Below are 114,133 nucleotides of genomic sequence, written 5' to 3'. Positions count from 1 at the left end.
GTGGTAGCGATGTCGTGTGTCTGTTCCAGTTTCGTTTCGAGGTCGTCGATACGATTTTGGAGAGTTTCGATAGTCTGGATGAGTGTTTGGAGAACACTCGAAACGAGGGGTGGAATGTTGTCCTGGATCTGCTCAAGGAGAGTCTGGAGATCCTCGGTGGAATGGTCGGTCTGGGGGATGTCCATGTCGAGGTGGGCGGCAACGGCGGCGTCGGTGGTCGTACGGTCGATAGTATCGTCGTAGGAATGGTCTGGAGTCATTGGGACCAAAGGACCCGTGCCCGGAATCGAACCAGGGGAACCGACCACGGCACGGGCTAAGCGAATCGGATGAAACGGTCGCTCAAACTGCAGCGCTGCCGTGATCGACAGCCGCTCTGGATCTAGTTGCAGGACTCAGCAGGAACGAGGCGTCTCGCGAGTGTGCTGGGGAGCGATGCGACTCATCGTGGATGGATTGGCCTGCGATCATAGGTTCTGAGTCCGTGGGGTCAGGCCCAGCGGGGTATTAAAAGAATCTGATACACTGTTGCTACTTAACTATTGTTGACCTGCAACACTTATGCATGGGCGTATTTTTTGGCCCGACAGAGAAAATGTCGGGTAGTGACTGATCGGCCTGGACCAAACCCATCGGTGAGTGACGAGGCACTCATTCGCGCCATCTTAGAAGCCTATCCCCCAGCATTGGGAACCTCAGATGTCGCGTCTAAAGTCGAGCTCAGCAGTGAAGCGACGAGAAGGCATCTGAATCGATTAGAAGAGGCAGGCTATTTATCCACAGATATGCTGGGTTCTGTCCGCGTTTGGTGGGTAACACCTGACGGGCGTGCTTACCTATCTGAAGATTCATCCGACCAGTAAAGCACGACACTGCCACTGATTTGCTCCCGGTTGATCTCTTCCTGCTCGCTGAGTCGGTTGAGGCGTTGTCGAACCCGTTCTCGGCTTAACGATACTTGATCTGTTACAGTAGTTACTGTCGAGAATGGACGCCTTCCGCTTTTGATACAATGGATGAGCGTCTCGTCACTGACTTCTGGTTCTGGCCCTCTTGTTGCCATACTCTCTATTGGATATCTATTGCGGTGTAACAATAGTTTTTTGTTGTTGGGAGCCAACAGTATTAGATAGGAACCCACGCGCTATTGGGCGATTATACCGCTCGAAAGCAAATCGCCCCGGTGGTAGGACACCGAGGCGCGTGGTTCCGCGCAAGAACCAATGGTAACTACGCAATCCTATCCACAAGAGCGTATCGCACGCGAGTTACTCACCCAAAACCGGCCGTTGTTCCTTGGCGTTGACGGCAAGGGTGCGGCCCACTACTGGGACAGCTACGAGTTCACTGTGGCTGTTGTCGCGGTTGATGGACAAGCAGAGACAGTCGAACTGTCGGAGACGCCGTTTGAGACGCTTGCCGAGTGGTGTGAGTACACCCGAGGCGAGCGTGGCTGGGATATCGGCCCCCATGTCGGCGGCTCACTGATTGACGATCTCGTCCAGGCGGTGAACGCATGAGCTGTACCGTGGAGAAACGTGAACGGGTTCGGCGGGCTGCTCGTGAGATTCGTGACTGTGAGCCCACTATCGCCGTCGACGTAGTTGCCCCGAACGCGAGCCAGTACGATGCTTGGACGCTTGATGCCGTGCTTCAGGATACCGGCGGTGTGCCACCAGAGGTACTACGGGAGTTAGCACTAGCTGAGTTGACGCTACGGCCCACACCCTCCCAAGCAGAGTATCAGCACGTGACTGCGACGGTGTAGGTACGCGACGTACTTTTTGTCGATCCGGGGGTACAGCGTGTATTGGAGATCGATAAAAACGGTGAGGTGAAAACCGTCCATTGGCCTCAGCCATCTGTCTGAACCGGGCTTAGTTTCAGTTGGACCCTTAGTCAGTTGAATCTCACACACCACCGTTTCTGGAGAAAACCGCCCTGTGGTTTCAGACGGAACGTCGTGGGGTTGAAGCTCCGAAGGTTTCCCGGTCCGAGTACTGGACCGACGATTACAGACGGTCCTTCGACGGTTTAAGCTGAGTTTGTGTTTACAGAACTAGGCTAGATCACGGTTACAGACAGATACCGAGACACTCTACCGATCGATAACCTCGCCATCCCCGACAGCCAGCTCGGATTCAAGTTCGGCGATCAGTTCCGTCCCCTCGGCATGGAGTTCATTTGCCCGTTCCAGCGAAACGTCACCGTCTTCCAGTTGATCGATGATCTGTTCGAGCGGCTCAATTGAATCCGGCGAATTTCGGCGTTTCAGCGTTCAGTTGCCTGCTCCACGTTGTAAACGCCGGCTATGAGCGTTATCTCCCGGAACTGGCGGAACCAGTCACGCGCTCGGACGGCGGAGCCGTGCGAGCGCTTGATTGAGGAGTTGACGGACTCGGTCTGTGATCGCTGACCATAGAGCTCGTCGTCTATTCGGGCGTTGTGTGCGTGATCGTAAGGAGCGAGGCTCTTACCGAACTGAGTGAAACAGTACCCCGAGAATTACAGCATCCCGCCGTAGGCTAGTTGCTATGTACAATCAAACAGCCTTCGGCGGGATGCTACAGGATATTGTTGAGCTCACGTCAATAGTGTTGCGCCCAGAGCCGCTCGATGAGGAAATCGAGCGGCGCTGTAAGCAGGCATGGGAACAAGCTCCTTGCCCGGAGTGTGGTGAAACCGCCATCCAGTCCGGGGACGGCAGTCCCCGGGTCTGGTGCACCAACTGCCGCTATGTCTTCTCCTACACCCGCAACACGCCCTTCGAAGGCCGCACTCTCTCTCCTGGCGAAATCGTCATTGCGTTCGTCCTCTATGCCGACACACTTCTCAGCATCCACCAAATCACCCAGCTCTTCGAAGCGGTCTACGACACGGTTCATTCCACGATTCGAGAGGTAGAAGCCGCCTTCCAGCGCGGCTTCTACCTCGTCTGGGAGCGCATCCAACACGCTATCGACGGCCCAACTCAGATCGACGAAACCGGCCACAAGTGCTCTGGTTACAAGGGACAGACGCCGCCGCGGGATGGGCTTTCCCGCGGCGGCTCTGGGGAAGGGGGGCGATCACGGTGGGAAGGAGCACCTGGCGATACCATGACGCTGATCGGTGCCTGTCGTGATGTACTTCGTGTAATTCGCGCCGAGCCAGGTGCTCAACCGGAAGAACTCAAACCAGCACTTGATGAGGTAGAGATTCTCTCAGGGAAACTGGATGAGGTCTGGCACGACGGGTGGCGCGGGTACGCGCCACTCGTCTACAAGAACGAGCAGACCGTTGTTCACTCCGAAGAATTTGTCACTGATGACGGCGTCCACATCAACCAAGTCGAATGCCTCTGGTCGCTAGTGAATCCATGGCTACAGAAGTTCCGCGGCCTCTCCAAGCCTGGATTGGAGCAGTCCGTCCGAACCTACGGGTTCGTACGGACGTTAAACCTCGCTGGAGCACCACTACACGGCCTTCTTGACTGCTTCGTCGTCAACGTGTTTCGCTGAGTTATGTAAGAGCCAGGAGCGAAAACACGGTGCTTTATCAGCGGACGAATCCCGGCGTTTCGAAGCTCCTCACGGAAGCTCATGTCATCATAGCCTTTGTCAGCGGCCAAGCTTCGAAGGTCGCCCGCGTTCCGCAGGGCGACCTTCGGGCCGATCTTGGTTTCGTCAGGCCACTTCGTGCTGCAGTGTAAGTCAAGAATTGCTCCCTCAGCTGTATCTACGAGAAACGTCGTCTGGATCGTTTTGACGGAACGATCAATCCGTCGCAAGTAGTGAGACGATGCCTGCTGACGGTCGAAGTAGGTGGCATCAATTGCGGCGTGACCATTCTGGTCCAGCAGCTCCGCCGACCGGCGGAGCAGCTGTCGCCAGACAGTCATCGATGCCCGTTTGAACGCCTTACACAGCGTCGAAGGCGCGGGAAACTCCCCGCGTTGAAGATTCAATACCGCTCGAACACGTTCCATCTCTTCGGCCCAGTCGATGATTTCCTCGTACTCCGCGCTCATGTGTTCGCGCAGATAGAGCAAGACTGCGTGCTTCCAGCCGGCAAACCCGTTGCCGGCTGGATCACTCAGTTCCATCAGCGCAGCGTCAGTAAGCTTTTGAGCGAGCGAAGCCACTTGCTTCACGAAGCGGAAGAGGGTGTTGTGCATAACATTACTCTCCCGCTTCATACCCGTGATTCTAACGACCTATCCCGGCGCCGTCTGTGGATTCAATTGAGCCGTCAATAGCGACACGGTGGGAACTGTGATTGAAGCCTTCATCAGCGCAAAAATACGCCACACGGGATGTCAGCGGTCGCGGGTCGGCGTGCTGGCGTCGAGTATGTCCGACGGCGTCTCGGCGTCGTCTTCATCTGTCTGGGCTCCGGAATTATCATCGTCGTTTGATGACTTCTCGTCACTCCGCTCCGGCTGGGGCGGCATCTCGTAGCGGTACCAGTGGCTTTCCCCGAGGACGAAATACGCGCTCCGGTCCTCGTCTTCGATGACGCGCTCGCCAGTATCGATTGCCACGTCAACCAGACCCGACAGGGATGCCGTGGTTACGATCGGGTGCTCGGACAGTTCCTCTGGCACCCGCCCGGTCGTAATCCACTCGTCGAACTCCGCCCGTGTCTGTCGGTAGTCGTACCAGGTCCGCTCGGTCTCAGTGAGTGGTGGCGCGTTTCGATGGTAGTAGCCGACTGCACTCAGGCCGGCGAGTCCGACCAGGAATAGGAAGGGGCCGCCGGCCAACCGGAGCGGCCCGTACTCTGCCGGGACACTCACCTGATCGGTTCGGCTATCCGACGCGACCACGGTACCGGGGTCGTCGACCCGGTAGACCGACCCCTGACTGTTTAGGGGGAGTTGGTACGTTCGTGTCCGGTCGACTGGCGAGCCGTTCCGGGTACCTGAGACGGTCACCTCGGCGACGAGGAGCGCCTGTTTCACCCCGGGCGTCCCGCCGAACTGCTCGTCGATAGCCGCCAACCGCCGGCCGGCGTCGGTCACGTTCACGCGGAACGGGACACTGACGCGCTCATCAGGCCCGACGCCCGCCTCGGTGTCGGTGGCCAGCCGGTCCTGAGTCTCCCAATAGACCGTGTCGTTCCCTTCCGTATCGGCCTGGACGGACTGCAAACGGAGGGTAATATCCGTCTCGACGGAAAGGTTACCTCCGTCACTGGCGGTGTACTCATAGGCGAAAACGCCGTCGAGCTCCGGAGTCAGTTGCTGGAAGTACACCGACTGGTTGTGTAGCACCGTCCCCTGCGCGTACACCTCAGTGTCGTTCTGGACAGTCGCCCGGTGGAAGAACTCCCCGGTGGATTCCCACGAGGACACCTGCCGCTCTTCGGTGGTCGTCCCGGGGTCGATGTGTGTCGTGTAGGTCACGAACGCACCGATGCCGGCCACCACTAGGAGTGCGAGTATGACCAGTTCGAAATTGTCCGTTAGCAGGATGCGGGCTCTCGTCCGGCGCTCACTCATCTATGCTGTCCCCCCTCTGTCCGACTCCCCACCCGCTCCTCCGAACCTGGCAACTCTGAACTCATAACTATTTGATAGCATCCTAGTCATATTCGTGACAGTATCCGGTCTAACCGTGACGGCCCGTCGCGCGTCCGTCGACGGATGCGTCCATTATCAACCATGACTACCCAGAGCAGGTAGAACGACCCGCTTAGCAGCCCATCGATGACAACGATGGGCAGCCACGGGTGGACCGCATGGAGCGTTTCGATAGTCGACTGCGGGAGAACGAGCAGGTACCGGTGTTCGACCACGTAGTACCGGTAGTACCCTGTCTCAGGCGGGGCGGTCAGCGTCAACGTCCCGTTGACTGACGAGCGAGCGGGCACGACAGCCTCTCGAGGCTCGATCTCGACACCCTCAGTCACGGGCTCGACGTACCGGACTACTGGGACGAACCCGTCGTTGGGCGTGATATACTGGACGGATTCGCTTGTCCCTTGCTCGATGACCCGGGGGCCGGGCGAGTCGCTCTCGGCGCTGACGACGCCGAACTCCTGTGGCCCCGCTGGCCCTACCATTGCGGCCGTCGCCGACAACACTATCGCCCCGGCGAAGACAGCGACGATGAGTCGGACGTTCGTACCAGTCGATCGCTCGGGCTCCCGTTCCCGTTTCCTGTCGTCGCTCAGCAGTATGTCAGCGACGTACGCGACCACCGAAAGGGCCACCACAAAGTAAGCAAGTCCTTGCGTGCCCAGCAGCGAGCGCGCGCCGACCAAGGCGGCGATCTGTCGCTGTATCTCCTGAAGCGTGGACTGGGTTCCCGTGACGACGGCCCCGACGCCAGGTACGGTTACCACGGTCCCGCCGGGTTGCCAAACGATGGCGACTATCTGTGTCTCCTTGACCGGCGGCTCATCGCCGTCCTGGTCGGTGAACGGATTGGCGTCACCCTTTGTTATGTACCCCCGATCGGTCTCTTCAACGATGCGGTGGGTCGTCAGCCCACCGCCCTGTATCTCTTCGGCGCGGAACGTCACCACGTCGCCCTCTTCAACGGGGCCGGCAAGGGCGGCCGGAATCGCGACGAACCCGTCACCGGTCTCTATTGTCGGCGCCATACTGCCGGAGGTGACGAAGCCGAGCAACACTGGCTGTCCAAGCACTTGCCCGAGTATCATCGAGACGAGGAACACTATCAATGCCGCCTCTAGAACCAGCTCTCCACCCCTCCGTAGGCCCATCGTTGAACTATCAACGTCTCATTTGACAAATAAGTACCGAACTGACACTATCCCCCTGAAGCAGTGCCGCTTCCACGACTGTCATGGCGTAGCTTCCGATGAACCCAAGCGCGTGGCCCAGCAGATGAACGAGGGTTCCAATACGTTGCCGCCGTCGATAGGGGCAGCGGGAACTTCGCAGCGGGGAGGCCAGAAACAGCACCGTTGCGGCGACGCTAAGTTCGAAATGGTCCCAACAATTAACTGTACCAGCGATACACCGCGAGGCTACTGGGGAGGGCAATCATGATCGCAGTGATTGTCAGCAGCGCGCCGAGCCCGATACCTCCGAGGTCGGATGGCCCGTCACTGTCGTCTGGCGGTGGTCCGCCACCGCTGTCCGGCGGCGCTCCGCCTCCGGGCTCAACCGTCTCAGTCGGCGCCGGGGTCCTGTCGGCCTCGCCCTGTCCGACGGACGGCGACGCCTCTTCATCAGTCTCGGTCGACGGATCTGGCGTAGGCGTCTCGATTCGGGTGTCGTCCTCGCCATCGCCGGCATCATCAGTGTCACTGTCGGCATCGGCACTGGCATCGTCGTCGTCGTCACCATCGTCATTGTCACCGGCATCATCGGTGTCGTCGTCGTCATCGTCGCCGGTTCCCGATTCCTCGGCGTGGACGGTGAACGTATCTGCGCTTTCGACATCGTGGTCGCCACGCGTGTCCACCAGTAAGCCGACCGCAAGGGACTCACTCGGTTCAAGTGTGACACTATTGTCTTCCCCTTCGAGCGAGTCGTCGGTATCGTCGCCGCGGTAGAACCGCACGTCTTCGCTGTCGTCGGTCAGCCAGACCTCGGCGGCCCCGTCGCCGGTGTAGGTGATCGTGAACACCCTCGATAGCGGCGTAATGGCGTTCGCGTCAAGGCCGTCACCGTCGACCGATGGATTCGCGCCAGTCAGGAGCAGCTCGATTTCCTCGTCCTCGTTCAGGATAGCGTATTCGCCATTGGGCCCCTCGGCGGGCGCCATGACCAGGTCCTCGTTCACCGCGTCGGTTCCGAACGGCACCGCGCCGGTCGGAACGAGCAGCACGGCTGTGACGAGGGCAATCACGACGAGGGGTGCCGTCCTGTTCATCAGTATCGCCGCGGCCAAGCCGCTCGTTACCTTCGGTAGCCGCTGTATAGGTATTGTATTCCGGTGTTTGAACTGTGGTCAAAGAGCGTCTTCACCACCGAAGCAGCGGAACCCGGGAGTGATCACGTTTCTATGTTGGAAATCGTCGATCTATTCATCATGAATTAGTTCTCCCTCGGAACCGAGATTCACCGGCGGAGTCGAAGCGTAAGTATACCGGATGGGTGTGATATTGATGGCGCCCCACCTCTGTCAGACTGAGTTAGCAATAATTGTCAATGTCTCATTCAAACTATCTGGCTCCACTCCGGACGTATCTATTTTGACTCCGAGCCGAATATTGGAACCGACCGCTAACTCTGGAGGATCATCGCTTAAGGGGGTTCTATTCACATCTGACACATCGTATAATTCAATATCTACACTGTTATCCGGATCCTCCTTGGTGTAAATTTTTATTGGATTTGCACTCCGGTTAGTGAGTTGTATAAGTCCATTGACCCCATTTATTCCTTCTTCAGCATCTTTATCAAAGTAATATACTGAGTCTGTACCAAGACCGAGGTCTGGGTCGCCTCCTGTTCTTGAACTGGTTTCACTAAGTGAAGGGAAATAGAGTTCGAGCGTGTTATTATCGATCGTGCTTCTCCCTCCCGAACCCAGTTCATCAATACCAAGATATGCTTCCATATCACCAGCTACGCTGACCGTAACCGAACGACCGGCTGCGGTGCTTGAGAAGGCTCCAGAACCCATTAGAGCTCCACTAGATCCCGTCATCGTACCCAAAACAAGGAGTAATTCTCTTCTTTTCATTATTTGAAATTAAGTGTGGAGCCGGGGATCCGTTTAGCTCTGGAGATCCTGCGCGAATTCTTTCGAGTATCCGTTTAGCACAATCTCGCCACCGACATCAGTAATCTCACTTGGATCTGGTGCCTGAGGATTTCCGTCAGCACTGGCTTTCGTGTTGATTTGGAAGTTAATACTCAGATTATCACCGGATTCAAGAACTGCTGGATGCTTTCCTGCTCGATTAAAAATGCCCTGTGGACCAGCCGAAACGTTTGTGGGTGCAAGAACTCCGTTATCATCAAGCCCATATTCGAACTCATTACCTAAGTCATCACTTCCATTGGGATCGTATGCTGCGGGTTGATCCTCACGAGCGAATGACCAGAAGAACCGCCAGTCTTGATTCAGCTTCGTACCGCTGAGTTGCTGTATGAAGTCAGCATCATATCCGTTGTTCACATCGGGGGCATTCTTAGCACCATCGTCTAGCCACAATGCGATTTTGTTTCCGCTGTTATTTTGAATTTCGAATAAATCATTAAACTTAATGAATGCGTTCGTATTCAGACCTTCGCCAGAAACTTCGCTACCATCGAAGTCCAACACCAGTTCCCCTCCCTCAGTGTACGCGTGAGGACTGTCGCCAGGAACTATACTTAAGTAAGCATTCTGATCTCCTGCCACAGAAACGGAAACCGATCGTCCTGCAGCAGTTGAGCTAAACGCACCAGTACCCATTGCAGCGGCCGAGCCGGCCGCGAGCGATCCTGCGCCGATGAGGAACTTTCGTCGGTTCATAGTTGTCTCAACGCACGCCTTCCCACCCCCCATTGCACCGCAGGTGGGTCGAACGTGCTACTTGAGTCCATCACCCCTAGGGGCATTGTAGTAATCTCTTTGACACCCCCGAATAGGCCCTTTGAAGCCCAGTATACACTGTTTAACCGATCAGTCGCCGCGAACCAGTAGCGCCTTGAAACTTCAAACAGTCGCCGTAGCACTGCTCACTGGCGTATCGCACTGTTTGATTACTTGAAATATACCCGGGAAAAGCGTAGAGCACGGACTTGACCATCTTCCTTGCCACCGTTGTGGAGCGTAATTTTCGAACCTGAGAGTCTGAGTGCGTCGGGCTACAGAGTGGTTTTCGGTATTAGGAGGCTTTTGAATCAGATATTACACTGATTGATACAGATTCAATCAGCTATTGCATCTCTTCAACAACCAGGATACGAAGTGGAGACAACTCTGATACTACTTCTATATCCGATGCAAGAGCCACCACACATCGACGACTCTTCGCCAACTGCGGTGGAGACACTGCTGCAAACGGCGCTTGAAGCCACTGATGACGACCAGGCGAAATACCATCTCCGTGAAGCGTACCAGAAGTGTATCGTGGGCGAAGACGAGCCATCAGAACCGCGGTAACGGGTCAGCTAATATCGGGCCAGAGCCAAGAATCGGAGTTCTCTCGAAACATAGGCTGTTCTATTCTTATTACAGACTTACCAACTTTTACATGCAAAACGCTTATCACATTATAACCTGATTGTTCATGTTACGAACCGATCACTGACTATTGCTGCTGCGGTCGCCAGGGGGTGGACATCATGAGTAAGGCAGAAGCCGGGGCGGCAGAATCCCCACAGATCGACGAACAGACGCTCCAAGACGACGAGCCACAGACGCTCTCGCGGGACGAGATGTTCGAGATGTTGAGCAACCGACGCCGGCGCTACATTCTCCACTATCTCCACGACACCGAGGGGCCGGCGACGCTCTCCGACCTCGCCGAACAGATCGCCGCTTGGGAGAACGACACGCGGATTCAAAACATCTCGGCGAGCGAGCGCAAGACCGTCTACACGTCGCTACAGCAGTTCCACCTGCCGAAGATGGACAAGACAGGTGCCGTCGAGTTCGACCAGCGGGCCGGTGAGGTGACCATCACCGATGCCGCCCAAGAGCTCGACGTGTATCTGGAGGTCGTCGACCGCTACGACATCCCGTGGAGTTTCTACTACATCGGCTTCAGCGCTATCGGGACGATTCTGGTGACGCTGTCCTGGCTCGGCGTGGCGCCGTTTGCCGTGATTCCGGACATGGGCTGGACGGTGTTCCTCCTCGCGGCGTTGCTGGTCTCGTCGGCATCACACTATCTCCTCACGCGCCGCATGCGTGTGGGCGCAGGCGAGGCACCACCGGAGGTGGAGAATGCGTAAAGTGTTCGTAGCCCTGTGCGTACTGGTGGCCAGCGCTGGCCTGGGGATGGGCAGTGGGGGATTCAGTTCGGTGGATGCGGACAGAGCCGTGACCGTCGATGTGGTCGGCGACGAGAGCGCGTACATGTCGCTGGATTATTCCAATGAAACGGTCGATCCCACTGACGGGACAAAGGAAGTCGAGTTCGTCACCGTCGCCAATCATTTTGCTGAAGTCGTGGATTTCAGAATATATTTCACTGTCACTGGTGGGCTGACGGCAGATTCCAGTAGCAATCCAATCATAGAAAAAAACGTAGGTGTAGGTGAAAATATTGACGGGACGGTCACGCTGGAGTGTGACTCCTCCGATAGTACGTATTCGACTGCGATCATCGACTTCAACGTGGTAGCAGACGGCGACGGCGTCTGGGCAGAGACGACGGCGAAGCGGACAGTAGAGTACGAGGCTGATTGTGAGTAAGCGGCTGAGGATGGCACGAATCAAGCAACGGACGACGAGGACTGAGATGCTGTCCACGAATGAGACGATTGCGTTTCGCTATGAAAGCTTTACTCGCCTCCGAAACGTCGCGGGGTATGACCGTCTACACCACCCAGACCTGCGACGCGCTGGACGACTACCTTGCTATGAGCCACCGCGCCCTCGTTATGCTCCGGACCGTTAGCCGTACTATTGAAGCCCGGGGCGACGAGAATCAAATCGAGTTTGACAGTAAGTGGTTGTACGCCGCTATCGACACCAAATTAAAGCCGCTGCTCGAAGCTGACGTGTTCAACCCCGTGGGACTGACCCTGCGGCGTTAGCAAGAGAACGCGGAGGAATCCCACCACGGGGTATCACACCAGCAACTCTGGTTGGCGCAGGCGGGACCACTTGGACCAGTCCAAGAGGGGAGATGGATACAGAAGCAGCGATAAGATTCGATTTTTGAAATAAATGTGTTATGTATTCTAAGATATTGATGAAAATACGTCGTCCACGAAAATAGCAGTGATACTTATTCATACTGAACACATCATGATAGTTAATGTCACCCGAGGATCAGTACCAGGGTGGGCTTTACCGACCGAACAGGCGAGACTTGTTGCACGTGCTCGGCGTCGGCGGGGCCACAGCACTCGCGGGGTGTGATGGGTTTCTCGGCGGGAACGCGGAACAGACTGACCGTGACGACGACAGTGACAGCGGCGGCACAGCCGCGGCGGACGCAACGGAGACTGCGCGCTCGCGGACCGTCTCGGGTGAGTATACGTCGGTCGCCGGGTCGGACGCGAACTCGCTGAACTGGCTGTACACCAACGACACGACCTCCGGAGCGTACGTCGACCTCACGCTGGACAGCGCCTGGGCAATCGACAACGACCAGAACGTCTTCCCGCTGTGGGCAGAACCGTCGACGGAGGACGGACAGACCTACCGGATCACGCTCAGGGACAACCTCCAGTGGGGCGGTGGCTACGGGCAGATGACCGCCGAGGACTGGGTGTACATGATCACGAACGTCTTTCAGGGCGAAGACAACTGGGCGGGGTACACGAACGCCGGAGACTGGTTTCGGCAGGGCGAGCCGATCCCAGTCGAGCAGGTGGATACCCGCACCTTTGAGATCAGGCTCCCGGAGGTCGACCCGACGTTTCCGCTCAAACCGATCATGTGGGGGCAGTCGTGTCTCCCGAAGGGCATTCTGGAACAGTACGTCCCGGACAGGGACGCGGAGGGACTCCGGCAGGACGAGGAGATCAACACGCTCCAGTACACCGGCAATCTGGGCCCGTACACGTACGAGGAGTGGGAACGCGAGTCCCAGTACGTCACCGTGCGAAACGACGACTACTATCTCCGCGAGGTTGAGGACCTGGGCGAGGAGTGGGACGACGTCCCGTATTTCGAATCGTACACGGTCCAGGTAATTCCCGAAGAGTCCTCGCGGCTCAACGCCCTCAGGAACGGGGAGGTGACGATTGCCGGCATCCCGCCGCGAAACGCACAGGAGTTCCAAGACAACGGAGACATCGACGTCTACGTGCAGCCACAGCCGTTCGTCCAGGCGCTAAAATACAATATGCGTGCGAACGGATGGGAACTGTTCCGGGAGATTCCGGTGCGGCAGGCGTTCGTCTGTGCTGTCGACAAGACGACGCTCGCGGAGAACCTCTATCGGGGCTTCGCGGAACCGGCGTACACGATGCAACCGCGGTTCTCCAAGTGGTACGTCGAGGAGGGAATTCAGGAGTACACGTTCGGGACCGGTGACCTCCAGGGCTCGGGACCGGCCAGAACGCGGATGGAGCGAGGCATCGAGGGGACACAGTACGAGTACGACGGGGAGACGCTACTCAATCCAGACGGCGACCCCGTGACGCTCTCGCTGTATGCCAGTTCGGCCAGCAACACGAACCAGACCCTGGCGGAACTGGTCGGCCAGCAGATCGAGTCCAATCTGGGGATCAGTATCCAGATCGAGACGATCCCCGGAAACACGTTTCAGCAACAGTACGCGTCGAACTCGCCGCCGGAAGGCGAAGACGTCCCCTGGAGCTCCGGCACGTTCAACGGCGGGCCGCGAGACGTCTCCGTCAGTCAGGAGCCGTGGGACATGTCGGTCGTGCTGGGGTTCAATACGTACCCGAGAACGCCGAGTTCGAGCGCGACGTTCTTCCGGGAGCGAGGGAACGCCAACTACGCGGGCTACGTCCCGGAATCGAACATTCCGGAACTGTACGCGGAGGCGTCCCGAACCGTCGACGAGGCCGAGCGTCAGGAGCTGTTCGCGCAGGTGTTCCAGCAGATCGCCCGGGAGCAGCCGTTCGGATTCCTGCTGATGGAGTCCGACATCACCGGCGCACAGGACCACCTCGTCGGGCCGAGCGATACCTTCGCCAGTGGATGGGACTACCAGCGGTACTACTTCGATAGATGAGGTGGTACGTCGTCCGCCGGTTGCTCTGGGCCGTCGTCGCGACGTTCATCATCCTCTCGATCACCTGGGCGCTGTTGCTCCTAACCCAGGAACAGGCGCTCGCTTCGATTCAGTTCCAGGCGGCCGTCTCCGGCGGTGACGCGGAAGCCGCACGGGAAGCATACGAACAGCGGCGGGGGCTGGACCGGCCGCTGTGGCGACAGTACGTCGACTACATGACGAACATGGCGACGTTCAACTGGGGGTACAGCACCTCTCGCGGCCAGCCGGTGACCGCGGCCATCATGGACGCACTGCCGTACACGGTCATGTACTCGGTGCCCTGGACGGTGCTGACCGTCGTGTTCGGACTGTCAGTCGGACTGTATTCGGCGACCCACCAGTACTCGAAGTTCGACTACGCGGCGACGTTCGTCGCGTTTTTCGGCTACGCCATCCCGAACTTCTGGTTCGGAATCATCCTGCTCGTCATCTTCGGCGTCCACCTCGACCTCGTCCCCATCGTGTTCGACCCCGACGTCCCCGTGTTCAGCCTGGCCAACGTCAAACAGCTCATCCTGCCGGTGTTCGTCCTGACCACTGGCTCGATTGCCAGTCTCGCGCGCTACTCCCGGGCGGAGGCGCTGGAGTACGTCCAGGCGACGTTCACGAAGACGGCGAAGGCCAAAGGAGCCTCGGAGCGACGGATACTGCTCAGACACGTGCTCCGGCCGGCCGCTGTCCCGCTGTCGACGATTCTCGTCGCCGACCTGCTCGGCCTGTTCATCGCCAGTTCGTATCTCGTCGAGGTGGTGTTTGGCATCCCCGGCTTGGGTCAGTTGAGCTTCCGTGCGATCCAGAACCAGGACACGCCGCTCGTGCTCGCAACGACGCTGATCGGCGTGTTCATCGCTATCATCGGGAATCTCCTCCAGGACATCGCGTACACCGTCCTCGACCCCCGAATCGACTACGGTGATCGCTAATGAGTTCGGATACGCCCCGCCGTCAGTTCGAGGACATCGACTGGGACGCCGACCGGGGCGTCGGGCTCACCCGGCAGACGACCGGCTTCCTCGCGTCGCTCCTCGTGCTCGCGACCCTGTTCGTCTACGACTATCTCCGTCAGTCACCCCTCTTCGAACCGAACCCCGTGCTGCGCGACGGCTGGGACATCACGCAGCTTGACTGGCTGTTCACGCTGTCGCTGTTGCTGTTTTGCTTCTACGTCATCGCCCCGCTGTGGACCAATCGGCGGATGGCTGCCCATTACTGGTGCGAGTTCCGGAAGAACCGCGCCGCCGTCGTCAGCCTCGGCTATCTGGTGATCCTCTTTACCCTCGGACTGTTCGGACCGCTGCTCGTCGGGAAACCGTCGGTCGAACTGATACAGGGCTATCAGCCACCGGTCGGCGTGGCCGTCGACAACTCGGTTCCGTTACAGTGCGCCGGTCGGGTGGCGAACAGGCAGTGCTACGGGAGCTGGGCGTTCCCTCTCGGGACGACCGGTGAGGGCAAGGACATCCTCGCACTGGTCGTTCTGGGGATGCGGGTCTCCATCCGAATCGGCCTGATCACGTCGTTTCTCATCATCAGCATCGGCGCGACCGTCGGGACCGTGGCCGCCTATCTCGGCGGTCTGGCTGACGAGGTGCTGATGCGGTACGTCGACATTCAGCAAGTGTTCCCCTCGTTCCTGCTGTACATACTTCTCATCTATCTCTTCGGCGGGAGCCTGCTCATGTTCATTCTCGTGTTCGGGCTGCTCAGCTGGGGCGGCACCGCCCGATTGGTCCGGAGCGCAGCGCTCCAGCGGTCCGAAGACGAGTACGTCGCGGTCGCTCGCTGTGCCGGCGCGGACGCGACACACGTCATCCGACGCCACATCCTCCCGAACGTCTCGGGAACGGTCATCACCAACCTGACGCTGCTGATTCCGGGACTCATCCTGTTCGAGGCCGGCCTGGCGTTTCTCTCGCTCGGCGACCCGACGATTCCGTCCTGGGGGCAGACCATCGCAGCCGGGCGGTCCGACCTCGGATCGGCGTGGTGGGTTTCGACGGTCCCCGGCGTCTTCCTCTTTTTTACCATTCTAGCGTTCAATTTCGTGGGCGATGCGCTGCGGGACGCCCTCGACCCGCGCTCGGAGGGTAACACATGAGCGACCAGCGCCAGGTTGCGACGAGAACCTCAGGTAGTGCCCCGCTCCTGTCCGTCCGGGACCTCACCGTCGAGTTCGAGACCGACACCGGGCGGCTCCGGGCCGTCGACGGCGTCTCCTTCGACGTTGACCGGGGCGAGACGGTGTGTATCGTCGGCGAGAGCGGGAGCGGCAAGACGGTGACGGCAGAAACGCTAACCCGACTGATTCCGATGCCGCCCGGCCGAATCGTCGACGGGTCGGTCACGTTCGATGGGCGCGACCTGGTGTCGCTCTCGAAGCGGCAGTTGCGGGCGGTCCGGGGGAACCGCATCGCACACGTGTTCCAGAACCCACAGGACGCCCTCAACCACTGTTACACGGTCGGGTGGCAGGTGCGCGAAGCGATCCAGCTACACGAGGATATCGGGAAAGCCGAGGCCAAAGAGCGCGCGGTGACGCTGCTCGACCAGGTCGACATTCCCGACGCGTCGAGCCATTACGACGCCTACCCACACGAACTGTCCGGCGGGATGAAACAGCGGGTCGCCGTCGCGATGGCGCTCGCGGCGAATCCCGACCTCCTGATCGCCGACGAACCGACGACGGCGCTGGACGTGACCATCCAGGCTCAGCTGCTGGACCTCCTCCAGCGGCTCCAGTCGGAGTTCGGGATGTCGATTCTGCTCATCACACACGACCTGGGGGTCGTCGCCGAGGTGGCCGACCGGGTCGTCGTGCTGTACGCAGGGGCTGTAATGGAACGCGGGAGCGTCTACGACGTGTTCGAGTCACCGGCCCACCCGTACACGCGAGCCCTCTTCGACTGTCTCCCCGGGCGAGGCACGGATATAGACACGATTCCCGGGAGGCTCCCCGACCTCCACGACGTGTCGGCGGGCTGTCGGTTCGCCGACCGCTGTGCGTACGCCCGGGACGCCTGTTTCACCGGTGACCAGCCGCCCCTGCACGACCTCGGCGTCGGACAGGCGGCGTCCTGTATCCACTACGGCCCGAACGGCGATCCGGACGTGTTACAGAACGGGCACGCGGGTGAGCGCACCGATGAATGAGCCCCCGCTGCTGGAAGTCGAGGGCCTTTGCAAACACTTCCCGATTACAGAGGGTATTCTCGACAGAGAGGTCGGCCGGGTCAAAGCCGTCGACGGCATCGACCTGACGGTCGAGCGCGGGGAGACAGTCGGTATCGTCGGCGAATCCGGCTGTGGGAAATCGACCGCCGCCAGGGCGCTGTTGCGGTTAGTCGAACCGACCGCCGGATCGATTCGGTTCGACGGGCAGGAGGTAACGGCGTTCGACGATAATGAACTCAAGGCCTTCCGGCGGAACGCACAGATGATCTTTCAGGACCCGAGCGCCAGTTTCGATCCGCGGATGTCCATCGGGGATTCGGTCGCTGAACCGCTCGTCATCCACGGCGTGACGGACCGAGAGCGACGCCGCGAAGTGGTGTCGGACCTGCTGGAACGGGTGGGCCTCTCCGCGGATGATATCGACAGATACCCCCACGAGTTCTCCGGGGGGCAGAAACAGCGAATCGCCCTGGCCAGGGCGCTCGTGTTGAACCCGGACCTGCTGATCGCCGACGAACCGACGAGTGCACTTGATGTCTCGGTCCAGTCTGACATCCTCTCGCTGCTCCGGGACCTGCAGTCGGCGTTCGACCTCAGCGTCATCGTCATCAGCCACGACATGAGCGTGATCCGGGAAATCTGTGACCGGATCGCGGTGATGTACCTCGGCGAGATCGTCGAGAGTGCGCCGACCGAGCGGTTGTTCGACGCACCGTCACACCCCTACACGGAAGTGCTCGTCTCGTCGATACCGACACTCGACCCACGAGCGCGGGGCGACCGGATTACGCTCTCCGGTGACGTGCCGTCGGCGGCGGACCCACCGAGTGGCTGTCGGTTCCACACGCGGTGTCCGAAGGTCATCCCGCCCGATACATACGATTTCGAGCAGTCCATCTGGCGGGCAGTACTCGATTTCAGACAGCGACTTGACGAAGAGGGAATCGACCACGAGCCAGTCCGGGAGTTCGTCGCTGCCGAGACCGGCATCGCAGTTGAGGAGGTCACAGACCGCCAGACTCGACAGGCGATCCGCGATGAATTCGACATGCCAGAGACGCTTGGCGATAGCCGGGCTGACAGGGTTGTGAAAGAGGCACTCGACCTCGTTCTCGACGGCGAGGTCGACCGCGCACACGAACGACTCGTCGAAACGTTCCCGACAGTGTGTGCTCGCGAAAAACCGCGAACAGTAGCTATCGCGGACGGTCACCGCGCTGCCTGTCATCTAGCCGACACCGATGGCCAGTGCCAGTCTAGGGAGGATTCGGCCACACCGGAGGACTGACCTGTCCGGACTAGAACGCTGTCATCCGTCGCACGATACCCCCGTTAGAACGCCCGATGCTGGCGGAGGGGCTACCGTACCGCTTCGACCGTGGGTCGCCTATTCAGCAGTCGTGACGGAGAGTCGAAACGAGCGGGCAAGGTGCTAGTACGTATCCACCACTGCGAGTTAGCCGACTCGGCAACCCCGTCCGATTTCCGCGACGCAGTCGCGGCGGCGGTCGACCCGGACAAGACTGAATACACTTCCTACGAAACTGTCGCCGAGAGCGGTGACTGACCTGAGAGTCCCTCAGGGCCGGACCGAACGCCGTCTCATTCGAGTACGCCGATCCGATCCGCGGTGAAGCCGAACACGTCCTCGTAGCCGTAGGCTGAGAGCAAGACCGGGTGGAAGGGTTCCTCCGCGACGACGGTTTCGTCGTCGGCCGCTGCCACAGGGTCGCCCTCGGGGACCGGCTCGAAGTTCTGGACGAACACTTCGTACTGGTCGGCTGCTGCCTTCGGAATCGGCTCACCGAGCTGGAACACTGGCAGTGCCGTCTCCCGTTGTGGCGGTGACGCAGCGGTAACACCGGTTGCGGCGAGGAACTCCCGGATGACCTGCGCTGCGTTCTCGGCGGCTTCCGCGGAGCCCTGATAACCGCACTCGACTTCGAGCACGGAGTCCACTGTCGCGATCATTCGTCCCTTGTTTGCGCCTTTCGTCTGTACGACGGCGTCCACGGAAAGCAAACTGCAGAGGGTTTCCATCTCCGGCGTGAGCTCGTCGACGAGGGCGAACATCCCGTCGTAGGACTGCGTCGAGTGTAGCGAAAGCACGGTACAGTCACGGAGTTCAGACGTAATCGCCGCAGCTAACCGTGTCTCGCGGGACTCACTGTTAGCGTCACCGGGAAACGAGCGGTTGAGGTCCGTATCGAGATACCGCTTGTCCGCTTCGAGAGCGGCCTCGTTCGCGATGATGAACTTGACCGGTCGCTCGACCTCCGGCGGGTCGGCAAGGACGGCTTCGATGCCGTCCCGGCCGCACGGTTCGTCGCCGTGGATGCTCCCCACGACGGCCACCTCTGGAACCCCGTCTCCCAGTTGCTCGATTCGCATCTACCCGTGATAACGCGTCCAGCCTTTAGAATTGTCCGGATTCAGTCAGTGTTCGAGCGACTCCGCGAATTCGATGTCTTCTGGTCGGCACGTCGGGTACTCGCCGTCGAGACGGATCTGCCAGCCGTGCAGCGCCGACGGGTCCGACAGTGCGTTCGTTACTGTCGTCCGCACATCTAGCAGGTCGACGCCGTAGTAGTCGTTGGGGACGCCACGGAAATACTGCAGTGACGTGCGAAACAGCGACCGCATCCCGTCGTCGTCCTCGAAGTCGAAGTGCTTGTACGCGCCGGCGGCGACTTGCACCATCCCGTGGAGGAACTTGCTCTCCGTGTTCCCACGGCCGTAATTGTACCATTCGTCCTCGAAACAGTCGTGTGATTCGTGGAATTCGCCGGAGTTGTACAGGCGGACGCCGTGGACCACGGCCCGTCTGAGCGTCTCGTGTTCCCACTGGCCGTCGGTTCGCCACCCCGATGGGTTCCCGTCAGGGGCCTCGACGGTCGGGTCGCGCGTGTGGTCGTCCATGCCTACGCTACTGGTTCACGGTGGGTCAAACCACCGGTTCTGTCAGCTATGATCGCCACTGAAACCCAGACACCATCTGAGCGCACGACAGCAGTCCGATCTGGTGTCGTTTGTTCAGTTGCTGTGAGCCCGGCTGGCCCTGAGTCGCTTCCGTACGACATTTATACCGCACTACCATGTATCTGAATGCACTACGCGTGCGAGGGTAGCCAAGCCAGGAAACGGCGGCGGACTCAAGATCCGCTCCCGTAGGGGTCCAAGGGTTCAAATCCCTTCCCTCGCATCGTATAGGGGCCGCACACCGCGGCGCCGAAAGATGCACGCGGAAGAGGCGAACGATGCACGGCGGTTCCCCGTCGTCGCACAGTTCGCTCCCTTCCATCGCACTGTTGGACCGACGCGGTCCCTCGCACACGGCGAGCGGCCATCGTCTATTGCCGGCGAATGGCCGGCCGGTGCCGGAAGACTCGCACGGAGCGGTCTTCCCTCGCAATTCTCACATGCAACGTATGAGAGAGAAGCCAGTCCGTCGTCTATGGCGCATCCCCCCTCGTGTCTCACATACGAACAACCAGCAGGGGCGATGCGAGTATGCGAGGGCAATGTTTCGATTGACAGGAACGTGACTGTCTTTGGTATCAAACAGGCTAACATGCAGGACAACACCCCGACCGGGAACTCATTCAATCCCGGTGACAATGCCACTCTGAACGTCAACATGGAAATCGAGGACGAGAACGCCATGCACGCGGTGGTTTCGGTGCGACAGGGCGAACTCCAGCGCCAGTTGAGTACGGTGACGGTGTCCGGCGAACTGAACGAGAGCTTCAGCCAGGACCAGGTTTCCGTCGAGAACTCTTTCGACAACGTCAGCGGCGTCGCAACGGTCAGCGACAGCAGAATCGCAGGCATCGACCTCTCTACGGACCAGTCGATACCCGCAATTGGACTACAGGGGCTGTTCGGCGTGGTCGCCTCCCAGGCCGAGTCGGACGTTGGTGGTGATGTCGTCCACGCCTCCGCAACGGTCGTCAGTGACAGTGCAGACGCCAACGTGACGGTCCAGACGCTTGACTCCTGGCCGAATGACGAGTATCAGTACGTCCACGTCGCAGTCGGTAACGAGTCCGACGGAATCGTCTCCAGTGCCGGCACGGTCACGCTGTCACGGTCGGACGAAACCGACTCCAGCGATGACGGGACTGACAGCGGCGACGGTGGCGAAGACGACGGGGCGACGATAGCAACAGTAGTGACGCGGCCGAAACCGACGACGGTGACCAGACCAAAGTAGGCACGACTGCCGGTAGTGGTGCCCAGCAACCCGACGACGTGGGGCGACCGACACGCCGGACTCGGTCGAAACCACGAGTTCGAGCGGCCCCGGGTTCACCGTGCTCGTCGCGGTGCCAGCACTGCTAGGTGCCGGACTCCTGGCGCGGCGGGACTGAGTCATGGGCCGGCGGGTCCGACACGGCTTCGCCGCGAGTTCCGTCCCGCATCGCTATCCGGCCGCCCGATGCTGTCGGACGGAACCGGCCGCGGTCGAAATGTTGCTGAGACGCATAATTTTATTATATGTTACAAGTGAATATATGCGTAAGGTACATAATGGGGGACTACGCAAAACGATCACGCGCGTCGAAGCTCAAGTGCATCACGTGCAACTCACCTGTTGTGGTCACAGTTGACGAGGAGTACGTCTGTGTCGAGTGCGGCGAAACGCCGATTGAATCCGCGACCCAGGCATGAGGCCGTCGGGAGCCCCGGTCCGTGGCTCCCGAGTGTTCCAGGGCACGGTATCGCCGGCCGGTAGACGCGGCGGGACTCTCGTTGGCCCGTCGTCGTTTTTCGAGCAGCGAGCCTCCGCCGATGGGTTGCTGCTATCGTATTTCAGCCGCCATCGGTTCGCGACGCCGGTACATCGTTACGGCGCCGTAACTGACGGCCAGTCCGAAGACGACGAGCGGGATGGCGAGCGAGAGCAGGCTGTCGGGAGCGTGGGCCGCGAACGACGGCGACCTGTCGGGGTTCGCCGCCAGCAGCGGCCAGAACAGGTTCGGGAAGAAGTAGTAGTCCGTCCCGAGGCGCAGCATCGGGTAAAAATCGCCGGCGATGTGCGAGAGGTAGCCAGCCGAAAACACTACCGCGTACCGCCCGTAGCCACGACGGGTGGCGAGCAGTACGAGCACGGTGAGCACGGGCAGCGAGACGACCAGCGAGTGTGCCAGCATCCGCCCGCTGGGGAGGACGGCGAACGTCCACGCCAGCGGCTTGTCGATTACGTCCGGGAGCTGCGTCGCGACGAGCAATAGGAACACCGCCAGTCCGGACGGGAGCCGACGCCACCGAGCGACCGTATACGCCGTCAGCGGGACCGCTGCGAGGAGGAAGTGGCCTGCGGGGTACACTATTGTATCAATGGACTGGAAAGAGAAAAGTAATTCGCCAGGTGGAACACGTAACGAGAGGGAGTGGGACAATCCGTTTTGGACTCGGTGCCAACGCAGGTCAGCCGGTCACGTTCACCCAGAGGTGGACTTCCCGGTGCGCGGTCGACTGGTCGGGTGTCTCGGGCGGCAAGCCGCGATACAGTAGGTACTGGAGCCTGAGCCGCTCCCATGGCATCTCCGGCGTCACCTCGTGCTGGCGGTGCCAGGTCTCGTTGTGGCCGAGCGTCGGCCGGAAGCGCCGCAGTTCCCGCCGTTCCTGCACCCGCGTCTCGTTTCCAACGCGTTCGACGCGCTGTAACTCGGCGACGTCGGTGTACTACGCGGAACCGCTCGTCGGCGGGCAGTGCCCAGCGGCGAACGGCTGCGACGCCGGTCAACACGAGCGTCAGGCTGCTGAGCGAGACGAGAATCGGGAGCAGGCGGATGCCCCACGGCGTGAAGTTCAACACCAACTCGATGAGAGGGACGAGCGCGATGCTAAGTCCGAACGAAAGCGCGACCCGTTCGATGCCGTCGATCCCCTCGGCTTCGGGGTCCGTGACGGCCTCGCCGGTGTCGCTGCTCCCGAGCGGCGACCGTACGCGGACGCCCGACGAGTCGGCCGAGATGCAGCGGCACGGTGACGACTGAGTCGCGCTGCTAAACGAGTCGTCAGCCTCCAGCAAGAAACGATTGCATCGACCCGCCGAGGGTTATCACTGGAGTCCGGCCCGTCTCAATCCGCGTCGCCAGCGGGAGCGTCGCTTCGACGGACAGCGGGAGGTGCCCGTTGGGGGAATCGACCGCTGCCTCGAGCGTGTACGTCGTCTCGACCCCGGTCCGTATCCGGGACCGGTCGAGCGACTGACTGACGGTGAGTTCGTCGCTTAGCCGGGAGACAGCGCGGACGAACGCGACCTGCATCGTGAGCAGCCAGCCTGCGAGCCCGACGGCCCCGGCGACTAACAGGGGTGCACCGAGTACCCCACCGCCCCGGAGGAGGCAACCGATAGCGGCGAGCGCGAGCCAGAACCGCCGGGTGACACGCATTAGCTTCAGGTGCTGGTCCGAGGCCATTGAAGATACCGACGGCCACGGCTGGAGCAGTCCGACGTAGGTCCACAAAAAATATCGAAATCGATATTGATATCTGGAGGATTGCTTACTTAACGTCTAGCCGGCAATTCCGAAATAAGAATGTTGAGGCCGTCTGATTTATGCCGGCTGCTGCCGTCCGGTCTCGGTGCTACTTTAGGTATTGATATCGATATTAATTCCAATACCGCCGACAGGTCCGCCGGAGCCCACCGCCTCACGGGCACCTCGGGTCGTCGTCTGCCGGTGTTTCGCGTCGGGGCCGTCCTGTTCGTCGCGGTGCTTCTCGCTGCCGCCGTGTTTCCCGTCACCGGCACGTCACCGGAGGTGGCGACTGGCGGCGGGGCCGACAACCCGACCGTACAGCAAGTCGACGCGAACACCACGGATAAGGACGGGGACGGCCTGGCGGACTCGCTAGAGCGGTCCGTATACAACACTGACCCGACCGACCCGGACACGGACGGAGACGGCTACCCGGACGGCGTGGAGGTCCGCTGTGAGGGGGTCGTTCCGGACGCGGACCCGCTTCGAACGGACATCTACGTCGAAGTCGATTCCACGCAGGCGGCGACGCTCAGCGACCCGGTCCGGGCGTCTATCGTCGAGACCTTCGAGGACGCGCCCGTCTCGAATCCCGACGGCTCCACCGGTATCGACATCCACCTCGTCGCGGACGACACCGACCTCCCGGTCAACGGGACGGTGTACTCGAAGCACCGTGCGGGGGCCGCCAACGACATCTACGATTTTCGGGCCAACCACTCGGAGTACCGCTCCGAGGGCTACTACTATGTCTTGGTCACTGACGACATCGCTTACAACGGGGACAACTACTTCGTCGGCGCGGGACGGCCCGAAATCGCGGCGATAGAGCGGTTCAACTCGACGACTATCACCGCGTCACTGTTCATGCACGAGTTCGGGCATGCGCTGGGGCTTGACGCCCACCAGGACGGCATCGACGAGGAGCGTTACTCCAGAACAGAGTACGATAGCGTAATGAACTACAACGGGCTGTACAGACAGCTCACGTATTCGAACGGCACCGACAGCGTGGGCCGTAACGAATGGCAGTTCATTGCCGAAAACCGAACGCGACCTGATGTTCAGTGCGTCGAGAACGGAACGTGTCCTAGCAGGTGCACGGGTACTTGATCAGTCGGCTAACACGAAAGCCAGCGGTTAGCTGTTGTCTGCCAGCATGCTCATGAATAACGACCCGAACACTGTCTGTAGTCCGAGCACCACAACTGTGGAGGCCAGAAGGGTCGCTGTGGCCGACGGCAACGCCTCCTCGCCGGCGAGAAGCCACTGTCCGAACATGACCGCAAGATACAGAATACAGACTGCGGCCGCGATGATAACTGTGATGGCCTTACTGAACCGAAGCGCGCCACATACCGAGGCCATACGTGTGCGTTTCTGGATTGACCTCCTCACCCGCCTGAAGGCGGGGTGAATCCCGAGCGTTGGGATATTAGGGTTTGCACGTCACTCAGCGGTTGCTCGCGGTTGGAATCCGCGAGTCCGGCTGAACTGAATGACGCGTGGCTGGGCCAAACAGCCGTTACCGCTATCCCCTAACGGGGGAGTCACGGGTAGCGTTTTCTGTCTGATGTTATCGGCTCCGTTCACGTCGCCATGTGCGACAACGCCACAGCGGCCGCATTTCCACAGTCCACGTTCAACACGGCTGTCATCATCCTCGTGCCCGCACACGCTGCACGTCGAGGACGTGCCACGTTCGTCGGGCATTTCCACCTCGATGCCACGTTCACGGGCTTTGTAGTCGATGAGGTTCATCAATCGCTTGTACGCCCAGTTGTCGAGGCGTTTGTTGCCGTGTCTGCCCCAGTCGTCTTCATCGACACCACTTGGGTCGCCCACAACAATAGTGCCAACGTCGTGGTCAACACACCGCTCAACAATGTCCTTCGACAGGGCGTGAAGGAAGTGGTCTTTACGCCGCGACAGCTTTTCACGCGCCCACTGTGCTTTCTGACTGGGGCCGTGCGGGCCTTCTGTCTGGTACTCTTCTTGTTGGAAGTAGTGCTTGTCTTCGCGCAACGTGTCGCCTGGATACAGCAGGGCGTCGTCAGGGAACGCGACAGCGGCGGGATTACAGATGCCAAGGTCAACGCCTGCCGTCTTCTCACCGGGTGACTCTGCGGTAATTTCCGTCTCACAGACGACGTGCAACTCCCATCGACGCTTCGCACTGTTGTAGACAGCACGAACCTGCTGGATGTTCTCCAAGTTAACTGCTGGTGGTGTCTGGTACTCGCAAAGGATGAAATCACGTCCGTCTTTGTGGTTTTCCCTTTGCTCAGGCGGATTCTGTCGTGTTTTGTGTCGTGGCGAATGCCTTTTTTCTTCCACGTTACCGTTGAGCGGGGATGTTCTTCGTGGACTCTGTTGCCGTCGCTGTCGTAGTAGTTGGTTTTGCGGTAGCCCGGTGGGTTGTCCCGGTCGTCGTCGGAACCAAACCACGAACTGAACGCTTCGGAAAGCTCTTCGAGAACTTTCTGGCTGGACTGGCTGTGCAGTCCCTTGTATTTTGGATGGGTTTTCAGCTCGCGTTTGAGTTCCTTTTCGTCGGGTATTTCGCGGGTTTCGTCCCACTGTTGTCGGGCGTACTAGAGTGCAACGTTCCAGAGTTTGCTGGCCGACCAGCCGTGTCTGTCCAGCACACCAGCCACTTGTGAGTGGTTGGTGATGCGACAGACATAGGTGCGGCGTGTTGTCGGCATCCGTTATGTATTGTTATGAGTCGCTAATTTTTAAAAACTTCGGAATATCCAGCAATAGTGTAGCCGGTGGATTGTTTCCCATCGTGTCGGCTTCATCACCCGCCTGTTCGTCGCTTGGTTCCGACAGTCGTCGGAACACTCCCTCCTCACGGGAAGGCGGGTGTATTCGCCTCGAATCTTTATAAGTACAAGCCGTTGGAGCTTGATCATTAACATTTGTAATTGGATAGATTCTGTGATCTCGGGCCGTAGATTTAAATCGTTTCGTATGCTACACTGTATCATGGCCACAGATCAGTCCGAGGGGGCCAGCCTGCACGTGCCACCACTGGAGAATACGGCGTTTTTCTCCATTGAGGACGATGACGGCTACGTCCGTATTGAACAGTCGCTGGGGAATCAGGTCCTGTACACGCCCAATGAGGCACGGGACATTGCCGAAGCCATTCTCGATGCCGTTGACGAGGCTGTCGAAGAGGAGTAACCCATCGCCGACCGTCGGTCCTGTTTTGCTGGAAGGCGAGATGGTTTGAACACGGGCGGTCCAGCATCAGATATGACAGATGCAAGCCACCGGGCGGCGGTTGCCGAGCGAGCGGCCCGCGCTGGCGGTGTCGTTGCCCGCGAGCAGTTCCGGGGCGACCTCAGTGTCGATTCGAAGGCCAACAAGAACGACCTCGTTACGGAGACAGACCGCGACGCCCAGCGGCAGGTCGTCGCCACGATTCGAGCAGAGTTCCCTGACGACCGATTTCTCTGTGAGGAAGACCTTTCGACGCGGGCCGGGCCCGAGGCTGACCGCGAGCCTGAAGCGGTCGATAGCGTCCCCGACAGTGGTTCCCTGTGGGTCATCGACCCGATCGACGGGACGGCGAACTATGTCCGTGGGATGCGCTTGTGGGGGACGGCCGTCAGCGCAATTGTCGACGGTGAGCCGGTCGCATCAGTGACCTATCTGCCCTCGTACGGTGACCTCTACGCCGCCGGCCCGGAGAGCGGTACGCGAGGCGGGACCGAACTCGCGGTAAGCGGACGAACCGACCCGGAGACCTTTGCCGTGGCTCCTGTTGGCTGGTGGGACCGCGATGACCGAGATGAGTTTGGTCGGTTGTGCAGCGCTGTCGGCGACCGCTTCGGCGACATCCGTCGCCTGGGTTCGTTCCAGGCAACGCTGGCACACGTCGCCGACGGGGCGCTTGAGGGGCTCGTTTGCACGCGCCCGATGGCACCCTGGGATACGCTCGCCGGCGTCCATATGGTCCGACAGGCTGGTGGCATGGTCACTGACCTCGACGGTGAGCCATGGACCCACGACAGCGATTCCGTCGTTGCCTCCAACGGTGAGGCACACGAGGCCTTTGTGGCGGCCGGCAACGAAGCGCTCAGACAGAACTGAACACACTTGCCCCGCGCAGTTCAGTGCCGCGCGAAATTCCGCGCCACGCACACGGGACCGGAACGCTAAAACCGCCTGCCACCGGTCACTCGGCCATGGATACGCTCGAGCGAGCCGTTGATGAGTACGGGCCCGGCCAGCTCTGGGTGGGCTCTTTTGTTGCAGTCCTTCTCGTCGCGGTCGGCGCTGTTACGGCCGCTCCACAGGCTGTCTGGGACCGGTTCCTCTGGCAGTACTTCTGGGGGCCAGTGTACGCGGACGCCAAGTCGGCTAGCTGTGCCGAAATGACTGCGTCCGGCCCACAACCGCTGTACGATGGCTGTACGGCGGCCATTCAGGAGGGGCGGCTCATCGCCGAACCGGGATACACTATCGTCTCCGAAATCGGCTATATGCTGATTCTAGTGTACATGCTCGTCGGCGTCTACTTCCTTCTGGAGCGACTGGACATCGCCGAAGACCCGAAGCTCTACTTCGCGTTCGTGCCGTTCATGCTGCTTGGCGGTGCGTTGCGGACCGTCGAAGACGCAACCGACCGCGCAGTCGATGCCGGAGTGTCACCGATCGTCGAGTACCCGCTCAGTTCGCTCATCATCAGTCCCGTGATTTACGGCACGGTATTTCTGCTGACCCTGCTCGTCCTCGTCGTCTGCGTGGACCTCGAACAGCGTGGGGTCGTCGACAGCTACTACCGGACGACCGGCGCTATCGGCGGGGCCTTTGTCGCCGTGACGCTTCTGTATCTCACGTTTGTCGCCCTCACCCGCGAGTACGCCACGCTGTACCCGTCAGTCCTCATCACGACTGTCGCACTCGCGTCGGCACTGGCGTACGGACTGTACCGCCTGTTTGAGTCCTACCGCCCGGTACTGAACGACGGAACTGGCTATATCGGCCTGCTGGTCATCTGGGGCCACGCAATCGACGGTGTTGCGAACGTTCTGCTGGCCGACTGGCTCGACGCACTCAATGTCCCGCTAACGTACTATCCGAAACACCCGGCCAACGAGTTCATCATTACGGCTACCGAGGCACTCCAGCCGGCCGGTCTCTCGGCTGCTATCGGCACATCCTGGCCGTTCTTAGTTGTCAAGCTTGCCGTCGCCTCGCTGGTCGTCTCGTTGTTCAACCAGGAGTTCATCGACGACAGCCCACGGTACGCACTGCTGTTGCTCATCGCCGTTACCGCCGTCGGCCTCGGGCCGGGCTCGCGGGATATGCTGCGGGCGACGTTCGGTATCTGACAGCCACTGGTCCGCTTAGGGGAACGGGTGGTGATCCCGGTCAAGTCGCGGTTCGAAGCCCAAATCGGCCGGCACGGTTTCGGCCCGCTCGCCGAAGAACGACTCACCGAAGAACAGCGGCTGTGCCGACGGACAAACGACTCGAACCGCCTCGAACCTGAGCTGTTCGAGGTCGCGCGTCGTCAACCGCGTCCCGTACGGAGCGAGCCCCGCGTCGGCCGCCCGGTCACACAATGTCTCTAGCTCTGCCTCGCCAGAGAGGTCCGCATCAGGGCCAAGCGAGTCCAGCGGGACTGCCGTCTCCGCAGCCGTCAGGTCGGCCGCCTCACCGGGCGACTTGGCGTAGCGCCCGATAGCACCCTGTGCATCCATGGCCGCCTCGGGACCCATACTATCGAGTTCCATCCAGTTCTGGAGCGCCTCCTCCAGCGCGCCGACGGCGGCCGCACCTGGGTTCAGATCCGCGTCGGTCCCGAGCGCGAAGCGCGGCCACTCGTCCTGTGCCAGTGCGACAGTGATGACTGGCACGTCCACGTCCTGTGTCAGTAACAGCGCCGTCACGTCGAGGCCCTCAGATGTGGCGCGCCGCCGGAGCGTTTCGCACTGCTCGTGCTCATCGATGGCAACGCGGAGCGGGTCGAACGTCGAGTACCACGACAGCATCGCGGCGTCACGCTCGAGGACCTCGTACAGCCCGGTCAGCAAGGCCTCCGTGACGGTGTTGCCCAGCCCAAGCCCGGTCGTCGTTGCCGGTCTGACAGCGTTCGAGGGCGGCGGATAGTGGACGGTTTCGGCGGGCAGCGACCGCTGCTCGTCGGTCAGCAGATTCTCGGCAGGAACCCAGGGGAGCGCATGCGATTCGTCCCACTCGGCCTCGTCTCTGACGAACGTATCGGGTGTGACGGCAGCCGGTACATCGGCGACTGTTCCGTGCTGTAGATTCCCTTCTCGGTAGACGCCGGCCGCGTACCGCTCGTAGTTCTCGCCCAGCGCTTTCATGAATGCTGTGTCCCAGTCGATGGCAACACCGGCGGCCTTGGCGGCGGCCGACACGTCGCTGAATCCGGCGGTATCGGCGAGCGTCGACAGGTAGTACGGAGCCGGGAACGATTCGACCTCACCGACCTCCGTGGCGATACCGACCCGGTCGTCGAGGCCCAGTTCCGCCCGCGATAGCGCCTCGCTGTCGGGGGCCGTCTGCCGACCGTCGCCGAGGGAATGGCCCTGTGTCCCGCCACAGTCACAGCCCGGGACAGGCAGGAACCGCCGCTGGGTGTGCGGGAGTTCCGTGACAGTTCCAAGGAGGGCAGCGTCGCCGTCGAGAAACTGGGTCACCAGTCGACCGGCCAGCGCTCCCGCGAATCGTTGCGTGGCTGCTGCCGGGGCTCCTGTGACTTCCTCGGTGTCATCGACTGTAGCCTCGACCCGAGTCCGTAAACAGTCGAAACAGCCCGTCTCCGGTCCGAATCCGCTGACAGCGGCGTCAGTAACCGGGACGCTACCGACGCCGCCCAGTTCGACGGCGACCCACGGAATGGCATCGTCTTTCGCCCGGTTGTTCCACGCCGCAAACCGCTCCGAACCGACGGTATCGACGACGATGGCGAGGTCGCCACTGCTGTCCGCTGGTGTCGACGGCTGTGCTACTGAAACGTCGATATCAGCGAGAAACGCGGCAAGTGCATCAACAGCCGGTCCACGCCCGACGACTTCGACAGTTCGCATGCCGAAGCCCTCGTGGTGAAGGGAGAAAAACCTACGCGGCGAGGATAGATTGGGCGACGGAGGCCAGTTCGTCCGGGTCGGCGTCTTTGAGCCGGTCGTCACCGAGCATCAGGCGGAGTCGCGGGCGACCCACGTCAATCGGGACCTTCTCGGTGTCGATGAGGTTCATATCTTCGAGTTTCGTCTTCGTCCGCGAGAACGTCGCCTTGCTCGCCAGCCCGACATCCTCGCCCCACTTGCTGATGTCGTACAGGAGTTCGCCGTTTCGGGCAGCCACGAGCAGACTGATGGTGACCTCATCAAGCCCGTCACCATCGCCGCGGGCCGTCGACAGCGAGCTGAGAACGTCGTTGAAGTCCGACGCGGTTTCCGGGCCGATATCGGATTCAAGCGTGCTCTGGACGCGGTTGAGCGGCGGCGTCCGGAGTGAGTACTCGTCGGCGTCCGTCCAAGCTGAGTCGTGGTAGTCGTAGGCGTTGTCCACGAACGCTGCGTCGTCGGTCCCGAGACCGCCGACCGTATCACTGATCGTGACGAGCGCGTACACTGTGTCAACAGTTACCGCGACCGAGTGGTTCGGCACGTCGTCGAGCAGTCGCATCGTGAGCCGCCCCTCATCGATGAGGTCGGCCGCGGTGCTCGCAACGAGGAAGTCGTCCATGACGTCTTTCAGTGCCCGCTCGTCGGCCAGCAGCCGAACTTCCGGAGCGCCCGAATCTGCGTCTAGCGTCGATACAAGCTCAGAAATGGTCTGCCGCGACGGGTTCACGACGTACACCGGCTCGTCGGTTGCCCCAAACACCGTGGTCAGCATGGACCCGATGTCGTCTTGCAGGAGATTTTCGGTCATTGTCCCTTGCCAGTATATAGTGTACTGCTATATTTAATTTTACCGGCCATACTGTGTTGATTTCGCCAACAATCCGACAACACCCACTAGCGAACAGCGATAAAATATTGGTCAATTATCCTAAGCAGAAGCCGTTCGACCCACGGACTGAACCACCAATGCCGCTCGGTGACGCCGCGTAAATTCGGCCGAATCAGTGGCTGGTATCACTGTTTCCTTCCCGCCAGAAGTTACGACCCGGGTATCGTCTCAAATCTGACCTCCAGTACGAAAGGTTCCCGGAAGATGTCGCATCGCCGCAACGACTCGGTCGGTCGGTTCGGAAACAGACGGCGGCCGCCTCGGCTCCGGCCATAGAGTCTGATAGCTCTCCCTTCCTCAGAAGCCCGTCCGGAGGCGCGCGGCCAGGTCATCGGACCAGTGGAACTCCCCGTCGTAGATGACAGGCAGCGAGGTCTGGCCCAGCGCGTCGGCCAACTCCGTAGCACTGAGCGAGTGGCTCGTCTGTTCGCCGTTCAGCGCGGCGCTGTCGTCGAACGGCAGGCGGTAGCTCTCGCCGGGCCGTTCCGGGGACACGACCGTACACTGCACGTCGAATCCTGTCTCCCCTTCGGAGAGCCAGACGACTGCAGGATGCGCGGGATTGGGAACGATGGAGTAGGTCCCGTCCCCGACAACCGCGTAGTCTTTACACATCATTATCCGCCGGCGAGCGAGCTCCAGCGCTCGCTGGATGCTGAATCCGTTACTGAGTAAGCGCGCGAAGGCGGTCCCGACCAGGGCGGCGTGCTTGTCCAGCACGTCGGTGAGTGTCACTGCGCCGGCGACTGCGCCCTGTTTGACCAGATCAAGCCCTTCATCGTAGGAGCCACAGGCGTTCAGGAAGAACGTTTGCGTTCGGGCTTCCGACAGCGACGACAGTGCCAGATTACCGTCGGGACAGCGCAGTCCCGCCTCGTCGCAGTGCCCGATGAAGTGGACGAACTCCGTCGGCTGCCGGAACACGTCGGCCAGTTCGTTGACCGACAGCAGTTCGCTGACCCGTACGTCCATGGGGAGGTCAGCTGCCCGATATATCTCCGTGACTTCTGTGTGTTCGTCTGCCATCTCCTCGTCGTTGAGGACGACCGCGACCTGTTGGCTGTCGGTGTCACGGTTCTGACTCCGGTAGCGGTTCACGTACGCTTCCGGTGGCGTTTTGCAGGCGTCTATCGGGTTCCCCGGCGCGAGCCACGAGTGCAGTTGGCCCTCGCGCAGGTTCGGCTCGATGACTGGCGGGCGCTCGGCCGATCCGCGACTCAGATACGAATCCGCCAGCGTTCTGTCGAGTAGTTCATCCTGATCAAGCCGTGAGCTGTCTGGCAGGTAGATGAGACTGAGCCGGTCAAGGAGGAAGGGCAGATAGCGGACCCGCTCCGGCTCCGGCGAGACGTACGTCGAGAGGGGCCACTCAGGCAGAATCGAATTTACGGCCTCGTCCGAGACCTCGATGTACCGTTCGAGCCGGCCGGCCGGCGACAGCGACCGCACTGTATCCGGGTCGAGCGAGAGGGCGGACGTGATACGAGGGCCACTCTCGGCCGGGTCGACGCGTCTGACCAGACAGTCGAGGTAGAACACCCTCCGGAGCAGCGCTGCGACGCCGGCCTGTAGCGACGGCCACGCGTCGAAAGAGCGGTGTACCGACGTGCCTTCGGCCGTCAGCAGTGCGGCATCCCGTGACTCGACTACCACTTTGGCGCCGAGATAGTACGCCAGCGGCGCGCTGACGAGCAGTTCCGCCTCGCACTCCGGAACACGGAGCGTGATACCAGTCTCGGGACGGTTCTGTCGCACCGGCTCCGGAATACGGGTTGTCTCGCCGGTCGTGACTATCGGCGGGTGTCCACGGAGTTCCGGATGCGAGCGGGACGGCTGCATCGTGTGATGCGCTCCGCTCAGATGCGTAATCGCCGTTGCGAGCCCTTCGGGCGTCGCGGGGACCTGCAGATGCGGCCGCTCCGTGTTCGTTTCCCAGACGAACCCGACGGTAATGCTCGTCGGCTCTTGGAAACTAAGCACGGTGGTAATACCGGCCGAATGGAGCGACGCCGGGCCGTCGAAGTGGACGTGGATCCGGATGTCGTCGACGACGCCCAGCGGGGATTCCCGGTCGCTATCCGCAGCACGGGCCTGCATCGTCAACAGGTACTCGCCTTCCTGCAGCGTTGTCGGTGAATCAACCGTCCCGCTATCGGCGTCAGTATCAACGCGGGTTACCATGGCATCGACCGCCGGCAGCGCTAACTCGGTGACGGACCCGCGGTAACAATCGTCGACACGCCGCGGTAACTGTTCTCCGTCAGTACTCTCTCGATTGTGTAATTGGTGCACCAGTGCGGTCGGGTCGGCCGTTTCCCCATCCCAGTCCAGCGTTTCACCGCCGTCCCGGCCCACCCGCTCGCCTGCCACCCCCCAGGTGACCATGTGTGCATATGTGGAACGTCATCTGATATATACGTACGGTTGTCAGCACGTCGTCACCGCCCACCACACCCCGGAACCGAACGAGTATTGATAACACTACACGCGCGTGGGTCAAAGGGTAGATTATTGTCGTATCGGTCCTGAATCGGATACATGAGCTACGAAACCGTACGGGAAGCGGACCCGGCAGTTGCAGACGCCCTTGAGGGTGAACGAGGCCGGCAGAACGACACACTGGCGATGATTGCCAGTGAGAACCACGTCAGCGAGGCTGTGATGGAGGCACAGAGCTCCGAGTTGACGAACAAGTACGCCGAAGGCTATCCCGGCGAACGCTACTACGGCGGCTGCGAGTACGCCGACGATGTCGAGGAACTCGCTATCGACCGCGCGAAAGAGCTATGGGGCGCGGACCACGTCAACGTCCAGCCACACTCCGGTTCACAGGCCAACATGGGCGTCTATCTCGGCGTCCTCGAACCCGGCGACAAGATCCTCTCGCTTGACCTGACCCACGGCGGCCACCTCTCGCACGGCCACCCGGCGAACTTCGCCGGGCAGGTGTATGAAGTCGAACAGTACAAGGTCGACGAGGAAACCGGCTACGTCGACTACGAGGGGCTCCACGACCACGCAGAGGAGTTCGAACCGGATATCATCGTTTCGGGCTACTCGGCGTACCCCCGAGAGGTCGACTTCGAGCGGATTCAGGAAGCCGCCGATGCGGTCGACGCTTACCACCTCGCGGACATCGCTCACATCACTGGTCTCGTTGCTGCCGGCGTCCACGAGTCGCCGGTCGGCGTCGCCGACTTCGTCACCGGGTCGACGCACAAGACCATCCGCGCCGGCCGCGGTGGCATCATCATGTGCGACGAGGAGTACGCCGACGACATCGACGCTGCCGTCTTCCCCGGCTCGCAGGGCGGCCCGCTGATGCACAACGTCGCCGGCAAGGCTGTCGGCTTCGGTGAGGCGCTTGCTCCCGAGTTCGAGCAATACGCCCAGCAGACTGTCGACAACGCCATTGCGCTCGGCGAACAATTCAAAGAGCACGGCCTCTCGCTGGTCTCCGGCGGCACGGACAACCACCTCGTGCTCATTGACCTCCGGCCGTCCCATCCTGACACCACCGGCAAGGAAGTTGAGGAAGCGCTGGAGGAAGCTGGTATCGTCCTCAACGCCAACACGGTTCCCGGCGAGACCCGCTCGGCGTTCAATCCCTCGGGCATCCGCGCCGGCACGCCCGCGCTCACCACGCGTGGCTTCGACGAGGACGCCTGCCGCGAGGTCGCGGACCTCATCTACAAGGTCGTCGACGCTCCCCATGACGACGATGTCGTCGCGGAAGTCAGCGACCGCGTGGACGAGATGACCGACGAGTACACGCTGTACGAATAACGCCGGAAGCCTGCGGTTCTGCTATCCGCACACTTCGCAACTCACTTTTTACCATTTCCAGCCGACACGTCCGGTATGCTCCGCACAACTCGGCGCCGGCTACTCTCTGCACTGGGCGCGTCCCTGTCGATACTTGCCGGCTGTACACAGTTTGATGTCGAGTCCGGGGCGGAAACCGGACAGAGCGATGGCAGCGGGAGCGAGGCGACTGCGGCGGCCACGGTGTCAGAAACGGACACTGCTACTGTGACAACTGAGCGGGCCACTGCCGGCCAGACGACCGATGGCGAGGAACTCGACCTGCGGGAGGCCAACGTCGTCGGCGTTGAGGTCAGTGACGAGGACGGCGGCGACTACCGCTTCGACGTCACACTCTATCATGACGACGACGGCGAGGACGGCTACGCGAACTGGTGGCAGGTCGAAACCCTGACGGGCGACAGACTCGGCCGCCGGGACCTCTTGCACGCTCACTCAACGGCCCCGTTCACCCGGTCGGCGATGATTACGATTCCCAGTGACGTGGGCTGTGTCGTGGTCCGGGGGCACGACCAGACCCACGAGTACGGTGGGCAGGCGATGACGGTGGCTGTCCCGAGCGGCGCGACGCGGGCTATCCAGCAGGGAGCCGAGCGCAAGTCGGTTGCCGAGTCGGACTGTCCCTGAGTGGGAGCGTGCTAGCCTGTCGCGGCTGACTGAAATCCGGGACGTTCATACCGCCCCGCGCCGCCGTTGTACCTAATGACAGAGATTATCGACGGCAACGCCGTCGCACAGTCGATTCGGGACGACCTTGTTGCGTCCATCGACCGCCTCGCCGACGCGGGCGAACGCCCGTCGCTGGCGACGGTGCTGATGTCCGAGGACCCGGCCAGCGAGACGTACGTCTCGATGAAACAGGACGACTGCGAGGAGGTCGGTATCGAGGCCATCGACATCGACATTGACCCCGACGCGGACGCCGCCGAACTGTACGACACCATCGAGGACCTCAACGCCGACGAGGATGTCAACGGTATTCTGGTCCAGATGCCGGTCCCCGACCACGTCGAGGACAGGTCGGTCCTGCGCGCCATCGACCCGATGAAAGACGTCGACGGCTTCCATCCGGAAAACGTCGGTCGGCTCGTCGCCGGTGACGCACGCTACAAGCCCTGTACGCCACACGGTATCCAGAAGCTCATCGAGAGCGCGGGCGTTGACACCGAAGGCAAAGACGCCGTCGTCGTCGGCCGCTCGGACATCGTCGGCAAGCCGATGGCGAACCTGCTCATCCAGAAGGCACCCGGTGGTAATGCGACGACGACGGTGTGTCACTCCCGCACCGAGAACCTCGCCGAACGGACGCGCAACGCCGACATCCTCGTCGCTGCGGCCGGCGTCCCGGAGATGATCGACGGCGAGATGATACAGGAGGGCGCGACGGTCATCGACGTGGGCATCAACCGCGTCGACGCCGACACAGAGAAGGGCTATGAACTCGTCGGCGACGTGGAGTACGAGAGCGCAAAGGAGGTCGCTGGCGCAATCACGCCGGTCCCCGGCGGCGTCGGTCCGATGACTCGCGCGATGTTGCTGTACAACACGGTCAAAGCGACGGGCCTGCAACACGATATCGACGTCGACCTCCCCTGAATGCCGACGCTTGCGGATTTTGCGGACCGCGACGTGCACACCCGCCGAGTAACCAGAGAGACTGACACGGCGGGCGTAGACGGCGTCCGCGCCCGCGCTGACCGCGGCCTTCGCTGGGCGGTCGGCGCGCTCGTCACCGACCCGGCGGACCGCCTGCTGTTCGTCTACGAGGACGACATCTGGAAGCTCCCGGGCGGCGGCGTCGAAACCGGCGAGACGCGTCAGGAGGCAGTGTGCCGCGAGGTCCGCGAGGAGACCGGTGTGCGTATCGCTGTCGACGAACTGGCTGCCGTCACCGAGGTCACAGTAACCGACGGCGACCGCAAGGCGACGTTCTTCTTCGGGACCTATCGCGGGACGGCAGATGCAACGGCGCTCGCGTCGGACCCCGGCCTCGACGGCGAATCGATAGAGACCGTCATGTGGCGGGACTCGGTTCCCGAAAACTGTCTGGACGAGTCGCTTGTACGGCGACTCCGGTGACGGTTACACCGTGTCGTCCTCGATTCCGGTGAGCCAGTTTTCAGCTCTGACGAAGGCGCTCTCGTCGCCGGTGATGTACGACCCCAGGTCCCGCGCTGCATGGACGAGGCGGTTCGCGTCCGCGGGGTCGACATCGCCGTCCAGCGCCTCGACCCGCTTTCGATGGTCGCGAATCCGACCGGAGAGCTGTCGTGCGGTCGGTTCCGAATTGGCGTCCAGATACGTCCGCACGTCGCGCTGATAGCTGTCGACAGCAGCCGACATCGCCAGCCCGTACGGCACGCGAAGGGCCGACGGGACCTCGTCGACGGCCGGACGGTCGCCGTCATCAGCCCCGCCGAGCAGTTCATAAAAGTACCGCTCTGCCGGGTCGCCGCTGCGTAACTCCCGGGCGAGGTGTGCGCCGACGTGCTGGAGTTCGACCGCGGCGACGAACGTCGGGTCGAGCGGGCGGAGCTCGCCCGCGTCGATGAACCCCCGCTTGCGCGTGTACTCCCGGCAGCGCTCCGCTGCCGCGTCGGCGACTTCTCGGGTCGTATCCGCATCGATTCGGCTCCGCACCGGCGTCAGGTCGAGCGTGGCCGGTGCGTCGGTGTGTTCGGTGTGCTCGTCGATGCCGACACTGTGGATGCTGCCACAGTCCGGACAGGCAATGCTTCCCGTCTCGTAGTACCGCCACCGCGTGCCACAGTCCTGACACTCGCGCTCCCCGCGGACTTTCATACCTGATGCTGAGAGGGCAGCCCTCAAGATTGTTCCGTGAGGGCTGTCTACACCAACGTATGCGCTCGGAAGACGAGATCCGTGAGCAGTACGAGTTCCTTGCTGAACAGCTAGACGACGAGGAGATGGACCACGAGCGGGTCCGAATGATGTTTACCCACTACAAGCGGGCACTTGGATGGGTACTTGAGGAAGAACACATCTAGGTTAGTTACAGCTTACATTCGATTCTAATTCGATAACTAACATCTGCTGGACGGGGCCGGTACTTTTAAGTTATTCTGCCCCATTCGACCAAGTGACGCTTCGCTTGGAGGGCCGAAGCGTCAGCGGGGACCAATTCAGGGCGGCAAGCGGTCGCGTTTTTCGCGACCGCTTTCCACTTACTTCGCTGCAAACAACCTGACACGAGTGATTTCTGTACGTCCAGAAAGTGACTACTGGACGATGTGATGGACTTGCTGCACAGGTCTGCCTCTGTCGCGCTCCCAAGCCATTTCAGTTTGACCTCATTAGTGAGTTTCCCATTGCCGCCCTTGGACCGCCGCGCTCTACTTTCAATTCAGACGCGACCTGTACTGTCGGCGTGAACATGGCCTTCTACCCTCCACGTTGAGCGTGGTCGCAACCCGGTCTTCCAGAGAGTCAGCTATCGCTCTGCGTTCTGCCGCGATGACGGTGGGGCCAACTACAGCCTTGCTTTCACACAGGACCGTTCTATCATCTCTCTCCTGGGCTGACAAATAATACTGTTGCCATCAGTTTCCGGAGAATGATGATATACTGACTGTATTTACCGTATGGACAAAACGATGACTGAGGGCCTAAATACAGAAAATTCGATACCCAAAACTACTGAAACCACCTCAAGTTCTCTGGGCCGATATATTTAACAGTATAGATACTAAATCATTACATAGGAGAATCGATGCACGATTTGACAGGATTCCAGCGTGACCTTCTCTACGTGATCGCTGGCAGGGAGGAACCCCACGGCTTAGCTATCAAGGAGGAACTCGAAGCGTACTACGAGAAGGAGATCCATCACGGTCGCCTGTATCCGAACCTCGACACGCTTGTCGACAAGGGGCTGGTCGAAAAGGGCCAGCGCGACCGCCGGACTAACTTCTATACGCTCACGCGTCGCGGGCGTCGTGAGATAGACGCCCGCCGCGAGTGGGAAGACCAGTACGTCGACCTCTGAGGATGTTGCACCGCGGCTCGTGCTGAAGCCGTCGTATCGTCGGCAGTGATAACTCTCTGAGAGGCAGGGAACTGCTGTCTACCATCACTAACTGTTAACTAATGTCACACGTATGGGGTCTATGTCGACTCTCTTGCAGCTATCCCCGGAGCCGATTCAGGCGACCGTGTTTCGAATCCTGCTTGCGGGGGCGCTCGGGATGTTTCTGGGCCTCGAGCGGGAGTGGTCACAGAAGTCAGCCGGTGTGCGGACGTTTGCACTGATTAGCCTGCTCGCTGCGGTGTTCACGCTGGTCGAGAACCAGGCGCTGCTCGTCGTCGGCGGCGTGCTGGTCATCGTGCAAGGGATCTTGCTCGCAGTGAAGGGACTCCTTGACGATGGGGAAGAAGAGGGGCTCTCACTCACTACCTCTGTATCGATGCTCGTTGCATACGGCATCGGGGCGCTGGTCGCACAGGGGTTCATCCTCGAAGGCGTTTCAGTCGCGGTTTTCTCGTCGCTCCTGCTGGTGCTCAAGCGGGAACTCCATTCCCTGGCGTGGGGGCTCTCCCGCGAGGAACTGCGGTCGGCGACGGAGTTCGCCATCATCGCCTTTGTCATCTACCCCTTGCTCCCGTCAGAACCGGTCGAGATACCCGGCGGACTGGTTGACGTGGCCGTGGAACTGCGCGTCATCTGGCTGATGGTAGTGTTCGTCGCCGGCATCGGCATCGTCAACTACGGCATCGTCCAGACGTACGGCGGCCGTGGTATCGCCGTCACCGGCTTTTTCGGCGGCCTTGCGTCGTCGACGGCGGTAGTCGGGACGATGCTCGACCACGTTCGACAGCGGCCGGACGCCACCTCGTACGCCGTGGCTGCGATTCTACTGGCCGACGCAGCGATGGCGCTCCGGAACCTCCTCATTACCGTGTTTTTCACTATCCAGCGGGGCGTTCTGGTCGAAGCGATCATTCCGCTGGGGGCCGTCATTGTCGGCAGTGTCGTTGTTGCCGCATACACCGCTGATTGGTCTGAGACGGTCGATATGGGGCTTGAAAGTCCGTTTTCGCTTCGGAATGCACTTGCCTTTGGCGGGGTATTCCTGCTGGTCGTGGTCGCTGGCGGGTTCGCGGAGACGCAGTTCGGGACGGCGGGCCTCTACATCACGTCGGCGCTCAGTGGCCTCGTTTCCAGTGCCGGGGCGACGACTTCCGCTGTGTTGCTGTACCGCGGCGGCGCTATCGACGGGCCGACGGCGATGGTCGCCATTCTGACCACAACTGCCGCCAGCATCATGGTCAAAGCAGCGTTGACTGCCTCGAGGCCGAACCGCGCCTTCGCCACGCGTGTCGCGTTCTGGAGTTCAGTGGTCCTTGGCGTCGCCACGGTACTGGCGCTGGGGCTCTTGATTTAAAACTGGTAGCGCCGGTCGTCCTTGTCCTGTTGCTGGGGGAAGTCGTTCCCGGTCATCTGGTCGAAGGTCATCCCCGAGAGGTACTCGTCGTACGTGCAGTCGTAGCTCGACCGGAGGTGGAAATCCAGCGTCCCGCGGTCGACGGTTGACTGAAACAGCATGTGGACCGCGCGCCTGACGAGTTCGTCCGGGTCGTCCGGGTCGAGTGCGACTGACAGCATCGCGAGTTCGTTGCGCGTCTCGCGGTTGATCGAGAGTGCGAACTCGTCGTCGAAGTCGCCGTACGCCGCTTCGATATCCTCCTGTAGATCCTCAAGGCTCATACGAAAGAGGACGATGAGCGCGAGGAAACCCCTTACGACTCGTCTGGGGCCGCTCCCTCGAAGCACGGGTCCCTACGAGTATAACATATGATAAATTATATCATGGGTTGAACATAACGATGGGTAGCGGTCAACTACCGAAGGATTCAGATCAGATAATGACAGGTGGTGGGGACGAGACAGCAGCGTCCAGTCAACCCGATGGGCTGCTAGAGCGGCTTCACGCAGTCGTCCTGAACAGGAGCTACACGGCGAAGTTCGCTGTCGCCCTGGCAGTAATCGTCATCGTACTCGCAGCCGTCGGTTTCGGCAGCTATCTGCAGATACAGGAACGGATCGTCAGCGACGCGGCGACAGACCTCGAAACGTCGGCCACGCATCACGCCGACAGTATCGAGCAGTGGCGGACGACCACCGAGACGGAGACGATTGCTATCGCAGCTGCAGGCGTGTACGACACTGGGACGTCCACAGATATCAGACAGTACCTCACCACGGCAGAGTCGTCACAGGTTCGTTCGCTCCACTACGTCTCCACCGTCAACGGCTCCCAGATGGTTGTCGCCAGCACTGAGACGAGCACAGAAGGCCGGTCACCGTGGGCGGTCGAACCTGTCTGGGAGTCCCCTGTACTGGCGGCGATGAACGACACCACCGGTACTGAGACAGTCGTGCGATCGACAGCATACGCGGACGGTGACGGCTATTCGATTGCGTTCGTGACCCCCGTCCCCGATAGCGATGGGGCACTAGTTCTGGTTGCCCGGGTCCCAGCCGCACAGTTTCACGATGGGCGCAACGGGTTCAAAACGCAACTGCTCACCGGGGACGGGGGCCCGCTTATCGGCGGTCAGGGCGATTCCACGCCCATCAGTCAGGACGGCCGCCGAGCCGCGACAGCGGGCCAAACGACGACCATCGAAACTGGGGACCGCGTCGCAACGTACACACCCGTCAACGGCACGTCGTGGGTGGTTGTGACGAGCGCTGAGCGCGAGTCGCTGTACGGAACAAGCCGGCTCGTCCGCTGGGGATTCCTCGCTGTCATCGGGACGGCAGCCATCTCGCTGGGCGTCGCAGGGTACCTCTTCGGACGGCACACGGTTCGGCCTCTGAGACAGCTCCGTCACCGGACGCAGGCGATGGAACAGGGTGACCTCGGTGTTGACATCTCGACAACCCGGCAGGACGAGGTCGGGCGGCTGTACGACGCCTTCGGAAATATGCGGGACACGCTCCGGAGACAGATACAGCAGGCGCAGGCAGCCCGGAAGGAGGCTGAGCGTTCGAGCCACGAACTCGAGCGCCAGAACGAGCGGCTGGACGAATTCGCATCGACGCTGAGTCACGACCTCCGAAACCCGCTCACGGTCGCCCGGGGGCACGTCGAACTGCTTGCGACGCGGCTGTCGGACCCGGGGACGGATTCGGCTGATCTCCAGTCCCACATCGAGAAACTCGAGGACGCACACGACCGTATCGAGTCGATAATCGACGACGTGTTGACGCTGACGAGAAAGGGCGCAAGCGTCGAGGAGACGGCCCCGGTGCCGCTGGCGGCCGTCATCACCGATGCGTGGGACAACATCGACAACAAAAGCGCCAGCATCGAAGTCGCGGGCAGTCGAACCATCGACGCCGACCGGACGCGACTCTTGCGAGCCCTCGAAAACCTGTTTCGCAACGCCATCGACCACGTCGGCCCGGAAGTGACCGTCACAGTCGGGCTGACGGACCACGGGTTCTACGTTGCCGATGATGGGCCGGGGATTCCGACCGACGCGGTCGACAACATCTTCGAGTACGGCCACACGACGAGCGAGGACGGAACTGGGCTCGGCCTCTCTATCGTCAAGACCATCGCGGAAGCCCACGGTTGGCGGCTGTACATCGATACGACCTACCCCGACGGCGCGATGTTCGTGTTCGCAGACGTGTTCAGCGAGGACGAACCGGACTGGTACGGAACCGAGTTCGAGTGGGGACGATCCGAAGCCAGCGACTGAGACTATCGGCTGTCGCTATTGCACGCTGTTTTCGATTCTGGGGCGGCATTTTTCCAGACGGACAGCCGATGGGACGCGCGACAACGACCGCCACGCACAAATCAGGACAGGGCTAAGCGAGGGTATGACCGACCAGTCGACAGCGACGGACCGCCCGGAAGGCGTGCCCGCGGACCCGTCGGCTGTCCAGAACGCGCTCGTGGAGTGGTACGAGGCGGACCACCGCTCGTACCCGTGGCGAGAGACGACAGACCCGTACGAGATTCTCGTTTCCGAGGTGATGAGCCAACAGACCCAACTGGACAGGGTCGTCGACGCCTGGGAGGATTTTCTGGACCGCTGGCCGACCGCAGCGGCACTGGCCGAGGCCGACCGGTCGGACGTGGTGGGCTTCTGGACCAGTCACTCGCTGGGATACAACAACCGGGCGAAGTATCTCCACGAAGCAGCCAATCAAGTGGTCGATGACTACGACGGCGAGTGGCCCCGCGACCCGGACGGCCTCAGCGACCTGATGGGGGTCGGTCCCTACACCGCCAACGCCGTCGCCTCCTTCGCGTTCAACAACGGGAATGCCGTCGTCGATACGAACGTCAAGCGTGTCCTGTATCGCGCTTTCGACGTGCCGGACGACGATTCGGCGTTTGAAACGGCTGCGGGCACGCTCATGCCAGCAGGGCAGTCGCGGGTCTGGAACAACGCTATCATGGAATTGGGTGGTGTCGCCTGCGAGAAAACGCCGGATTGTGACGGCGCACAGTGCCCCTGGCGCGAGTGGTGTTCGGCATACGAGACGGGCGATTTCACCGCACCGGATGTCCCGACCCAACCCGAGTTCGAGGGGAGCCGTCGACAGATGCGTGGCCGCGTCATCTCGGCGCTCAAGGAGTATGACGACCTACGACTGGACAAACTCGGTCCGCGTGTGCGCGTCGACTACGCACCTGAGGGGGAGTACGGCCGGGAGTGGCTCCGCGGCCTGCTGGACGACCTTGCGGACGACGGCTTGGTCGATGTCGAGGTCGGCGATGGCGAGACGGTCGCGCGTCTCCAGCGCTGACCGCGAGTGGCATACACACTTGAACCCATGCGGTCAATACGTCCACAATGGCTGGCTTGCCGGGTTCGGTCGCTCTTATCATCGTCGCAACCGCTGTCATCTGGAAGGGGAGTGCCTACTTCGAGCGGGCCGCGGAACGGCTGAGCAAGTACTACGGATTACCAGTGGCGGTCCACGGCGCAATCGTCGTCGCCGTCGGGTCAAGCTTTCCTGAGATTAGTTCAGTCGTCATCAGCACCGTCATCCACGATGAATTCTCGCTAGGCGTCGGTGCTATCGTCGGGAGCGCGATATTCAATCTGCTCGTGATTCCGGCCCTCGCAGCGCTTTCGAGCGAGGAGCTTCGGTCCACGCGTGACATCGTCCACAAAGACGCCCAGTTCTACATCATCAGCGTCCTCATCCTCTTTATCGTGTTCGCGCTCGGGGCGACGTACGTCCCGGGCGGCACCAACCGGGCGGCTATCCTGACCCCGACGCTCGTCGCCGTTCCGCTCATGGCCTACGGTATCTACGTCTTCTTGCACCAGCAGGACGCCAGTGAGCACGTCGCAGACGAAACCCACAGCGTCCGTCCGGGACGGGAGTGGGGAATGCTGGGGGTCGGACTCGTCGTCATCACGGTCGGCGTCAAGGGGATGGTTCAGGGTGCGCTCTCTCTCGGTGTCATCTTCGATACGCCGACGTTTCTCTGGGGGCTGACAGTTATCGCCGCCGGCACGAGCCTTCCCGATGCCTTCGTCAGCGTTCGCGCGGCGAAAGACGACGACAGCGTCACGAGCCTGACGAACGTCCTGGGAAGCAATACGTTCAATCTGCTAGTGGCGATTCCAGTCGGTGTTCTTCTCGCGGGCCGGGCGACCATCGATTTCCTCGTGGCGATCCCGACGATGGGCTTTCTCGGGGCTGCAACGCTGGTGTTCATCGTGTTTATCCGGACCGATCTCGAACTCACCGACCGCGAAGCGTACACCCTGCTTGGGCTGTACGTGGTGTTCGTCTGCTGGATGGCCCTCGAATCGGTCGGGCTTATTGAGACGGTCAGCGGTATTTGAGGCGGGTCCACAGTGCCGTCACTGGTGAGCCAGCATCCGCCCTCGATGCCCTCGGGAAACTGCCCTGTTGGGCTTACTCATCGCCTTCTCCGGGCGATAGTTCGCGGGAATACACAGCCTCGTCGTAGGGATCGCCACCGATAGTCAGTGTGCGAACATTAGTCCGCTCGAAGCCGAGATTCTCGAAGAACTCTCGGCTCCGGTCGTTCGAGGCCAGGTCGAGCGCCCGGAACTGCTCGACGCCGTGCTCCAGAAAGATGTCTTCGAGCCGGTCGTACAGTGCCGTCCCGACACCCTCACCGTGGTGCTCCGGATGGACGTACAGCCGCAGCATCGTTCCCATCGTATGCATAGTGATACCCTGAGTGAAGCCGATAATTTCGCCGTCTTGTTCGGCGACCAGCAGTGTCGCCTCGATATCGTCGAGGTCGTTGGCGGGGACGCCGCCGGCCCAGCCGTGGAGCGCGCTACCCAGTGGGTCGGCGTACCAGTCGGATATCGTCTCGTCGATGACCTCGGAGTCCAGCGAGTCGTAGGCGTCGTGCCACGCTGCCCGTGCGACCCGGCGGATGCCGTCGGCGTCGGCGTCGAAGGCTCGGCGGATAGCCGTCATCTGTGCCTCGACGCCGGACAGAGTGATTGTTCCGAGCCGGCTTTACACCGGGTAGACTGACGCGATAGACGGCGCAGTCCCGGCGGCTCGGCCGGATGCTGAATCGTGTCGCGTACCATAGATGCTGTGTCTATCGATTCGTTTGGGCTATCATGGCTAATATCCTCTCCTTGGTGTGTGAATCTCTCTCACTATCTATAATGGTTTATCATTAGGTTTATGTAGGTGACACCCATTGATGCTCTTGTATGAGGACAGTCATCCTCGGTGTCATCGGCTCCGACGCGCACGTCGTTGGGATTACCATTCTGGAACGAGCGTTCGAAGCGGCAGGGTTCAACGTAGTCAACCTCGGTGTCCAGTCGTCCCAGTCGGAGTTCATCGACGCCGCGGATGAACACGACGCCGAAGCGATACTCGTTTCGTCGCTGTACGGCCACGCCGAGCAGGACTGCCAGGGATTCCAGCAACAAATTAACGAGGCAGGACTCGACGTGACGACGTACATCGGCGGCAACCTCGCCGTCGGGCAGGACTCCTTCGAGGAGACGCGGGAGACGTTCAAAGCGCTCGGCTTCGACCGGGTCTTCAATTCGGAGACCGACCCGGAGGAAGCCATCGAGGCACTGAAAGCCGACCTCGGCCACCGCTCCCGTGAGGAGGCCTCGTCCGAGAAGGTCCAGCTCGGCTCCTGAACCACGGACGCCTTTTTTAGCCGCTCACGCCAGCAAACCATACGTAATCCGGAACACTCTCAGCTACTGCTGCCGGTCGATCACGAACAGCCCGGGATGCTTTACGACCAGAGTGAGTATGGTATACGATGTCGCATATGACTGCTGAGCTGAGTGACGGTACCGAAATCAAGAATATTCACGACGTGGTCGAAGGGTCGAACGGTGTCCACCTGAAGAAGGAGGTCGGCGGTGGCGGGCTCGAACGGGTCGCGTACATCCCGTATCCGAACCTCCTCTACGTGTACCACGACAACTGAACGTCGGCCAGAGCGACCTTCGTAATCGTGGTAATCCGGCAGCAGAACCGAGACTAGCGACGCACCTAGTCCCCCACCAATATATCGGCCCCACTGCATAGGTCTGCCATGTCCGAACCACGCGTCGTCGGCGTCGTCGGCAGTCTCAGGGAGCAGAGTTACACCAGAGTCGGCATCGAGCGCGCACTCGCTGCCGCCGAAGAGACGGGAGCGACGACGGAACTGCTCGACCTCCAGGAGTTCGACCTGCCGGTGTTCGACGCCGACCACCGCGAGGCCGGTGACGCCGTCGCGTTCGCTGACAGCATCCACGCGGCTGATTCAGTTTTGCTGGGGACGCCGGTGTATCACGGGTCCTATTCCGGCGTGTTGAAGAACGCACTCGACTACTGCGGGTTCGACGAGTTCGAACACAAGACCGTGGGGTTACTGGCGGTCGCTGGCGGGGGCTTTCCCATCACCGCACTCGAACACCTGCGCTCGGTCTGTCGGGCGCTGAACTGCTGGGTCATCCCACATCAGGCTGCAGTTCCGAACGCGCGCAACCATATCGCCGATGGCCAGATAGTTGACGCCGACATCGAGGAACGCGTGGTGACCCTCGGCGAGGAAGCGGTCCAGTACGCGAACATCGAGCCGGACCCGGCGTGTTTCGAGAGTGCGGAGAACGTCGGAGCGGACGATTAACCGCGAAGACCGCTGTGCGTGTCGGCGCCGTGAGCGGCCGGTTCGAGGGAGCGGACGATTAGCCGCGAAGACCGCCGTGGGTGTCTGAGCTGTGAGCGGCCGCTGACCGAGAGAAGGAAACGGTCAAACCGACCCACGTCTTATTGACGGTCGTGACTCAGTGGGTCGAGAATCCGACCGGTGGCCGGGACCGGGGGCCAACCGCGCTGGTTCGCGCGTGGGTCGAGATACTACGGCGTCCGCGGCGCTTTTTCCGCACCGGCGTCGCGCCGGGCGACCAGGCTCCGGGGCTGGTGTTTGCGGCGACGGTTGTCCTCTTCGAGGAGGTGAGCCGCTATGCCGTCGTCAATCTGGCCGAGCGGGGGCTACTTTCGACAGGGCCGTTCGATTACCCCGCTATCGGCGGGTTCTCGCCCGGCGTTGCGGTACTGGCGCTGTTTGCTATCCTCGTGTTCGTCACGCCGGCAACGGTACATCTGACGGCGGCGTTGCAGACGCTGCTGTTGCTCCCCGTCGCGTCGGACCGCGGCGGCGTCAGTGAGACCGTGCAGGTGATGTGCTACGCGATGGCCCCCTGTCTGCTGGCGGGTCTGCCGAGCGCAGAGGTCCGGGTGCTCGTCACCGCCTGGGGCGCAGGGCTGTACCTGATCGGGACCGCTGTCGTCCACAACGTCAGGCTCCCGGTGGCTGCAATCGTCGGGGCCATCCCCGCCGCGATTATTTTCGGCTACGGCTTCCGTGGCTTCCAGGCCCTCTCGGTGCTGGCCGCTAACTACGGGTTTTAGGGTCCGGCGGCGTGCGTTTCCGCACGATGCTCAGTATTGATATCGACCAGTTCATGCTGGAACTCAAGGATGGAGCGTTCAAGAGCGTCGGCCCCTCGAACAAGGAAGCGACGATCAAGATGTACGACGTGGACGGCGTCGACGTTCGCGAATACGGCGACAAGCGCGTGAAAATTGCCTTCGAAGACGAACAGGGAAGCGAAATCGAGGTCGCCCTGTTCCCGGAACAGGCGAAAGCCGTCGCTTCAGGGCTAGAGCTACTTGAAGAGGAAAGCGAGATGTTCGAATAGAGATCCCGTTTGGCTCGTCCGGAATTCGACAACCGTTTTAGGCCCGACATGCTTGCACCGTGTAATGGGTTCGTGTATCATCTGCGGCAAATCTGTCGAAGGACGCATCTGTGACCTCCACGAGGAGGACGCCCTGTTCGAGTTCCGTGGCTCGCGTGCCGACCAGCTATCGGTCGACCGCTACTACCGCGGCAGTGTTGACGGCTTCGCCGAGTTCGGCGTGTTCGTCGACATCGGCGACAGCGTAACGGGGCTGCTCCACCGGAGCGAACTGGACCAGCGGCTCGATTCCCTCGACTGGGACTCGGGCGACACCGTCTACGTCCAGGTCAAGAACGTACGGGACAACGGCAACGTCGACCTCGGCTGGTCGATCCGCCAGTCCGAACGCGAGTTCCGCGGCGTCCTCGTAGACGACCCGGAAATCGGCCATTCCGTCCTGCTTGAGAACGAAGACGACGAAGACGACGAGGTGGACGAGGAAGCAGCGCCTGAATCGACAGCCGACGAGTCAACAAGCCAGAGTGACGACGAGTCGAGTGCGGACGACGACTCCGGCGCAAGCCAGCCTGACTCCGAGAGTGCCACAAGCGCCGGTGCTGTCAGCCGAGCCAGCGACGATGACCGCGTCGAGGGCACTGCGTCCGTTGGCGGCAACGACAGTGGGTCGAACACCGCCGTCATGACCGAGTCTGACGAGGAAGCCGACGCAGAGAACGAGGCAAGCCAGTCAGACGAGACGACGACCGATGAACCGGTCGCCGCGGCTATCGGCGACCTTGACGACCACGTCGGTGCGGACGTTCGGCTGGAAGGCGAAGTCGTCGGCATCCGACAGACCTCCGGGCCGACAGTGTTCGAACTGCAGGACGAGACCGGCACTGTCGATTGCGCGGCCTTCGTCGAAGCGGGTGTCCGCGCTTACCCCGAAGTCGAAGAAGACGACTACATTCGACTGTCGGGCGACGTCCGTGAGCGACGTGGCGAACTGCAGGTCGAGACCGAGGACCTCGACGTGCTCGAAGCAGAAGAGCGCGAAGAAGTCGAACAGCGACTCGCCGACGCGCTCGATGATGAGGCCCGACCCGACACGGCCGACCCGCTCGCCGAAGACACGGCGGTCGCGGCCCTCTCCGATGAACTGGTCGAGGCGGCGACCCAGATCCGGAAAGCAGTGCTGACCGACCGACCGGTCATCGTCCGCCACGCTAACACCGCGGACGGCTACCTCGCCGGCAGCGCGCTCGAACGGGCGGCGCTCCCGCTCGTCACCGAGCAGCACCGCCGCGCCGACGCGAAGTACCACTACTTCGACCGGCGACCTATCGAGGGCGGCGTCTACGACATGGACGACGCAACGAAAGACACGACGACGATGCTCGACAACCGAGAGCGCCACGAGGAGAAGCTCCCGCTGTTCGTCTTCGTCGCCGCCGGCGGCACGCGCGAGAGCCTCGACGGCTTCGACCTGCTGAACGTCTACGGCGCGCCGAGCGTCGTCATCGACGACATCGACGTTGACGGCGCAGTCGTCGACACCGTCGACGCCGTCGTCTCGCCCTCGGCTGACGCCGTTTCCGAGACCACCTCGACGGCGCTCGCGGCCAACGTCGCCGCACACGTCAACGAGGACGTTCGCGACGACCTGCAACACCTCCCGGCCGTGAGCTTCTGGGAGGATATCCCCGAGCCGTACGTCGACGCCGCCAGCGAGGCCGGCTACGACGAGACTGCGGTGTCGGAACTCCGCGAAGCTGTCGCCCTCGAAGCCCACTACCAGTCCTACGAGGACAAGCGCGAACTCATCACCGACCTCGTGTTCGGCGACGACGAGGAAGACGTGGGCGGCCTGGCCGGCCACATCGCCGAGCAGTTCCGCGAGAAGGTTGACGAAGAGGTGTCCACCGCTCGAGCCAACCTTGACCACCGGACTGTTGACGGCGTTGACATCGCCGTGCTCGACACGGACGCCTTTACCCACCAGTACGAGTTCCCGCCGGAGTCGCTCCTGCTCGACGAACTCCACCGGGATGTCCGCGACGAGAGTGACGCCGTGCTCGGCATCTCGACGGACACGATGTACGTCCGTGCCAACGGTGATCTGGACCTGCACGAGCTAGTCAACGAGGTCAGCGAGCGAGTTCCCGAAGGCGGCGTCGCGACACGGAGCGTCCGCGAGGGGACCATCCGCTATCTGGCTGGCGAGCGCCCGGCCGTCCTCGACGCCACGCTCGACGTGCTGGCCGACGAACTGTAACGCAACAGACTTTTTATCCCTGCCGGCAGTCTGACCGGGCATGAGCGACGGCCCCGTCAACGAAGCCGACCTCGACTGGACCGACCACGAACACGGCGACCGGACGTTCAAGCGCAAGCAGATCGGTGACGCCGCCGGAGGCGAAAAACTCGGTGCGAGCCTCTACGCCGTCCCGCCGGGCAAGCGGCTCTGGGTGCGCCACTACCACGAGGGCAACGAGGAAGCAATATTCGTCCGTGGCGGAACGGGAACGCTCCGGCTCGGCCCCGAGGCCGACGAGCACGCGCTGGAACCGGGCGATTACGTGGCGCTCCCGGCTGGCGAAGAGAGCGCGCATGAAATCGAAGCCGGTGAGTCTGAACTCCGACTGCTAATGGTTTCGACGATGGAAGAACCGGATATCACTGTCTACCCCGACCGGGAGATGGTCGGGCTGTACGCCGGGTCGCCCCCGGGCGGCGAGAAAGCAGACCGGACGCTGTCGACGTATCTCGATATAACCGGTGAAAAGGAATACTGGGACGAGTGAGCTACCGGCTGCCGACCTCGAACTCCGACAGCATCGTCTGGAGCCGCTCCGATTGGTCGGCGAGTGATTCGATGCTGGCACTGACCTGTGACATGGACGCGGCCTGTTCCTGCGCGGTCGCGGAGGCGGTTTCGGTTTCCGCAGCGGTCGCCTCACTGATGTCCACGGCTTCCTCGACCATCGCCACCGTTTCCTCGGTCGTGGCGGCCTGGTCATCGGTCGTGTCGCTGATCTCCTGAATACCGTTGTCGGTCGCCTCGGCGTTTTCAGCCACTTGCGTGAACGTGTCGACGACAGCTTCCACGGCTTCGGTACTCTCTTGCATGTCCTCCTTGGCTCCCCGTGCCTCCGTGACCGTGGTTTCGGTCTGCGCCTGGGTCTCCGCGATGAGCTGTTCGATTTCGCTTGCCGAGGTTTGCGTCTCCTCAGCTAGCTGTTTGACCTCGTCCGCAACGACGGCGAACCCGTCGCCGCCAGATCCGTTCCCGGCCCGGGCTGCCTCGATGTTGGCGTTCAGGGCCAGCATGTTCGTCTGTTCGGCGATGTCGCCGATGAGTTCGACGATGTCACCGATCTCGGCCATCTTCTCGTCCAATCGCTCCACGTTTTCAACGGTCGAGTCGATTGCCGTCTGGACCTCACGGGAGCCCGCTATCGCTTCCTGTGCCGTCTCCTGGCCCGCGTCTGCAATCTCAGCCGTCTCGCGGGACCGCTCCGCGACGGTTTCGGCGGACGCGGCGACTTCTTCGACGGTCGCCGACAGATCGGTCATCTCGCCGGAGACGGTTTCGAGCATCTCCCGTTGTTCGTCCGCCCCGCTGGCGATGCCCTGAATCGACTCGCTCATGTCCTCGCTGGCTCCGGTCGCCTCGTTCGCACCGGCCGTGACCTGGTCGCTCGTCGTTGCAACCTCTTCCGAAAACGTCTGTATCTCCTCCATCGCCGACTCCGTCTCCGTCATCATCTTGTTGAACGACTCTGCGATCTGTGCCATCGCTTCGTTGTCGGCCACGTCGGGGTCGACGCGAACCGTCAGGTCACCGTCAGCGGCAGCCGCCATCGCCTCGCTGAATCTGCTGGCTGTCTCCTGGAGTTCCGTGTTTTGCTGCTCGGCGGCCTGCATTTTTGCCTCCGCCTTCTCGCGGGCCTCCTTTGCCTCTGCGCGTTTCCGCTCTATCTCCTCTTGTTTGGCCTGAAGGTCGTCAATCTCCGAGGCGCGTTGTTCGGCTTGTTCGAAACGCTCCTGTGACTTCTCGCGTGATCGCTCGGTTGACACCCAGTTGTTCACGAGGCCGACACACAGCATCAGGACGAACCCACCGTGGATGAGCCCCCACACCCACGGGTTGTTAATCGCAGCCGTATGATTGTAGACGCGGCTTGGGTCAATTGTTCCGAAGTAGCCGTGGGTGAGAACCACGTATGCCAGTCCCCACAAGAACGGGACCCAGTCTTCGTACACAGCAACCATTGCCATCCCGACAAAGAAATGAAAATGGGCTTCGATATAGCCGCCGGATAATTGAACGAGGGCCAGTGACGACACAAACACCGCCGTGACTGAGAGGATTGTCCTGACACGCCGCCTGAAGCGAGCGATGAGGCTCCCAGCTGACAGGGCGAACACAACCCCACAGAGTAACAGTACCCGTGGCAGCGCGGTAGCAGGGATTTGCGCTTCAGCTATCGGAGTAGACCCGGTGTAGATGCCAAGCCCGAACAGAAACGGGATATGCAGCAATGTCACGAGCACCACACTCCGGTGTCGGTTGCGCCACTGCTTGTCCGGGATTGTCGACCCGTCCGGGATATAGGATACGAAGCTTTCTAGCCGCTCGACTGGGCCTGGATTGCGATCTGTTTGCTGCCCAATGTCTCCCGTTGGCTGTGCCATATGCACACATGGTATGGATACCGCAAATTAACCTTTTCGCGCAGATTATCATTCCCTGAATTGCCGAATCGGCATGGTGCATATATACTAAAACGGCTTGTTGCTGCGCCTGAGACCGGGGCTGTCTGCCGTTTACCCTCACAGACCGGAGGAGGGTTCAGGTTACTCGCAACCCACAGATCTCCGATAGTGGTTTCAGCCCACTATCACCGTGTCCGTGCACTCATACGCCACGCTCACCCGTAGAGTACTCGGTCCAGCAGTATCAACTGAAATAACATGGATAGCTCTCTGCGGTCAAGAGCTGATGATCTGGAAGCTGTTTCAACTGCTCACTCGCTGCCGGCCGCTACTCTGGACCCGCTACGTACCACTTCCTGAGACGGATCTGGCTGCCTTCTTCACACCGTAGTATGCCCACTCAGCGCTGTAACAGAACACGCAGCCGCGGAAGGTCGGCCGGTCGAGGCTCTTGGTGTCGTCCGTTTCACCGCTCATACTTCGATATGGGGTGACAAGATAATGAACCCCACGGCTATCCCCGTCGCTGACGATACCCGAGCGACACGCTTATTCGGCCGAGACGCCGATTTCGCACAACGCCGATGAGCACGGAGACGCCGGACCCAGACGAGACAGAGACCTTCCAGCAGGTGTGTGCGGAGCTGGTCGACCGGATTCTCGCAGGTGAGGTCGAGCGCGACGACGTCGAATCAGCCAAGATCGATGTCTGCCGCGAGTACTCCGCGCCGAAAGTGCCGAAAAACTCCGAACTGCTCGATTACGCGCCACAGGAGCACCGCGAGGTGCTGGAGGAGGTTCTCCAGCGCAAGCCGGTTCGGACCGCCTCGGGTGTGTCCCCCATCGCTATCATGACCTCGCCAGAGCGGTGCCCCCATGGGAAGTGCCTGTACTGTCCCGGCGGCCCCGACTCGGAGTTCTCCTCCGCCCAGTCCTACACCGGTCACGAACCCGCGGCCGCACGCGGCGAACAGAACGACTACGACCCGTACGGGCAGGTCACCCTCCGGCTCAACCAACTTCGGGAGATCGGCCATCCCGTGGATAAGGCCGAACTCATCGTGATGGGCGGGACGATGACTGCCCGGAGCCACGACTATCAGGAGTGGTTCGTCAAGCGAGCCCTCGAAGCGATGAATGACTTCGATGTGGACGGAGAGCCGACGCCCGCAGAGGACGTGAGCTTCGCCGAAGACGACTACGAGTTCCGCTATCTGGAGGACGTTATCGCTGAGAACGAGACCGCCGATGTCCGCAACGTCGCCACGACGTTCGAGACGAAGCCCGACTGGTGTGACCCCGAGCAGATCGACCGGATGCTCGACCTCGGCGCGACGAAAGTCGAAGTCGGCGTCCAGACGACCTTCGAGCGTATCAACCGCGAGATGCACCGCGGCCACGGCGTCCAGGCCTCTATCGACGCCAACCGCCGCCTGCGCGATTCGGGGTTCAAGGTCGGCTTCCACATGATGCCGGGCCAGCCCGGGATGTCCAAGGAGATGTGTCTGGAGGACTTCCGACGTATCTTCGAGCAGACCGACTGGCGGCCGGACTACCTCAAAATATACCCGACGCTAATCGTCGAGGGGACCGTCACCTACGATTGGTGGCGCAAAGACGAGTTCGACCCGCTGGACAACGACGAGGCCGCCGAGTTAGTCGCCGAAATCAAGGATATGATTCCCCGCTACACCCGACTTCAGCGCGTCCAGCGGGACATCCCGGCTGACTTCATCGAAGGCGGGGTCTGGAAGTCGAACCTCCGGCAACTCGCTTGGAAGCGGATGGAAGAACACGACTGGACGTGTGACTGCATCCGCTGCCGGGAGGCCGGACATAGCGACGACGCCGCCGAGAATATCGAACTCAACGTGATGACCTACGAGGCCTGTGGCGGCACGGAACACTTCATCTCTTTCGAGGACTTCGACAACGACGTACTCGTCGGCTTCTGTCGGCTTCGGTTCCCCAACGACCCGGTCCGCCGGGAGCTACAGGACGCCGCGATTGTGCGCGAACTCCACGTCTACGGCAACGCCGTCGGCGTCGGGCAGGAAGGTGACGATGAGGACCACCAGCACAAAGGCTACGGAAAGAAACTGCTGGAGAAAGCGGAGGCACTGGCCCGGGACGCCGGCTTCCCGAAACTGGCCGTCATTTCCGGCATCGGTGTCCGGCAGTACTACCGGGAGAAACTGGGGTACAAGCAGGACGGCCCGTACGTGAGCAAGCGCCTCTGATAGCGTTCCGACCTGACTTTCCCATCGCTACCGTGTAACCGTACGGCTTGTGAGTGGCCCATAGCTACAGAACTGCGATGTTGTGTGTCCGCTCAGCGTGCGGTGCCGCCACCGCGCCACGGGTGCTGGGCGACGATTGAAAGGACAGACGTCATTTGAGGTACTATATGTATACCGACGTGACAGCCGTATTGCCGGAGTGGTGTGACTAGCCCATTACCTGTAATGTCTGGCTGCATCCCTTATTAGACTAGAACTGGCAGTAGCGGACGGCGGGCGCGATAATAGGACCTTACTTGGCGATTCGTTCCCGCTAACTAATTACCATACTGTCATCGGCCAACCCATGGGTAAGATTACGGGCCTGTGGCTATCAGCGATGACGCTACTGGCTGTGGTTGCGGTGTTGACGGCCCCGATGTTTGGGCCGGGCGTTGCGGCTGCGTCTAATCACGAGACAGGGACATCTGAAGGACCGGACGTCAAGATACAGGATGTCGGACTGATAGACACACAAGCTAATACGGGCCAGAAGAACACGCCGGAACTCGACCTGTGGGTCACGTTCGAGAACACAGGCGACATGGAAGGGAAAGAAACGATTACCGTCGATATCGGCGGGCGGGAAGTGACGGTCATCGGCCCCGACGAAGCGACGGTTGCGCCGGATAAGTCGAGAAACGTGACCACGACGTACGTGCTGGAGACCAGTGACGGCGGCTATATCGAAAACGGGGAACACGAGGTGACTGTCAACGGTGAGTCCGCTGGTACGCTGGTCGTCGACGAACCGAATATTACCGTCACATCTCACGCATGGAATACGACGACAGTCAGCGAGGGCGGTGCCGTCGAACTGGCCGTCACCGCGGAGAATACCGGAGCCGTTTCCGGACAGCGGGATATCTTCACCTACGTAGACGGGAAGTCCGTCGACGCAGTGTCTTTCAACCTCGAACCGGGCGAATCAGGGACGGAAAAATACGCATACACGTTTGATAATCCGGGTGAGTACAGCTTCGGCACCAGCAACCAAACCCGGACTATTGCCGTCGGCGATCCGGCCAACTTGGAAGTCTCCGATCGGGAACTAAGCCAGTCGGCTATTAACGAGGGCGACAGTGTCAATATTACAGCGACGGTGGAAAACACAGGCGACCGGCAAGGGAGCTACGCGGTTCCGTTCGTCATTGACGGCAAGACCGAGGTGAGGGAAAATGTGACACTCTCCGGCGGTGAAAAAACACAAGTGTCATATATTCGTTCATTCAACAACGTCGGAACTTACACTGTCGGTATCGCGGACAAACAAGTAGGAGAAGTCGAAGTGGCCCCGCCACCGGTCATTGAACTGCAGGAGGCTGAATTAATCGATACACGAATTGACTCGGGACAGATGATAACGCCGACGCCTAGGCTGTCCATAGTATTCGAAAACACGGGCGGATCAACAGGCACGGTTCCAGTAGATATCGAAGTCGGTGGGCAAAAAGTGGGGATTATCAGCTCATCAGAGGTGACTGTCAAGCCTGGCAATAAAAAAAGAGTGAACGCAAGCTACAGACTGGAGACTAATGATGGTGGCTATGTCAATGACGGTGAACACGAAGTCACCGTCAATGGGGAACCTGCTGGCACACTAATCGTCGGCCGTTCAAATATTACTGTCACAGACACCTCTGTAAATACAACGACGATAACTGAGGGCGGAGCTGCTGCACTCAACATCACTGCGGAGAATACAGGTGTCGTTTCGGGAAGCAAGCCTGTCCGTATTTTCCTTGGTGAGGACAGGGTTAGCACTGTCGAGATCGCTCTTGAACCAGACGAGAGGGGCACGGCGACGTACGTGCATACTTTCAATGAGGCTGGTGAGTTTACTTTTGAGATTCGCGGCGAGACTCAGGCAGTCACAGTCGAGCAGCCAGCGACGTTCGAGGTCTCTGATAGGGCCCTGAACATGACGAGTGTGAGCGAGGGCAAGAGCGTTGCGGTGACCGCAACAGTCACGAACACCGGCGACCAGGCAGGCACCTACGAGGTCCCGCTTACGGTCGCTGACGAGCGGGCGGACGCTACGGAACTGCGATTAGGCCCCGGCGAATCGACGACCGTCTCGTTTACCGAACCGTTCACCGCCGTGGGAACGTACGCTATCGACCTCGACGGCGAGCGGGTCGGGACGGTCCGTGTGTCCGAGTCGGCGACGTTCGAAACCACCACTGTCGACCTGAACCGAACGGATGTCGTCACCGGAGCGCCGATAGCAGTCGCCGCGACTGTTCGGAACGAGGGTGACCAGACCGGAACGACCGAGGTGCGGTTACAGGAGGACGGTACCACGATAGATACGCAGTCGGTGACACTCGACGGCGGCGAGGAAACGACCGTCACGTTCGTCCAGTCGTTCAGCGATGCGGGGACACGAGCTATCGCCGTCGACAACCAGTTCGGAGCCCGTGTGACAGTGACTGACCCGGCGACGTTCGAGATCAGCAACGCGGTGGTCAGTAGTGAGTCTGTGACTCAGGGAGGCGCTGTCGAACTTAGCGCGACCGTAACGAACACCGGTGGACAGGCGGGGAACGTCACGGGGAACTTCTCAGTGGCGAGTTCCGTTGTGGAGAGCCGAGAAGTGACCTTGGATAGCGGTGAGGCGAGAGAAATCACGCACGAACACGTCTTCAACAGCAGTGGGAACTACGTAGTCGATATCAATGGTGAGCGGGCTGGCACGGTCACGGTCAAGGAGCCGGCGGCGTTCGACACGGCTGCTGTCGCACTGAACCGGACGAGCGCTCGAACAGGCGAGCCCGTTGAGGTGACTGCCACGGTCGTTAACAACGGTGACGAGACGGGGACCTCCCCGGTTCGACTGCAGGCCAACGACGACATCGTGGACACGACGAACGTCTCGCTTTCGGGCGGTCAGCAGACCAACGTCACGTTCGTCTACGTCTTCGAGAGTGGCGGTGAGTACGACGTGGCGGTCAACAGTGACTCCGGCGGAAACATTTCAGTGACCCAACCCGCGACGTTCGAGGTTCGCGACGTAAAACTGAGCAATCAGTCCGTCGAGACCGGCGAGTCAGTAGATGTGACAGCGACTGTCGCAAATGTCGGTACAGAGAGTGGAAACTACACCGCGGCGCTCACAGAGAGCAATCAGACGCTTAAGTCCAAAACCATCGGTCCGATTGCCGGCGGTGAGACGGCAACTGTCTCTTTCAGTATCTCCTTTGAAAATGAGAGCAACCGGTCGCTCGCTATTGGTAGCGCCACCACCGAAACGCTCGCTGTGGAAGCTGAAAGCAATAGTGACGACGGTGGTGGAGGCGGCGGTGGCGGCGGAGGCGGTGGTGGCGGCGGATTCAATTTCAATGACGAGTCCGACGAGACCGACAACGGCGGCGGTGCAGAGGCTCCTGCTATCTCGCTGTCGCAAATCGATAACGGCGTCACTGTTCAGGTGACCGCCGACGCTGCGAACTCGACGGTCTCCCAGTCGCTGAACCGCTCCGGGCCGTCCGAGACCGCGCCGGCCTTTACCCTCTCTGCACTCTCGCTCAACGTAACCAACGAAAGTGATGGGTTCAACGCGACACTGCTCGGCCCACACGCTACGCCGAACGACATGGCCGCGGTTCAGGAAGACGGTGTGCGCGGATACGTGACCGTCACTTCCGGCGCAAATGCGTCTGCCATCAGCCGGGCGACGTACACCCTGCGGCTCAACGAATCGGCGCTTCCGGCCAATGGGTCGATGGACGCCGTCAGAGTGTTCCAGTACCACAACGGGTCCTGGAGGCAGCTACCCAGTACTGTTAACGCGACGAACAAGTCCATTCGGGCGACGGCGTCCAATCTATCAACCATCGCTGTCGTTTCCCCGGCCGCTAATGCGTCCACTCCGATGACAGCCGACTCTTCGGATACGAATATGTCGACGTCGACGCCCGCAGAACTCACCGTTGCTGATGCGTCGCTGATGGCTGACTGGGTTCGGGCCGGTTTCAACACGTCGGCGCGAGCGACAGTCGAGAACCCGACCGACGAAACCGCCGAACAGACGCTGACGGTCACTGTTGACGGCGACCCGGTTGCTTCCCGGACCGTCCGGCTTAACGCCGGCGAACAAACGACTGTGACAATAGAGTTCGAGGCTGTCGACGGCGCAGTCGCGGTCAACGGCGTCAGTGCCGGTGACCTGCGTGTTGGCTCGGATACCGCCCAGAGCACAGGCGGGTCCGCGACTGACGAGACTGGTGAAAGCGGTGGTGGCGCAGAGCCAGCCGCGGAAACGGCCGCAGCGTCCGGCCCGGGATTCACCGTCCAGCTAGCCGCACTCGTGCTGGCGCTGGTCGCCGGTCTTGCTCGCGTCTATCGTCGGGTGTAGAGCGCATACAGGCGGCAGACTTTCCGGGCTCGCTCACAGTCGAAAACCCATCTGTTTCGGTCACTGACGGTGCTGGCTGGGCAACGACTGCAGCACAGGGTCCGGCTTCTCGCTCCCACAGGTGGGCGTCGGTGTCACGATACTCACTGTCATCGGCTGGGCGTGTTGGGGCCTTCGACGCAAGCAGAGCCGCTGAATCGGACCGCTGGCTGGCGGTCCGAACTGGTTGTGTGGTGGATTTTTACTCGTACCGTCCGACGGGCAAGTATGGCTCGTAATCTCGCAGTCGTTGGTGCCGGTGGTGCCGGTGCGGCAGCAGCGTACGCGCTCCGCGACGCGGACGTCGACGTAACAGTGTTCGAGAAGAGCCGCGGCGTCTGCGGGCGCGCTGCGACCCGGCGGCACGGCGACTGTACGTACGAGTACGGGGCGAACTATCTCAAGGCCGACGACGGCCGCGTGACGGAACTGGTCACAGAGACCCTCCCGACTGAGGGACTCGTCGATATCGAGGAACCGGTGTACGCGTTCGACAGGACCGGCGACATCGGCACCGGTCGGGATGCTGACGAACACAAATGGACGTACGAGGCAGGCATTACACAGGTCGCAAAGCGGCTGTTCAATGAGGCTGACGCCGACGTAGAGAACGGCGTGCGGGTTGAGCGTCTGGAGCGACAGCGCGACGGCTGGCGGCTTGAGGACGATGAGGGGGCGGACCTTGGACACTTCGACGCCGCGTTGCTAACACCGCCGGCTCCCCAGACGGCTGACTTGCTGGGACAGTCGCGGTGGGACCACGACGACTGTCGGGACCTTCGGCAAGAGATCGCTTCGGTGCCCTATCGAACGGTCATCTCCGGCGTGTTGCACTATCCCTTCGAACTCGACGTGCCGTGGTACGCCGCGGTCAACAGCGACAAAGAGCACGATATTGGCTGGGTCGGCCGCGAAGAGTGCAAGGACGGCCACGTCCCCGACGGCGAGTCCCTGCTGCTGGTCCAGATGAACGAACCGTGGTCGATTGCGAACTACGACGAACACCCCGACACGCTCATCGACGACATCGCGTCGCGGACGGCCCGATTGCTGGACGACGACCGGCTGGCCGACCCCGACTGGACCGACCACCAGCACTGGCGGTACTCCCAGCCCGAGGGCGAAGTCGACCACGATCTGCTGTCGTGTGCGGCCGAGCACGACCTGCACTTCGCTGGCGACTGGGTGGCCGGCGAGGGGCGACTCCACGCGGCGTTACGGAACGGACTGGAGACGGGCGAGGCAATCGCCGACAGCGGGTAACGGAACGCCTTTGGGTGCCCGCCGACAGCCACCGACATGGACCACAAGCGGGAACTGACGAGCGTCGACCTCGCCGCTCTTGAGGGCGAACTCGCCGGCTACGAGGGCGCGAAGCTCGACAAGGCGTACCTCTACCCCGAGGACGACCTCGTCAGACTGAAGCTCCGGGACTTCGACCGCGGCCGCGTCGAGTTCCTCATCGAAGTCGGTGATGTCAAGCGCGCCCACGTTGCCGACCAGAGCCACGTCCCCGACGCGCCGGGTCGGCCGCCGGATTTCGCGATGATGCTCCGGAACCGGCTGTCGGGCGCTGACCTCGTCCGCGTCGAACAGTTCGAGTTCGACCGCATCATCGAACTGGAGTTCGACCGCGAGGACGCGTCGACGACTATCGTCGCGGAGCTGTTCGGCGACGGGAACGTCGCCGTGCTGGACGAATACGGCGAGGTCATCGACTGTCTTGAAACGGTCAGGCTCAAATCCCGAACCGTCGCACCCGGGACGCCCTACGAATTCCCGTCGGCGCGGTTCAACCCGATGACTGTCGATTACGACGGGTTCGTCGCTCGCATCAAGGAATCCGACGCTGACCTCGTGCGGACGCTGGCGACGCAACTGAACTTCGGCGGCCTCTACGGCGAGGAACTGTGTACCCGCGCCGGCATCGACTACAACGTCGCCGTCGACGACCTCGATGAGTCCGATTTCGAGCGGCTGTACGAACTCATCGACGAGATGGGGACGCGCCTGCGTGAGGGAGATGTCGACCCGCGGGTGTACTACGAAACGCTCGACGACGGTGACGGTGCAGGCAACGGGGAATCCGGCGATGACCCAGACCGCCGGCGCATCGACGTGACGCCGATTCCGCTGGCGGAGTACGAAGAACTCTACAGCGAATCTTTCACGGAGTTCAACCCCGCGCTGGACGACTACTTCTTCAATTTCCAGCGGGAGGAGGAAGTCGAGGGCGGCGAGACACAGCGCCCGGACTTCGAGGCCGAGATAGAGAAACAGCAGCGCATCATCCAGCAACAGGAGCAGGCTATCGAGGACTTCGAAGCCGACGCCGAGGTCGAACGGGAGAAGGCCGAGCTGCTGTACGCCAACTACGACCTCGTTGACGACGTGCTCTCGACGGTGCAGGCCGCCCGCCAGGACGACGTGTCCTGGGACGACATCGAGGCGAAGTTTGACGAGGGGGCCGACCGCGGCATCGCGGCCGCCGAAGCAGTTGTCTCGCTTGATGGGAGCGAGGGGACGGTGACCCTCGACATCGACGGGACGCGGGTCACAGTGGACGCCTTCACCGGCGTCGAGAAGAACGCCGACGAACTGTACAAGGAGGCCAAACGCATCGAGGAGAAGAAGGAGGGCGCGCTCGCTGCCATCGAGAACACCCGCGAGGACCTCGAAGCGGTCAAAGAGCGGCGCGAGGAGTGGGAGGCCGACGACGGCGAGGACGAAGCCGATAACGACGAGGCCGAGGACGAACCGACGGACTGGCTCTCGATGCAGTCCATTCCGACCCGGTCGACCGAGCGCTGGTACGAGCAGTTCCGCTGGTTCCACACCTCGGACGGCTTCCTCGTCATCGGCGGTCGTGACGCCGACGACAACGAAGAACTCGTCCAGAAGTATCTGGAGGGCGGTGACAAGTTCTTCCACGCGCAGGCTCATGGCGGCCCGGTCACGGTGCTCAAGGCCACCGGCCCCAGCGAGCCATCCAAGGAGGTTGAGTTCCCGCAGTCGTCACTGGACCAGGCCGCCCAGTTCGCGGTCTCGTACTCCTCGGTCTGGAAAGACGGGAAGTTCGCCGGCGACGTGTACATGGTCGACCCCGACCAGGTGTCGAAAACGCCGGAAAGCGGCGAGTATCTGGAGAAGGGCGGCTTCGCCGTCCGCGGCGACCGGACGTACTTCGAGGGCACGCCGGCCGGCGTCGCCGTCGGTATCACCTGCGACGACGAGACGCGGGTCATCGGTGGCCCGCCGGCGGCTATCGAGGGACAGGCCGCGACGAGCATCACCGTTGAACCGGGCCAGTACGCCCAGAACGATATCGCCAAGCGCCTCTACCGCGAGTTCAAGGAGCGGTTCGCCGACGAGACGTTCGTCCGCAAGGTCGCCAGCCCGGACCAGATACAGGAGTTCCTGCCGCCCGGCGGCAGTCGGATGACTGAGGATTGACAATGCGGGGGCAGAGAGAACACCGCGCTGGGGGTGACTGACCGGATGAGCGACCTCGGGAAAATCGACCGCGACCTGTTCGATACCGTCATTTACCCGGAACTGGGCGCGGACCGAGAAGACGTGACGCTGGGGCCGACGCACGGCATTGACTTCGGCGTCATCGACGTGGGCGGTGACGCTCTCGTCACAGCCACCGACCCGCTGTCGGTGCTCCCCGATCTGGGGTTCGAACGGGCTGGTCGGTTTGCACTCGATGTGGTACTTGCCGACGTTGCCGTTTCCGGCATCCCGCCGTCGCATCTCTCAGTGACGTTCACGCTCCCGCCCGAGATGACAGACGACGAACTGGCGGCGATGTGGCACGGCTTCGCCGAACGGGCCGAAGAAGTCGGCGTGAGCGTCGTCACCGGCCACACCGCCCGGTATTCGGGCGTCGACTATTCATGGGTCGGTGGCGCAACGGTGCTTGGCGTCGGGCCCCACGAGGACATCGTCCGCCCGGACGGCGCGCGGCCGGGCGACAAACTGGTCGTCGGGACCGGTCCCGGTGCGGAAGTCACGGGCCTGTTCGCGACCCTCTTCCCGACGCAGATCGGGCTGTCGCCCGACCGAACCGCCACTGCACAGGAACGTCTGGCCGACACCGCACTCGTCGAGGACGCCATGGCTGCGACGAACGCTGGAAACGTGATGGCGATGCACGACGCCACCGAGGGCGGCATCACTGGTGCGCTCATCGAGATGGCCGACGGTGCGGGCGTCCGATTCGACGTGGACAGCGATGCGATGCCGCTTGCTGACGGTGTCGGCGCGCTCTGTGACGCGCTCGACATCGACCCCTGGCACGTCAGCAGTTGCGGGACGCTTCTGGCTGCCGTCGACCCCGCAGATGCCGACGATGTTGTCGGTGCGCTCCGCGACCGCGGGACCCCGGCCGCCGTCGTCGGCGAAGTGACCGACGGTGAGGGGCTGTACGTCGACGGCGCCCGGCAGTCCCACCCTGGAGCGGACTCCTCGTGGGAGGCGTTCGCCAGCTTACAGGCGGCCGCCGACGGCACCCCTGACCAGCAGTGAGACGCTGAGAATTGCCCGACTGCCGGCTACAACTGCCAGCACGGCGCACGTACTGCTATATATACCTGTACGTTGTATTATAAATTGATGTGACACCTTGTCGAGACTGACGTGGCAGCGACCACGCCAGCCAGGCCGATGTCACGGAGTACCACCATGTTCCAAGAAGCACTATCGTATCCGCGAGACAGCGACAGCGCAGTGAAAACCATCGCCATCGGGGGCGTGTTGCTGTTCCTGAGTTTCCTCGTCGTGCCGGTGTTCTTCGTCCTCGGCTATATCGCCCGGACACTCCGAGCGGTGCTGGACGATGAGGCCGAACCGCCGGTGTTCGACGACTGGGGCGACCTGGGTATGGACGGCCTGAAGGTGTTCGCTATCGGATTCGCCTACTCACTCGTCCCGGCGGCCATCGCCCTTACGGCGGTGTTCGCAAGCGGTGCGACGCTAGGTCTGGGCGGCAACGGGGCCGGAAGCGGACTGGCTGTCGGCCTCATTGCCCTCGTCGCGACGCTCGCGGTGACCGTACTTTCGCTCGCCATCGCGTACGTGCTCCCGGCCGCAATCGTCGCGTACGTTCGCACGGACAGCATCGCGGCGGCGTTCGCACCGGACGAACTTCGCCGGCTCGCGTTCAGCCGGACCTACGCCACTGGCTGGCTGGTCGCGTTCGGTATCAGCCTGATCGCCGGCGTCCTCATCGGCGTCCTGAACGCTGTCGTCATCGGCGCGGTGCTGGCCCCCTTCGTGACGTTCTACGCGAACGTGGCGGGGACCTACGCCATCGGAACGGCCGTGCGGGATATGCCCGCCACTGACGCAGGCGATAAGACGCCCGCGACAGGCTCGGTTGCCTGATCGGCACAGTACGCCGATTCAGTGTCTCACCGTTCCGGCGAATCGAATGGCAGAACACTTGTGTCCCTGAAGCGGACGCTTCAGTATGCAAATACAGAGTCAGGAGACCACCGCGGAAGGGGCAGAACGCATCGAGGTGGTCCCCGAGACGCTTGACGACCTCTGGCACCTCTCGTATGTCATTGAGCCGGGGGACCTCGTCTCTGGCGACACGACGCGGCGCATCCAGCGCAACGATGACAACCTCCGGGACAAAGGCGGCGAGCGCGAGCCGATGTGGATTCAGATCGAGGTCACCGACGTGGAGTTCGCGAAGTTCGCCAACCGCCTCCGTGTCGGCGGCGAAATTGTCGATTGCTCCCGCGAGGACCAGCTGGGCTTTCACCACACGCTCAACGTCGAGGAACACACCGAACTCACCGTCGAGAAGCACCTCAAGCCCGATCAGGCCGACCGTCTGGAAGAGGCCGTCGAGGCGACGGAGAACCCCGACGTGGCGATTGCGACCGTAGAGGAAGGAGAGGCTCACGTCCACACTGTCGCCCAGTACGGCACCGAGGAGCGAGCGACGATCACCTCGACGACCGGGAAAGGGGAGTACGCCCGTCCACGGAAGGAACTGTTCGACGAGCTGGCGTCAGTCCTCAAACGGCAGGACGTGGACGCCTACATCCTTGCGGGTCCCGGCTTCACCAAACAGGACGCGCTGGACCACTTTCAGGACGAGATTCCCGATATCGCCGAACAGATTACTGTCGTCGACACGTCCGCCGTCGGCGACCGCGGTGTCCACGAAGTACTCAAACGCGGCGCTGTCGAGGACGTCCAGCAGCAGACCCGCATCGCTGAGGAGGCGGACTACATCGACGAACTGATGGAGCGCATCGGCTCAGGCTCGGAGGTGGCCTACGGCCCGGAAGAAGTCGCCAAGGCGGCCGACTACGGCGCTATTGAGACGCTGCTCGTGCTGGACGAACGACTCCGGTTGGAGCGGGCCGGCGAGGGCGACTGGGATATCGATGTCGACCAGATCATCGAAACGACAGAACAGAAAGGCGGCGACGTAACCGTCTTCTCCGCGGAGTTTGCGCCTGGACAGCAACTCTCGAATCTGGGCGGTGTCGCGGCGCTACTGCGTTACCGCCTCGATTGAGGCCGCGTACCCACGATACGTGTCTACCGTCTTTCATTCCGCCGGTGAGTCCCCCGAAACCGTTTTTTGCCCCGCTCCCCATTGGTACGTAGTTCCAATGTCTGCGAGGAGTGGGTGATATGTCGTTCGAAGAACAACAGGACTTTGCCAGACAGGTCGCCGACCTGAACAAATACGGCCAGGCACTCAACCGCTGCGAGTCCGTCGATGAAGTCGTCTCGCTCACGCTCGAAGCGATGTCGCTGCTGTTCGAGTTCTCGTACTCTACGTTCGTCGAGGTTCGCGACGACGAGCTCCGCGTCGTCCACAGTACGAACCCGAATCTCGTGCAGGGCGAGCCACCGAGTGACTTGGCTCGACGGGCGCAGGAGGCCGGCGAAACGCTGGTCGAACAGGGCGCTGATGCCGCTGTCACGGCCGACTCGGATGTGACGGGTGCGCTGGCTGTCCCGTCCCGGATGGGCGATGAGGTGACTGCGGTGTTGGTCACTCGGTCACAGACCGTCGAGGAGTTCGGAGACGAATACGTCAGACCGATGGAAATTCTTGCCACCCACGCCGCGACGGCCATCTCCAATATCCGCTCTCGTGAACGGCTAGAGCGGGCTCATCGGGATCTGGAACGGCGAAAGGAGATGATTGAGATGTACGACCGACTGCTCCGCCACGACCTGGGTAACGACCTGCAGGTCATTGCCGGGTTCGCCGATGTCGTCGCTGGACAGGTCGACGGCCAGACCGAGGAGTACGCCGGCAAGATCCAGCGCGCAGCCGAGAGCGCCGCCGACCTCATCCAGCGCGTCGGCGACCTCGTCTCGACGCTGGAAGCTCAGGACAACCCGGAGCCACAGGACCTCGAATCGGTCCTCGGGGACACGGTGCGTGATGTCAGAGACAACTACGGGTCACTGACTGTCGATTTTGCGCAGTCAGACTTCGAGTATCAGGTGTACGGCGGTGACCTGCTCGACTCGGTGTTCACGAACATCATGTCCAACGCGGCGGTCCACAACGAGGGCGATGTCCACATGCGAGTGTATCCGGCGGAAGTCAGCCCCGACGAAGTTACGGTCTGTTTCGCCGACGACGGGGACGGTGTCTCGCCGGACTTGCGCGAGGATATTTTCCAGATGGGTGTGAAGGGCCAGGAGAGTTCGGGGACCGGCTTCGGCCTCGGGTTCGTTCGGGCACTGACTGAATCCTACGGCGGCAGCGTCAGCGTGGGCGAAAGCGACGCTGGCGGGGCCGAGTTCCGCGTCACGCTCGAACGCATCTAGCTAACTGTTATCGTCAGGCTGTCCTCGGCAAACTGCACGTCGCCATCGTAGCTGTCCGCTATCGACTCAAGCATCTCCTCGTGTCGTCCCTCCGTGTGTGGATACAGGTGGGTGAGATACACGCGCCCGACCTCGGCGTCGGCATCGCGGAGCGTCGCTCCGAGTGTTGTCGGCGTCGGGTGGTTGGACACGTCCACGTCGTCCGGGAACGAGCAGTCGTGAACGAGCACGGCCGACCCGTCGGCGAACTCGATGAGGTCCGTGAACGCCTCGGAGTCAGCACCGAGCGTTATTGCCGGCCCGTCACCGACGGAAAGCCGGTAGGCAAAACACTGCATCGAGTGGCGCGTCTCGCAGGTGTCGCCACTGAACCCAGCCAGTTCGAAGGGGCCGCCATCGAGGTCCCTGAGTGTCAGGTCCAGTCGGTCCTGCATGTAGTCGTGTGTTTCGAGCAGGTCCCGAACCAGATCGCTCGTCCCCGGCGGGCCAGCTATCGTGAGGTCCGTCTCACCGGCCAGCCAGCGAGCTTTCATCAGCACGTCGAGGTCGGAAACGTGGTCCAGATGGTGGTGAGTCAGCAAGACAGTGTCGACGCCTTCGTACCCCGTGTCGGTCTGTGCCAGCGAGTGCAACACGCCGCTACCACAGTCGACGAGCAGCCGGTTCCCGTCGCGCTCCAGCAGATAGCCGGACTGCATTCGAGAGCCGGTGGGCATGGCGCTGCCGGTGCCGAGAAACGTGAGACGCATACCGGACGACAGCGAGCGAACGGACAAAGGGTTGGTGTCTGGGGGAACACGTTGTCAGGGGAACCACCAGGGAGCGTCAGCGGAGTGAGGGCGGTGGCCGTCGGCGGGGACGGGGTCAGGGCGGCCGTGTGGGAAGGTCACCCGTCGACGGCGCAGTTCATGCTTGGGACGGGGATAGCAAAAATTCACCCGTGGCTCAAAAACTGTTTTAACCGAACGGCGTCTGCGGCAAAACCGCGAAACGGAGCGGGAGACACTTGTGCGAGTACGACGAGAAGCGAGTATGAAGAAATCACTCGACGAGCACGCCGAGCGGTTCTCCGACCACGCCGACGCGTACGACGAGGACCAGGATTCGGCGGCGTATCGCGCCTGCGTCGATTTCGTTGTCGACCACGCGGCCCCCGAGAGCGACGACGTGGTACTTGACCTCGGCACGGGCACCGGAGCGATTGCGTTCGCACTCGCGTCCGACGCAGCGGAGATTATCGGCCGCGACATCAGCGACGGGATGCTGGAGAAAGCTCGGGAGAAAGCCGACGGGCGAGGCGTCGAGAACGTTTCCTTCGGCGACGGCCGCTTCCGCGCTCCGAACGTCGACCGGCCGGTGGACATCGTCACATCGAACTTTGCGATGCACCATCTTGGCGACGACGAGAAACGCGAGGCTATCGACACAATCGCCGACCTGGGGCCGCGGCGCATTGTCCTCGGGGACGTGATGCTGTTTGGCGACGACGACCCCGACGCACCGTTTTACAGCCCTGAAGTCGACGACCCGGCGACGGTCGGCGTCCTCGCTGACGCCTTCACCGATGCCGGCTACGCGCTGACGGCCGTCGAGATGGTTACCGAGCAGGCTGGCGTGTTGGTCGCCGAACGCGTTAAATTGGACTGAAGCGACTGAACCGTTAATCGACTTAGCGGTAGTTTCTGTACGCCCAGAACGAGACGTACAGCGTCAGGACCAGCAACCCGCCGAGGAAGAAGGCCACACCGGGCTCGATATGGAAGCCGCCACTGGCCGCGGCGTCGGTCGTCAGTTGCCGCGCCTCCTCGGTCATTACTTCGACCGGGGTGTCGGCCTCCGGAGCGGGAGTGCTTTTCGGGGCCGGCGTGGCTTCTGGGGTCTCCGTCGCCTCAGCCACCTGGAATCCGCCGTCGTCCGCCGCTGTCGGGGTCGGTGTGGTATCGGCCGTCGCGGCTGTCTGGTTCGCCGCGTCCAGACGCTCGCCGTCTCCGCCACCCTGCGCACCGTCACCGGCGGTTCCTGCGTCGCCGGCCCCGGAGCTCCCGAACTGGACCGGGAACTGCCCGAGCAGGAGTTGCAGCATGACGCTGGCCGCAGTGAGGATGCCGATAACAGGCAAAACGCGGCGGACGAGCGACCGGAGCGATTGCTTGCGGTCCTGTGTGCCGACAAACAGCACCAGCGGGTCATCCGGGGGCTCGTACACCTTCATCTCCTGGCCTTTCTCTGAGTACTGGACCCCGGCGACAGCGATGAGTTCCTCGTCTTCCAGTTTCTCCAGATGATAGGAGACCTTCTGTATCGACATATCGAGCCGGTCGGCCAGTTCTGAGGGTGTCCCCGGCTCCTCATAGACCGTGTTGAGTATTTCTCTGGCCGTTTCCGAGGAGAGGGCATCGAGTACGGCCGAGACATCTTCGTCGACCCCGACGACCTGTAGCTCCCCGTCCTGTGAGGTGCTCGTGTCGGGACCGCGGGAGGGCAGCAACGACATATATTCCGTTCACTGCCGCCCAGCGTAATGAATCTCGTGGAACCTCACAGACCCATTTGAGTCTAGAGACTCACTCCAGCCGTTCGGTCACCGACGCGACCGCGTCGGACGAAAGCGAGGTTCTGGGCGGTCGCACCGTCGCGTGGTCGATGACGCCGCGGTCGGCGAGCAGCGCCTTCACCGTTGGCGCAAAACCGAACTCGGCACACGCGTCCGAGAGCGGTGAGAGGACATCCCGCTGGACTGTTCTGGCCTGTGCAACATCGCCGCTTGCGACGGCAGTACCCGCCTGCTCCAGTTCGTCAAACAGTAGGTGCGAGAGCGCGCTGATGCCACCGTCGCCGCCTAGTACAATTGACGGGACAAACAGGCCGTCGTGGCCCTGGTAGACGGTGAAATCCGCAGGCGTCTGATTCATGACCGCGGTGACGTACGGGAGGTCGCCCGAGGAGTCCTTGAGTCCCGCGACGGCGTCGGACTGAGCGAGCGCGGCGACCGTCTCGATGGAGAGTTCCTGTCCGACGGCCCCGGGGATGTTGTAGAGGTAGACGGGCAGCGGCGCGTCGGCCAGTACCGTGTCGAAGAACGCCTCGTTGCCCGCTCCGCTCGCCTGGCCGCCGTAGTACGGGGGCACGACCAGCGTGCTGTCCGCGCCCTGTTCGGCGGCAAACGCCATCCGCTTGTGGACAGTCGCAACGTCGGTGGCGGCCGTCCCGACGATGACGCGGCAGTCGTCGGGCGCTGTCGCCGCTGCGGTTCGGACGACGGTCCGGTACTCCTGCGGCGACAGCGTCTCGAACTCGCCAGTCGTCCCGCAGGGAACGATGCCGTCGACGCCGGCCGCTACGACGTGTTGGACCAGCGACTCTATGCCAGCGACATCGAGGTTGCCGTCGGCGTCGAACGGTGTCACCAGCGGCGTCAGTACGTCGAAGGAGTCGGCCATGCCACAGGCCAGACGTGGCGGTCGCTTAGTCGTTTTCCCGTCGATATGGCGGAACCCACTTGCCCCGGCAGTCCCACAGGTTGGTAAGAGCCGACAATGGGAGGACGCGAGCGTCTCGCAGCGACGGACCCGGAGTTCGACCCGGAGGCGGTCGACATCGACGACGCCGAGGTGCTTGACCGCCTCGCGCCCGTCGTCCAGGAGTGGTGGGTCGAGCAGTTCGGCGAGTTTGTCCCCGGTAACGGCGGCTTCTTCACGCCGCCACAGAAAGAGGCCATCCCGCTCATCCACGAGCGCGAGAACGCGCTCATCTGTGCGCCGACGGGGAGCGGCAAGACCCTCGCCTCCTTCACTGGCATCATCAACGAACTGTTCGGGAAGGCCCGCGAGGACGAACTGGAGAACTCCGTCTACTGTCTGTACGTCTCGCCGCTGAAGTCGCTGGCCAACGACATCCACCGGAACCTCGGACAGCCACTCGACGGTATCACTGCCAAACTCGATGAGCGTGGCGAGGACGTGGAGATACGGCACGCCATCCGCCACGGGGACACCAGTGACAGCGAGCGGCAGGCGATGCTCGAAACGACGCCCCACATCCTCAATACGACGCCGGAAACCCTCGCAATTCTGCTGAACTCCCCAAAGTTCAAAAAGAAACTCGAAACCATCGAGTACGTCATCGTCGACGAGATTCACAGCCTCGCCGAGAACAAGCGCGGGACCCACCTCTCGGTGTCGCTGGAGCGCCTAGAGGAGATGGTCGAGGAACCGCCGACGCGAATCGGCTGTTCGGCGACCGTCGAACCGCTCGACACTGTCGCGGAGTTTCTGGTCGGCTGTGAGGAACCCGGCGGCGAGCCCCGCGACTACGAAATCGTCGATACGCGGTTTGCCCGCGACTTCGACATGGAGCTGTCCTGTCCGGCCGACGACCTCATCAACACGCCGCGGGATATCGTCACCGAGCGGTTCTACAAGCAACTCCACGACCACATCCAGTCTCACACCAACACGCTCGTGTTCACGAACACGCGCTCGGGAGCCGAACGCGTCCTGCACAACCTCCGCGAAAAGTTCGGTGATTACGACGAGTCCAACTCCGGCTGTCACCACGGCTCGCTCTCGAAGGAGAAGCGCCGCGACATCGAGGAGTCGCTGAAGGAGGGGTCACTCGATGTGGTGACGACCTCGACCAGCCTGGAACTGGGCATCGATATGCCTCATATCGACCTCGTCGTGCAGGTCGGCTCGCCCAAATCCGTGGCCGCGTTGCTCCAGCGCATCGGCCGCGCCGGCCACCAGCTCGGCGAAACTGTCGAAGGCCGGGTCATCGCACTGGACCGCGACGAACTCGTGGAGTGTGCGGTGATGCTCGAAAAGGCCGAACGGGGCTTTGTCGACCGCGTGTTCATCCCCGAGAACGCACAGGACGTGGCCACACAGCAGATATACGGCATGGCCATCAACGATGTCCGCCCCGAGGAGACGTTCAAAAGCGTCCTCCGGCGGGCCTACCCGTATCGGGACTACGACGACGGGGACTGGGAACGGCTGATGCGGTACATGACCGCCGACTACCCGGGGATGGAAGACAAGAACGTCTACGCCAAAATCTGGCGGGACACGAACGATGCGCCCGACGGCGAGCACCACTACGAGGACTACGATGTGGGCCAGCCGCTCATCGGCAAACGCGGCCGACTCGCGCGGGTCATCTACATGACCAACATCGGGACGATTCCGGACTCGTTTACCTGTGACGTTGTCACCCGGAGCGACGACAGCTGGGTCGGCCAGCTGGACGAATCGTATCTGGACACGTTAGAGAAAGGCGACGTGTTCGTACTGGGTGGGAACAACTTCGAGTACCGCTACCGCCGCGGGTCGAAGGTGTACGTCGACCGGACCGCCGCCCGCCCGACGGTCCCGTCGTGGTTCTCCGAGCGCCTCCCGCTGTCGTACGACCTTGGCCGCGAGATACTCGACTTTCAGGGCCAACTGCTGGACCGACTGGCCGACGGCGGGATGTCGGAGGTCCGGAACTGGCTCCGGACGTTCCCCGTCGACGAGAACAGCGTCCGGGCCATCGCGCGGATGTTCCGCGAGCAGGTGGCCTACGCCGGCCCGGACAGCGTCGCCACGACCGACCGCCTCGTCATCGAGGAGACGCTGGACCACGACGAGTACGAACGGCACTACCACGTCCACTCGAACTACGGCCGGCGGTTCAACGACGGCTTTTCTCGGCTACTGGCGTATCACATCGCCCGGGAAGCAAGCGCGAACGTTCAGGTCGCCGTCGCCGACAACGGCTTCACGCTCTCGATGCCGCTGAACCGCAAGGTGGACATCGCGCGAATCGTCCGCGACATCGACCCAGAAACAGCCCGCGAGGACCTCCGGGCCAGCCTTGACGGGACAGACCTCCTCCAGCGATACTTCCGCATCAACGCCACGCGGTCCCTGATGATACTCAAACGCTACAAGGGCTACGAGAAATCGGCCAGCGAACAGCAGGTCTCCTCGGAGATGCTGCTCGGGTTCGCCGAGGACCTCGGCGATTTCGCCGTCGTCGAAGAGACCTACCGCGAGATTCTGGAGGATAAGCTCAACGTCGACGGCATTGAGACTATCCTGGGTGCGATGCAGGACGGCGACGTTGACGTGGTCCGGACCCGCGTCGACTCGCCGTCGCCACGCGCCTTCGGCCTCGCAACGCTGATGGCCAGCGACGTGGTCCTCGCTGAGGACGAGTCGGCCGTCCTGCAGGAGTTCCACCAGCGCGTGCTAAACGAGATTGACGACGGAAACGGCGAAGACAGCGCCGTCGCCACTGACGACTGAGTGGCTGGGACTGTTCGACTCGGATTACTTTCCTCCGCTGTACTGCCGACGAGCAAGCAGTAAAGGCCACGGGGCACAAAGGCGTGTTCTGCAATGCCACATCACACACACGGGAGTGACGACGCGCACGACCACGAAGAGCCAGAGGCCGGCCACGTCCACGAATCGGTTGACGACGGTGTCGACGCGAGAGACGACTGGGCGCGGCGACGCCGGAAAGGGATTCCAACCGACAAGCAACTGCTCGTCGTCGCGTGTATGGACGAGCGCATCCCCGTCGAGGACGCGCTTGGGTTCTCGCTGGGCGACGCACAGATATACCGAAACGCCGGTGGGAAGGTAACAGACGACGTAATTCGCTCGGCGGCGCTGACAACACAGTATTTCGATACGACGGAAATCATCGTCGTCAACCACACCGACTGTGGAATGATGAGTGCGTCCGACGAGGACATCGTCGCGGGGTTCGAGGCCGCGGTCGACGGTGACCTCGATGATATCGATCTAGACCCGGCACTGCCGGAGCTAGACATCGGTGACGCGTCAATCGCGGAGTGGGTCCGGATGACCGACGACATCGACGCGGCCTGTGCGGCACAGGTCGAATACCTCGAAAACCACGAGCTGATTCCCGATGATGTCACGGTGACAGGCTACGTCTACGAAGTCGAGAGTGGCCACCTCCGCCGGCCCGGCGAGCGCGTCGCTGAACAGGTCAACGAGCGCGTGTAGTCCGATACGGTCATCACCGGGCGGCTTACGACGCAGTCTCGTTTTCCGTCATTCCGTCATTCATTTCGTCGTCACCCATCGACTCGCCGTCCGCTGCCTCCGTCATCGATTCGGTCATTGCGCTGCCGTCCATCGCTGTGTTATTCTCTTGGGCCATCGAGCTGCTCGTTTCGCCGCCCTCCATCGAGTCAGTCATCCCCTCGTCGTCCATCGAGTCAGTCATCCCCTCATCGTTCATTGACTCCGCCTCCTCGTCTGCGGATTGTTCGTCGCCGCCGGCACAGCCAGCGAGCGGGAGCGTGACACTTGCAGCGGCGAGCGTCGTCAGAAACGTCCGTCGGCTTCGTGACATACGCTTTGTCCGGCGTCGGGGGCATACAAGGACGTTTTTCGAAGTTTCAGACGATTCTGCCCACTGTTTGACCCATGTGTGGGTCGGAACGCTTCCAATTTCGTTCCGGAGCCAAACCGTTAATCCGCGGCCGGCCCCTCGATTCGGACATGGAGTCGCTTCACCCGCGAGTGAGACTGCTGTGGGTTCTGTCGACAGTTATCCAGGCGTCGGTGCTCGGTGTCATCGCGTATCTTGTCGACCGGTTCGCGGTCTCACTGCCACAGACGGTGGTCGTCGGCGGCTGGGTTGTGCTCGTGCTTCTGGGTGTTGCCCACGCTATCGCTGCCCACCGGATTTGGCGTTTTGACCTGCAGGACGACGCGCTTTTTCTTCTCCGCGGTGTCGTGACCCGGACCGACACATCAGTCCCGTACGTTCGTGTTCAGCACGTCGACACCACGCGCGGCCCAGTAGAGCGAGCTATCGGGCTGGCGAGTGTCGTCGTCTACACTGCCGGGACCCGCGGCGCGGACATCACGATTCCCGGCCTGCGGCCCGAACGAGCCACCGAACTGCGAGAACAACTCCGTGATCTCGCGAACGAGAGCGAGGCCACGGACGCGGTATGAACCGGCTCCACCCGCGAAGTGCGGTTCTGAGCGTCGCCCGAGCGGCGCTACAAGGCGGCTTCTTTGGCTTCTTCGGCGGGTCCGTCGGGACCGGAATGCTTGGACTGCCAGCGTTCGCGGTTCCGCTGCTGGGCCTGCTCGGCGCGCTGACGTTTGGCGGCTACGCGCTGGCACGGTACTTCCGCTTTCGCTACGAACTCGACGGGGACACGCTCACCGTCGAATCTGGCGTCTTCGCCAGACAGTCCCGCCAGATTCCGCTGGGCCGCGTCCAGAATCTCGATGTCGAACAGAACATCCTCAACCGCCTGCTCGGGCTCGCAATCGTCCGCTTTGAGACGGCCGGTGGGAGCGCGACGGAGGCCACGCTGGACGCAGTTGACGAGGCCGAGGTCAAACGCCTCCGGAACTACGTGCGGACTCACGACCGGGACGAAGCCGCCGAGTCGGCGGCAGAAACCGCCGGCGCGGTGTCTGGGACTGCAACATCTGGCCGGTCGGCCCACACTGACCTCCCCGGCGTGACCGGTCCCACACCTGCACACACCGGCGACGCCCAGACGGCGAACGACTTCGAGGACTCGGCCTCGGCTTCGGACACGGAACCACGCGACCAGCCGGACGGGTCGCTGTTGTTCGCGTTCGACCAGCGCGAGCTCCTGACGTACGCGCTTGTCTCCGTTCGGCCGGCCGCGCCGGTCCTGACGCTGGCGTCGCTCCCGCTTGGGATGGACGTCGTCTGGGCCGTCCTTCGGTTCAACGCGACCCTCGTTGGCGCGTCGCTGAATGGACCCGTCATCCGCTGGCTGGCTAGCTCGCCGGAATCCACGCGACTCGCCGTCTTCGCCGCGATTTCGCTCGTCCAGTTCCTCCTGCTCGCACTTGTCGTCAGCGTGGCGCTGACAGTCATCGAATACTACGGCTTCCGGCTCACACAGGCCGACGGCGACCTCCGGTACGAGCGGGGGCTGTTGCGCCGGTACAGCGGCAACATCCCGCTGGAGAAGGTCCAGACGGTCACCATCCGCGAGAACGTACTGATGCGGCGGTTCGGATACGCGACGCTGGCCGTTGAGACGGCCGGCTACAGCGGTGGGAACCAGCAGTCAACGCAGGGCGTCGCCGTGCCCCTCGCACCCCGCGAGGAAGTGTACGAACTGGCCCGTGATATCGAGTCGTTCGGCGACCTCGATTTCGACCGCCCGCCGAAGCGCGCCCGTCGGCGCTATCTCGCGCGGTTTTCGCTGGCGGCGGCCGGACTCACCGCAGTCGCCTACGCCGTCGACTCGCTGGTGCTTGAGACAGGCTACTGGTGGCTCGCCGCCCTCCTCTTTCTCCCGGTCGTGCCAGCGGCACACTTCCGCTGGCGACACCGCGGCTTCGACCTCGATGACTCGGTCCTGGCGACCCGGAGCGGGTTCTGGCGGCGGACAACGCGCATTGTGCCGTACTACCGGCTCCAGACGGTGTTCGTCACGCGGTCGCCGTTCCAGCGCCGCCGTGACCTGGCGACCGTGGGGGCTGACACGGCGAGTTCATCAAGCCTGCTCGGCGGCGTCGCTCGGGTGTACGACATCGACGAGGACACCGCAAAAGAACTCAGAGACACGCTACGGGACCGGCTCACCGCACACGTTGCAGGGCTGCGGACAGGCGACAGGGGCGACGCGGACGCGTAGTCAGCCCCGCGCCCACTCAACCATCCGACCGTACACCTCGTCGGTCGCCAGCGCGTCGCCGTCGCCGACGAGGACGAGCGCCTTCTTCGCCCGCGTGAGTGCGACGTTGATACGCCGGTAATCCTCGAAGATCGGGCTGTCGAGCGTCCCGGTGGCGACGAAGGAGATGACGATGACCTCCTTGCTCGACCCCTGGAACCGGTCGACCGTGTCGACGGTCACGTCCGGCAGGCGCTTGGAAATCTCCGCGACCTGCGCGCGGTACGGCGCGATGACGCCGATGTCGGCGGCCGGAACCCCCGCAGACCGATACGACGCGACGATTTCGGCAATCCGGTCGGCTTCGGTCGGGTTGGTGTTGCCGACCTGACTGCCGCCGGAGTCGACAAACGCCACTCGGTCTCGGAGTGCCTCGGGTAAGCTCGCTGTTCCAACGCCATCGAGGTCATCGAGCCGCTGGGCCGCCACCTCGCCGGTCGCGGGTCGCAACTGCCCGTCGTAGAACTCCCGCGAGGCGAAGGCCTGGATGTGCTGGGCCATCCGGTACTGCCGGTCCAGCATCACGCCCGCGTCGGGATTGTCGTCGATAAGCCGCTCGAACAGCGAGGTCGACAACGTCTCGTCCTCGGACTGGACCACGGGCGGGAGCTGCTGGTGGTCGCCGACGAGCACGAATCGGTCGGCCAGCGTCGTCGCCGCCAGCGTCCCTGGCTCGGTGAGTTGGCCAGCCTCGTCGACGACGGCCACGTCAAACTCCTGCGTCTGAAGCGTGCTTCCGCCACAGGTGGCCGTCGTCGCCGCGACGACCTGCGCGCTCTGGAGCCGACTCGCACACTCGCCGGGGTCGCCGCTGGTCTCCAGCCGGTACTTCTGCATGTCATCGCGGACGCCGCTCTCCGTGCCGACGCGGACGATGTCGGTGTAGCCCTGTTCTTCCAGCGCTTCCAGCAGATTGTCGACGGCGCGGTTGGTAAACGCCGAAAGCAAGACTCGGTCACCGCGAGCAACGAGGGCCCTGACCATCCGCGCCAGCGTGTATGTCTTGCCCGTCCCCGGCGGGCCGTGGACGAGCGCGAAGTCCTCGGCACCGACCGCTAGCTGGACGGCCTCGTTCTGGGCGTCGTTGTTGTCGATGAACGTCTCCGTGACCGGATTGAACTCTGGCTCGCGCCGCCCGAACAGCACGTCCTTCTGCTCGGGCGACTGGAGGAGCACGGCGTCGTGCAACGCGTTCTGGAGTCGGTCGGTTGTCAGTTCGGAAGGGTATACGTCGAGTCGGCGGAGGTCAAGCGGCTCGTCGGCCGTGACGACGATTTCTTCGCCGAGACGTTCCACGCGGGCCAGTTCGGCGTTGCCGGTCACCGGGTCGCCGTCGCTGGCGAGCACGAGATTACCTTCGCGGATCTTCGAGACGGCCCCCGTCCCGGTTGCCCGGAGTTCCCAGCGGCCGCCGTCGAGTTCCCGGCGACCGGTCGGTTTCAGGCCGATGAGCGCCCGGTCGTTGTCGGCCCGCTCTTCGGGCGTCTGCTCCCAGAGCTTCGCGTACTCCCGGTGGACGGACCGGCGTTCGGCCTCGACGGCCGTGTAGAACCGCTCGAAGTAGTCCAGTTCCTCGTCGGGCACTGCCCGACCGACCGTTCCCGCCTTCGATTCCTGGTCGAGGCGGCCAGAGACAGCCATACAGGTGTCCTGCTCGAAGCAGTACTCGCATTTGGCGTTGGCCTCGTAGCCCGTCGGCACGCCAGAGTCGTACTCCATCGCCGCAATCGCGTTGCGGGTCCGAACGACGTAATTTAGGAGCCCGCTCCCGATAGAGAACTCCTTGGCTGGCGAGAGGTCGCCGCTCTCCTCGTTGCGGTCGACAGCGGCGTTCTTGGTGTAGAGAAGTGTGCCTGTATCTGGAGCCGCGTCGACGGCGCTGCCCGCGCCGGCCGCCCGCTCGCCCAGCATCAGGGCGTACGCCGTCGCCTGTATCTTGTCCTGAAACCGCGGCTCTCGTTTGGTGTTTTTGCCGGTCTTGAGTTCGACGGGCATCCCGCGACGGACGGCGTCAGCCCGTCCCTTCATGCCGAACCGCTCGGAGATGAGCGTCATCTCGGAGCGCCACTGGTCGGTCTCCGTCAGTGTCCCCTGCTGGAGCCACCCCTGGATAGCCGACGCGTGGTCGCGCACGTCGCCGGCCACCTCATCGGCCTCCCGGCCCAGCAGTCCGATGTCCAGTCCAGCGGCGTCGACCTGCTCCTCGATAGCGGTGTCGAGGTCCCGGCCCCGAAGCAGGTCGCCAAAGACCTCGTGGACAACGGTCCCTTTCACCAGCGGGTAAGCGTGCTCCGCGCCGTCGAGTTTCCGGAGGTAGTACATCCGCGGGCACTGCACCCACGCCCGGATGTCAGTCACGTCGACGAGGAAATCCGGCTGGACGACCAGCGTGGCGTCACCGCCGACGGAGTACTGCTGTTCGCCCTGGTACTCGCGTTCGTCAGGGTTGTAGACGGCGATCTCCATGCCCGTCTCGATGGCGGCGGCGTTCTCGGTCCACTTTCCCCAGAGCGTGACCGTTGTGGGCTCCCCGGCCCCGCGGTCGGGGCGTATCGTCACCTCACAGAGGTCGCTCTCGCCGTACTGAGTGTTCACCGTCTTTGGCTCCTCGATGTCGACGACGACGCCACGAACGCGGTCCACGCTCATCGCTTGGCCCTCCCCTGTTGCACGGCCAAAGCGACGGGGCGGTCCCTCAAAAGTCGTTCGCGGCGTGGCTCATTCAGCGGTCGCGTCGGCATCCGAGTCACCATCGGCAGCGTACTCCTGCAGCGTTTCCAGCGACACGTCTTCGAGTACGTCCTCGCTCGTCGCGTCGAGGTTCACCGGCGGTGCGCGCCCGGCCTCGTGGGCCTCTATCCAGCGCGGGACACAGACACACCAGCTGTCACCGGGGTCAAGACCCGGAAAGTTCAGCTCCGGCCGCGGCGTCACGAGGTCGTTGCCCTGTGCCTTGCTGTACTCCAGAAACTCCGCCGTCATCACGGCACAAATCTCGTGCCGGCCCGGGTCGCGCTGGAGCGGGTAGCAGTACCCGTCGCGCATGAACCCGGTCTCGGGGTCCATCGAGCAGGGAGCCAACTCCCCGCCGAGGACGTTGCGTTCGCTTTCCATACTACGTCTGGCTGTTCCGGAGAGTAAAGCCGTTCGGCTACCCGCTCGCGCTCACTGTCCGTGTCCGATGTCGTCCTCGTCACTCCGGCTCTGCGTGTCACCTGCTGAGTCGGTAGGCTGGTCGCCATCCCTGTCCGGTTGCCTGGCCTTGCTTTTCTCTGCTTCAGCAGCACTCTGTGGCGGCTGCTGCTCGGGCGAATCATCGTCTGGCGAGGTTTTCGACGGAGAGTCAGCAGGCTCGGCCCCGCTCGCCGCTGTCGATTCGGCCCTGTCGTCCGTCTCCGGTGCATTCGGTGAGACTGCGGGCACGTCGACAGCGTCCAGCGCAGCCTGAATCACATCGGTCTTCTGGGTCCCTTCGATGGTCGCCTCCGTCGTCAGGACCAGTCGGTGACTCATCGTCGCGTTCGCCAGCCGCTTCACGTCGTCGGGTGTGGCATACTGCCGGCCGGCGATGACTGCGCTGGCCCGGACAGCCTCGAAGACCCGCTGCACGCCCCGCGGCGAAACGCCGATCTCTGTCCGGTCGTCTTCGCGTGTCGCCCGCGCTAGGTCGACGATATAGCGACGAACCTTGGTGTCGACGCGGATGTCTTCTGCACACTCCTGAAGGGCACGCACCGTCTCTGAGTCAACTACCGGGTCGACCGACGGCGAGAGTGTTCGGCGGTTGGCCCGCCGGTCGAGCAGCCCCATTTCCCCCTCGACATCGGGATAGGCCATCGACGTCTTCACGCTGAAGCGGTCCCGCTGGGCCTCAGGAAGCTGGAAGGTCCCTTCCTGCTCGATGGGGTTCTGGGTCGCGATAACGACGAACGGTGTCGGGAGCGGATGCGTCGTCCCGTCGACACTGACCTGCCGCTCTTCCATTGACTCAAGCAGTGCAGACTGGGTCTTCGGCGGCGCGCGGTTGATTTCGTCTGCGAGCACGACATTCGAGAACACCGGCCCCTGTGCGAACTCGAACTCCCGCTCGTGTTCGTTGTACACGTTCGACCCGGTCACGTCCGCCGGCAGCAAGTCCGGTGTGAACTGTATCCGGGTAAATTCAAGCCCCAGAGCCTCCGCCAGCACCCGCGCCAGAACAGTTTTGCCCGTTCCCGGTACGTCTTCCACCAGAACGTGTCCTCTGGCGATGACGCCAGCCAGTGTCTCGAACAGCACTCGGCGTTCGACAACGACAGCCTCCTCAACTCGCTCCACAATGTTGAGACAGTGTTCTGACGCCGCCGCAACCCTCAAATCCGACGATAACCCGGCCATGCTCCATGCGTTGCACTCGGGGTGTATCAATGTGTACCATTAGCCGGTATCTGTCAGTTCACAGTGGCTACTGGTCCATCCCGGATGGGATAGCATGAACCAGTCCCTTAGCCACGGAGCGGGGCAAGCAGCAGTAACACACCGATTGCGGCGAGTGCCATTGTCTCAGGCGACCCGATTGCGGAACCGACGGCATGGCGCGCTGCATCGACGATGCCGACGGCGGCGATACCGAGCAGCCCGACGCCGACGGCGAACACGCTGTGATACAGCTCCAGCCGTCGTGTTTCCGGACGATGGCCCAGCTCTGCTGTCAGTCCGAGGCCGAATGTACCAACGTCCCAGGCGACGAGGCCGCTGACGACACCAGCAAACACCAGTAGCGTGGGAAGGTCGGCCTGTGCCGCCCCGATGCTCGCACAGATAAGTCCTGAAGCGGTCAGTGCTGCGGGGCCGGCACGCGCTGGCAACAGGCCAAATGTGAGTGCCCCGTTGACGAGCACGAGCACCAGATACACGAGCAACGGGAGGAGGAGTGCGCCGAAGAACACAGTTATGAACGAGCCGAACCCGAAGATGCCAGTCCGCAGGAGGAACAGGGCTAGCAACACCAGATAGCCAACTGCCGCGATGGCGGCTCCGACAGTCCGCACCGAGGCGGCGTTGAACTCAGTCGTGAACTTTCGGATGACAATCGCACCGCTACCAGCAACCAGCGCGCCGACTGTGACTGCCAGAAGCGGCGCAAGAACGACCCACGACGACAGCACTCGGATACCGAGACTGAACGGTGGGGACGCGACAAGCTGACCAAACGGCGTCAACAGCAGCGCCAGCGGCACGACTACAGTGAACGCCGCTGAACCGATTGCGACCAGTTTGAGCTCCCGAGTCCCCCGTTTCAGTCTGGTGGCTATCGCGTCGCGGCGGCTCCGCGCTGTCAATTGCACGAGTGGAAGCTGTGCCACGGCAAAATACAGGCAGCCCGACGCGGCGACACCGAGTACGCCGAGACAGACCGTGGCGGCCATCGGCGATGTTCCACCGGCGACAGCGCTCACCAGTTCCCAGCTAAACCACGCGAGCGCGAGGACGACAGTGCCCACGACGAGACCCGCCACTGCGAACAGATACGAAACGACGCTGCTCACTGTCGCCGCTGACACTGTCTCTCTGTCGAGCACGTTGGTCCAGGCAGCCGCGACGCCAACCATTGCGACGGCGACACCAAGCGCGAGAAGCGGGGCGACTGCCACCTGCCCGACCGAGGCAATGAGGCCAGTCGCTGCCGGCAGGAAACAGAGGTGGCCAATGACCGTCGGTCCCAGCCTGTCTCGGTCCAGCAGGGTCAGCCCCGCCACGGCAATGCCGGCGAGGAGTGCGATACCGCTGAACAGTTTCGGGTCGCCAGAGAGAACGCCTGTCGTCAGGGCGAACGCGGCGATGATGAGCGCGGCGATAGTCAGACTGGTCGCCCGCGGCCGCCCCTCCTCGCCGACGGCCGATGGTGTGTCGAGTCGCGGCCCGCCAATCATTTACGCTCCGCCTCCTAGCTGGGCGCTGCCACTCGGCTGGCGCGCTGCGACGGCGAAGGCGTAATCGAGGATGAGCGGCAGCGGTGTCCCACGTCGCCAGTCTATCGTCCGGGCCCCGGACGCCTGACACCGCGCCAGACGGGTCCGACGGCGGACGTGCTCGTACTGTCCACTGACGGTGCTCGCCGCGGTTACGTCCGTCGAGAGCACGGTTCGCTGGCAATCGAACGCCGCCCAGGACTCCATCGCGGCGACCGGCGCGTCGTCGAGCAGCGGCGATACGAGCACCAGCTGGCAGCGGGGTCCGGCCATCTCCATCACCTTCCGGAACTGTCGCTGTGTGTCGGCCTCGTCTGCTGGCCCACCAGCCGGGTCGCTCTCGGCAGCATCGGCAGCGGCCCGTAGCTGTTCGACAGCTAGCGACCGCTGATTGGGTCCGTCGCCTGGCTGGAGCCACGTCAGTCCCGCTGGCCCGTCGCCGTCGATGCCGACGATTGCCAGCCCGACCTCGTGGCCGGCATCCAGCAGCGATGTCAGTGCCTGCGTGGTCGCGTACGCGCCGAGTTCGACCGCTGTCGGGCGACCGGGGCCGGCGGTCACCCGCGCTGGTGAACGGGCATCGACGACGAACACGACCGTCGTTGACACCCACTGCTCGTAGTTGACCGTCGACAGCTCGCCGCGCTTCGCGTAGCCGCGCCAGTCGATACGGCCGGCCGGGTCACCGTGCTGATACTCCCGCGTCGAATGAAACGTGAAGCCATCGCCGGGGGCGTCGGTCGTGAGTTGGCCCACGCGGTCGGTCCCCCGGTCGGACAGCGGCGGCGCTTTCGCGTCCAACTGACACACCAGCCTGTCATCGCCCTCGGGGTGTCGTGTCGCCGTCGCGACTTCGCCGGCACCCGTCCCCCGGACGCGGAGCCGTGGCTCGTCGAAGTCGTGTTCGCCCCGGCGAGCGATGAGCGTGTACTCGAGCGTGACTGATTCGCCGGCAGCAAGCGTCTCGCCACCGCGTGGCGACCCATCCAGCACTGCGAGGTCAGTCGGAACGCCGTCGACGACCCGGACGTCCGACAGTGTCTGCTGGCCGCTGTTTGTCACCGTCAACTGGACTGTCACCGGGTGCCCCGGGGGCGCTGGCGTCGGGTCGACCGCCCGCGACACGACGAGTGCTGCCGGGACAGCAGCGGTCGACAGGACTCCGTAGGCCAGATACGAGAGCGGGAGCGTCGCGGCCAGCAGCAGTGTCCCGTTTCCCTCCCAGATGCCCGCTCCGGCGAGTGCCAGCGCGGCAACGATTGCGCCGCGCCACCGCGTGGCCCGTCGCCCCATCAGTCTCTCCCCTCCGTTACATCGCCCCAGTCGGCCCCGTTGGTGGCTGTAGCATCCGTTCCGTCATCGTTGACCAGCGTCGTCCCGTCAGTTTCCGATTCACTGCTGGTCTCGCCGTCCGCGGCAGTTCCGTCCCTGTCGACGCGGGCATCTTCAGACGTGCTGTTTTCGCTGGCCTCGATGTCTTCTCGCTTGGGAATCGACCCGTCGATGGCCCGCTGGAGGCTCCCGTCAGCGGCCCGCTGCAGGTCGGCGACTGCTGGGGCGACGACTGGCACCGGACGCGGCGCTCGCTGGCCGACAACCGTCGGCAACGCGTCGTCAGCCGCGACACTGACTGCCGCCATTGCCCGCGCGCACCGCTTTCGGACGGCCTTTTCTGGAAACAGCCAGGCCCGGAGGCGAGCGCGAAACGACCGGTCCGGCGGCGCGACGGATTCGTCCAGTACCGCGGCGGCAACCGGGTCGTCCGTCCAGCTCCCCGCGGCTAACTGTGCTTTCACCGAGTCGGGGTCGTGGCCGCCCTGGACCAGTGCCTCCGTGAGCGTCGCCCGAAGTGGTTCCCGAACAGGACCGACGCTCCCGTCGACTGACCCGTCGTCGCGGGCCTGCGCAACCGCCGCCTCCACGCGTTCTGCGAGGTCGGTTCCGGAGACAGCGTCATCTGTCGGCGTCGTCTCCAGATATTCTCTGGTGAACCCGTCGTCAGCAGCCCACGGTGACGGTGATATCGCGGGGTCGTCGGGCGTCCGCAAAAGCTTCCAGAAGGCTACGAGCACGCAGACGAGGAGGACGAGGACACCCGCCGCACCCGGTCCGGACGCCGCCGGTTCTGGCGTCCCTATCAGCCCGATAACCGCGCCGGCAGCCACAAGTAGCAGGCCACACAGCACGGCGATTCCCAGCCCGACGTGACGACGATTCATTCTGTGTCCTCCTGCTCGTCGCTCGCGCTCACCAGCGCATCGTACGCGTTACGGGCCTGTTCACGGCGACTGTCACTCGACTGGCCGCCGTATTCGACGTCTCGGAACGCCTCTGTCAGTGCTTCGACGGGTGCCCTCGGGAGGCCGCTGTCGATTGCGGCCCGGGACACCTCGCCGGGCGTCCGCGTCCGCCAGTGTCCGGGGACGACGTGCCTGGCGAACGCACGCCAGATGTCCCGGAGCGACGGAAGAGTAGACTCGTCGCCGTCCGACGAGTCAGTAACCGACTCGCTCGGTCCGGAGCTAGATGCCGCAGTTGGGCGGTCCGTATCGTCGGTCCGGCCAGAGGTGTAGACACTGACCGCACCCAGCCCCACTCCAGCCACAGCCACGGCGGCACCGGTCGTGCCCCAGCGAACATAGCTCAGTATCACGACGACACACGAGAATCCGAGCGTTACAATCCGGCGTGGTGTGGTTTCAGCCCTGGCCACAGTAATGGCTCGATACCCGGCCGACCGGAGCCACTGTTGGAAGCGGCGGGACAGTCCTGTCACCGTCAGCGGCAGCGACGCGAGCCATGCGGCCAGACGGGCAGCCAGTCGCCGACCAATGCGCAACATGGCTTCGAGACGGCCGACGAGCCAGAGCGCAGTTCGCCGGGTCAACTGAACGACCCGGGCGACGTAGCCAGCAACGGCTTCACTGCCGTTCTTGACTGCATGCGCGACCGCCTGCCCGCCGGAGAGCGCATCCGCCCGATAGTGATACAGCGCGGCGACGCCCACGACTGTGAGCGCGATGACCAGTCCGTCGCGTTCCCAGAGTACGCCGATGAAAAACAGCGAATCGAAGAGCGCCCAGAGAATACCGATGCCGCGTGCGACCCTGGGGGTGTACAGCAGTGCGCCGATAGCGATAGTCACCACGGTTGCCACCAGCAGCACTGAACTCACTACGACGGTCCCGATGTACGCGTCCCAGAGCGTTGTTCTCGCTGTCTGTCTGTCTGTTGCCGCTGTAACGGTAAGCGAGGGGTTTGCCGGGAGTGAGACGGCAACGGTGCCGTCAGCGCCAGTCGTCCCCCGGCGCTGGTCGCCGAGCGTCACAGTCGCGTTCGTGACTGCCTCTCCGTTTCTCGTGGCGTTGACTGCGGCGCTATCACCCGGGACTGGGAGGGTCTTCGCTGGCATGACGCGAACGTGTAAGTTCAGCACGTCAACGCGTGCGGTGCCCTCGAACTCGCCGCGGGACACGGTTACCGCAGTAGTATCGGTATCTGGGACTGTTAGTTGAGACTGGCCGGTGGTGTCAGTTCGGCCGACGATATCGCCGTCGTGGCTCACAGTCGCGTTTCGTACCGGGACGCCGTCGACCGTTGCGACGAGCGGGACAGTCGACCCGGGATACGGTTCGCCAAGCAGTGTCACGTTGACGCTCCCGGCGACACGGTACTGACCGGTGTCGTTGTCGGCCGCTGTCTGCTGGCGTGTGGCTGTCGAATCACCCGCGCCAGATGGCCACATATCGCCTTTCGCGAGGCGGTCAGCCGTTTCAGCGCCTGCTTCCTCGTCCGGTCGACGGTAGAACTGACATGGCTCTGGGCCCGGCGATTCGACCGTTACGTTCAGTTCGCGCTGGTAGGGCACCTGTCCGGTCACCTGCCCGCTCTGGTCAGTCCGACCGACATACCGGTCATTGAACCAGACACGGGTCGCGCCCGCTGGTTCCAGATCCTGATACACCAGGACTGTGAGGGGATGCCCGGCTTTTGGCGTCGATTCAATGAGGACACCACAGCCGTCTTCAGTGGGCGGGGCAGTCTCGCCGGAAATCGGAATCGGCTCTGTGTCGCCTGTGACGTTGCTGCTCCCGCCACCGTCGCGACGCTGTTCTCGTGTGTCGGCTGGCGTCTGCGTCAGTGGTTCAGACCCGGGGCTCCCGTCACTGCCCCCACTGCTGTTGACCCCGCTCTCGGTGACCGGTGGTGGGGCCAGAAACGCAGCGACGATTAGCCCAACGAGGCAAAGACTTACCAGTAGTAGCTGCCGCCAGTCAACGCCGCCATGGTCAGTATCGGATGCTGTACCCACTTGTCGCCCCTCGTAACGTACGCCCGTACTGCGACACCCCGAGCTGTTATCATGGAATCTAACGTGAAAGATAATCAATCCCCGGTATGGTTCTCGACAGTGGCCACAGTCGTCAGGGCAGCCAAGCCAGTATATCCGACATTTCTTCGCCCCTGGCAGCAGTCGGGACCGATGGGTTCATTCTGACCCAGTCCGAACAGGAAACTGACAATGCGCGTTCGTGACTGGCAGGACATTCTCGAAGACGTGATGGAGAGCAATGCCAATCCGGGGGACTGGCGTGCCGTCGGGGGCGACCGCGCGAACGGAATCGGCGAGGACATCTACTTCGGTCACCCTGACGCCGGTGTCTATCAACTCAAAACCTACGCAAAGAACCCCTTCGAGGTACAGGGCGTCGGGTCGCAAGTGGCACGCCGTATCGACGATGACATCGACCCGCTGTTTCCAGACGACGGGTCCGGCATTTTCGGTGTCCAGCAGGGGCCGGAAGACGAGGACGACGCCAAAGAGAAGGCCAAGAACCTCGAAACGGTCCTCGAAACGCATGCGGACGCACCGACGTCACCGCAAGCGCTGCTGGAGGACATGATGGACGCGATGGACTCCCCGGCCTACGGGCCGATGGAGTTCGACCACCACGACCGACCAGACCAGATGAGCGAACTCACTGAGACGTTCGAAGAAGCGGAGGAACTACTCGACGCGGATTTCGAGGACGTTATCGAAGAAGACGTAGAGCGGGGCTTCTACTGATGGTCAACCGAACACTCCCAGTCTGTACCGGGGGTCGCTAATGGTCGGCCCCTCGATGACGGACGCCGACCGGAAACGATTTCTCAGATACACACAAGTCGGATTCGCGCTTCTCATCGGCGTCTCGATGGGGCTTGTGACGTTGTACGGCGGTGCGGAACTGCTGATTGTTGCTGGAATGTTTGTTGGCGGAACCGTCGTTGGCGGTGGCCTCGCGTGGTACATCATCCCGGAGAGTATCGCGGAAACGCCGTACGAGTCAGTCGACAGAGGTCCGAAACCCGGCGCAAAAATGAAACAACAGCGGCAGGAAGACAACGGCTCCGGACAACGGGCAGCCGAGGACGACAGCCGACTCTCACAGAACCGCGATTAGAGGAAATCGTCCTGCATTGCCGGGTCCTGCTGTTCGGAGGCCGTCTGGTCGAAAATCTCTTCATCAAGCGTCTCGGTCTCTTCCGTCGTGGTATTGTAGGCCGAAATCCCTCGCTTTAGGAGGTCTTCCACGGCTTGGTCGCGGTTGAGGAACTCGCCCTGTTCGACGAGTCGCTGGATGTCCGAGTCCACCTGGTCCGGGAGTGACACCTTGATCTTGCTCACACTTGCCGCCTATACTGTTCGGACATAAAAACCCACCCCTGCTTTTGGGAGGGGTCAAAAAGGCGCACGCGTGAATGCGCGAAACCGTCACACACTTGCCGGCGGCCGACACGAACCACACTGTGAACGCGAACGACCGAGCGATCACCGCACTGGTCATGCTCGCACACGGACTCGTCCACACCTACGAGATGGCAGTCCCGATATTTGTCGTCATCTGGCTCACCGAATTCGACCTCATCAATCTTGGTATCACCCAGTTCAACGTGACGACGGCCACCGTCGGCGTCATCGTGACGCTGGGCTACGGCCTGTTCGGGGCTGGCGCGCTCCCGGGCGGTATCGTCGTTGACCGTATCGGCTCCCGTCGCCTCATCACGGGCTGTCTGCTCGGCATGGGCGGCTCGTACATCCTGCTTGGCCTTGCCCCGAGTATGGTCGTCATCGCGCTGGCGCTTGTCCTCTGGGGCCTCTCGGCCAGCGTCTACCACCCAGCCGGGCTCTCGCTCATCAGCAAAGGTGTCGAACAACGTGGGACCGGACTGGCCTATCACGGCGTCGCCGGCAACCTCGGAATCGGCCTCGGCCCGCTCGTCGCCGCAGTTCTTCTGCTGGTCGCCGAGTGGCGGACGGTCGCGCTCGTCCTTGGCGTTCCGGCGTTGCTCGCCGCAGTCTACGCCTCACAGGCGAGTTTCGACGAGACGGCGGCGGTGACGACGGCGACTGACGGCGGGTCGAAAGCCAGCAGCGGTATCGATTCGCTCGGGGAATTTCTCACAGAGAGCAAGCACCTGTTGACCGGGAGCTTCCTGCTGGTGTTCGTCGTCGTCATGTGCTCGGGGCTGTACTACCGCGGCGTCCTCACGTTCCTTCCGGAACTCCTGCGAGGCCTGCCGGGCTTCGAGCCCATCCCGATAGAGACGCTGTTGCCTCCCGGCGTCCTGTCGGCGCTCGGTATCGAGGCCGGGACGGGCCAGACGCTCAAGCCACAGGACTACTTTTATGCCGGCCTGTTGCTCATCGGCGTCCTCGGCCAGTACGCTGGCGGCAAACTGAGCGACCGGATTCCCGTCGAATACGGTATCGCCGGCTCGTTCCTGGTGCTTGCTGTCCTTGCGGTGCTGTTCGTTCCGGTGTCGGCGATGGGCTTCGGGCCGCTGGCAGTGCTGGGTGCACTTCTGGGCATCGCACTGTTCGTCGTTCAGCCGATGTATCAGGCCGCCGTCGCGGAGTACACGCCCGCCGGAACGCGCGGACTCTCATATGGCTTCACGTATCTTGGCGTGTTCGGGGTCGGCGCACTTGGCGGTGGTCTCGCCGGGTCGATTCTGGCCTTTGCGAACGCGACAGCACTGTTCGGGACGCTTGCCGGCATTGCACTTGTCGCCGCTGTCACCGGCGTCGCTCTCGCTCGTCGCAAGTAACTGGATACCGGTCCCGATCTGCTGTTGGAAAAACGGTTATGTCGTTTTCAATCGTTGTAATTGGGTGGTAACGTATAACACAATCTCAAGCTGATACTGTTTCATGCAAACAGGACTGGCTGCACTCGACCCACACAAAGCCGTACTCCCTATCGTTGCGCTTATCGGACTCATCCCGGTACTGCTGTACTACCGGCGAAGTTCCCGGTTGTTCGTAGTCGGTTACGTACTGCTGATTCTGGCAACGGTCGTGACTAACGTCGAGAACCTGTTTCTGGGAACAGTACTCAACTACGCTGAGCACTACCTTGGCTTGATGGGGTCGGGGCTCGTGTTCCTGTTTGCGGCGTACGTGCGCCGGAAGCAAGTACTGGCGGACAATGCCGGTGGTGACGGCCCGGAAATCGGTCTTGAGGACGGCCCAGATGTCGCCGCCGATGGCGGGAGGACAGAACCGTGAGTGCGCCCATCATCCTCGCGGACTTCATCGCGGTTACCGCCTACGCCGCCACGGTCGTTCTCGGCGTGAAAACGTACCGCGAAACCGAGCTCGATTCGGGGTTCTGGGCGAACTTCTCGTTCGCCGCAGCACTCGGGTTTCTCTGGACCGGTGTTGTGTTCCTCGAATGGATCGGCATCGCGGGAGCGATCATGGATGCGCTGGGTACGTCCCTCTTGGCAGTGCTCATTGGCGTAACCGCGATTGCCTCGACAGGAACCATCGCAACTGTCGAGGACCTCAAGACGGCTACCAAAACGGCCGCGAGTCGGCGCGCGGAGGCGGAGGAACAGCGTGAGACCGCTGAGGAGCAACGCCAGCAGGCGGAGGCGGCCAAACGGGAAGCTGATGAGGCCCGGCAGGAAGCTGAGCAGGCGAAACAGGCGTCAGAGAAACTAAACGGTCATCTGCGAGCGAAAGCCGAGTCGTTCAGTACAACGATGCATGCGGCCGCTGAGGGTGACTTCACGCAGCGGATGGATCCCGAAAGCCGAACAGAGGCCATGACTGAGATCGCGACGGCGTTCAACGACATGATGGAGACGCTCTCGGAGACGCTGACGACCGTCACGCAGTTCGCCGGACAGGTCGACGACTCGACGGACGAACTCGGCGCTAGTGCCGAGGAGGTGCGGAGTGCGAGCAGGGAGGTCAGCGAGAACGTCGAGGAAATCGCCTCGAACACCGACAAGCAACACGATACCGTCACGAAGGTCACCGACGAGATGACCGATCTGTCTGCGACCATTGAAGAGATAGCGTCCTCGACCGACGAAGTAGCACAGAAATCCGCACAGGCGTCCGAACTCGGTTCTGTTGGCAGCGAGCACGTCACCGAGGCGAAATCGGAGATGGAGGCCATCGAGCGACAGGCTGATTCGACCATCGACAGTGTCGAATCGCTTAACAACGAGATGGAGCAGGTCGGTGAGATCGTCAGCGTCATCGAAGACATCGCCGAGCAGACGAACATGCTGGCGCTCAACGCCTCTATCGAGGCCGCTCGCGCCGGCGAGGCCGGCGAGGGCTTCGCTGTCGTCGCCGACGAAATCAAGGGCCTCGCACAGGAGACCGGGGAAGCGACCCAGCGCATCGCGGACCGTATCGAAATGATTCAGGAGTCGACGAACGAGACCGTCGACGGGATTCACGAGATGGATGAACGCGTCGACAACGGTCTGGAAACGGTCGATGAGACTATCAGCGTTCTCGAAGATATCCTCCAGCACGTCGAGGAGGTCAACACCGGCATCCAGTCCGTCGACGATGCGACCGACGAACAGGCCGCCTCCGCGGAGGAAGTGGTTGCGATGGTCGAGGAGTTCGACTCGATGACCGAGCAGACGAGCGCGGGGGCCCAGACCGCAGCCGCGGCGGCCGAAGAACAGACTGCGGCCATCGAAGGTGTGACAGACGACGTGGTCCATCTCTCGGATCAGGCCGAGAACCTCTCGGAACTGCTCAGTAGCTTCGAGTTCGCTGTCTCCGGCGGGACCGGCCACGCGACAGCGGCGACCGGCGACACCGCACCGGTGACCGACGGGAGCGGCCAGCCAGAGCGGAACTGAAATGGGCTGTCGTCTGCCGTTTCTCCGGTGACTACCCGGATCGGTGACTCGAAGGCAAGTTCACTGCTGCCTGAGACCCGCGCTCTCCTGACCATCGGATAGTATTTCTGTCTGTACGGTGTAGCGGCGGGTCAGATGGACGCCGCAGTTATCGTCCCGGCCTACAACGAGGCGGAGTCGCTGGCCCGCTGTCTGGCTCCCTTCGAGTCACAGCCCGTCGAACTGGTCGTCGTAGTCGGCGGCGACGACGGCACGGAGCAGGTGGCCCGCGACACCCCTTTCGTCGACACCGTTGTCCGGTGCGACGAGGGCGGGGCGGGAATCGCCAGAAACCGCGGAGCCGCGGCCGCAACAGCCCCGATTCTGCTGTTCACCGATGCCGATACGGTGGTCCCCGAGGACTGGGTTCGCCTGCATCTCAGGCACTACGCTGACGACGAGGTGATCGGCGTTGGCGGGCCCGCACGGCCGCTCGAAGACAGTCTCAAACACCGCGTGTTGTTCAAACTGCTGTCGGACTACTGGTATCGGGTATCCTGGCCGCTGGGCTTCGTCCAGCAACCGGGCTTCAACTGTAGCTTCCGGGCCGATGCCTTCGAAGCCGCGGGCGGCTTCGACGAAGACATTCCGTTCATGGAGGACACGGAACTCTCACTGCGGATGAAAGACTACGGCCGAATCGTCTACGACGCTGACTCCTGTGTCGCTACGTCGGCCCGCAGAGAGGCAGACGAGGGATATCTCTCGCTATTTGCGAAGTATGTCCGCGGGTACGCGAACCACTACATCCTCCGCCGGGAGTTCGATGCCGATTACTTCTGAGAAGGGCAGTCTTTTCAACTCACACCCCGGAGCGGTGACACGATGAGTGGCTGGCGGTCACTGTCCCGACGTGCTGTCGAACAGGTACGGTCGGACTTCCGGGACGACCCCTATCTCCGCTACGTGCTCCTGCTGTCGACTGTTATGGTCGGGTTCTGGTTCTGGCATCGCATTCCGAACTTTGCGACTCGTGACGAGTACAGTCGGTTGCTCGACGCCATGGTCGTCTACGGATCGGTTCTCGAAGAACCGAGCTTCGAGGGGCTCAAAGCCGGTATCGAGTGGGGCCGGGCCCCCTTCGGCGCGACGCTATATCTCTATGCGCTGGCCATCCTCCCCGTCGTGCTCGTCGCGGCTCTCACCGGGGATCTAGACGCGTTCACCACGATTGCCTTCCCCAGCTGGGAGTTCGGCCACTACGAGGTCTGGGCCGCCACGCCCGAGTGGATATGGACCTGGAGTCTCGTCTCCATCCGCCTGACAAACGTCGTCGCTGCGCTCTGTGCTGTCTACCTCACCTATCGTCTCGGTGTCGCAATCGAGGGGCGCAACGCCGGCCGGCTCTCGGCCGTCGTGCTCTCGCTGACTTTCGGCTTTCTCACAATCTCGAAGGAGGCCGGCGAGGATATGCCGGCGCTGGTGTTCGTCCTCCTCGCGCTGTACCTGCTGGTCAGGTACGTCCAGACCGACGACGGAACGCTGTTTCTGGCGGCGAGCGCGGCCGGTGGTGTCGCCATCGCGTTCAAACTGACGGCCGCGCCGGTCATTCTGCTCATCGGCGTGGCCTTCGTCCTGCGTGCCCGTGCCGCTGACGCACCGCTGACGGAGACGCTGTACCGGCCGAAGCTCCTCCTGAGCGGCGCTCTGTTCGGGTTCGCCATGATTGTACTCGGGTTCCCAACCGCGCTCGTGGCGGGGCCGGAGCCGTTCATCGAGCGCGTGTTCGGCGGCTCGACCTCGCGGATGAGCCACCCGACGGGACCCGACGCCCCGATGTGGTGGTGGTTCCTGCGGGGCTACTTCAGCGCGCTGGGACTGCCGCTGGTTACCGCGGCCGCCGCCAGCGTCGTGGCGACTGTTGCAACCATTCGTGACCGCGGTTCTGCATTTCACGGGACCGTCCTCATTCTGACCGGCCTGACGGCCTACATCGCGATGTTCTCTCAGTGGCACGACTTCCGGGTGCACCACCTCATACCGACGTTCCCGCTCATCGCCTTACTCGTCGGGGGGCGACTGGTGGAGCTCCGCGAACGCTCGTCGTCTCTGGCACGACCGGTGATGGCGGTTCTGTTGGTAACAACGGCCGTCTACGCCGGTATCGGGACGGCCCAGTTCGCGTCGATGCCCCGGGACGAAGCGACAGCGTGGCTCGAAAAGAACAGCGAGGATGGCGACGTGGTGGAGACGTATCGCGTCCATATTCAGGACACTGCCGTCCCGCACTCGCTGACCGCCAGACACGTCGCCGGCCAAGACTCGGAGGCGGAGGAAGCGATGGCGTGCCCGCGATACATTCAGGTCGGGTATCGGGACCTCCTGTACCTCAAGGAGGATACCTACTACCGCAACGGTGAGGCACAGGCCGTCTATCTCCGGAACCTCCTGAACGAGGAGTCCAACTACCGAATCGTCGCGGAGTTCGGGGAGCGGCCACCGAACTTCGTGCCTCAGCGACCGACCCCCGGCTCGTTCACCGACCTGCTCCGGCTCGGCGTCGTCCCGCACACGGACCAGTTCGCCGACGAGCAGGAACTCGCGGCAAATCAGTACACCCTCATTCTGGAACGCGATGGCGAGTGCGATACGAGCCGTCATCCGCCGTTCTGAGTCCGCTTTGATGTATCCTGGGGCCGGCTACTCCGTCGTCAGTGACGCGACATCGAGCCGGACAGAAGGATACCAGCCTGCGAGTGACGGCAGGTAAATACTGAGGAACCGGTCGACGAAGATGATGGGGATGATGACCTCCGCTGGAATACCCAGCGCGACGAACACCGCCGTCGCCGTGGCCTCGGTGATGCCGATGCCGCCGGGCGTCAGCGGCAGGAGCGTCACGGTGTACGCGACCAAGAGATACAGCGGTAACGCGACCAGCGGTTCGAACGCGACGCCGAAACTCCCCAGCAGCAGGCCGACGCGGACACCGGGTGCGAGCACGAGGTCGACGGTCCAGCCGACCGCGTACCGGAGCCACACTGTCGGCTCGCTCGCCAGTGACCGAAACGTCGTGGTCGAACTGTCGGTGAATTCGAGCAGGCCGTCGAGACGCGCCGCGAGTGTCTCGCCGGCGCGTGGAACCCGGACTGCCACTCCTGACAGCCAGCCGATAAGCCGGTCCAGATAGTCGAGGTTGAGGCCACCAAACAGTACCGTCAGGCCGGCCACGAAGTACAGGCTTGTCGCAAGCGCCAGCAACAGAATAAGTTCGACCCGGAGCAGTGGAATCGCCAGGATGAGGCCAGCAGTCGCCGCGACGCCATAGTATAGGGCAAAGATGCTGGTGTGAAGCGCCGACGCGGCTGCAGCGTCGGTGTAAGCCATTCCGGTCTGGCTCCGGAGGACGAACGGCGCAGCCAGCCGTCCCGAGAGCCGCGACGGGAGCAACTGATTGACGAAGTTCACAATGAGCGTCGTCCCGGCGGCGGTCCGGAACTGGACCGGTGCGAGCGGGGTGATTACCGCGTGCCACGAGTAGGTCCGGCCACAGATACCGAGAACGCTGACGGCGACGACCGCGAGCGCCGTTTCGGTTTCGACGCTGGCGAGCAGGTCGATTGCGCTCGCGATGTCGAACTGCGTGAGCAGCCACGAAAGCGCAACGACGGCGATACCGTACTGGGCGACCGTGATCCCCAGATCACGAGCCCGACTCGTCACGGTGTCTCGCCCCTCTGTAGCTGCGTCGCGGCCGCTTCACCGTCCTCCAGAACTGTCCGCACGGTCGTGAACTCGAAGTCCTGTTGGAGAATCCGCTCGACGGCCCGGCGCATCCAGTCGCCGGTCCTGACGTACACCCGCGTCGGCACCCCTTCGACAGCTGGCAGGTCGACCAGTTCCCAGGGATGGACGTACAGCATCGGTGTGATACCCCGGCGGGCCAGCAGTTTCATGCCCAGAATCGTGTATCGCGGGCCGAAAAACCGGAGCCAGGTCCCGGTGAGGGGCAACTGCAGGCCGGGCATGACGCTTGCCGGGAACTCGGTAATGCTGTCCGGTGCGCCCGGGCGGACCGCCGTCGCTTGGACCGGTTCGTGAATGTCGTACTCGCCGCCGTACCACCCCGGAATCGACCGGCTTGAGACGACGCTAGAGTCGTACGTGTATCCGATGTCGGAAAGCAGATCGAAGTGGTCGTCGGTGATGTCGAAGGCGGGTGCTCGGAACCCTGAAACCCGCTCGTTGGTGACTCGCTCCAGTACGTCCTTCGACTGGGACAACTCCCTTCGTTGCCCGTCGCTGTCGAGATCCGAGAGCAACTGATGGGTGTGCGTATGCGAGGCGATTTCCAGACCCGCGTCAGCAAGCGCCCGCACGGCGTCGGGATGGGACTCGGCAACCGAGGAGACCACGAACGCGGTCGATGTCGCGTCGTACTTTGCGAGCGTGTCCCTGAAAAATCGACCGCCGTCGAGGCCGACGCCGTCGCGGTCGGTCGTCCCCGACGCGCTCCGGTAGGCCGGTGTCTGAGTAAACAGCTCGAAATCTATCGACAGCACCGCGCGGTTACTCATCCTGCTTGTCCTCGGTCTGTAGCTGATGTTCCTCAAGTTCGCTCCGGAGAAGGCTCAACTCCTCGTTCAGCCGCGACAGCCGGTCGTACATGTGCCCGATGCGGTTGAGCAGGTACGTCACCGCCACAAACAGCGTCAGGTTCGAGATGACGAGGATGGCGCGGGCTTTCCACTCCAGGCCCAGTAGCCGCGCCACGACCTCGAACACGTTGGGGACGATAGCAACGACGATGAGCCCCGTGCCGAGCAGCAGCGACATCACGAACAACTCCAGCGACTCGCGTTCGCTTCTGACGATAATAAACCCGTTCGCGAGGAAGGCCAGCCCGACGACCAGCGACAAGAGGTTAACCAGTGAGTAGTCGAATCCAAAGACCATAGTTAGCGAAAGAGGAGGACGCGAAACACCGTGTCAGTCATCCGGAGCGGGTAGAGCACGAGCGTGTCGAGGCTGAACTGTGACTCGCCCTCATCCCGGATCGGCATCGCTATCGATACTTCTTCGATCCGCTGGCCGCGCTGGGCCGCATCGAGCGTCTGTTCGACTGCCCAGTGGTTGTCCGAGCGGTGGAGGATATCCTGCAGCGCCGACACGCGGTAGACGCGGAAACCGCTCGTTACGTCGGTAATGTCGATGCCGCCCAGCTTCCGCACGACGGTCGTAAAGAAGGTGATTCCCAGCCGCCTGATAAGCGGGTAGTCGTCGATGCTCTCGTTCAGGTAGCGGCTGCCGATGACCATGTCCGCGTCCTCGGCGTGGTCAAGGAGGGTCGGAATCTTCTCCGGGTCGTGCTGGCCGTCGGCGTCGACCTGCACGACGAAGTCGTAGTCGTGCCGAATTGCGTACTGATAGCCCGTCCTGACGGCCCCGCCGACACCGGTGTTGAACACGTGTGTAACGACGTGTGCGCCGTGCTCACGGGCGATGGCCGCGGTGTCGTCCGACGAGCCGTCATCGACGACGACGACCTCGTCGACGTAGCGGCTCGTTCCGTCGATCACCGACCCGATGGTGCTCGACTCGTTGTACGCGGGGATGACGGCGACTGTTCGCACTGGTGGAAACGCCGCTAGCAGCGAACTTAGAATTGTCGTTCTCTGGGATAGTTCACTTGCGGCCTGTGCGCCTGTCGTTGACCGCTCCACTCACGCCAGGCCGGCCTCTGTGAGCCACAGCCGACGTGAACCTCGCCAGTCGGGACGCCCGCACTTCTCGCGAGCGAGGCAATGGTGGCTGTTCACATAACTCACGCTTCGAAGTCCGCTCGTAATAAAAATAGATCATGATGGATAGGGCAAGAATGAAAACACACCGCGCGGTACGTACTGGCATGAGTGTCGAGCAGGAGCAGACGGAACGGACCATCAGGTGTCTGGTGGCGAAAGTCGGACTCGACGGACACGACCGGGGCGCACACGTCATCGCGCGGGCGCTCCGTGACGCTGGCTTTGAAGTGATTTACTCAGGGCTCCATCGAGCGCCCGACGAAGTCGTGCAGGCCGCTGTGCAGGAGGACGTAGATGTCGTCGGCATCTCCATTCTCTCGGGGGCGCACAACACGCTGGTCCCAAAGATTCTCGACGGGCTAAGAGAGTATGACGCGTTCGATGACCGGCTCATCCTCGTCGGCGGCATCGTCCCGGATGACGATCAGGAGGAACTCCGCGGGCAGGGCGTCGACGAGATATTCGGCCCGGGCGCGTCCATGGAGGAGATGATCGACTACATCCACGAGAACGCGCCCGAGCGATGAGCGACCTCGTCGCTGACCTGCTTGCGGGCAAGCACAGCGCCCTCGCCAGAGTCATCACACTGATAGAGAACCGTTCGTCGGGGTACCGAGAGATAATTTCCGACCTCCATCAGCACACCGGCACAGCCGACGTTATCGGCGTCACCGGCAGCCCCGGCGCGGGCAAGTCCACGCTGGTCGATAAGGTCGCAGCGACCTACCGTGAGCAGGGACAGACCGTCGGCGTCATCGCTATTGACCCATCCTCGCCGTTCTCCGGCGGCGCGGTGCTCGGCGACCGGATACGGATGGCCTCGAACGCTGGCGATATGGATATGTTCTTCCGGTCGATGTCTGCTCGTGGCTCCCTCGGTGGGCTGTCGACGGCGACGACCGACGCCGTGACCGCGCTGGACGCGTTCGGCAAGGACAAGATCATCGTCGAGACGGTCGGCGCAGGGCAAAACGAAGTCGACATCGTCCGCACCGCCGATACCGTCGCCGTGCTCGTGCCGCCGGGCAGCGGCGACGACGTCCAGATGCTCAAGGCCGGCATCCTCGAAATCGGTGACGTGTTCGTGGTCAACAAGGCCGACCTCGATGGGGCCGACCGGACCGTCCAGCAACTCCGGGAGATGTTACAGGGACAGAGCGGACGCCCGGACTCCGGCCATCACGGCGCGACTGAACTCGCCGGCGACCATGGCGATGCGTCCACCGATGCCGCCGATGATGAGGCGGACGAGTCGGAGACGTGGAATCCCCCTATCGTGGAGACAGTCGCCAATCGGGGCGAGGGCGTCGAAGATTTCTTAGACGCGCTTGCCAACCACGGCGCGTATCTGGACCGAACCGGCCGTCGAGAGGGGCAAGCCCGGGAGCGTTTCGCCGCCGAGATTCGAACTCTCCTTCGGGAGGATGCCAACGAACTACTGGTCGACGAACTTGACCGCCGCGGCGGCATCGAGCAGTACGTCGACGCCGTCATCGAGCGCCATACTGACCCGTACACGGTTGTCGACGAGGTGCTCGAACCGCTCCGAGAGTGTCTCGACGAGCGGCGCGACGGGAACTAACTTCGGGACTGTTGCGTTCGCGGAACCATGTCTGCCCAGACCGATAGCGACAGCTATCTGACGATCTTCCAGCATGTATAACATACTCCGGGTCCCAAGTCATCAGTATGAAACTCCGCAAGGCGCTCGGTGCGGTCGTTGGTGCGGTCGGCGCGACAGCCGCTGCCAACCGCGTGCTACAGTCGCGGGCCGGCGCGTTCGAACCGATGCTCGACGGGGAACAGGGGACGTACCGCTGGCGTGGGTTCGATATCGCGTACACTGAAGCCGGCGACCCGTCGGACCCGGACCTCGTGCTGTTCCACGGCATCAATGCCGCTGCCAGTAGTCACGAGTTCCATACGGTGTTTGACACCCTCGCAGAGGAATACCACGTCATCGCACCGGACCTGCCGGGCTTCGGGCACACGGACCGGCCACCGCTGCTGTACTCGGCGTCGCTGTACACGGCGTTCGTGCGGGACTTTATCGAGGACAACACGGCCGACGCGACCGTCGTCGCGTCATCACTGACCGGGGCCTACGCCGCCAGCGCGGCACAGGAGGTCAACGTCGAGGAACTCGTTCTCATCTGCCCGACGGACACCTCGATGGGCAACCGCACTGTCTGGCTCCGCTCGCTGCTTCGCGCGCCCGTCATCGGCGAGGGAATCTACAATCTCACTGTCTCGAAAGCCTCCATCCGGCACTTCCACGCCGACCACGGCTACTACGACATGGACAACCTCACCGAGGATGTCGTCGACTACGAGTGGCAGAGTGGCCACCAGCCCGGTGCGCGCTTTGCGCCGGCATCGTTCGTCTCCGGCTTCCTCGACCCGGAAGACGACCTCGGCGAAGTACTGGCCGGTCTCGACGTGCCCGTGACGATGGTCTGGGGCGAGGACGCCGACATCACGCCGTTGTCGAAGGGTCGCGACATGGCCGAGCAGGCAGATGCGATGCTCGTCGTGTTCGGTGACTCGCTGCTCCTACCCCACGTCGAACACCCCGGTGAGTTCGTCGATGTGGTCCGGGACAGAGTGACTTCGGTAACAGTCGAAAACTGAGCCCTAGCGCGGTCGGAACACGACCGCTCTCTCGCCGGTTGTCACGCGTTCGCCGACATCGATGCCGACCACGTCGTCGATGGCAACGTCGTCCGGGTCCACGTCACGGACGAGGCCCGTGACCGATACCGGTCCGAAATCAGCGATGGCAGTGACGTAGGGCGCGTCGTCCTCGAACTGCGGCGTCGGGACCGTAATCGTCGTGTGGCTCGCGATTTCACCGGACTCCGGCAGGTCGACCGCCGAGAGGTCCTGGTCGTGACAGCGCGGGCACACCCGACGAGGCGGGAGCCAGCCGTGGCCGTTCGAACATTCGAGGTAGTACCCGTCGCCCGATTCGATGCTGTCGAGCCACGCGTCGTACTCGCCGTCTTGTGCGGATTCAGTCATTCTTGCACCTCCATGACGTGGACGGTCGTAGACGCGACCGTGCCGCCCGCGTTGTGTGCGACCCCGACGGTGCTGTCCGGCACGGCGTCGGCCCGCGGGTGTGACCCGTCGAGGAGCCAGGCGACCGTCGCTAACTGGGCAACACCGGTCGCGCCGACCGGGTGACCCTTGGCCTTCAGCCCGCCCGAGAGATTGATCGGGCGGTCGCCGTCGCGGGTCGTCTCGCCGTTGCGCGCCGCGGCGATGCCCTCGCCGCGCTCGTAGAAGCCAAGCGATTCGATTGCGAACACTTCCGCGATAGTGAAACAGTCGTGGACCTCGGCGAAATCAACATCGTCGGGACCGACGTCGGCGTCCCCGTAAGCCTCCTCCGCAGCCTTGTCGGCGGCGGGTGTCTGTGCCAGATGCGGGCGGTCCTGCAGTGCGAGGTTGTCGCCGCCCTGGCCGGTCCCGGTGATGGCGACTGGGGCGTCTAGGTCGTGCTCCTCGGCGTAGGACTCCGTGGTCAGGACAGCGGCCGTGGCCCCGTCAGTAATCGGACAGGAGTCATAGAGGCCGAGCGGGGACGCAATCGTCGGGGCGTCGATAGCGTCCTCGACCGTGATCTCCTTCTGAATCTGGGCGTGTTCGTTGACCAGCGCGTGCTCGTGGTTCTTGACGGCGATGTGAGCGAGGTCCTCGTGGGAGCCGCCGTACTGGTCGAAGTACGACCGGGCCATCAGCGCGTAGGCCCCCGGGAAAGTCATCCCGGCACGGACCTCGTAGAGGTCGTCGGCGGCGATAGCGAGCGCGTCTGTCGCCGCTGCGGTCCCGATATTGGTCATCCGTTCCGCGCCGCCGACGACGACGACCTCCGCCTCGCCATTCCGGATCGTCTTGACGGCTTCACGAACGGCTGTGCCGGCGGATGCACAGGCCGCTTCGACACGGGTCGCCGGAACGTCCAGCCCGATAGCCTCGGCCATCAGCGGTCCCTGATGGCCCTGATGTTCCGCGAGTTCTCCCATGAAGTTGCCGTAATAGAGCGCCTCAGCGTCTTCCGGGTCGATTCCGGCCTCCGATAGCGCTTCGAGTCCGGCCTCGGCGAACAGGTCTCGGCCGGTCCGTTCGGGGTGTTTCCCGAACTGTGTCACGCTGGCCCCGGCGATACGTGGGTCTGACATTACCTCCCAGTGTGCGCTGACGGCTTAAATGCCTACTGCTCGGGTGCTTAATTAGCGAATATTCGACGCTTTGAACGCCTACAAACGGGATATTGGTTTTCTTCAGAAATTCCTTCTTACAACGGAATTATAGCCTTCAACGGAACTATTGCGTCAATTCACGATTTCGGCGATACGCTGGGGTTCGCCCGACAGCGCCGGTTCCGGCTCGACCATCTGCAGCACCTCGTGGTCGGTCACGTTCGGATACGACTTCTGGATGGCATCCTCGATGAGGGCCTTTTCGAGGCGGAACTCCGTCCCCTCGTAGACGACATCGACACCCTGTTCGTCGAACGACAGTACAGTCATACCGCGGATTACGCACGGCACAAATAAAAGGATAGTCTCTCGGGCGGCCACGCCGATTCAGGTAATCCGGTGGCCATCCGGCGAAACGCGGGTTCAGAACGGTCCGTTGGGGCCGTTACGAGTCGCCGTCGCTACCGACTCGGATGACCTGCAGCAGGGAGTACACCGGGACGCCGCGGATGTCGCCGATGCCGCGTTTGTCAGCCAGCACGACGCAGGCCACGGGATTGCCGCCCTGTTCGTGGATCGCGTCGATGGTTTCGCCCATCGTCTTGCCGCTCGTAATAGTGTCGTCGACGACGTAGCAGTCTCGGTTCCGGATCTGCGCGAAGTTCCGGGAGAACGAGCCATCGCTGGTCTCGCTCTCGTCGTCGTCCCACTGGTGTTTGGTCGGGGCGTACGTCCCGAGGTCGGTTTCCAGTTCCCGCGCAACGGTCGTCGCAAGCGGCGCGCCGGCCTTCTCGATGCCGATGGTAAGGTCCACATCGTCGCCTTTCTTCGAGAGCAGGTCCGCCATCGCCGCGCCCGCGTGGTACAGTCGGTTGCTGTCCCGACCGACAGCAGACCAGTCGACGTGGATATCGTGGGGACCGCCGTCGTCGCTCGTATCCGGTTCCGTGCCGGTGCCGCTACGTTCGACAAGCCAACTCGCCGTCTCGCGGGAGACGTTAAGCTCGTCAGCGATTTCGCCCTTAGAGAGGCCACGCTGTGCCAGGTCGGACGCGCTGTCGACGAGGTCGTCGATATTCTTCATACCATCATCTCCGTGTGCGAGGATTTAATAGGCAGTGTTCTTCAGCCATCAAAATCTATTTACAACACCAGTTGTACAATTCTAGCGGCTGGGTACATTCCCCATGCTATCCGGGACTATGTGAGACCGCTGTTCGGTCAGCATCGTTCCCCACCAGCCACACCCGGCCGACGCCAACTGTCTGCCACGCAGCATGGTTGTCCGCGGGACCGCACGCACCAGCGGTCAGGCGGGATTCTCCCGCCCTTTGCCGTCCATCGTCTCTCTCTGGGTCGAACCCGAATAGCGTCTCGAACACCAGACCTGACACCGGTTCGGCCGTTCAGTGTGTCTGGTTCAGTTGTCGTCCAGTTCAAAGGTGTAGAGTCGCTGCTCGCAGGTCGGACAGACGAGCGTCTCGTCGGGGTCCTGACGTGGGCCCAGATGGCCGCCACAGCACGACACCGACGACGACTCGACCAGTTCGGAGCCACAGACCGGGCAACTATCGAGAAACATCTGGAAGGCCTCCGCACCGGCGATTCTGAGCCGTTCGTCGTCGAGACGCTCGCCGAGGACCTCGTATGCTGCGAGTTCGGCGACGACGACCGGACGGGGAAGGAGCTGTTTGTGCTCGGAACCGAGCACGACCCACTCCGCGTCGTCGACGTACTGCTCCGCGTGCCCGACCTGCTCCAGCGACGCCTGCAGTGTTGTCGAGAGACTGTCGAGTGATTCCGCTGCCAGTTCGTCCATTCGGTCGTGCCAGGCAGTGTCGACGGTCGCTTCAGGAAACAGCCGTTCGCCCTCGAGTTCGATGACGCCCGCTGCCGAGAGTTCCCGGAGGATGGTTTCGCCGTCCAACTCCACATCCTCGGCCAGCGAGTCACGCTTCTCGTGGGCCATGGCTTCCTGCGTTGCCGCGTCGTGTGCGGACTCCCCGTGAAACCACTCGTTCGGGACCGGTGATATCGCCACCAGCCGCGGGGCAAATTCAGGTGTGTACGGAACCAGATACCCCCGGAGATAGACCACCGCGACGCCAACAACAGCGACCAGTAGACTCAGTAACGAGCGTTTGCGTGCACGCAAGAACAGTGCCAGAAGCCCGACAAGCCCCAGGTTCAAGACCGTACACGGCCAGCATCTGTTCGCTCCGGTGTAGGACTCGTCGCTGAGGGTTTCAAGTACTTCCATCGGGTCAGATTCCTGCGGTGCGGACTCTCGGTTCATGTTCGGACAACGGTATGCAGTCCCAAAATTCTTTAACAACAGCTGTGGTACAAAGTGTCATGAGCGACTCGCCGGTGACATACACCACGCTCGGGTCGACAGGGCTCGACGTGTCTGAACTCTGTCTCGGAACGATGAACTTCGGGAGCGCGGAGCCCTGGATGCTAAACGACGAGGCCGAGAGCCGTCGGATACTCGAACGGGCGCTCGATCTGGGTATCAACTTCTTCGATACGGCCAACGCCTACTCGAACGGCGAGAGCGAGCGGATTCTTGGCGAGGCCGTCGACTCCGCTCGCCGCGGCGAACTGGTCCTGGCATCGAAGGTGTACTTCGATATGCACGACGGACCGAACGGGAGCGGGCTCTCGAAGAAACACATCATCGACCAGTGTCACGCCACGCTGGACCGCCTCGGCGTCGACTATCTCGACCTCTACCAGATCCACCGGTGGGACGAGGATACGTCAATCGAGGAGACGCTGGACGCGCTGACGTATCTCGTCGACGAGGGGCTGGTCCGCTACATCGGCGCGAGCACGATGGCAAACTGGCAGTTCCAGAAGGCGCTGTACACCGCAGATATCGAGGGGTACGAGCGGTTCGTCTCGATGCAACCGGAGTACAACGCTGTCGACCGGCACGAAGAGGCGAACCTCCTACCCGTCTGCGAGATGGAGGGGGTCGGTGTCATTCCGTGGTCGCCGCTGGCCGGCGGCTTCCTCGCCGGGAAGTACGACCGCGACGACGACCTATCCGAGGGGCGGGCGAGTACGGACGAGTACACAGCAAACCGGTTCAGCGACGAGAACTGGGCGGTCCTCGACGAGGTGCAGTCGATTGCTGACGAAAAGGACGCAACGCCGGCACAGGTCAGCCTGGCGTGGCTTTGTCATCAGGACGTTGTTGACGCACCGATCATCGGGCCGCGGACGATGGACCACTTGGAGGAGAACGTCGGTGCACTTGACGTCGACCTAACCGACGAGGAGTGTGCCCGAATCGAGGCTCCGAAACAGCCACAGTGGCCGGTCGAGGGCAAGGACTGACCGATGATCTCGATGGATAACCATGCACGTTAACTGCGTTCTCAGTTTCCCTGTACACACATGGACGACAGCGAACTAACCGATGTCCTCGAAGATGCCGGTCTCTCTCCGTATCAGGCGGAGGCCTACGTGGCGTTGCTTGGGCTGGGGACCGCATCGGCGACCGACATCGCGGACTCCTGTGACGTTCCGGACCCGCGGATTTACGATGTGCTCCGGGACCTGGAAACGAAGGGGTATATCGAGACGTTCCAGCAGGACAGTCTGACCGCTCGCGCCCGCAACCCAGATGTAGTCCTTGAAGACCTGCGGTCCCGGTCGAGCAAGTACCTCAACGCGGCAGAAACGATCGAGGAACGCTGGAACCAGCCCGAGATATCCGACCACGAGGTCAGTATCGTCAAGCGGTTCGAGACGGTCGTCAGCCGGGCCCGAGAACTCATCGAAGCGGCCGAAAACCAGATCCAGGTCGGTGTGGACCCGGAGCAGTTCTACGCGGTCCGTGAGGAACTCATCGCCGCCCACGACCGCGGCGTGAACATCAAACTCAGCATCTGTACGGGTGCTGGTGAGGACGTACCGCCGCTTTCCGACATCGAAGGCACCTGTGCGGAGGCCCGGAACCGCGAGATTCCAGCCCCGTTTTTCGTTCTCGTCGACCGGACCTGGACGTGCTTTGCCCCACACCACGACTCGGTCAACGAGTACGGCGTCCTCGTCAAGGACCGGACCCACACCTACGTCTTCCACTGGTTCTTCCTGACCTGCCTGTGGGAGATCTGGGACACATTGTACACTGAGCGGACGCCGGAAACCCCGACGACGTACGTCGACCTTCGCCACGCTGTCCGGGATATCGAACCGCTGCTGAACGAGGACGCGACCATCGAGGCCGTCGTCGTGGGGTACGACACGGAAACCAAAGAATCGGTTGAGCTGACAGGGCGCGTCACCGGCATCGACTACACCGGGAGTAACATCGGACGGACGGACCCGGTCCCACTGGCACAACTGGCCGGCCGAATCAGTGCGACGCTGGTCACTGACGACGGGACATATGAGGTCGGTGGCTGGGGGGCTGTCATCGAGGAGGTCGAGGCCACCGAAATTACGATTACGAACGTCGAGTACGAGTAACGAGACGCGATTTTCTCGGGACGAATAAACCTTCCCTCAGTTTGTGCGTTTGAGGTCTTCTGTGTGGCAAACAGCTGTTTGACCTATCCCTGCGTATATATACTGAAAGATTTATACAGTGGCGAACAGTCAATAAAGTATCACTATCGCCGGGCCGCCGACGGTAATTAACAACACCTGTGGTTAATTATGGACAACCTTTAAGATGTGTCCGGGATAGCTCAGAATAGATATGTCGGACAATGGCACAAGCGGCGAGCGGAACTCAACAGGCGTCTCCCGGCGACGGTTCGTCCGTGCTGCCGGAGCAGCAGGTGTCGTCGGTGGACTGGCAGGCTGTGCTGACTTCGTCGGCGGCGGCGACGGCGGTAGCGGTGACGGGAGTGACGGTGGATCGACTGGTGACGGGAGCAGCAGCGAGACCACGACGGTCCAGTGGGGTTTCGACCCGGTGGCCGTCCAGAACAACGGCGACGCAATCAAGCAGGCACTCCACGACAACGGCCTGTCGGACGACATCGAGATAGAGTTCGTCCCGCGTGACCAGGACACCGGTGCGGCCCGGTCGAACTACAACCGACTGCTCTCGGCCGGCGAGACGAACCCGGACATGTTCCTGATGGACAACGGCTGGACGAATATCTTCATCCAGCGAGGGCAACTCCAGAACCTCTCCGAAACGCTACCAGAGGACCTCCTCTCGGACGTCTCGGACAACTACTTCTCGGCGTTTACCGACACGGCACGAAATCCGAGCAACGGGAACCTGTTTGGTGTGCCGGTGTTCCCGGACTTCCCGACGATGCAGTACCGCAAGGACCTCGTTGAAGAGGCCGGCTACAGCCCCGAGAGCAACAACTGGGCGACTGAGCCAATGACATGGGAGGAGTGGTCGAACATCGCCGCGGACACCTACGACAACGCTGACGTTGACTTCGGCTTCACCACCCAGTGGGATATCTACGAGGGAACCTCCTGCTGTACGTTCAACGAGGTCATGTCCTCGTGGGGCGGTGCGTACTTCGGCGGCCGCGACAACCTCTTTGGCCCGATCGGGGAGCGACCGATCACGGTGAACAACACCGAGGTCCACAACGCCCTGAACATGATGCGGAAGTTCGTCCACGACGAGGACTTCGGCGGTCAGTTTGAGGGCTACGGCGGCGGCTTCACCCCGACCGAAATCCTCGGCTGGAAGGAGGAAGACGCTCGCGCGCCGTTCGTCAACGGCAACGCTGTCTTCCACCGTAACTGGCCCTACTCGCTGGCGCTTGGCGGCCGTAACCCGGAAGAAACCGAGGACCCGGCGCTCGGCGAGAACCTCGGTGCAATGCCGATTCCGTACGCGGTGCCCGAGAGCGAGGCAGCACAGCCCGGCACGGGTGGCTCCACAGCCGCGCTCGGTGGTTGGCACATGACCGTCAACCCCAACAGCGAGCAATTAGACGCCGTGACGCAGGTCATTCGTGCCGCAATGGAGCCGGACTTCCAGCTCACGCTGCTGTCTGTTCAGGGATGGCTGCCGCCGCGGCCTGAACTGTTCAACTCCAGCGAGGCCCAGAACGTGCCCGTCGTTGGCCGGTACATGGACACGCTGCAGGTCGCTGGTAACAACACGATGCCGCGCCCGGTGACGGCCGTTTGGAGCGACCAGTCCAGCAAAATCGCACAGCAAGCGAACCGTGCAGTCGGGCAGGAAGCCTCCTCGGCTGACGCGATGGCGACACTCGAGTCCTCGCTCGAATCGACAGAACAGACCTGAAGGCACAGGCAAGCGTTACAAAACCACCCCTGTGATTATTTACCATGACACATTCAAACGACGGACGGAGGTAACCGAATGAGTACAGAAACCGGCCGTGAATCCAGACGCTCGGGGGCACTCGTCAGCGTGATGCGGTGGATGGAGAACCTCAGCGACACGCAGTACGCGTATCTGCTGTTGGTGCCCGTGTTCGTCCTTCTGGGCATCGTCGCGCTGTACCCGCTGTTGCGCACCTTCGAGCTGTCGCTGTTCGCGCTCTCGGCGGACTTTTCAAGCACTACCTTCGTCGGCGCTGGGAACTACGTCGAACTGTTCACTGGCGAAAAGAACCGGTACCTGCCGGGCGGAACGACATTCCTTCCCGAAGGAGTTGGCACGAGTGCATTGCTGAACAGCGCGCTGGTCGTCACGATAATCTTCGCCGTCGTGAGTGTACTGTTCGAGACACTCATCGGCCTCGGACAGGCACTCATCCTCGACCAGGACTTCTACGGGCGGCGGTGGATTCGCGCGGCCATCATCATCCCGTGGGCTGTCCCTATCGTTATTCAGGGGATGATATTCTTCCTGATGTTCAATTCGAACGTCGGGTTCCTGACGCCACCGCTTGCTGACCTTGGATTGCTCGCGCCGACGAACACGCTCAACGACACGGCAAGTGCGACGTTTATCATCATCGTCGCCGATATCTGGAAGACGTCGGCGTTCATGGCCCTGCTCATTTTGGCGGGGCTCCAGAGCATCGACAGAGGCCTGTACGACGTGGCGAAGGTCGCCGGCGCGACGAAATGGCAGCAGTTCAAGCTCATTACGTTCCCGCTTATTCTGCCGACCATCGGCGTCGCCGTGCTGTTCCGGTCGGTGCAGGCGATGCGTGTGTACGGCATCATCGATACGGTGTCGAGCTGTACCGTCGTGCCGTCGCTGTCATGCATGGTCGTCGCGACGTTCACCACCCGTGAAGGGACGTCCGCGGCCATCGCGTTTGTGACGGCCGCGATTATCGGTATCGTCGTGATGGGACTCATCGTCTGGCAAGGGGAGGACGCGATCTAACATGGCTACGTCAACCGACACTCAGGAGCAGTCGAGCGACGGACCGCTACAGCGCTGGACCCAGAGCGCCATTCAGGACCCCGAAAAAGTGTACCGGGCGCTGTTCTACGTGGCCATGATTTTCTTCCTGGTGACGACGCTGTTCCCCTTCTACTGGCTCATCGTGCTGGCGGTGACTCCCGAAGGAAACCTGCTCTCGGGCAGTTTCCTCCCGACGGTGAACCTCTTCGGCGTCAGCGGGACGTTCCCGCTGCCAGTTCCGAAGGGCTTCAACCCGGGTGCGTTCGTCACCGTCTTCGAACAGGTGCCGTTCCACCTGTACATGTTGAACAGCTTCGCGCTGGCGGTCACGACGACGGTCATCGTGCTGTTCGTCGCCAGCCTCGCCGGCTACGTGTTCGGCCGCCTTCGGTTCCCCGGCCGCGCACTGCTGATGCTCGGTATCCTGGCAATCAGCTACTTCCCGCCGGCCGCGTTCGTCATCCCGCTGTTTCAGGCGTTTGCCGGTAACGCGCCGATTACGGTTCCGTTCACGTCCATTCCGCTGTTTACCCCACCACGGCTGCTGAACACGCCAGGGTCGATGGTGCTGCCGTTCAGCGCGCTGTTCATGCCGCTGTCGATCTTCATCCTGACGACGTTCTACGGCCAGATTCCCGACGGGCTGGAGGACGCCGCGCGGGTCGAAGGAACGACACGACTGGGCGCGCTGTTCCGGGTCATCATGCCGCTGTCCGCGCCGGGCGTGGCGACCGCGGCCGTGCTGACGTTCATCGCCGTCTACAACGAGTACTTCTTCAGCTCGATCATGGCAACCTCGCCGGAGGCGGCGAAATGGTCGCCGATCGTCGGCGGGATTCTCAGCTACCAGACCCAGTACACGACGCAGTTCAACCTCATGGCGGCCGCGAGCATCGTCGGGGTCCTCCCCGTCGTCATCCTCGTTATCGTCGCACAGGAACGCATCGTCAGCGGACTGACCTCAGGCGCACTCAAAGAGTAACACAATGGCAAGAGTACGACTCGAACACGTGACGAAACGCTACGACGACCAGGGTGACGTGGTCACCGCGGTCGACGACATGAACCTCGACATCGACCACGGCGAGTTCATCTGCTTCGTCGGCCCCTCGGGTTGCGGGAAGTCGACGACGATGGAGACCATCGCCGGGCTCACCATCCCGACCGAGGGTGAAATATACATCGGCGACCGCGAGGTGACGAACCTCCCGCCGAAGGACCGCGGCATCGCGATGGTGTTCCAGAACATCGCGCTGTTCCCGCACATGGACGTGTACGACAACATATCCTTCGGGCTGCGGCTGCGGGACTATCCACAGGACGAGATTGACCGACGGGTCGAGCGAGCCGCGGACATCGTCCAGCTAGAGGGGATGCTCAACCGGATGCCCGAGGAGATGTCCGGTGGACAGCGTCAGCGCGTTGCCATCGCCCGCGCTATCGTGCGCGAGCCCGACGTGTTCCTGATGGACGAGCCGCTGGCGAATCTTGACGCGAAGCTCAAGGTCCACATGCGAACAGAGCTCCAGCGCCTGCACAAGGAGCTGGACACGACTATCATCTACGTGACCCACGACCAGGAGGAGGCGATGACGCTGTCAGACCGGATCGCCGTCCTCGATTCGGGCCAGCTCCAGCAGATCGACCCGCCGCTGACCTGCTACAACGAGCCGGATAACCTCTTCGTCGCCGGGTTCATCGGCTCGCCGTCGATGAACTTCGTCGAAGGGACAGTCACTGAGACCACACTGGAGACGCCGAACTTCTCGCTCGAGTTCAATCCGTCGTCTATCGAAGGTGTTGGAGTCGGTGACAATGTGACGCTTGGCATCCGCCCGGAGGACATCTATCCGGGCGACCTCCAGTCGGAGGTTCCCGATCCCTCGGGAATGATTACGGCGACGACAGACATTCTCGAACCCATGGGCGACGAAATATTCGCCTACCTGCTGCTGGGCGACGGCGAAACGTCGATGTCTCAGGAACTGGCGACGAACGACCAGTTGCTGATGAGTATCGACCCCGACTCGGATCTTGAAGAGGACGAAGAGCTGGGGGTCGTCATCGACCGACGGAACGTTCACCTGTTTGACTCGGCTACCGGAGAGGCGATTGTCCACGACCTCATCCCGTACGAGGCCGAAGGTACTGCATCCAGTAGCGAAGTAGAATCAGACGACTGATATGAGTAGCCACCTCGCGATGCTGTATTGGAGCGGGATGCTCGTGCTGTTTTTCTTCTGGGCGTACGGTATCGTGTCGTTCGTCCTCGATCTGAAGAACAAAATCGTCCCCGGAATCATTCAGTATCGGCGCGGCCGACGCCGTGAGAAGGCGAAACAGGAACAGGAAGAGGAACGTGAAGAGCGTGAACAGCAGTTGTATTAATCCAATTTTGTGACACCTTTTACCAATGACTGAGACCGTTCGGATAGGCATCATCGGACTGGGGAACATCGCGGACATTCACTGTCGGAACCTCCGACAACTCGACCAGCCGGTCTCGATAGCGGCGGGCGTCGACGTCGATGCCGATGCGCGCCGCCGGTTCGCCGAAACGTACGACGCGGCAGTGTACGAGGAAGCCGCGGCGATGTTTGAGACGGTGGATGCCGTGCTGGTGACGACGCCGAACAGATACCACGAGCAGTACGTCGTGGCGGCGCTTGAGGCGGGGCTTGACGTGCTTGTCGAGAAGCCGCTGGCACACACGCTCGAAAGCGCCGAACGGATCGCTGCGGCTGCTGAAGTGGCCGACGGGTTCTGCATGGTCGGCTTCCACAACCGCTTTGCCGACCCGGTCGAGACGCTTGTGGGCTACCGAAACGCGGGCGACATCGGTGCGGTGTCACATATCGAAGCGAACTACATCAGGCGTCGTGGCGTTCCCGGCCGCGGGTCGTGGTTCACGCGCAACGACGTGGCGGGTGGCGGGTCGCTCATCGATATTGGTGCCCATGCTATCGACCTGGCGCTGCACGTCGCCGGCCATCCGGACGTCGTCGAGGTGTCGGGTGACACCCGCGCTCAGTTCGGCATCGACGAGGAGTACGCCTACGTCGAGATGTGGGGCGAGGATCAGGACGCAGCCGAGTTCAGCGTCGACGATTCCGCCAGCGCGTTTATCCGCTGTGGCGACGGCACAACGATATCTCTGGAGGTTGCGTGGGCGACGAACCGACCGGACAGTCAGGAGTACTACGTTCGCGGGACGGACGCAGGCGCGAAGCTCGACCTCGCAGACCAGTCGCTGACACTGTTCGAAACGGCCGATACTGGCCGGATGCACCACCGGACAACCGACATCGAGACACAGCGGTCTGACCCACAGCGAAAGGAGCAGGCACGGTTCGTCTCGGCAGTCCGCGACGGGACGCCACCATCGATGAACACCGTCGAGCAGGCGCTACGGGTCCAGCGCGTGATGGACGGAATCTACCGCTCCAGCGAAACTGGTGCGGCCGTCAGCATCGGTAGGACAGAGACCTGAAGAAAGACTTAATCCCCAGTGTTCTCACTCTCTGCCTGGCATGAAAGTGATTGGTGTTACGCGGGACGACGACGGTCCACAGCTCTTAGAGCGGGAGCGACCGTCGCCTGACCCGGGCGAGGCACTCGTCCGCACACTCCGCGTTGGTGTTGACGGCACAGACCACGAAGTCCTGAACGGGTCCCACGGTGGGTTCCCCGACGGGGCAGACCACATGATTCTCGGACACGAGGCGGTCGGCGTCGTCGAAGAGCCCAATGGCACGGGGCTCGAGGCGGGGCAGGTCGTCGCACCGACCGTCCGACGGAAACCGAACGGCGAAACGAACGAGTACTTCCGCCGGGGTGAGCCAGATATGGCACCGGACGGCGAGTACACGGAACGGGGCATTGTCGGCGACCACGGCTTCATGGCCGAGTACTTCACGTCGCCGGCGGATTTCCTCGTCCCGGTCCCCAAATCGGTCGCAGAGTACGGCTTCCTCGTTGAGCCGCTCTCTATCACCGAGAAGGCCAACGAGCACGCGTATGCGACGCGGGAACCGTTCGACTGGCGACCGGACTCCGCCTGCGTGCTGGGCAACGGGTCGCTCGGACTGTTGACGCTGTGGATGCTCGACCAGGAGTACGACCGGACGTACTGTGTCGGTCGGCGGGACCGCCCTGACCCGACGGTCGACATCATCGACGAGATCGGCAGCACGTACGTCGATTCCCGCGAGACACCGGTGGACGAACTTCCGGATGCCTACGAGGCGATGGACTACATCTACGAGGCGACCGGGTTCGCCCCCCACGCGTTCCAGA

110 protein-coding genes, 1 tRNA gene and 5 pseudogenes (2 of these 116 only partly in view) are annotated in these 114,133 nt (G+C 62.3%); 71 read left to right on the top strand and 45 right to left on the bottom strand.

The annotated features are described in order from the left end of the window. Positions 1-260, bottom strand: partial view of a hypothetical protein gene (locus BDK61_RS10010; protein ID WP_121303149.1) — the 5' portion only. It extends 613 nt beyond the left edge of the window; the window shows 260 of its 873 coding nt (coding positions 1-260); the start codon lies at positions 258-260; its stop codon lies off the left edge, out of view. A 345-nt stretch (positions 261-605) separates the two neighbouring features. Between BDK61_RS10010 and BDK61_RS24335 the strand changes: the two genes are divergently transcribed. The 3 genes from BDK61_RS24335 to BDK61_RS10000 all read left to right on the top strand — a co-directional run bounded on the left by BDK61_RS24335 (position 606) and on the right by BDK61_RS10000 (position 1,768). Further along, on the top strand, positions 606-863 hold the full coding sequence (locus tag BDK61_RS24335; RefSeq protein ID WP_394337622.1) for a helix-turn-helix domain-containing protein: 258 nt from the start codon (positions 606-608) through the stop codon (positions 861-863). A gap of 360 nt (positions 864-1,223) precedes the next feature. Further along, on the top strand, positions 1,224-1,520 hold the full coding sequence (locus tag BDK61_RS10005; protein WP_121303148.1) for a hypothetical protein: 297 nt from the start codon (positions 1,224-1,226) through the stop codon (positions 1,518-1,520). Beyond that, complete coding sequence (locus tag BDK61_RS10000; protein ID WP_121303147.1) at positions 1,517-1,768, top strand: hypothetical protein; 252 nt, start codon at positions 1,517-1,519, stop codon at positions 1,766-1,768. The genes BDK61_RS10005 and BDK61_RS10000 overlap by 4 nt, the downstream gene beginning before the upstream one ends. Positions 1,769-2,098: 330 nt before the next feature. Here the strand turns inward: BDK61_RS10000 and xseB are convergent, their stop codons facing one another. Next, positions 2,099-2,248 carry an exodeoxyribonuclease VII small subunit gene (gene xseB, locus BDK61_RS23830; protein WP_279629721.1) on the bottom strand — a complete coding sequence of 50 codons (150 nt, stop codon included), beginning with the start codon at positions 2,246-2,248 and terminating at the stop codon, positions 2,099-2,101. 23 nt (positions 2,249-2,271) lie between these two features. Further along, a pseudogene (locus tag BDK61_RS09990) lies at positions 2,272-2,466 on the bottom strand (transposase); the annotation flags it as partial. A 68-nt stretch (positions 2,467-2,534) separates the two neighbouring features. Here BDK61_RS09990 and BDK61_RS09985 point away from each other — a divergent pair. Next, entirely contained in the window at positions 2,535-3,500 is a 966-nt protein-coding gene (locus BDK61_RS09985) for an IS1595 family transposase (RefSeq protein ID WP_121302811.1), read from the top strand. Between the two features lie 14 nt (positions 3,501-3,514). Here the strand turns inward: BDK61_RS09985 and BDK61_RS09980 are convergent. The 6 genes and pseudogenes from BDK61_RS09980 to BDK61_RS09955 all read right to left on the bottom strand — a co-directional run. After that, a pseudogene (locus BDK61_RS09980) lies at positions 3,515-4,177 on the bottom strand (IS5-like element ISHma10 family transposase); the annotation flags it as partial. Positions 4,178-4,297: 120 nt separating this feature from the next. Next, on the bottom strand, positions 4,298-5,482 hold the full coding sequence (locus tag BDK61_RS09975) for a DUF5305 domain-containing protein (protein ID WP_121303146.1): 1,185 nt from the start codon (positions 5,480-5,482) through the stop codon (positions 4,298-4,300). Between the two features lie 86 nt (positions 5,483-5,568). Beyond that, positions 5,569-6,711, bottom strand: a complete 1,143-nt coding sequence (locus tag BDK61_RS09970; RefSeq protein WP_121303145.1) for a signal peptidase I — start codon at positions 6,709-6,711, stop codon at positions 5,569-5,571. Positions 6,712-6,950: 239 nt separating this feature from the next. After that, positions 6,951-7,829 (bottom strand): hypothetical protein, encoded by an 879-nt coding sequence (locus BDK61_RS09965; protein ID WP_148709133.1) that lies wholly within the window; start codon positions 7,827-7,829, stop codon positions 6,951-6,953. Positions 7,830-8,081: 252 nt separating this feature from the next. Then, positions 8,082-8,645, bottom strand: a complete 564-nt coding sequence (locus tag BDK61_RS23015; protein WP_148709132.1) for a hypothetical protein — start codon at positions 8,643-8,645, stop codon at positions 8,082-8,084. 33 nt (positions 8,646-8,678) lie between these two features. Further along, on the bottom strand, positions 8,679-9,422 hold the full coding sequence (locus BDK61_RS09955) for a hypothetical protein (protein WP_148709131.1): 744 nt from the start codon (positions 9,420-9,422) through the stop codon (positions 8,679-8,681). A 471-nt stretch (positions 9,423-9,893) separates the two neighbouring features. Between BDK61_RS09955 and BDK61_RS23385 the strand changes: the two genes are divergently transcribed. The 10 genes and pseudogenes from BDK61_RS23385 to BDK61_RS23380 all read left to right on the top strand — a co-directional run bounded on the left by BDK61_RS23385 (position 9,894) and on the right by BDK61_RS23380 (position 18,553). After that, on the top strand, positions 9,894-10,055 hold the full coding sequence (locus tag BDK61_RS23385; protein WP_167467371.1) for a hypothetical protein: 162 nt from the start codon (positions 9,894-9,896) through the stop codon (positions 10,053-10,055). Between the two features lie 182 nt (positions 10,056-10,237). Further along, positions 10,238-10,849 carry a DUF7344 domain-containing protein gene (locus BDK61_RS09950; protein WP_244209752.1) on the top strand — a complete coding sequence of 204 codons (612 nt, stop codon included), beginning with the start codon at positions 10,238-10,240 and terminating at the stop codon, positions 10,847-10,849. Then, positions 10,842-11,312 carry a hypothetical protein gene (locus tag BDK61_RS09945; protein WP_148709130.1) on the top strand — a complete coding sequence of 157 codons (471 nt, stop codon included), beginning with the start codon at positions 10,842-10,844 and terminating at the stop codon, positions 11,310-11,312. Before BDK61_RS09950 ends, BDK61_RS09945 begins: the two co-directional genes overlap by 8 nt. A gap of 227 nt (positions 11,313-11,539) precedes the next feature. Continuing rightward, positions 11,540-11,652, top strand: a pseudogene (locus tag BDK61_RS24475) (IS6 family transposase); the annotation flags it as partial. A 228-nt stretch (positions 11,653-11,880) separates the two neighbouring features. Beyond that, a complete protein-coding gene (locus BDK61_RS09935; protein ID WP_121303140.1) occupies positions 11,881-13,773 on the top strand; it encodes an ABC transporter substrate-binding protein in 1,893 nt (630 codons plus the stop codon). Then, positions 13,770-14,738, top strand: a complete 969-nt coding sequence (locus BDK61_RS09930) for an ABC transporter permease (RefSeq protein ID WP_121303139.1) — start codon at positions 13,770-13,772, stop codon at positions 14,736-14,738. Before BDK61_RS09935 ends, BDK61_RS09930 begins: the two co-directional genes overlap by 4 nt. Then, entirely contained in the window at positions 14,738-15,913 is a 1,176-nt protein-coding gene (locus tag BDK61_RS09925) for an ABC transporter permease (protein WP_121303138.1), read from the top strand. The genes BDK61_RS09930 and BDK61_RS09925 overlap by 1 nt, the downstream gene beginning before the upstream one ends. Continuing rightward, positions 15,910-16,965: an ABC transporter ATP-binding protein gene (locus BDK61_RS09920; RefSeq protein WP_121303137.1), complete on the top strand. Its 1,056-nt coding sequence runs from the start codon at positions 15,910-15,912 to the stop codon at positions 16,963-16,965. Before BDK61_RS09925 ends, BDK61_RS09920 begins: the two co-directional genes overlap by 4 nt. After that, complete coding sequence (locus BDK61_RS09915) at positions 16,958-18,274, top strand: ABC transporter ATP-binding protein (RefSeq protein WP_121303136.1); 1,317 nt, start codon at positions 16,958-16,960, stop codon at positions 18,272-18,274. Before BDK61_RS09920 ends, BDK61_RS09915 begins: the two co-directional genes overlap by 8 nt. A 141-nt stretch (positions 18,275-18,415) precedes the next feature. Continuing rightward, the gene (locus BDK61_RS23380) at positions 18,416-18,553 is read left to right on the top strand and encodes a hypothetical protein (RefSeq protein ID WP_167467344.1); all 138 of its coding nucleotides are present in this window, start codon (positions 18,416-18,418) and stop codon (positions 18,551-18,553) included. 35 nt (positions 18,554-18,588) lie between these two features. Here the strand turns inward: BDK61_RS23380 and BDK61_RS09910 are convergent, their stop codons facing one another. After that, entirely contained in the window at positions 18,589-19,377 is a 789-nt protein-coding gene (locus BDK61_RS09910; RefSeq protein WP_121303135.1) for a M14 family metallopeptidase, read from the bottom strand. A 45-nt stretch (positions 19,378-19,422) separates the two neighbouring features. Next, complete coding sequence (locus BDK61_RS09905) at positions 19,423-19,905, bottom strand: DUF309 domain-containing protein (protein ID WP_004961103.1); 483 nt, start codon at positions 19,903-19,905, stop codon at positions 19,423-19,425. Positions 19,906-20,104: 199 nt separating this feature from the next. Between BDK61_RS09905 and BDK61_RS09900 the strand changes: the two genes are divergently transcribed. The 4 genes from BDK61_RS09900 to BDK61_RS23375 all read left to right on the top strand — a co-directional run bounded on the left by BDK61_RS09900 (position 20,105) and on the right by BDK61_RS23375 (position 21,657). Next, a tRNA-Leu gene (locus BDK61_RS09900) sits at positions 20,105-20,188 on the top strand. A 369-nt stretch (positions 20,189-20,557) separates the two neighbouring features. Beyond that, positions 20,558-21,199 carry a hypothetical protein gene (locus BDK61_RS09895; protein ID WP_341866874.1) on the top strand — a complete coding sequence of 214 codons (642 nt, stop codon included), beginning with the start codon at positions 20,558-20,560 and terminating at the stop codon, positions 21,197-21,199. A 100-nt stretch (positions 21,200-21,299) separates the two neighbouring features. Next, positions 21,300-21,356, top strand: a complete 57-nt coding sequence (locus BDK61_RS23825) for a PGF-CTERM sorting domain-containing protein (RefSeq protein ID WP_244209832.1) — start codon at positions 21,300-21,302, stop codon at positions 21,354-21,356. 160 nt (positions 21,357-21,516) lie between these two features. Continuing rightward, complete coding sequence (locus BDK61_RS23375; RefSeq protein ID WP_167467370.1) at positions 21,517-21,657, top strand: hypothetical protein; 141 nt, start codon at positions 21,517-21,519, stop codon at positions 21,655-21,657. Between the two features lie 131 nt (positions 21,658-21,788). Here BDK61_RS23375 and BDK61_RS09885 read toward each other — a convergent pair whose 3' ends face one another. From BDK61_RS09885 to BDK61_RS09875, 3 genes and pseudogenes are all read right to left on the bottom strand, one after another. Continuing rightward, positions 21,789-22,319: a metal-dependent hydrolase gene (locus tag BDK61_RS09885; RefSeq protein WP_121303924.1), complete on the bottom strand. Its 531-nt coding sequence runs from the start codon at positions 22,317-22,319 to the stop codon at positions 21,789-21,791. A gap of 97 nt (positions 22,320-22,416) precedes the next feature. After that, positions 22,417-22,906, bottom strand: a pseudogene (locus BDK61_RS09880) (DUF1616 domain-containing protein); the annotation flags it as partial. Positions 22,907-23,009: 103 nt separating this feature from the next. After that, the gene (locus tag BDK61_RS09875) at positions 23,010-23,387 is read right to left on the bottom strand and encodes a hypothetical protein (RefSeq protein WP_244209750.1); all 378 of its coding nucleotides are present in this window, start codon (positions 23,385-23,387) and stop codon (positions 23,010-23,012) included. A gap of 291 nt (positions 23,388-23,678) precedes the next feature. Between BDK61_RS09875 and BDK61_RS09870 the strand changes: the two genes are divergently transcribed. Further along, complete coding sequence (locus tag BDK61_RS09870) at positions 23,679-24,590, top strand: zinc metalloprotease (protein ID WP_244209749.1); 912 nt, start codon at positions 23,679-23,681, stop codon at positions 24,588-24,590. Between the two features lie 27 nt (positions 24,591-24,617). Here the strand turns inward: BDK61_RS09870 and BDK61_RS09865 are convergent, their stop codons facing one another. Beyond that, the gene (locus BDK61_RS09865) at positions 24,618-24,845 is read right to left on the bottom strand and encodes a hypothetical protein (protein ID WP_244209748.1); all 228 of its coding nucleotides are present in this window, start codon (positions 24,843-24,845) and stop codon (positions 24,618-24,620) included. 81 nt (positions 24,846-24,926) lie between these two features. After that, a pseudogene (locus BDK61_RS09860) lies at positions 24,927-26,185 on the bottom strand (RNA-guided endonuclease InsQ/TnpB family protein). Positions 26,186-26,468: 283 nt separating this feature from the next. Here BDK61_RS09860 and BDK61_RS09855 point away from each other — a divergent pair. The 3 genes from BDK61_RS09855 (at position 26,469) to BDK61_RS09845 (ending at position 28,825) form a co-directional block, all read left to right on the top strand. Then, positions 26,469-26,669 carry a hypothetical protein gene (locus tag BDK61_RS09855; RefSeq protein ID WP_004518094.1) on the top strand — a complete coding sequence of 67 codons (201 nt, stop codon included), beginning with the start codon at positions 26,469-26,471 and terminating at the stop codon, positions 26,667-26,669. A 72-nt stretch (positions 26,670-26,741) separates the two neighbouring features. Further along, on the top strand, positions 26,742-27,581 hold the full coding sequence (locus BDK61_RS09850; protein WP_007190305.1) for an inositol monophosphatase family protein: 840 nt from the start codon (positions 26,742-26,744) through the stop codon (positions 27,579-27,581). A 95-nt stretch (positions 27,582-27,676) separates the two neighbouring features. Continuing rightward, entirely contained in the window at positions 27,677-28,825 is a 1,149-nt protein-coding gene (locus BDK61_RS09845) for a DUF63 family protein (protein ID WP_004961153.1), read from the top strand. 15 nt (positions 28,826-28,840) lie between these two features. On the opposite strand, the gene BDK61_RS09840 is transcribed toward BDK61_RS09845, so the two are convergent. The 3 genes from BDK61_RS09840 to BDK61_RS09830 all read right to left on the bottom strand — a co-directional run bounded on the left by BDK61_RS09840 (position 28,841) and on the right by BDK61_RS09830 (position 33,866). After that, entirely contained in the window at positions 28,841-30,550 is a 1,710-nt protein-coding gene (locus tag BDK61_RS09840; protein ID WP_121303134.1) for a YcaO-like family protein, read from the bottom strand. Between the two features lie 31 nt (positions 30,551-30,581). Then, entirely contained in the window at positions 30,582-31,400 is an 819-nt protein-coding gene (gene tbsP, locus BDK61_RS09835) for a transcriptional regulator TbsP (RefSeq protein WP_004961158.1), read from the bottom strand. A 378-nt stretch (positions 31,401-31,778) separates the two neighbouring features. After that, on the bottom strand, positions 31,779-33,866 hold the full coding sequence (locus BDK61_RS09830) for a hypothetical protein (RefSeq protein ID WP_121303133.1): 2,088 nt from the start codon (positions 33,864-33,866) through the stop codon (positions 31,779-31,781). 153 nt (positions 33,867-34,019) lie between these two features. Here BDK61_RS09830 and glyA point away from each other — a divergent pair, with 153 nt between their 5' ends. The 4 genes from glyA (at position 34,020) to BDK61_RS09810 (ending at position 37,385) form a co-directional block, all read left to right on the top strand. Next, positions 34,020-35,267: a serine hydroxymethyltransferase gene (gene glyA, locus BDK61_RS09825; protein WP_004961161.1), complete on the top strand. Its 1,248-nt coding sequence runs from the start codon at positions 34,020-34,022 to the stop codon at positions 35,265-35,267. A gap of 75 nt (positions 35,268-35,342) precedes the next feature. Next, on the top strand, positions 35,343-35,933 hold the full coding sequence (locus tag BDK61_RS09820) for a hypothetical protein (protein ID WP_121303132.1): 591 nt from the start codon (positions 35,343-35,345) through the stop codon (positions 35,931-35,933). Between the two features lie 75 nt (positions 35,934-36,008). Then, the gene (locus BDK61_RS09815) at positions 36,009-36,902 is read left to right on the top strand and encodes a bifunctional methylenetetrahydrofolate dehydrogenase/methenyltetrahydrofolate cyclohydrolase (RefSeq protein WP_007190309.1); all 894 of its coding nucleotides are present in this window, start codon (positions 36,009-36,011) and stop codon (positions 36,900-36,902) included. Further along, positions 36,903-37,385 carry an NUDIX hydrolase gene (locus BDK61_RS09810; RefSeq protein ID WP_121303131.1) on the top strand — a complete coding sequence of 161 codons (483 nt, stop codon included), beginning with the start codon at positions 36,903-36,905 and terminating at the stop codon, positions 37,383-37,385. It abuts the gene before it with no gap. A gap of 3 nt (positions 37,386-37,388) precedes the next feature. Here the strand turns inward: BDK61_RS09810 and BDK61_RS09805 are convergent, their stop codons facing one another. Next, positions 37,389-38,108 (bottom strand): DUF7117 family protein, encoded by a 720-nt coding sequence (locus tag BDK61_RS09805; RefSeq protein WP_011223363.1) that lies wholly within the window; start codon positions 38,106-38,108, stop codon positions 37,389-37,391. 59 nt (positions 38,109-38,167) lie between these two features. Between BDK61_RS09805 and BDK61_RS23370 the strand changes: the two genes are divergently transcribed. The 3 genes from BDK61_RS23370 to BDK61_RS09795 all read left to right on the top strand — a co-directional run bounded on the left by BDK61_RS23370 (position 38,168) and on the right by BDK61_RS09795 (position 40,708). After that, positions 38,168-38,314 carry a hypothetical protein gene (locus tag BDK61_RS23370; RefSeq protein ID WP_004961170.1) on the top strand — a complete coding sequence of 49 codons (147 nt, stop codon included), beginning with the start codon at positions 38,168-38,170 and terminating at the stop codon, positions 38,312-38,314. Positions 38,315-39,036: 722 nt separating this feature from the next. Continuing rightward, the gene (locus BDK61_RS09800; RefSeq protein ID WP_004518082.1) at positions 39,037-39,312 is read left to right on the top strand and encodes a PadR family transcriptional regulator; all 276 of its coding nucleotides are present in this window, start codon (positions 39,037-39,039) and stop codon (positions 39,310-39,312) included. Between the two features lie 112 nt (positions 39,313-39,424). After that, on the top strand, positions 39,425-40,708 hold the full coding sequence (locus BDK61_RS09795; protein ID WP_121303130.1) for an MgtC/SapB family protein: 1,284 nt from the start codon (positions 39,425-39,427) through the stop codon (positions 40,706-40,708). On the opposite strand, the gene BDK61_RS09790 is transcribed toward BDK61_RS09795, so the two are convergent. Further along, positions 40,705-41,031, bottom strand: a complete 327-nt coding sequence (locus tag BDK61_RS09790; RefSeq protein WP_121303129.1) for a hypothetical protein — start codon at positions 41,029-41,031, stop codon at positions 40,705-40,707. The genes BDK61_RS09795 and BDK61_RS09790 overlap by 4 nt on opposite strands. A 158-nt stretch (positions 41,032-41,189) precedes the next feature. Here BDK61_RS09790 and BDK61_RS09785 point away from each other — a divergent pair, with 158 nt between their 5' ends. The 3 genes from BDK61_RS09785 (at position 41,190) to BDK61_RS09775 (ending at position 45,152) form a co-directional block, all read left to right on the top strand. Beyond that, a complete protein-coding gene (locus tag BDK61_RS09785) occupies positions 41,190-43,037 on the top strand; it encodes a sensor histidine kinase (RefSeq protein WP_121303128.1) in 1,848 nt (615 codons plus the stop codon). 124 nt (positions 43,038-43,161) lie between these two features. Next, a complete protein-coding gene (locus BDK61_RS09780) occupies positions 43,162-44,097 on the top strand; it encodes an HhH-GPD family protein (protein WP_121303127.1) in 936 nt (311 codons plus the stop codon). 47 nt (positions 44,098-44,144) lie between these two features. Next, on the top strand, positions 44,145-45,152 hold the full coding sequence (locus tag BDK61_RS09775; protein ID WP_121303126.1) for a sodium:calcium antiporter: 1,008 nt from the start codon (positions 44,145-44,147) through the stop codon (positions 45,150-45,152). 73 nt (positions 45,153-45,225) lie between these two features. Here BDK61_RS09775 and BDK61_RS09770 read toward each other — a convergent pair whose 3' ends face one another. Further along, positions 45,226-45,765 carry a GNAT family N-acetyltransferase gene (locus BDK61_RS09770; RefSeq protein WP_004961183.1) on the bottom strand — a complete coding sequence of 180 codons (540 nt, stop codon included), beginning with the start codon at positions 45,763-45,765 and terminating at the stop codon, positions 45,226-45,228. Between the two features lie 248 nt (positions 45,766-46,013). Here BDK61_RS09770 and glmS point away from each other — a divergent pair, with 248 nt between their 5' ends. The 7 genes from glmS to BDK61_RS09740 all read left to right on the top strand — a co-directional run bounded on the left by glmS (position 46,014) and on the right by BDK61_RS09740 (position 51,307). Next, complete coding sequence (gene glmS / locus BDK61_RS09765; protein ID WP_004961186.1) at positions 46,014-46,460, top strand: methylaspartate mutase subunit S; 447 nt, start codon at positions 46,014-46,016, stop codon at positions 46,458-46,460. A gap of 137 nt (positions 46,461-46,597) precedes the next feature. Next, a complete protein-coding gene (locus BDK61_RS23365) occupies positions 46,598-46,759 on the top strand; it encodes a hypothetical protein (protein WP_004961188.1) in 162 nt (53 codons plus the stop codon). Between the two features lie 108 nt (positions 46,760-46,867). Further along, positions 46,868-47,446, top strand: coding sequence for an NADPH-dependent FMN reductase (locus BDK61_RS09760; RefSeq protein ID WP_004961190.1), 579 nt, complete (start codon positions 46,868-46,870; stop codon positions 47,444-47,446). Between the two features lie 152 nt (positions 47,447-47,598). After that, positions 47,599-48,231: a YIP1 family protein gene (locus BDK61_RS09755; protein ID WP_007190316.1), complete on the top strand. Its 633-nt coding sequence runs from the start codon at positions 47,599-47,601 to the stop codon at positions 48,229-48,231. 26 nt (positions 48,232-48,257) lie between these two features. Further along, positions 48,258-48,521, top strand: a complete 264-nt coding sequence (locus tag BDK61_RS09750) for a hypothetical protein (RefSeq protein WP_004961193.1) — start codon at positions 48,258-48,260, stop codon at positions 48,519-48,521. Between the two features lie 64 nt (positions 48,522-48,585). Continuing rightward, entirely contained in the window at positions 48,586-50,778 is a 2,193-nt protein-coding gene (locus BDK61_RS09745; protein WP_121303125.1) for a DHH family phosphoesterase, read from the top strand. 40 nt (positions 50,779-50,818) lie between these two features. After that, positions 50,819-51,307, top strand: a complete 489-nt coding sequence (locus BDK61_RS09740; protein WP_121303124.1) for a cupin domain-containing protein — start codon at positions 50,819-50,821, stop codon at positions 51,305-51,307. Position 51,308: 1 nt separating this feature from the next. On the opposite strand, the gene BDK61_RS09735 is transcribed toward BDK61_RS09740, so the two are convergent. Both BDK61_RS09735 and BDK61_RS24175 read right to left on the bottom strand, forming a co-directional pair. After that, positions 51,309-53,201, bottom strand: a complete 1,893-nt coding sequence (locus BDK61_RS09735; protein WP_121303123.1) for a methyl-accepting chemotaxis protein — start codon at positions 53,199-53,201, stop codon at positions 51,309-51,311. Positions 53,202-53,564: 363 nt separating this feature from the next. After that, positions 53,565-53,699, bottom strand: coding sequence for a hypothetical protein (locus tag BDK61_RS24175; protein WP_279629712.1), 135 nt, complete (start codon positions 53,697-53,699; stop codon positions 53,565-53,567). 107 nt (positions 53,700-53,806) lie between these two features. Here BDK61_RS24175 and BDK61_RS09730 point away from each other — a divergent pair, with 107 nt between their 5' ends. From BDK61_RS09730 to BDK61_RS09695, 8 genes are all read left to right on the top strand, one after another. After that, positions 53,807-55,462, top strand: a complete 1,656-nt coding sequence (locus BDK61_RS09730) for a tRNA uridine(34) 5-carboxymethylaminomethyl modification radical SAM/GNAT enzyme Elp3 (RefSeq protein ID WP_121303122.1) — start codon at positions 53,807-53,809, stop codon at positions 55,460-55,462. 346 nt (positions 55,463-55,808) lie between these two features. Continuing rightward, on the top strand, positions 55,809-59,858 hold the full coding sequence (locus BDK61_RS09725) for a CARDB domain-containing protein (RefSeq protein WP_121303121.1): 4,050 nt from the start codon (positions 55,809-55,811) through the stop codon (positions 59,856-59,858). Between the two features lie 267 nt (positions 59,859-60,125). Continuing rightward, positions 60,126-61,160 (top strand): NAD(P)/FAD-dependent oxidoreductase, encoded by a 1,035-nt coding sequence (locus tag BDK61_RS09720; RefSeq protein ID WP_121303120.1) that lies wholly within the window; start codon positions 60,126-60,128, stop codon positions 61,158-61,160. A gap of 36 nt (positions 61,161-61,196) precedes the next feature. Next, the gene (gene rqcH / locus BDK61_RS09715; protein WP_011223348.1) at positions 61,197-63,350 is read left to right on the top strand and encodes a ribosome rescue protein RqcH; all 2,154 of its coding nucleotides are present in this window, start codon (positions 61,197-61,199) and stop codon (positions 63,348-63,350) included. Positions 63,351-63,395: 45 nt separating this feature from the next. After that, positions 63,396-64,427 (top strand): AIR synthase family protein, encoded by a 1,032-nt coding sequence (locus tag BDK61_RS09710; RefSeq protein ID WP_121303119.1) that lies wholly within the window; start codon positions 63,396-63,398, stop codon positions 64,425-64,427. A gap of 156 nt (positions 64,428-64,583) precedes the next feature. Further along, positions 64,584-65,285: a DUF4013 domain-containing protein gene (locus tag BDK61_RS09705; RefSeq protein ID WP_121303118.1), complete on the top strand. Its 702-nt coding sequence runs from the start codon at positions 64,584-64,586 to the stop codon at positions 65,283-65,285. A gap of 85 nt (positions 65,286-65,370) precedes the next feature. Beyond that, positions 65,371-66,438 carry an mRNA surveillance protein pelota gene (locus BDK61_RS09700; protein WP_058995733.1) on the top strand — a complete coding sequence of 356 codons (1,068 nt, stop codon included), beginning with the start codon at positions 65,371-65,373 and terminating at the stop codon, positions 66,436-66,438. A gap of 119 nt (positions 66,439-66,557) precedes the next feature. Next, complete coding sequence (locus BDK61_RS09695) at positions 66,558-67,715, top strand: sensor histidine kinase (RefSeq protein WP_121303117.1); 1,158 nt, start codon at positions 66,558-66,560, stop codon at positions 67,713-67,715. On the opposite strand, the gene BDK61_RS09690 is transcribed toward BDK61_RS09695, so the two are convergent. Beyond that, positions 67,712-68,464: an MBL fold metallo-hydrolase gene (locus tag BDK61_RS09690; RefSeq protein ID WP_121303116.1), complete on the bottom strand. Its 753-nt coding sequence runs from the start codon at positions 68,462-68,464 to the stop codon at positions 67,712-67,714. The two genes, BDK61_RS09695 and BDK61_RS09690, sit on opposite strands and share 4 nt — an antisense overlap. A gap of 283 nt (positions 68,465-68,747) precedes the next feature. Between BDK61_RS09690 and BDK61_RS09685 the strand changes: the two genes are divergently transcribed. Further along, positions 68,748-69,362, top strand: coding sequence for a class I SAM-dependent methyltransferase (locus tag BDK61_RS09685; protein WP_121303115.1), 615 nt, complete (start codon positions 68,748-68,750; stop codon positions 69,360-69,362). Between the two features lie 22 nt (positions 69,363-69,384). Here BDK61_RS09685 and BDK61_RS09680 read toward each other — a convergent pair whose 3' ends face one another. Both BDK61_RS09680 and BDK61_RS09675 read right to left on the bottom strand, forming a co-directional pair. Continuing rightward, complete coding sequence (locus BDK61_RS09680) at positions 69,385-70,209, bottom strand: ArsR/SmtB family transcription factor (RefSeq protein WP_121303114.1); 825 nt, start codon at positions 70,207-70,209, stop codon at positions 69,385-69,387. Positions 70,210-70,279: 70 nt separating this feature from the next. After that, complete coding sequence (locus tag BDK61_RS09675; RefSeq protein ID WP_121303113.1) at positions 70,280-71,155, bottom strand: dihydrodipicolinate synthase family protein; 876 nt, start codon at positions 71,153-71,155, stop codon at positions 70,280-70,282. A gap of 96 nt (positions 71,156-71,251) precedes the next feature. Here BDK61_RS09675 and BDK61_RS09670 point away from each other — a divergent pair, with 96 nt between their 5' ends. Further along, entirely contained in the window at positions 71,252-74,002 is a 2,751-nt protein-coding gene (locus tag BDK61_RS09670; RefSeq protein WP_121303112.1) for an ATP-dependent helicase, read from the top strand. A 93-nt stretch (positions 74,003-74,095) separates the two neighbouring features. After that, positions 74,096-74,734, top strand: coding sequence for a beta-class carbonic anhydrase (locus BDK61_RS09665; RefSeq protein WP_121303111.1), 639 nt, complete (start codon positions 74,096-74,098; stop codon positions 74,732-74,734). Positions 74,735-74,759: 25 nt separating this feature from the next. Here the strand turns inward: BDK61_RS09665 and BDK61_RS09660 are convergent, their stop codons facing one another. Beyond that, positions 74,760-75,086 (bottom strand): hypothetical protein, encoded by a 327-nt coding sequence (locus tag BDK61_RS09660; protein ID WP_011223340.1) that lies wholly within the window; start codon positions 75,084-75,086, stop codon positions 74,760-74,762. Positions 75,087-75,235: 149 nt separating this feature from the next. Here BDK61_RS09660 and BDK61_RS09655 point away from each other — a divergent pair, with 149 nt between their 5' ends. Together BDK61_RS09655 and BDK61_RS09650 are read left to right on the top strand one after the other, a co-directional pair. Next, positions 75,236-75,697, top strand: a complete 462-nt coding sequence (locus BDK61_RS09655) for a PH domain-containing protein (RefSeq protein ID WP_004961231.1) — start codon at positions 75,236-75,238, stop codon at positions 75,695-75,697. Next, on the top strand, positions 75,694-77,376 hold the full coding sequence (locus BDK61_RS09650; protein WP_121303110.1) for a PH domain-containing protein: 1,683 nt from the start codon (positions 75,694-75,696) through the stop codon (positions 77,374-77,376). Before BDK61_RS09655 ends, BDK61_RS09650 begins: the two co-directional genes overlap by 4 nt. On the opposite strand, the gene BDK61_RS09645 is transcribed toward BDK61_RS09650, so the two are convergent. The 7 genes from BDK61_RS09645 to BDK61_RS09615 all read right to left on the bottom strand — a co-directional run bounded on the left by BDK61_RS09645 (position 77,377) and on the right by BDK61_RS09615 (position 87,678). Further along, a complete protein-coding gene (locus BDK61_RS09645) occupies positions 77,377-80,064 on the bottom strand; it encodes an AAA domain-containing protein (RefSeq protein WP_121303109.1) in 2,688 nt (895 codons plus the stop codon). 69 nt (positions 80,065-80,133) lie between these two features. Further along, positions 80,134-80,529, bottom strand: coding sequence for a DUF2237 family protein (locus BDK61_RS09640; protein ID WP_004961237.1), 396 nt, complete (start codon positions 80,527-80,529; stop codon positions 80,134-80,136). Between the two features lie 51 nt (positions 80,530-80,580). Then, positions 80,581-81,792, bottom strand: coding sequence for an AAA family ATPase (locus tag BDK61_RS09635; protein WP_121303108.1), 1,212 nt, complete (start codon positions 81,790-81,792; stop codon positions 80,581-80,583). A gap of 107 nt (positions 81,793-81,899) precedes the next feature. Further along, positions 81,900-83,327: a DUF7519 family protein gene (locus BDK61_RS09630; RefSeq protein ID WP_121303107.1), complete on the bottom strand. Its 1,428-nt coding sequence runs from the start codon at positions 83,325-83,327 to the stop codon at positions 81,900-81,902. Next, positions 83,328-84,659 (bottom strand): DUF58 domain-containing protein, encoded by a 1,332-nt coding sequence (locus tag BDK61_RS09625; protein ID WP_121303106.1) that lies wholly within the window; start codon positions 84,657-84,659, stop codon positions 83,328-83,330. Then, the gene (locus BDK61_RS09620) at positions 84,659-85,585 is read right to left on the bottom strand and encodes a DUF7269 family protein (RefSeq protein ID WP_121303105.1); all 927 of its coding nucleotides are present in this window, start codon (positions 85,583-85,585) and stop codon (positions 84,659-84,661) included. The genes BDK61_RS09625 and BDK61_RS09620 overlap by 1 nt, the downstream gene beginning before the upstream one ends. Continuing rightward, positions 85,582-87,678 (bottom strand): DUF4129 domain-containing protein, encoded by a 2,097-nt coding sequence (locus BDK61_RS09615; protein WP_121303104.1) that lies wholly within the window; start codon positions 87,676-87,678, stop codon positions 85,582-85,584. Before BDK61_RS09615 ends, BDK61_RS09620 begins: the two co-directional genes overlap by 4 nt. A gap of 210 nt (positions 87,679-87,888) precedes the next feature. Here BDK61_RS09615 and BDK61_RS09610 point away from each other — a divergent pair, with 210 nt between their 5' ends. Together BDK61_RS09610 and BDK61_RS09605 are read left to right on the top strand one after the other, a co-directional pair. Continuing rightward, complete coding sequence (locus tag BDK61_RS09610) at positions 87,889-88,434, top strand: hypothetical protein (protein ID WP_121303103.1); 546 nt, start codon at positions 87,889-87,891, stop codon at positions 88,432-88,434. A 40-nt stretch (positions 88,435-88,474) separates the two neighbouring features. After that, on the top strand, positions 88,475-88,810 hold the full coding sequence (locus tag BDK61_RS09605) for a hypothetical protein (RefSeq protein ID WP_004961249.1): 336 nt from the start codon (positions 88,475-88,477) through the stop codon (positions 88,808-88,810). Here the strand turns inward: BDK61_RS09605 and BDK61_RS09600 are convergent. After that, positions 88,807-89,034 (bottom strand): ribbon-helix-helix domain-containing protein, encoded by a 228-nt coding sequence (locus BDK61_RS09600; protein WP_004518043.1) that lies wholly within the window; start codon positions 89,032-89,034, stop codon positions 88,807-88,809. The two genes, BDK61_RS09605 and BDK61_RS09600, sit on opposite strands and share 4 nt — an antisense overlap. Positions 89,035-89,108: 74 nt before the next feature. Here BDK61_RS09600 and BDK61_RS09595 point away from each other — a divergent pair, with 74 nt between their 5' ends. From BDK61_RS09595 to BDK61_RS09575, 5 genes are all read left to right on the top strand, one after another. Beyond that, on the top strand, positions 89,109-90,458 hold the full coding sequence (locus tag BDK61_RS09595) for an MFS transporter (RefSeq protein WP_121303102.1): 1,350 nt from the start codon (positions 89,109-89,111) through the stop codon (positions 90,456-90,458). Positions 90,459-90,561: 103 nt separating this feature from the next. Then, positions 90,562-90,918, top strand: a complete 357-nt coding sequence (locus BDK61_RS09590; RefSeq protein ID WP_121303101.1) for a hypothetical protein — start codon at positions 90,562-90,564, stop codon at positions 90,916-90,918. After that, entirely contained in the window at positions 90,915-92,525 is a 1,611-nt protein-coding gene (locus BDK61_RS09585) for a methyl-accepting chemotaxis protein (protein WP_049938840.1), read from the top strand. The genes BDK61_RS09590 and BDK61_RS09585 overlap by 4 nt, the downstream gene beginning before the upstream one ends. Positions 92,526-92,660: 135 nt before the next feature. After that, positions 92,661-93,347 (top strand): glycosyltransferase, encoded by a 687-nt coding sequence (locus BDK61_RS09580; protein ID WP_121303100.1) that lies wholly within the window; start codon positions 92,661-92,663, stop codon positions 93,345-93,347. Between the two features lie 42 nt (positions 93,348-93,389). Further along, the gene (locus tag BDK61_RS09575) at positions 93,390-95,177 is read left to right on the top strand and encodes an ArnT family glycosyltransferase (RefSeq protein WP_121303099.1); all 1,788 of its coding nucleotides are present in this window, start codon (positions 93,390-93,392) and stop codon (positions 95,175-95,177) included. 27 nt (positions 95,178-95,204) lie between these two features. Here the strand turns inward: BDK61_RS09575 and BDK61_RS09570 are convergent, their stop codons facing one another. The 4 genes from BDK61_RS09570 to BDK61_RS09555 are packed head-to-tail and all read right to left on the bottom strand — an operon-like array spanning position 95,205 to position 98,137. Next, the gene (locus tag BDK61_RS09570) at positions 95,205-96,227 is read right to left on the bottom strand and encodes a lysylphosphatidylglycerol synthase transmembrane domain-containing protein (protein WP_121303098.1); all 1,023 of its coding nucleotides are present in this window, start codon (positions 96,225-96,227) and stop codon (positions 95,205-95,207) included. Further along, a complete protein-coding gene (locus BDK61_RS09565; RefSeq protein WP_121303097.1) occupies positions 96,224-97,081 on the bottom strand; it encodes a polysaccharide deacetylase family protein in 858 nt (285 codons plus the stop codon). The genes BDK61_RS09570 and BDK61_RS09565 overlap by 4 nt, the downstream gene beginning before the upstream one ends. Beyond that, positions 97,074-97,460, bottom strand: coding sequence for a DUF2304 domain-containing protein (locus BDK61_RS09560; RefSeq protein ID WP_004961262.1), 387 nt, complete (start codon positions 97,458-97,460; stop codon positions 97,074-97,076). The genes BDK61_RS09565 and BDK61_RS09560 overlap by 8 nt, the downstream gene beginning before the upstream one ends. 2 nt (positions 97,461-97,462) lie before the next feature. Then, entirely contained in the window at positions 97,463-98,137 is a 675-nt protein-coding gene (locus BDK61_RS09555) for a glycosyltransferase family 2 protein (protein WP_007190347.1), read from the bottom strand. 275 nt (positions 98,138-98,412) lie between these two features. Here BDK61_RS09555 and BDK61_RS09550 point away from each other — a divergent pair, with 275 nt between their 5' ends. From BDK61_RS09550 to BDK61_RS09540, 3 genes are all read left to right on the top strand, one after another. Further along, the gene (locus BDK61_RS09550) at positions 98,413-98,835 is read left to right on the top strand and encodes a cobalamin B12-binding domain-containing protein (protein WP_004961266.1); all 423 of its coding nucleotides are present in this window, start codon (positions 98,413-98,415) and stop codon (positions 98,833-98,835) included. Beyond that, positions 98,832-99,890, top strand: a complete 1,059-nt coding sequence (gene meaB, locus BDK61_RS09545) for a methylmalonyl Co-A mutase-associated GTPase MeaB (RefSeq protein WP_007190348.1) — start codon at positions 98,832-98,834, stop codon at positions 99,888-99,890. Before BDK61_RS09550 ends, meaB begins: the two co-directional genes overlap by 4 nt. 107 nt (positions 99,891-99,997) lie before the next feature. Next, on the top strand, positions 99,998-100,939 hold the full coding sequence (locus BDK61_RS09540) for an alpha/beta fold hydrolase (RefSeq protein ID WP_121303096.1): 942 nt from the start codon (positions 99,998-100,000) through the stop codon (positions 100,937-100,939). A gap of 3 nt (positions 100,940-100,942) precedes the next feature. Here the strand turns inward: BDK61_RS09540 and BDK61_RS09535 are convergent, their stop codons facing one another. From BDK61_RS09535 to BDK61_RS09515, 5 genes are all read right to left on the bottom strand, one after another. Next, complete coding sequence (locus BDK61_RS09535) at positions 100,943-101,329, bottom strand: Zn-ribbon domain-containing OB-fold protein (RefSeq protein WP_004961272.1); 387 nt, start codon at positions 101,327-101,329, stop codon at positions 100,943-100,945. Next, positions 101,326-102,492, bottom strand: a complete 1,167-nt coding sequence (locus tag BDK61_RS09530) for a thiolase domain-containing protein (protein ID WP_121303095.1) — start codon at positions 102,490-102,492, stop codon at positions 101,326-101,328. The genes BDK61_RS09535 and BDK61_RS09530 overlap by 4 nt, the downstream gene beginning before the upstream one ends. Positions 102,493-102,645: 153 nt before the next feature. Continuing rightward, a complete protein-coding gene (locus BDK61_RS09525) occupies positions 102,646-102,843 on the bottom strand; it encodes a DUF5800 family protein (RefSeq protein WP_004518030.1) in 198 nt (65 codons plus the stop codon). Between the two features lie 115 nt (positions 102,844-102,958). After that, a complete protein-coding gene (gfcR, locus tag BDK61_RS09520) occupies positions 102,959-103,597 on the bottom strand; it encodes a transcriptional regulator GfcR (protein WP_004961276.1) in 639 nt (212 codons plus the stop codon). Positions 103,598-103,933: 336 nt separating this feature from the next. Then, positions 103,934-104,809, bottom strand: coding sequence for a hypothetical protein (locus tag BDK61_RS09515; protein WP_121303094.1), 876 nt, complete (start codon positions 104,807-104,809; stop codon positions 103,934-103,936). A 59-nt stretch (positions 104,810-104,868) separates the two neighbouring features. On the opposite strand from BDK61_RS09515, the gene BDK61_RS09510 reads away from it, so the two are divergent. The 9 genes from BDK61_RS09510 to BDK61_RS09470 form a co-directional block, all read left to right on the top strand. After that, positions 104,869-105,858, top strand: coding sequence for an aldo/keto reductase (locus tag BDK61_RS09510; RefSeq protein ID WP_121303093.1), 990 nt, complete (start codon positions 104,869-104,871; stop codon positions 105,856-105,858). A gap of 60 nt (positions 105,859-105,918) precedes the next feature. Continuing rightward, positions 105,919-106,995 (top strand): TrmB family transcriptional regulator, encoded by a 1,077-nt coding sequence (locus BDK61_RS09505; protein ID WP_121303092.1) that lies wholly within the window; start codon positions 105,919-105,921, stop codon positions 106,993-106,995. Positions 106,996-107,227: 232 nt separating this feature from the next. After that, the gene (locus tag BDK61_RS09500; RefSeq protein ID WP_004961283.1) at positions 107,228-108,757 is read left to right on the top strand and encodes an extracellular solute-binding protein; all 1,530 of its coding nucleotides are present in this window, start codon (positions 107,228-107,230) and stop codon (positions 108,755-108,757) included. Between the two features lie 78 nt (positions 108,758-108,835). After that, positions 108,836-109,816: a carbohydrate ABC transporter permease gene (locus tag BDK61_RS09495; protein WP_007190355.1), complete on the top strand. Its 981-nt coding sequence runs from the start codon at positions 108,836-108,838 to the stop codon at positions 109,814-109,816. Between the two features lies 1 nt (position 109,817). Continuing rightward, complete coding sequence (locus BDK61_RS09490; RefSeq protein ID WP_004961287.1) at positions 109,818-110,819, top strand: carbohydrate ABC transporter permease; 1,002 nt, start codon at positions 109,818-109,820, stop codon at positions 110,817-110,819. A 4-nt stretch (positions 110,820-110,823) separates the two neighbouring features. Beyond that, the gene (locus BDK61_RS09485) at positions 110,824-112,020 is read left to right on the top strand and encodes an ABC transporter ATP-binding protein (RefSeq protein ID WP_121303091.1); all 1,197 of its coding nucleotides are present in this window, start codon (positions 110,824-110,826) and stop codon (positions 112,018-112,020) included. A gap of 1 nt (position 112,021) precedes the next feature. Further along, positions 112,022-112,225, top strand: a complete 204-nt coding sequence (locus BDK61_RS09480) for a hypothetical protein (RefSeq protein ID WP_005534343.1) — start codon at positions 112,022-112,024, stop codon at positions 112,223-112,225. A gap of 25 nt (positions 112,226-112,250) precedes the next feature. Continuing rightward, complete coding sequence (locus BDK61_RS09475) at positions 112,251-113,327, top strand: Gfo/Idh/MocA family protein (RefSeq protein WP_121303090.1); 1,077 nt, start codon at positions 112,251-112,253, stop codon at positions 113,325-113,327. A gap of 40 nt (positions 113,328-113,367) precedes the next feature. Further along, a protein-coding gene (locus tag BDK61_RS09470) for a glucose 1-dehydrogenase (protein ID WP_004961295.1) crosses the window boundary here: on the top strand, positions 113,368-114,133 show its 5' portion. The gene runs 299 nt beyond the window's last position; 766 of the gene's 1,065 nt are visible here — the first part of the coding sequence; it begins with the start codon at positions 113,368-113,370; its stop codon lies beyond the right edge, outside the window.

This window comes from Haloarcula quadrata (assembly GCF_003634715.1).
GTDB classification, from domain to species: domain Archaea; phylum Halobacteriota; class Halobacteria; order Halobacteriales; family Haloarculaceae; genus Haloarcula; species Haloarcula marismortui.
Note: the sequence above shows the minus strand (reverse complement) of the source record. Positions and strands in the feature narration are given on the sequence as shown.

Bases quoted from the DNA above. Each gene is read 5' to 3' on its own strand.
- BDK61_RS10005 (WP_121303148.1), top strand. From the start codon at position 1,224: ATGGTAACTACGCAATCCTATCCACAAGAGCGTATCGCACGCGAGTTA.
- BDK61_RS10000 (WP_121303147.1), top strand. From the start codon at position 1,517: ATGAGCTGTACCGTGGAGAAACGTGAACGGGTTCGGCGGGCTGCTCGT.
- BDK61_RS09985 (WP_121302811.1), top strand. From the start codon at position 2,535: ATGTACAATCAAACAGCCTTCGGCGGGATGCTACAGGATATTGTTGAG.
- BDK61_RS09975 (WP_121303146.1), bottom strand. From the start codon at position 5,482: ATGAGTGAGCGCCGGACGAGAGCCCGCATCCTGCTAACGGACAATTTC.
- BDK61_RS09970 (WP_121303145.1), bottom strand. From the start codon at position 6,711: ATGGGCCTACGGAGGGGTGGAGAGCTGGTTCTAGAGGCGGCATTGATA.
- BDK61_RS09965 (WP_148709133.1), bottom strand. From the start codon at position 7,829: ATGAACAGGACGGCACCCCTCGTCGTGATTGCCCTCGTCACAGCCGTG.
- BDK61_RS23015 (WP_148709132.1), bottom strand. From the start codon at position 8,645: ATGAAAAGAAGAGAATTACTCCTTGTTTTGGGTACGATGACGGGATCT.
- BDK61_RS09955 (WP_148709131.1), bottom strand. From the start codon at position 9,422: ATGAACCGACGAAAGTTCCTCATCGGCGCAGGATCGCTCGCGGCCGGC.
- BDK61_RS23385 (WP_167467371.1), top strand. From the start codon at position 9,894: ATGCAAGAGCCACCACACATCGACGACTCTTCGCCAACTGCGGTGGAG.
- BDK61_RS09950 (WP_244209752.1), top strand. From the start codon at position 10,238: ATGAGTAAGGCAGAAGCCGGGGCGGCAGAATCCCCACAGATCGACGAA.
- BDK61_RS09945 (WP_148709130.1), top strand. From the start codon at position 10,842: ATGCGTAAAGTGTTCGTAGCCCTGTGCGTACTGGTGGCCAGCGCTGGC.
- BDK61_RS09935 (WP_121303140.1), top strand. From the start codon at position 11,881: ATGTCACCCGAGGATCAGTACCAGGGTGGGCTTTACCGACCGAACAGG.
- BDK61_RS09930 (WP_121303139.1), top strand. From the start codon at position 13,770: ATGAGGTGGTACGTCGTCCGCCGGTTGCTCTGGGCCGTCGTCGCGACG.
- BDK61_RS09925 (WP_121303138.1), top strand. From the start codon at position 14,738: ATGAGTTCGGATACGCCCCGCCGTCAGTTCGAGGACATCGACTGGGAC.
- BDK61_RS09920 (WP_121303137.1), top strand. From the start codon at position 15,910: ATGAGCGACCAGCGCCAGGTTGCGACGAGAACCTCAGGTAGTGCCCCG.
- BDK61_RS09915 (WP_121303136.1), top strand. From the start codon at position 16,958: ATGAATGAGCCCCCGCTGCTGGAAGTCGAGGGCCTTTGCAAACACTTC.
- BDK61_RS09910 (WP_121303135.1), bottom strand. From the start codon at position 19,377: ATGCGAATCGAGCAACTGGGAGACGGGGTTCCAGAGGTGGCCGTCGTG.
- BDK61_RS09905 (WP_004961103.1), bottom strand. From the start codon at position 19,905: ATGGACGACCACACGCGCGACCCGACCGTCGAGGCCCCTGACGGGAAC.
- BDK61_RS09895 (WP_341866874.1), top strand. From the start codon at position 20,558: ATGCAGGACAACACCCCGACCGGGAACTCATTCAATCCCGGTGACAAT.
- BDK61_RS23375 (WP_167467370.1), top strand. From the start codon at position 21,517: ATGGGGGACTACGCAAAACGATCACGCGCGTCGAAGCTCAAGTGCATC.
- BDK61_RS09875 (WP_244209750.1), bottom strand. From the start codon at position 23,387: ATGCGTGTCACCCGGCGGTTCTGGCTCGCGCTCGCCGCTATCGGTTGC.
- BDK61_RS09865 (WP_244209748.1), bottom strand. From the start codon at position 24,845: ATGGCCTCGGTATGTGGCGCGCTTCGGTTCAGTAAGGCCATCACAGTT.
- BDK61_RS09855 (WP_004518094.1), top strand. From the start codon at position 26,469: ATGGCCACAGATCAGTCCGAGGGGGCCAGCCTGCACGTGCCACCACTG.
- BDK61_RS09850 (WP_007190305.1), top strand. From the start codon at position 26,742: ATGACAGATGCAAGCCACCGGGCGGCGGTTGCCGAGCGAGCGGCCCGC.
- BDK61_RS09845 (WP_004961153.1), top strand. From the start codon at position 27,677: ATGGATACGCTCGAGCGAGCCGTTGATGAGTACGGGCCCGGCCAGCTC.
- BDK61_RS09840 (WP_121303134.1), bottom strand. From the start codon at position 30,550: ATGCGAACTGTCGAAGTCGTCGGGCGTGGACCGGCTGTTGATGCACTT.
- tbsP (WP_004961158.1), bottom strand. From the start codon at position 31,400: ATGACCGAAAATCTCCTGCAAGACGACATCGGGTCCATGCTGACCACG.
- BDK61_RS09830 (WP_121303133.1), bottom strand. From the start codon at position 33,866: ATGGTCACCTGGGGGGTGGCAGGCGAGCGGGTGGGCCGGGACGGCGGT.
- glyA (WP_004961161.1), top strand. From the start codon at position 34,020: ATGAGCTACGAAACCGTACGGGAAGCGGACCCGGCAGTTGCAGACGCC.
- BDK61_RS09820 (WP_121303132.1), top strand. From the start codon at position 35,343: ATGCTCCGCACAACTCGGCGCCGGCTACTCTCTGCACTGGGCGCGTCC.
- BDK61_RS09815 (WP_007190309.1), top strand. From the start codon at position 36,009: ATGACAGAGATTATCGACGGCAACGCCGTCGCACAGTCGATTCGGGAC.
- BDK61_RS09810 (WP_121303131.1), top strand. From the start codon at position 36,903: ATGCCGACGCTTGCGGATTTTGCGGACCGCGACGTGCACACCCGCCGA.
- BDK61_RS09805 (WP_011223363.1), bottom strand. From the start codon at position 38,108: ATGAAAGTCCGCGGGGAGCGCGAGTGTCAGGACTGTGGCACGCGGTGG.
- BDK61_RS23370 (WP_004961170.1), top strand. From the start codon at position 38,168: ATGCGCTCGGAAGACGAGATCCGTGAGCAGTACGAGTTCCTTGCTGAA.
- BDK61_RS09800 (WP_004518082.1), top strand. From the start codon at position 39,037: ATGCACGATTTGACAGGATTCCAGCGTGACCTTCTCTACGTGATCGCT.
- BDK61_RS09795 (WP_121303130.1), top strand. From the start codon at position 39,425: ATGGGGTCTATGTCGACTCTCTTGCAGCTATCCCCGGAGCCGATTCAG.
- BDK61_RS09790 (WP_121303129.1), bottom strand. From the start codon at position 41,031: ATGAGCCTTGAGGATCTACAGGAGGATATCGAAGCGGCGTACGGCGAC.
- BDK61_RS09785 (WP_121303128.1), top strand. From the start codon at position 41,190: ATGACAGGTGGTGGGGACGAGACAGCAGCGTCCAGTCAACCCGATGGG.
- BDK61_RS09780 (WP_121303127.1), top strand. From the start codon at position 43,162: ATGACCGACCAGTCGACAGCGACGGACCGCCCGGAAGGCGTGCCCGCG.
- BDK61_RS09775 (WP_121303126.1), top strand. From the start codon at position 44,145: ATGGCTGGCTTGCCGGGTTCGGTCGCTCTTATCATCGTCGCAACCGCT.
- BDK61_RS09770 (WP_004961183.1), bottom strand. From the start codon at position 45,765: ATGACGGCTATCCGCCGAGCCTTCGACGCCGACGCCGACGGCATCCGC.
- glmS (WP_004961186.1), top strand. From the start codon at position 46,014: ATGAGGACAGTCATCCTCGGTGTCATCGGCTCCGACGCGCACGTCGTT.
- BDK61_RS23365 (WP_004961188.1), top strand. From the start codon at position 46,598: ATGACTGCTGAGCTGAGTGACGGTACCGAAATCAAGAATATTCACGAC.
- BDK61_RS09760 (WP_004961190.1), top strand. From the start codon at position 46,868: ATGTCCGAACCACGCGTCGTCGGCGTCGTCGGCAGTCTCAGGGAGCAG.
- BDK61_RS09750 (WP_004961193.1), top strand. From the start codon at position 48,258: ATGCTCAGTATTGATATCGACCAGTTCATGCTGGAACTCAAGGATGGA.
- BDK61_RS09745 (WP_121303125.1), top strand. From the start codon at position 48,586: ATGGGTTCGTGTATCATCTGCGGCAAATCTGTCGAAGGACGCATCTGT.
- BDK61_RS09740 (WP_121303124.1), top strand. From the start codon at position 50,819: ATGAGCGACGGCCCCGTCAACGAAGCCGACCTCGACTGGACCGACCAC.
- BDK61_RS09735 (WP_121303123.1), bottom strand. From the start codon at position 53,201: ATGGCACAGCCAACGGGAGACATTGGGCAGCAAACAGATCGCAATCCA.
- BDK61_RS24175 (WP_279629712.1), bottom strand. From the start codon at position 53,699: ATGAGCGGTGAAACGGACGACACCAAGAGCCTCGACCGGCCGACCTTC.
- BDK61_RS09730 (WP_121303122.1), top strand. From the start codon at position 53,807: ATGAGCACGGAGACGCCGGACCCAGACGAGACAGAGACCTTCCAGCAG.
- BDK61_RS09725 (WP_121303121.1), top strand. From the start codon at position 55,809: ATGGGTAAGATTACGGGCCTGTGGCTATCAGCGATGACGCTACTGGCT.
- BDK61_RS09720 (WP_121303120.1), top strand. From the start codon at position 60,126: ATGGCTCGTAATCTCGCAGTCGTTGGTGCCGGTGGTGCCGGTGCGGCA.
- rqcH (WP_011223348.1), top strand. From the start codon at position 61,197: ATGGACCACAAGCGGGAACTGACGAGCGTCGACCTCGCCGCTCTTGAG.
- BDK61_RS09710 (WP_121303119.1), top strand. From the start codon at position 63,396: ATGAGCGACCTCGGGAAAATCGACCGCGACCTGTTCGATACCGTCATT.
- BDK61_RS09705 (WP_121303118.1), top strand. From the start codon at position 64,584: ATGTTCCAAGAAGCACTATCGTATCCGCGAGACAGCGACAGCGCAGTG.
- BDK61_RS09700 (WP_058995733.1), top strand. From the start codon at position 65,371: ATGCAAATACAGAGTCAGGAGACCACCGCGGAAGGGGCAGAACGCATC.
- BDK61_RS09695 (WP_121303117.1), top strand. From the start codon at position 66,558: ATGTCGTTCGAAGAACAACAGGACTTTGCCAGACAGGTCGCCGACCTG.
- BDK61_RS09690 (WP_121303116.1), bottom strand. From the start codon at position 68,464: ATGCGTCTCACGTTTCTCGGCACCGGCAGCGCCATGCCCACCGGCTCT.
- BDK61_RS09685 (WP_121303115.1), top strand. From the start codon at position 68,748: ATGAAGAAATCACTCGACGAGCACGCCGAGCGGTTCTCCGACCACGCC.
- BDK61_RS09680 (WP_121303114.1), bottom strand. From the start codon at position 70,209: ATGTCGTTGCTGCCCTCCCGCGGTCCCGACACGAGCACCTCACAGGAC.
- BDK61_RS09675 (WP_121303113.1), bottom strand. From the start codon at position 71,155: ATGGCCGACTCCTTCGACGTACTGACGCCGCTGGTGACACCGTTCGAC.
- BDK61_RS09670 (WP_121303112.1), top strand. From the start codon at position 71,252: ATGGGAGGACGCGAGCGTCTCGCAGCGACGGACCCGGAGTTCGACCCG.
- BDK61_RS09665 (WP_121303111.1), top strand. From the start codon at position 74,096: ATGCCACATCACACACACGGGAGTGACGACGCGCACGACCACGAAGAG.
- BDK61_RS09660 (WP_011223340.1), bottom strand. From the start codon at position 75,086: ATGTCACGAAGCCGACGGACGTTTCTGACGACGCTCGCCGCTGCAAGT.
- BDK61_RS09655 (WP_004961231.1), top strand. From the start codon at position 75,236: ATGGAGTCGCTTCACCCGCGAGTGAGACTGCTGTGGGTTCTGTCGACA.
- BDK61_RS09650 (WP_121303110.1), top strand. From the start codon at position 75,694: ATGAACCGGCTCCACCCGCGAAGTGCGGTTCTGAGCGTCGCCCGAGCG.
- BDK61_RS09645 (WP_121303109.1), bottom strand. From the start codon at position 80,064: ATGAGCGTGGACCGCGTTCGTGGCGTCGTCGTCGACATCGAGGAGCCA.
- BDK61_RS09640 (WP_004961237.1), bottom strand. From the start codon at position 80,529: ATGGAAAGCGAACGCAACGTCCTCGGCGGGGAGTTGGCTCCCTGCTCG.
- BDK61_RS09635 (WP_121303108.1), bottom strand. From the start codon at position 81,792: ATGGCCGGGTTATCGTCGGATTTGAGGGTTGCGGCGGCGTCAGAACAC.
- BDK61_RS09630 (WP_121303107.1), bottom strand. From the start codon at position 83,327: ATGATTGGCGGGCCGCGACTCGACACACCATCGGCCGTCGGCGAGGAG.
- BDK61_RS09625 (WP_121303106.1), bottom strand. From the start codon at position 84,659: ATGGGGCGACGGGCCACGCGGTGGCGCGGCGCAATCGTTGCCGCGCTG.
- BDK61_RS09620 (WP_121303105.1), bottom strand. From the start codon at position 85,585: ATGAATCGTCGTCACGTCGGGCTGGGAATCGCCGTGCTGTGTGGCCTG.
- BDK61_RS09610 (WP_121303103.1), top strand. From the start codon at position 87,889: ATGCGCGTTCGTGACTGGCAGGACATTCTCGAAGACGTGATGGAGAGC.
- BDK61_RS09605 (WP_004961249.1), top strand. From the start codon at position 88,475: ATGGTCGGCCCCTCGATGACGGACGCCGACCGGAAACGATTTCTCAGA.
- BDK61_RS09595 (WP_121303102.1), top strand. From the start codon at position 89,109: ATGCGCGAAACCGTCACACACTTGCCGGCGGCCGACACGAACCACACT.
- BDK61_RS09590 (WP_121303101.1), top strand. From the start codon at position 90,562: ATGCAAACAGGACTGGCTGCACTCGACCCACACAAAGCCGTACTCCCT.
- BDK61_RS09580 (WP_121303100.1), top strand. From the start codon at position 92,661: ATGGACGCCGCAGTTATCGTCCCGGCCTACAACGAGGCGGAGTCGCTG.
- BDK61_RS09575 (WP_121303099.1), top strand. From the start codon at position 93,390: ATGAGTGGCTGGCGGTCACTGTCCCGACGTGCTGTCGAACAGGTACGG.
- BDK61_RS09565 (WP_121303097.1), bottom strand. From the start codon at position 97,081: ATGAGTAACCGCGCGGTGCTGTCGATAGATTTCGAGCTGTTTACTCAG.
- BDK61_RS09560 (WP_004961262.1), bottom strand. From the start codon at position 97,460: ATGGTCTTTGGATTCGACTACTCACTGGTTAACCTCTTGTCGCTGGTC.
- BDK61_RS09550 (WP_004961266.1), top strand. From the start codon at position 98,413: ATGAGTGTCGAGCAGGAGCAGACGGAACGGACCATCAGGTGTCTGGTG.
- meaB (WP_007190348.1), top strand. From the start codon at position 98,832: ATGAGCGACCTCGTCGCTGACCTGCTTGCGGGCAAGCACAGCGCCCTC.
- BDK61_RS09540 (WP_121303096.1), top strand. From the start codon at position 99,998: ATGAAACTCCGCAAGGCGCTCGGTGCGGTCGTTGGTGCGGTCGGCGCG.
- BDK61_RS09535 (WP_004961272.1), bottom strand. From the start codon at position 101,329: ATGACTGAATCCGCACAAGACGGCGAGTACGACGCGTGGCTCGACAGC.
- BDK61_RS09530 (WP_121303095.1), bottom strand. From the start codon at position 102,492: ATGTCAGACCCACGTATCGCCGGGGCCAGCGTGACACAGTTCGGGAAA.
- BDK61_RS09525 (WP_004518030.1), bottom strand. From the start codon at position 102,843: ATGACTGTACTGTCGTTCGACGAACAGGGTGTCGATGTCGTCTACGAG.
- gfcR (WP_004961276.1), bottom strand. From the start codon at position 103,597: ATGAAGAATATCGACGACCTCGTCGACAGCGCGTCCGACCTGGCACAG.
- BDK61_RS09515 (WP_121303094.1), bottom strand. From the start codon at position 104,809: ATGAACCGAGAGTCCGCACCGCAGGAATCTGACCCGATGGAAGTACTT.
- BDK61_RS09510 (WP_121303093.1), top strand. From the start codon at position 104,869: ATGAGCGACTCGCCGGTGACATACACCACGCTCGGGTCGACAGGGCTC.
- BDK61_RS09505 (WP_121303092.1), top strand. From the start codon at position 105,919: ATGGACGACAGCGAACTAACCGATGTCCTCGAAGATGCCGGTCTCTCT.
- BDK61_RS09500 (WP_004961283.1), top strand. From the start codon at position 107,228: ATGTCGGACAATGGCACAAGCGGCGAGCGGAACTCAACAGGCGTCTCC.
- BDK61_RS09495 (WP_007190355.1), top strand. From the start codon at position 108,836: ATGAGTACAGAAACCGGCCGTGAATCCAGACGCTCGGGGGCACTCGTC.
- BDK61_RS09490 (WP_004961287.1), top strand. From the start codon at position 109,818: ATGGCTACGTCAACCGACACTCAGGAGCAGTCGAGCGACGGACCGCTA.
- BDK61_RS09485 (WP_121303091.1), top strand. From the start codon at position 110,824: ATGGCAAGAGTACGACTCGAACACGTGACGAAACGCTACGACGACCAG.
- BDK61_RS09480 (WP_005534343.1), top strand. From the start codon at position 112,022: ATGAGTAGCCACCTCGCGATGCTGTATTGGAGCGGGATGCTCGTGCTG.
- BDK61_RS09475 (WP_121303090.1), top strand. From the start codon at position 112,251: ATGACTGAGACCGTTCGGATAGGCATCATCGGACTGGGGAACATCGCG.